Origin of the sequence: Microbaculum marinisediminis, from assembly GCF_025397915.1 — a bacterium.
In the GTDB taxonomy this organism is placed as follows: domain Bacteria; phylum Pseudomonadota; class Alphaproteobacteria; order Rhizobiales; family Tepidamorphaceae; genus Microbaculum; species Microbaculum marinisediminis.
On the sequence record NZ_JALIDZ010000004.1, the window covers coordinates 452,213 to 558,867 of the forward strand.

At 66.8% G+C, this 106,655-nt stretch carries 100 protein-coding genes and 1 tRNA gene (1 of these 101 cut by a window edge); 45 read left to right on the forward strand and 56 right to left on the reverse strand.

The features are described from left to right. Positions 1 to 472: the 5' portion of a gamma-glutamylcyclotransferase gene (locus MUB46_RS11020; protein ID WP_261615946.1), read on the reverse strand. Its footprint begins 59 nt before the window's first position; 472 of the gene's 531 nt are visible here — the first part of the coding sequence; its start codon is at positions 470 to 472; its stop codon lies beyond the left edge, outside the window. 194 nt (positions 473 to 666) lie between these two features. On the opposite strand from MUB46_RS11020, the gene MUB46_RS11025 reads away from it, so the two are divergent. Next, positions 667 to 1,761, forward strand: a complete 1,095-nt coding sequence (locus tag MUB46_RS11025; protein WP_261615947.1) for a DUF2125 domain-containing protein — start codon at positions 667 to 669, stop codon at positions 1,759 to 1,761. 6 nt (positions 1,762 to 1,767) lie between these two features. On the opposite strand, the gene MUB46_RS11030 is transcribed toward MUB46_RS11025, so the two are convergent. Further along, a complete protein-coding gene (locus tag MUB46_RS11030; RefSeq protein ID WP_261615948.1) occupies positions 1,768 to 3,999 on the reverse strand; it encodes a CHASE2 domain-containing protein in 2,232 nt (743 codons plus the stop codon). A 201-nt stretch (positions 4,000 to 4,200) separates the two neighbouring features. Here MUB46_RS11030 and MUB46_RS11035 point away from each other — a divergent pair, with 201 nt between their 5' ends. Both MUB46_RS11035 and MUB46_RS11040 read left to right on the forward strand, forming a co-directional pair. After that, complete coding sequence (locus MUB46_RS11035; RefSeq protein ID WP_261615949.1) at positions 4,201 to 4,923, forward strand: FecR family protein; 723 nt, start codon at positions 4,201 to 4,203, stop codon at positions 4,921 to 4,923. Between the two features lie 64 nt (positions 4,924 to 4,987). Beyond that, the gene (locus tag MUB46_RS11040) at positions 4,988 to 5,992 is read left to right on the forward strand and encodes a glycoside hydrolase family 26 protein (protein ID WP_261615950.1); all 1,005 of its coding nucleotides are present in this window, start codon (positions 4,988 to 4,990) and stop codon (positions 5,990 to 5,992) included. 18 nt (positions 5,993 to 6,010) lie between these two features. Here MUB46_RS11040 and MUB46_RS11045 read toward each other — a convergent pair whose 3' ends face one another. After that, positions 6,011 to 6,796, reverse strand: coding sequence for an SDR family NAD(P)-dependent oxidoreductase (locus tag MUB46_RS11045; RefSeq protein ID WP_261615951.1), 786 nt, complete (start codon positions 6,794 to 6,796; stop codon positions 6,011 to 6,013). 134 nt (positions 6,797 to 6,930) lie between these two features. Between MUB46_RS11045 and MUB46_RS11050 the strand changes: the two genes are divergently transcribed. Then, the gene (locus tag MUB46_RS11050) at positions 6,931 to 7,815 is read left to right on the forward strand and encodes a lytic transglycosylase domain-containing protein (protein ID WP_261615952.1); all 885 of its coding nucleotides are present in this window, start codon (positions 6,931 to 6,933) and stop codon (positions 7,813 to 7,815) included. A 25-nt stretch (positions 7,816 to 7,840) separates the two neighbouring features. Here MUB46_RS11050 and MUB46_RS11055 read toward each other — a convergent pair whose 3' ends face one another. The 3 genes from MUB46_RS11055 to MUB46_RS11065 are packed head-to-tail and all read right to left on the reverse strand — an operon-like array spanning position 7,841 to position 10,706. Beyond that, a complete protein-coding gene (locus MUB46_RS11055; RefSeq protein ID WP_261615953.1) occupies positions 7,841 to 8,785 on the reverse strand; it encodes a prephenate/arogenate dehydrogenase family protein in 945 nt (314 codons plus the stop codon). Between the two features lie 11 nt (positions 8,786 to 8,796). Next, positions 8,797 to 9,900 carry a histidinol-phosphate transaminase gene (gene hisC, locus MUB46_RS11060; protein ID WP_261615954.1) on the reverse strand — a complete coding sequence of 368 codons (1,104 nt, stop codon included), beginning with the start codon at positions 9,898 to 9,900 and terminating at the stop codon, positions 8,797 to 8,799. Between the two features lie 11 nt (positions 9,901 to 9,911). Next, a complete protein-coding gene (locus tag MUB46_RS11065) occupies positions 9,912 to 10,706 on the reverse strand; it encodes a chorismate mutase (protein WP_261615955.1) in 795 nt (264 codons plus the stop codon). 352 nt (positions 10,707 to 11,058) lie between these two features. Between MUB46_RS11065 and metX the strand changes: the two genes are divergently transcribed. Continuing rightward, entirely contained in the window at positions 11,059 to 12,267 is a 1,209-nt protein-coding gene (gene metX / locus MUB46_RS11070; RefSeq protein ID WP_261615956.1) for a homoserine O-acetyltransferase MetX, read from the forward strand. Next, positions 12,264 to 12,908, forward strand: a complete 645-nt coding sequence (gene metW / locus MUB46_RS11075; protein ID WP_261615957.1) for a methionine biosynthesis protein MetW — start codon at positions 12,264 to 12,266, stop codon at positions 12,906 to 12,908. The genes metX and metW overlap by 4 nt, the downstream gene beginning before the upstream one ends. Before the next feature lie 120 nt (positions 12,909 to 13,028). On the opposite strand, the gene MUB46_RS11080 is transcribed toward metW, so the two are convergent. The 5 genes from MUB46_RS11080 to fsa all read right to left on the reverse strand — a co-directional run bounded on the left by MUB46_RS11080 (position 13,029) and on the right by fsa (position 16,111). Continuing rightward, entirely contained in the window at positions 13,029 to 13,199 is a 171-nt protein-coding gene (locus tag MUB46_RS11080; RefSeq protein WP_261615958.1) for a hypothetical protein, read from the reverse strand. Positions 13,200 to 13,324: 125 nt separating this feature from the next. Continuing rightward, positions 13,325 to 14,308 (reverse strand): tyrosine recombinase XerC, encoded by a 984-nt coding sequence (locus MUB46_RS11085; protein ID WP_261615959.1) that lies wholly within the window; start codon positions 14,306 to 14,308, stop codon positions 13,325 to 13,327. An 85-nt stretch (positions 14,309 to 14,393) separates the two neighbouring features. Further along, positions 14,394 to 14,693 carry an antibiotic biosynthesis monooxygenase family protein gene (locus MUB46_RS11090; RefSeq protein ID WP_261615960.1) on the reverse strand — a complete coding sequence of 100 codons (300 nt, stop codon included), beginning with the start codon at positions 14,691 to 14,693 and terminating at the stop codon, positions 14,394 to 14,396. A gap of 14 nt (positions 14,694 to 14,707) precedes the next feature. Further along, a complete protein-coding gene (locus MUB46_RS11095; protein WP_261615961.1) occupies positions 14,708 to 15,337 on the reverse strand; it encodes a DUF2239 family protein in 630 nt (209 codons plus the stop codon). 120 nt (positions 15,338 to 15,457) lie between these two features. Next, complete coding sequence (gene fsa / locus MUB46_RS11100) at positions 15,458 to 16,111, reverse strand: fructose-6-phosphate aldolase (protein ID WP_261615962.1); 654 nt, start codon at positions 16,109 to 16,111, stop codon at positions 15,458 to 15,460. A gap of 100 nt (positions 16,112 to 16,211) precedes the next feature. On the opposite strand from fsa, the gene MUB46_RS11105 reads away from it, so the two are divergent. From MUB46_RS11105 to MUB46_RS11170, 14 genes are all read left to right on the forward strand, one after another. Continuing rightward, positions 16,212 to 18,422 carry a primosomal protein N' gene (locus tag MUB46_RS11105; RefSeq protein WP_261615963.1) on the forward strand — a complete coding sequence of 737 codons (2,211 nt, stop codon included), beginning with the start codon at positions 16,212 to 16,214 and terminating at the stop codon, positions 18,420 to 18,422. 190 nt (positions 18,423 to 18,612) lie between these two features. Further along, positions 18,613 to 19,173, forward strand: coding sequence for a F0F1 ATP synthase subunit delta (locus tag MUB46_RS11110; RefSeq protein ID WP_261615964.1), 561 nt, complete (start codon positions 18,613 to 18,615; stop codon positions 19,171 to 19,173). After that, positions 19,173 to 20,705, forward strand: coding sequence for a F0F1 ATP synthase subunit alpha (gene atpA, locus MUB46_RS11115; RefSeq protein WP_261615965.1), 1,533 nt, complete (start codon positions 19,173 to 19,175; stop codon positions 20,703 to 20,705). Before MUB46_RS11110 ends, atpA begins: the two co-directional genes overlap by 1 nt. 37 nt (positions 20,706 to 20,742) lie before the next feature. Next, entirely contained in the window at positions 20,743 to 21,627 is an 885-nt protein-coding gene (locus MUB46_RS11120) for a F0F1 ATP synthase subunit gamma (protein WP_261615966.1), read from the forward strand. Between the two features lie 27 nt (positions 21,628 to 21,654). Then, on the forward strand, positions 21,655 to 23,094 hold the full coding sequence (atpD, locus tag MUB46_RS11125; RefSeq protein WP_261615967.1) for a F0F1 ATP synthase subunit beta: 1,440 nt from the start codon (positions 21,655 to 21,657) through the stop codon (positions 23,092 to 23,094). Positions 23,095 to 23,118: 24 nt separating this feature from the next. Next, positions 23,119 to 23,535 (forward strand): F0F1 ATP synthase subunit epsilon, encoded by a 417-nt coding sequence (locus MUB46_RS11130; protein ID WP_261615968.1) that lies wholly within the window; start codon positions 23,119 to 23,121, stop codon positions 23,533 to 23,535. A gap of 25 nt (positions 23,536 to 23,560) precedes the next feature. Beyond that, the gene (gene tenA / locus MUB46_RS11135) at positions 23,561 to 24,229 is read left to right on the forward strand and encodes a thiaminase II (RefSeq protein ID WP_425256246.1); all 669 of its coding nucleotides are present in this window, start codon (positions 23,561 to 23,563) and stop codon (positions 24,227 to 24,229) included. Positions 24,230 to 24,397: 168 nt separating this feature from the next. After that, positions 24,398 to 25,207 carry a crotonase/enoyl-CoA hydratase family protein gene (locus MUB46_RS11140; RefSeq protein ID WP_425256247.1) on the forward strand — a complete coding sequence of 270 codons (810 nt, stop codon included), beginning with the start codon at positions 24,398 to 24,400 and terminating at the stop codon, positions 25,205 to 25,207. Next, positions 25,207 to 27,102 (forward strand): feruloyl-CoA synthase, encoded by a 1,896-nt coding sequence (locus MUB46_RS11145; protein WP_261615970.1) that lies wholly within the window; start codon positions 25,207 to 25,209, stop codon positions 27,100 to 27,102. Before MUB46_RS11140 ends, MUB46_RS11145 begins: the two co-directional genes overlap by 1 nt. A 13-nt stretch (positions 27,103 to 27,115) precedes the next feature. After that, positions 27,116 to 28,369 carry a thiolase family protein gene (locus MUB46_RS11150; RefSeq protein WP_261615971.1) on the forward strand — a complete coding sequence of 418 codons (1,254 nt, stop codon included), beginning with the start codon at positions 27,116 to 27,118 and terminating at the stop codon, positions 28,367 to 28,369. A 221-nt stretch (positions 28,370 to 28,590) separates the two neighbouring features. After that, the gene (locus tag MUB46_RS11155) at positions 28,591 to 29,568 is read left to right on the forward strand and encodes a TRAP transporter substrate-binding protein (RefSeq protein ID WP_425256256.1); all 978 of its coding nucleotides are present in this window, start codon (positions 28,591 to 28,593) and stop codon (positions 29,566 to 29,568) included. Positions 29,569 to 29,690: 122 nt separating this feature from the next. Beyond that, positions 29,691 to 30,239: a TRAP transporter small permease gene (locus tag MUB46_RS11160; RefSeq protein WP_261615973.1), complete on the forward strand. Its 549-nt coding sequence runs from the start codon at positions 29,691 to 29,693 to the stop codon at positions 30,237 to 30,239. Then, complete coding sequence (locus tag MUB46_RS11165; RefSeq protein ID WP_261615974.1) at positions 30,236 to 31,540, forward strand: TRAP transporter large permease; 1,305 nt, start codon at positions 30,236 to 30,238, stop codon at positions 31,538 to 31,540. The genes MUB46_RS11160 and MUB46_RS11165 overlap by 4 nt, the downstream gene beginning before the upstream one ends. Before the next feature lie 5 nt (positions 31,541 to 31,545). Then, positions 31,546 to 32,004: a DUF3237 domain-containing protein gene (locus MUB46_RS11170; protein ID WP_261615975.1), complete on the forward strand. Its 459-nt coding sequence runs from the start codon at positions 31,546 to 31,548 to the stop codon at positions 32,002 to 32,004. A gap of 22 nt (positions 32,005 to 32,026) precedes the next feature. On the opposite strand, the gene MUB46_RS11175 is transcribed toward MUB46_RS11170, so the two are convergent. Further along, positions 32,027 to 33,538: an indolepyruvate oxidoreductase subunit beta family protein gene (locus MUB46_RS11175; protein ID WP_261615976.1), complete on the reverse strand. Its 1,512-nt coding sequence runs from the start codon at positions 33,536 to 33,538 to the stop codon at positions 32,027 to 32,029. A gap of 1 nt (position 33,539) precedes the next feature. Then, positions 33,540 to 35,714 carry an indolepyruvate ferredoxin oxidoreductase subunit alpha gene (locus MUB46_RS11180; protein ID WP_261615977.1) on the reverse strand — a complete coding sequence of 725 codons (2,175 nt, stop codon included), beginning with the start codon at positions 35,712 to 35,714 and terminating at the stop codon, positions 33,540 to 33,542. Positions 35,715 to 35,894: 180 nt separating this feature from the next. Here MUB46_RS11180 and MUB46_RS11185 point away from each other — a divergent pair, with 180 nt between their 5' ends. Further along, positions 35,895 to 36,371 carry a MarR family winged helix-turn-helix transcriptional regulator gene (locus MUB46_RS11185; RefSeq protein WP_261615978.1) on the forward strand — a complete coding sequence of 159 codons (477 nt, stop codon included), beginning with the start codon at positions 35,895 to 35,897 and terminating at the stop codon, positions 36,369 to 36,371. A 369-nt stretch (positions 36,372 to 36,740) separates the two neighbouring features. Then, positions 36,741 to 37,697 (forward strand): crotonase/enoyl-CoA hydratase family protein, encoded by a 957-nt coding sequence (locus MUB46_RS11190; protein WP_261615979.1) that lies wholly within the window; start codon positions 36,741 to 36,743, stop codon positions 37,695 to 37,697. Between the two features lie 23 nt (positions 37,698 to 37,720). On the opposite strand, the gene MUB46_RS11195 is transcribed toward MUB46_RS11190, so the two are convergent. After that, positions 37,721 to 40,060: a putative bifunctional diguanylate cyclase/phosphodiesterase gene (locus MUB46_RS11195; protein ID WP_261615980.1), complete on the reverse strand. Its 2,340-nt coding sequence runs from the start codon at positions 40,058 to 40,060 to the stop codon at positions 37,721 to 37,723. A 350-nt stretch (positions 40,061 to 40,410) separates the two neighbouring features. Between MUB46_RS11195 and MUB46_RS11200 the strand changes: the two genes are divergently transcribed. The 6 genes from MUB46_RS11200 (at position 40,411) to MUB46_RS11225 (ending at position 46,741) form a co-directional block, all read left to right on the forward strand. Further along, the gene (locus MUB46_RS11200; RefSeq protein ID WP_261615981.1) at positions 40,411 to 41,544 is read left to right on the forward strand and encodes a carbohydrate kinase family protein; all 1,134 of its coding nucleotides are present in this window, start codon (positions 40,411 to 40,413) and stop codon (positions 41,542 to 41,544) included. Positions 41,545 to 41,772: 228 nt separating this feature from the next. Beyond that, positions 41,773 to 42,831, forward strand: a complete 1,059-nt coding sequence (locus MUB46_RS11205) for an ABC transporter ATP-binding protein (protein WP_261615982.1) — start codon at positions 41,773 to 41,775, stop codon at positions 42,829 to 42,831. 1 nt (position 42,832) lies between these two features. Continuing rightward, positions 42,833 to 43,825: an ABC transporter permease gene (locus MUB46_RS11210; RefSeq protein WP_261615983.1), complete on the forward strand. Its 993-nt coding sequence runs from the start codon at positions 42,833 to 42,835 to the stop codon at positions 43,823 to 43,825. Then, positions 43,818 to 44,636 (forward strand): ABC transporter permease, encoded by an 819-nt coding sequence (locus MUB46_RS11215; RefSeq protein WP_261615984.1) that lies wholly within the window; start codon positions 43,818 to 43,820, stop codon positions 44,634 to 44,636. Before MUB46_RS11210 ends, MUB46_RS11215 begins: the two co-directional genes overlap by 8 nt. Before the next feature lie 57 nt (positions 44,637 to 44,693). Further along, complete coding sequence (locus MUB46_RS11220) at positions 44,694 to 45,728, forward strand: extracellular solute-binding protein (RefSeq protein WP_261615985.1); 1,035 nt, start codon at positions 44,694 to 44,696, stop codon at positions 45,726 to 45,728. Between the two features lie 101 nt (positions 45,729 to 45,829). Beyond that, the gene (locus MUB46_RS11225) at positions 45,830 to 46,741 is read left to right on the forward strand and encodes a nitrilase-related carbon-nitrogen hydrolase (protein ID WP_261615986.1); all 912 of its coding nucleotides are present in this window, start codon (positions 45,830 to 45,832) and stop codon (positions 46,739 to 46,741) included. A gap of 101 nt (positions 46,742 to 46,842) precedes the next feature. On the opposite strand, the gene MUB46_RS11230 is transcribed toward MUB46_RS11225, so the two are convergent. Continuing rightward, positions 46,843 to 47,925, reverse strand: a complete 1,083-nt coding sequence (locus MUB46_RS11230; protein WP_261615987.1) for a class I SAM-dependent methyltransferase — start codon at positions 47,923 to 47,925, stop codon at positions 46,843 to 46,845. 212 nt (positions 47,926 to 48,137) lie between these two features. Between MUB46_RS11230 and MUB46_RS11235 the strand changes: the two genes are divergently transcribed. Then, on the forward strand, positions 48,138 to 49,169 hold the full coding sequence (locus tag MUB46_RS11235) for a histone deacetylase family protein (protein WP_261615988.1): 1,032 nt from the start codon (positions 48,138 to 48,140) through the stop codon (positions 49,167 to 49,169). Positions 49,170 to 49,202: 33 nt separating this feature from the next. On the opposite strand, the gene MUB46_RS11240 is transcribed toward MUB46_RS11235, so the two are convergent. The 5 genes from MUB46_RS11240 to MUB46_RS11260 form a co-directional block, all read right to left on the reverse strand. Continuing rightward, complete coding sequence (locus tag MUB46_RS11240) at positions 49,203 to 49,985, reverse strand: ZIP family metal transporter (protein WP_261615989.1); 783 nt, start codon at positions 49,983 to 49,985, stop codon at positions 49,203 to 49,205. A gap of 48 nt (positions 49,986 to 50,033) precedes the next feature. After that, positions 50,034 to 51,269: a CaiB/BaiF CoA transferase family protein gene (locus tag MUB46_RS11245; RefSeq protein ID WP_261615990.1), complete on the reverse strand. Its 1,236-nt coding sequence runs from the start codon at positions 51,267 to 51,269 to the stop codon at positions 50,034 to 50,036. A 69-nt stretch (positions 51,270 to 51,338) separates the two neighbouring features. After that, complete coding sequence (locus tag MUB46_RS11250; protein WP_261615991.1) at positions 51,339 to 51,872, reverse strand: O-acetyl-ADP-ribose deacetylase; 534 nt, start codon at positions 51,870 to 51,872, stop codon at positions 51,339 to 51,341. A gap of 80 nt (positions 51,873 to 51,952) precedes the next feature. Then, positions 51,953 to 53,056, reverse strand: coding sequence for a patatin-like phospholipase family protein (locus MUB46_RS11255; RefSeq protein WP_261615992.1), 1,104 nt, complete (start codon positions 53,054 to 53,056; stop codon positions 51,953 to 51,955). 4 nt (positions 53,057 to 53,060) lie between these two features. After that, positions 53,061 to 53,846 carry a 3-hydroxybutyrate dehydrogenase gene (locus MUB46_RS11260; protein WP_261615993.1) on the reverse strand — a complete coding sequence of 262 codons (786 nt, stop codon included), beginning with the start codon at positions 53,844 to 53,846 and terminating at the stop codon, positions 53,061 to 53,063. 164 nt (positions 53,847 to 54,010) lie between these two features. Between MUB46_RS11260 and MUB46_RS11265 the strand changes: the two genes are divergently transcribed. Together MUB46_RS11265 and ispG are read left to right on the forward strand one after the other, a co-directional pair. Then, on the forward strand, positions 54,011 to 54,508 hold the full coding sequence (locus MUB46_RS11265; RefSeq protein ID WP_261615994.1) for a Fur family transcriptional regulator: 498 nt from the start codon (positions 54,011 to 54,013) through the stop codon (positions 54,506 to 54,508). Between the two features lie 13 nt (positions 54,509 to 54,521). Continuing rightward, complete coding sequence (gene ispG, locus MUB46_RS11270; protein WP_261615995.1) at positions 54,522 to 55,799, forward strand: flavodoxin-dependent (E)-4-hydroxy-3-methylbut-2-enyl-diphosphate synthase; 1,278 nt, start codon at positions 54,522 to 54,524, stop codon at positions 55,797 to 55,799. 56 nt (positions 55,800 to 55,855) lie between these two features. Here ispG and sugE read toward each other — a convergent pair whose 3' ends face one another. Both sugE and MUB46_RS11280 read right to left on the reverse strand, forming a co-directional pair. Then, positions 55,856 to 56,176, reverse strand: a complete 321-nt coding sequence (gene sugE / locus MUB46_RS11275; protein ID WP_261615996.1) for a quaternary ammonium compound efflux SMR transporter SugE — start codon at positions 56,174 to 56,176, stop codon at positions 55,856 to 55,858. 138 nt (positions 56,177 to 56,314) lie between these two features. Next, on the reverse strand, positions 56,315 to 57,229 hold the full coding sequence (locus tag MUB46_RS11280) for a polyprenyl synthetase family protein (RefSeq protein WP_261615997.1): 915 nt from the start codon (positions 57,227 to 57,229) through the stop codon (positions 56,315 to 56,317). A gap of 260 nt (positions 57,230 to 57,489) precedes the next feature. Between MUB46_RS11280 and mtgA the strand changes: the two genes are divergently transcribed. From mtgA to MUB46_RS11300, 4 genes are all read left to right on the forward strand, one after another. Next, the gene (gene mtgA / locus MUB46_RS11285; RefSeq protein ID WP_425256257.1) at positions 57,490 to 58,143 is read left to right on the forward strand and encodes a monofunctional biosynthetic peptidoglycan transglycosylase; all 654 of its coding nucleotides are present in this window, start codon (positions 57,490 to 57,492) and stop codon (positions 58,141 to 58,143) included. 139 nt (positions 58,144 to 58,282) lie between these two features. Next, a complete protein-coding gene (gene rpmF / locus MUB46_RS11290; protein WP_261615999.1) occupies positions 58,283 to 58,468 on the forward strand; it encodes a 50S ribosomal protein L32 in 186 nt (61 codons plus the stop codon). Between the two features lie 148 nt (positions 58,469 to 58,616). After that, positions 58,617 to 59,021: a hypothetical protein gene (locus MUB46_RS11295; protein WP_261616000.1), complete on the forward strand. Its 405-nt coding sequence runs from the start codon at positions 58,617 to 58,619 to the stop codon at positions 59,019 to 59,021. A 5-nt stretch (positions 59,022 to 59,026) separates the two neighbouring features. Further along, entirely contained in the window at positions 59,027 to 60,619 is a 1,593-nt protein-coding gene (locus MUB46_RS11300) for a gamma-glutamyltransferase family protein (RefSeq protein ID WP_261616001.1), read from the forward strand. A gap of 61 nt (positions 60,620 to 60,680) precedes the next feature. Here the strand turns inward: MUB46_RS11300 and MUB46_RS11305 are convergent, their stop codons facing one another. Continuing rightward, positions 60,681 to 61,043, reverse strand: coding sequence for a hypothetical protein (locus tag MUB46_RS11305; RefSeq protein ID WP_261616002.1), 363 nt, complete (start codon positions 61,041 to 61,043; stop codon positions 60,681 to 60,683). Positions 61,044 to 61,257: 214 nt separating this feature from the next. Between MUB46_RS11305 and MUB46_RS11310 the strand changes: the two genes are divergently transcribed. Continuing rightward, positions 61,258 to 62,994: a phosphodiesterase gene (locus tag MUB46_RS11310; protein WP_261616003.1), complete on the forward strand. Its 1,737-nt coding sequence runs from the start codon at positions 61,258 to 61,260 to the stop codon at positions 62,992 to 62,994. Between the two features lie 29 nt (positions 62,995 to 63,023). Here MUB46_RS11310 and phaR read toward each other — a convergent pair whose 3' ends face one another. Beyond that, positions 63,024 to 63,617, reverse strand: coding sequence for a polyhydroxyalkanoate synthesis repressor PhaR (gene phaR / locus MUB46_RS11315; protein ID WP_261616004.1), 594 nt, complete (start codon positions 63,615 to 63,617; stop codon positions 63,024 to 63,026). A 289-nt stretch (positions 63,618 to 63,906) separates the two neighbouring features. On the opposite strand from phaR, the gene MUB46_RS11320 reads away from it, so the two are divergent. The 6 genes from MUB46_RS11320 to MUB46_RS11345 all read left to right on the forward strand — a co-directional run bounded on the left by MUB46_RS11320 (position 63,907) and on the right by MUB46_RS11345 (position 69,204). Then, the gene (locus MUB46_RS11320; RefSeq protein WP_261616005.1) at positions 63,907 to 65,082 is read left to right on the forward strand and encodes an acetyl-CoA C-acetyltransferase; all 1,176 of its coding nucleotides are present in this window, start codon (positions 63,907 to 63,909) and stop codon (positions 65,080 to 65,082) included. 104 nt (positions 65,083 to 65,186) lie between these two features. Continuing rightward, on the forward strand, positions 65,187 to 65,909 hold the full coding sequence (gene phbB / locus MUB46_RS11325) for a beta-ketoacyl-ACP reductase (protein WP_261616006.1): 723 nt from the start codon (positions 65,187 to 65,189) through the stop codon (positions 65,907 to 65,909). Positions 65,910 to 66,098: 189 nt separating this feature from the next. Further along, complete coding sequence (locus tag MUB46_RS11330; protein ID WP_261616007.1) at positions 66,099 to 67,040, forward strand: calcium/sodium antiporter; 942 nt, start codon at positions 66,099 to 66,101, stop codon at positions 67,038 to 67,040. A gap of 80 nt (positions 67,041 to 67,120) precedes the next feature. Beyond that, positions 67,121 to 68,029: an aromatic amino acid exporter YddG gene (gene yddG / locus MUB46_RS11335; protein WP_261616008.1), complete on the forward strand. Its 909-nt coding sequence runs from the start codon at positions 67,121 to 67,123 to the stop codon at positions 68,027 to 68,029. Positions 68,030 to 68,122: 93 nt separating this feature from the next. Further along, entirely contained in the window at positions 68,123 to 68,848 is a 726-nt protein-coding gene (locus tag MUB46_RS11340; RefSeq protein WP_261616009.1) for a carbonic anhydrase, read from the forward strand. Between the two features lie 149 nt (positions 68,849 to 68,997). After that, positions 68,998 to 69,204 carry a hypothetical protein gene (locus MUB46_RS11345; protein WP_261616010.1) on the forward strand — a complete coding sequence of 69 codons (207 nt, stop codon included), beginning with the start codon at positions 68,998 to 69,000 and terminating at the stop codon, positions 69,202 to 69,204. Positions 69,205 to 69,217: 13 nt separating this feature from the next. On the opposite strand, the gene MUB46_RS11350 is transcribed toward MUB46_RS11345, so the two are convergent. Beyond that, positions 69,218 to 69,658, reverse strand: coding sequence for a cupin domain-containing protein (locus MUB46_RS11350; protein ID WP_261616011.1), 441 nt, complete (start codon positions 69,656 to 69,658; stop codon positions 69,218 to 69,220). Beyond that, positions 69,658 to 70,428, reverse strand: coding sequence for a hydroxyacylglutathione hydrolase (gene gloB / locus MUB46_RS11355; RefSeq protein ID WP_261616012.1), 771 nt, complete (start codon positions 70,426 to 70,428; stop codon positions 69,658 to 69,660). The genes MUB46_RS11350 and gloB overlap by 1 nt, the downstream gene beginning before the upstream one ends. 128 nt (positions 70,429 to 70,556) lie before the next feature. On the opposite strand from gloB, the gene MUB46_RS11360 reads away from it, so the two are divergent. After that, positions 70,557 to 71,336 (forward strand): class I SAM-dependent methyltransferase, encoded by a 780-nt coding sequence (locus MUB46_RS11360; protein WP_261616013.1) that lies wholly within the window; start codon positions 70,557 to 70,559, stop codon positions 71,334 to 71,336. A 55-nt stretch (positions 71,337 to 71,391) separates the two neighbouring features. Continuing rightward, a complete protein-coding gene (locus MUB46_RS11365; RefSeq protein ID WP_261616014.1) occupies positions 71,392 to 72,408 on the forward strand; it encodes a DMT family transporter in 1,017 nt (338 codons plus the stop codon). A gap of 33 nt (positions 72,409 to 72,441) precedes the next feature. Here MUB46_RS11365 and lpdA read toward each other — a convergent pair whose 3' ends face one another. The 22 genes from lpdA to rplU form a co-directional block, all read right to left on the reverse strand. Continuing rightward, a complete protein-coding gene (gene lpdA, locus MUB46_RS11370; RefSeq protein ID WP_261616015.1) occupies positions 72,442 to 73,845 on the reverse strand; it encodes a dihydrolipoyl dehydrogenase in 1,404 nt (467 codons plus the stop codon). Between the two features lie 55 nt (positions 73,846 to 73,900). Then, positions 73,901 to 74,527: a LysE family translocator gene (locus tag MUB46_RS11375; RefSeq protein WP_261616016.1), complete on the reverse strand. Its 627-nt coding sequence runs from the start codon at positions 74,525 to 74,527 to the stop codon at positions 73,901 to 73,903. Between the two features lie 20 nt (positions 74,528 to 74,547). Beyond that, the gene (gene odhB / locus MUB46_RS11380) at positions 74,548 to 75,771 is read right to left on the reverse strand and encodes a 2-oxoglutarate dehydrogenase complex dihydrolipoyllysine-residue succinyltransferase (RefSeq protein WP_261616017.1); all 1,224 of its coding nucleotides are present in this window, start codon (positions 75,769 to 75,771) and stop codon (positions 74,548 to 74,550) included. 24 nt (positions 75,772 to 75,795) lie between these two features. Continuing rightward, positions 75,796 to 78,747 (reverse strand): 2-oxoglutarate dehydrogenase E1 component, encoded by a 2,952-nt coding sequence (locus tag MUB46_RS11385; protein WP_261616018.1) that lies wholly within the window; start codon positions 78,745 to 78,747, stop codon positions 75,796 to 75,798. A gap of 110 nt (positions 78,748 to 78,857) precedes the next feature. Beyond that, complete coding sequence (sucD, locus tag MUB46_RS11390; RefSeq protein ID WP_261616019.1) at positions 78,858 to 79,769, reverse strand: succinate--CoA ligase subunit alpha; 912 nt, start codon at positions 79,767 to 79,769, stop codon at positions 78,858 to 78,860. A gap of 59 nt (positions 79,770 to 79,828) precedes the next feature. Then, complete coding sequence (gene sucC, locus MUB46_RS11395; RefSeq protein WP_261616020.1) at positions 79,829 to 81,022, reverse strand: ADP-forming succinate--CoA ligase subunit beta; 1,194 nt, start codon at positions 81,020 to 81,022, stop codon at positions 79,829 to 79,831. A 13-nt stretch (positions 81,023 to 81,035) separates the two neighbouring features. Next, positions 81,036 to 82,007, reverse strand: a complete 972-nt coding sequence (mdh, locus tag MUB46_RS11400) for a malate dehydrogenase (protein ID WP_261616021.1) — start codon at positions 82,005 to 82,007, stop codon at positions 81,036 to 81,038. 134 nt (positions 82,008 to 82,141) lie between these two features. Beyond that, on the reverse strand, positions 82,142 to 83,299 hold the full coding sequence (gene zapE / locus MUB46_RS11405) for a cell division protein ZapE (protein ID WP_261616022.1): 1,158 nt from the start codon (positions 83,297 to 83,299) through the stop codon (positions 82,142 to 82,144). 55 nt (positions 83,300 to 83,354) lie between these two features. Further along, a complete protein-coding gene (locus MUB46_RS11410) occupies positions 83,355 to 83,747 on the reverse strand; it encodes a carboxymuconolactone decarboxylase family protein (RefSeq protein ID WP_261616023.1) in 393 nt (130 codons plus the stop codon). A gap of 53 nt (positions 83,748 to 83,800) precedes the next feature. Continuing rightward, positions 83,801 to 84,313, reverse strand: coding sequence for an RNA pyrophosphohydrolase (locus MUB46_RS11415; RefSeq protein WP_261616024.1), 513 nt, complete (start codon positions 84,311 to 84,313; stop codon positions 83,801 to 83,803). Between the two features lie 180 nt (positions 84,314 to 84,493). After that, the gene (locus tag MUB46_RS11420) at positions 84,494 to 85,678 is read right to left on the reverse strand and encodes a divergent polysaccharide deacetylase family protein (protein WP_261616025.1); all 1,185 of its coding nucleotides are present in this window, start codon (positions 85,676 to 85,678) and stop codon (positions 84,494 to 84,496) included. A 174-nt stretch (positions 85,679 to 85,852) separates the two neighbouring features. After that, positions 85,853 to 87,181 (reverse strand): S41 family peptidase, encoded by a 1,329-nt coding sequence (locus MUB46_RS11425; RefSeq protein WP_261616063.1) that lies wholly within the window; start codon positions 87,179 to 87,181, stop codon positions 85,853 to 85,855. Beyond that, positions 87,178 to 88,515 carry a murein hydrolase activator EnvC family protein gene (locus MUB46_RS11430; RefSeq protein WP_261616026.1) on the reverse strand — a complete coding sequence of 446 codons (1,338 nt, stop codon included), beginning with the start codon at positions 88,513 to 88,515 and terminating at the stop codon, positions 87,178 to 87,180. Before MUB46_RS11430 ends, MUB46_RS11425 begins: the two co-directional genes overlap by 4 nt. Before the next feature lie 203 nt (positions 88,516 to 88,718). Next, positions 88,719 to 89,186, reverse strand: a complete 468-nt coding sequence (gene rlmH / locus MUB46_RS11435) for a 23S rRNA (pseudouridine(1915)-N(3))-methyltransferase RlmH (RefSeq protein WP_261616027.1) — start codon at positions 89,184 to 89,186, stop codon at positions 88,719 to 88,721. Positions 89,187 to 89,231: 45 nt separating this feature from the next. After that, on the reverse strand, positions 89,232 to 89,564 hold the full coding sequence (gene rsfS, locus MUB46_RS11440; RefSeq protein ID WP_261616064.1) for a ribosome silencing factor: 333 nt from the start codon (positions 89,562 to 89,564) through the stop codon (positions 89,232 to 89,234). Positions 89,565 to 89,772: 208 nt separating this feature from the next. Further along, entirely contained in the window at positions 89,773 to 90,441 is a 669-nt protein-coding gene (locus MUB46_RS11445) for a nicotinate-nucleotide adenylyltransferase (protein ID WP_261616028.1), read from the reverse strand. A gap of 28 nt (positions 90,442 to 90,469) precedes the next feature. Beyond that, positions 90,470 to 91,762, reverse strand: coding sequence for a glutamate-5-semialdehyde dehydrogenase (locus tag MUB46_RS11450; protein ID WP_261616029.1), 1,293 nt, complete (start codon positions 91,760 to 91,762; stop codon positions 90,470 to 90,472). An 8-nt stretch (positions 91,763 to 91,770) separates the two neighbouring features. Next, positions 91,771 to 92,904 (reverse strand): glutamate 5-kinase, encoded by a 1,134-nt coding sequence (gene proB, locus MUB46_RS11455; protein WP_425256248.1) that lies wholly within the window; start codon positions 92,902 to 92,904, stop codon positions 91,771 to 91,773. 61 nt (positions 92,905 to 92,965) lie between these two features. Then, positions 92,966 to 94,015, reverse strand: a complete 1,050-nt coding sequence (gene obgE / locus MUB46_RS11460; RefSeq protein WP_261616030.1) for a GTPase ObgE — start codon at positions 94,013 to 94,015, stop codon at positions 92,966 to 92,968. Positions 94,016 to 94,028: 13 nt separating this feature from the next. Beyond that, the gene (locus tag MUB46_RS11465; protein ID WP_261616031.1) at positions 94,029 to 94,583 is read right to left on the reverse strand and encodes a GNAT family N-acetyltransferase; all 555 of its coding nucleotides are present in this window, start codon (positions 94,581 to 94,583) and stop codon (positions 94,029 to 94,031) included. 111 nt (positions 94,584 to 94,694) lie between these two features. After that, a complete protein-coding gene (rpmA, locus tag MUB46_RS11470; RefSeq protein ID WP_261616032.1) occupies positions 94,695 to 94,967 on the reverse strand; it encodes a 50S ribosomal protein L27 in 273 nt (90 codons plus the stop codon). 12 nt (positions 94,968 to 94,979) lie between these two features. Continuing rightward, positions 94,980 to 95,513 carry a 50S ribosomal protein L21 gene (gene rplU / locus MUB46_RS11475; protein ID WP_261616033.1) on the reverse strand — a complete coding sequence of 178 codons (534 nt, stop codon included), beginning with the start codon at positions 95,511 to 95,513 and terminating at the stop codon, positions 94,980 to 94,982. 566 nt (positions 95,514 to 96,079) lie between these two features. Here rplU and MUB46_RS11480 point away from each other — a divergent pair. Continuing rightward, positions 96,080 to 96,169 (forward strand) — tRNA-Ser (locus MUB46_RS11480). Positions 96,170 to 96,260: 91 nt separating this feature from the next. Here MUB46_RS11480 and MUB46_RS11485 read toward each other — a convergent pair. The 8 genes from MUB46_RS11485 to MUB46_RS11515 all read right to left on the reverse strand — a co-directional run bounded on the left by MUB46_RS11485 (position 96,261) and on the right by MUB46_RS11515 (position 106,315). Further along, complete coding sequence (locus MUB46_RS11485) at positions 96,261 to 98,861, reverse strand: DEAD/DEAH box helicase (RefSeq protein WP_261616034.1); 2,601 nt, start codon at positions 98,859 to 98,861, stop codon at positions 96,261 to 96,263. 4 nt (positions 98,862 to 98,865) lie between these two features. Further along, positions 98,866 to 100,680 (reverse strand): site-specific DNA-methyltransferase, encoded by a 1,815-nt coding sequence (locus MUB46_RS11490; protein ID WP_261616035.1) that lies wholly within the window; start codon positions 100,678 to 100,680, stop codon positions 98,866 to 98,868. Positions 100,681 to 100,761: 81 nt separating this feature from the next. Continuing rightward, the gene (locus tag MUB46_RS11495) at positions 100,762 to 101,880 is read right to left on the reverse strand and encodes a tyrosine-type recombinase/integrase (RefSeq protein WP_261616036.1); all 1,119 of its coding nucleotides are present in this window, start codon (positions 101,878 to 101,880) and stop codon (positions 100,762 to 100,764) included. After that, on the reverse strand, positions 101,855 to 102,412 hold the full coding sequence (locus MUB46_RS24335) for a helix-turn-helix domain-containing protein (RefSeq protein ID WP_425256249.1): 558 nt from the start codon (positions 102,410 to 102,412) through the stop codon (positions 101,855 to 101,857). The genes MUB46_RS11495 and MUB46_RS24335 overlap by 26 nt, the downstream gene beginning before the upstream one ends. Next, positions 102,364 to 102,570 (reverse strand): helix-turn-helix transcriptional regulator, encoded by a 207-nt coding sequence (locus tag MUB46_RS11500; protein ID WP_261616037.1) that lies wholly within the window; start codon positions 102,568 to 102,570, stop codon positions 102,364 to 102,366. Before MUB46_RS11500 ends, MUB46_RS24335 begins: the two co-directional genes overlap by 49 nt. A gap of 102 nt (positions 102,571 to 102,672) precedes the next feature. After that, positions 102,673 to 103,719 (reverse strand): hypothetical protein, encoded by a 1,047-nt coding sequence (locus tag MUB46_RS11505; RefSeq protein WP_261616038.1) that lies wholly within the window; start codon positions 103,717 to 103,719, stop codon positions 102,673 to 102,675. 19 nt (positions 103,720 to 103,738) lie between these two features. Continuing rightward, positions 103,739 to 104,944 (reverse strand): tyrosine-type recombinase/integrase, encoded by a 1,206-nt coding sequence (locus MUB46_RS11510; RefSeq protein ID WP_261616039.1) that lies wholly within the window; start codon positions 104,942 to 104,944, stop codon positions 103,739 to 103,741. Positions 104,945 to 105,505: 561 nt separating this feature from the next. Then, positions 105,506 to 106,315 (reverse strand): 3'-5' exonuclease, encoded by an 810-nt coding sequence (locus tag MUB46_RS11515; protein WP_261616040.1) that lies wholly within the window; start codon positions 106,313 to 106,315, stop codon positions 105,506 to 105,508. Between the last annotated feature and the right edge of the window lie 340 nt (positions 106,316 to 106,655).

Below are 106,655 nucleotides of genomic sequence, written 5' to 3' on the forward strand. Positions count from 1 at the left end.
TCTCGTCCATGTGGTCGAGGGTGGCGCGCACGTAGTCGACGTTGGGGCCGGACATGCCGTGGCCCTGCCTAACCAGCTCGATCTGGCGGTTGAGGGGAAGCGCGCCGGCGTATTGCTGATGGGCGCGGTCGACGACATAGCACAGCGCCGGCGTCGCCCGGTGGCTGCCGTCGAGAAGCTCGATCTGGCGGGTCACTTCGCGATAGACCATCGTCACCTGCTCGCGGGCGCGCAGATAGTCGACGACCGCCGCGCGGGCCTGCGGCGCGATGCGGAAGGCGACGCCGAGGCAGGCGCCGCCGCGGTCGAGGCCGAGCACGAGGCCGGGCCTGTCCGGCGTGCCGCGATGGACATGGCTGTAGACGCAGAGCGAGCGGTGCAGGCCGCGCAGGCGGGCGGGCACTCGCTCGACATGCTCGAAACCGGGCCGCCACATCAGCGAGCCGTAGCCAAACACCCAGAAGTCGCTCATAGTCCCGTCACTCGAAACAGGTCGCCATCCGACGCGCTGCCGATCCAGATCACCCAATCGGGGCAACCATTGAGGGCGCCCGTGCGGGCGGTTGCCCTATCAGCGCCGCGATCGGTTGGCAATGTCCAGGTCCAGACCTGTTCGGGTCGAGACCTCGCCGCAATCCCGCTTTTGCCGATCGGTACGATACGTCCATGACTGAGCCAGACTCCGCCCCAACCCCTTCCGACAGCACCGGATCGGGAAAGCTCGGCCGGCCGCCGCGCTTTGTCGTGCTCGTGGCGCTCGCCGTCGTCGCCGTGGCGGCGGGCTGGAGCGCCGTCTGGTATTTCGGCACCCAGAAGGCGGACGCGATGATAACGGCCTGGCTTGCCGACGAGGCGGCCAGGGGGCGGACCTATGCCTGCGGCGAGCGCAGCGTCGGCGGCTATCCGTTCCGCGTCGAGGTGCGCTGTACCGAGCCGAGCGTCGATATCGCCGACGCCAAGCCGCATGTGCGCGCGAGCGCGAGCGGGTTCCGGGCGGTGGCGCAGGTGTGGAACCTCACCCACGTGATCTATGAGATCGACGGACCGGTGCGCATCGAGGGCGGCAACAAGCGGCGGCCGGCCTTCGCCGTCGATACCGACTGGGATCTGCTGCAGGGCTCGCTGCGCGCCCCCGGCGGACAGATCGCGCGCGGGGACCTGGCGATCACCGGCTTCACAGCCATGCCCGATCCTGCCGTGGGCGGCCCCGGTGGCGGCGCGACCGTGACGGCGAGCCGGGTCGGCATCCACGGCCGCAAGGCCGACACGGCCCCCGACGCCCATGACGTCGACATCGCCGTCGACACGATCGATCTGGTGGTGACGCCGGACGGCATGGGGCCGTCCGACGCGGTTGATCTGAGCTTCGTCGGTCGGCTCGGCGCCCTGCCCTATCCGCCGCCGCGCGACCCGGAAGCCTTCCTCGCCGCCTGGCGCGCCAACGGCGGCAGCGTCGAGGTCGGCAAACTGAGCGCCACCCAGGGCGAGACCGAACTGCGCGCCGAGGGCACGCTCACCCCGGACGGCGCCGGCCGGCCGGAGGGCTCGGTGACGATCAAGCTCGCCGGACCGGATCTCACCACTCCCGGATCCGCGGGCGCCTTCGGCGGGCTTGCCCCGGTCATGGCGCTGGCGCTGCGCCTCGCCGGCCGCCCCGACGACATCGAGGGGCGCACGGCCGTGTCGGGCACCATCGAGATGCGCGACGGCAAGGTGTTCCTCGGGCCGATGCCGATCGCCGAGCTGCCGAAGATCTTCTGAGACGGCCTACATCTTCTGCGCCTGCCAGACGCCGTCCCAGTCGGCCGGGGGCGGCGTCCGGGCGAAATAGACGCAGCGCTCGGCGAACAGGTCGGCCAGGTCCGAAAGGCCGTACGGCGCCGCGGCGCGGGAGAGCGAGGCGAACTGCTGCTGCGCGCCGGCCCAGTCCTGCCGGCGATAGGCGGCCAGCGCGGCCGAGAACTGTTCCATGACCGATCGCAGCGAGGAATCGACCTGCAGCTCGGACCCGCCCAGGATCGTCCAGATGCGTTCCGGATGCTCGCGTCCCTTGACCCGCACGGTGTCGATCTCGAGCACGGTCATGTCGGCCGCGCCCCGTTGGCATGCCGCGTCGGAGACGAGGGTGGTCACGCCATAGTAGGCGGTGAGGTTCTCCAGGCGCGAGGCGAGGTTCACCGCGTCGCCGAGCGCGGAATAGTCGAAGCGCATGTCCGAGCCCATGTTGCCGACGATCGCCACGCCGGTGGCGATGCCGATCCCGAGCCGCAGCTCGGCGACCGCGCCGTCCGCTCCCTGTTCGGCGGCCTCCGACCGGCGGGCGGCGTTCAGCGTCCTCAGCCGGTCGATCATCTCCAGCGAGGCCTCGCAGGCGCGGCGGCTGTGGTGCGGATCGTCGAGCGGGGCGTTCCAGAAAGCCATGATCGCGTCGCCGATATACTTGTCGATGGTGCCCGACCGCTCGGTGATCGCATTGGTGAGCGGCGTCAGCAGGCGGTTCATGAGGGCGATCAGTGCCGGCGGATTGTCGCGGTAGCCTTCGGCGATGCCGGTGAACCCGCGCACGTCGCTGAACAGCACCGTGAGCTCGCGGGTCTCGCCGCCAAGCGTCAGTTGCTCGGGATGCTCGGCGAGGCGCTCGACCAGGCTCGGCGCGATGTAGTGGCTGAACGCCTGCCGTACGCGATTACGCTCCCGCTCCGTCTGGAAATAGAAGAAGACGGTGGCGAAGCCGTAGACGACGGTCAGCACGACCCAGGGCATCATGGGATCGAGCAGGATGCCGAAGCGGAGGTAGCCCACCCACGATACCGTCAGCACGATGATGACCGCCAGCGCGCCGGCCAGGGCGCCGGTGAACGCGCCGAGATAGTAGATCATCGCCGCGAGCGCGATGCTGCCGACGGCCGTGTAGGCGATCTCCAGCCCGGTGGAATAGTCCGGCCGCAGCATCAGGCGCCCCTGCAGCAGCTGCTCGAGCGCCTGCGCGTGCACCTCGACGCCGGGCAGGACCGCGTCTAGCGGCGTGGCGCGCAGGTCGAACAGGCCCGGCGCGCTGGTGCCGATCACGACGATCCGCCCGGCGATGTCCTCCGGCTTCACGGTGCCGTCGAGGACCGACGCGGCGGAGATGTACCGTTCGGTGCGGTGCGGCGAGAACGCGAGCCACATCTGACCCGATTCCTCGGTCGGAATGCGGTGGTTGCCGATGCGCACCGAGGTGATGCCGCTTTCGACCGAACTGCCCTCGCCGCCGGCCGTGGACGAGCGGATCGCGATCGTGTCCGCGCCTTCGGCCAGGCGTAGAGTTTCGGAGACCAGCGAGGGATAGAGCGCATCACCGAAGCGCACGACCAGCGGAACCTTGCGGACGATCTGGTCGGACTCCGGAAACCAGTTGAGCGAGCCGATGCCGGCGGCGGCATCGTTGAGCACGGGCGTGTTGAGCGTCGCCGTCCTGAATGTCGGAACGTGCCGCGAGGGATCGGAGCCCAGCAGGGCGAAGGAGGTCGGTGCCGGCGGTATCTCCGGCCCCGCGTCGGCGCGGCCGATCGCGCCGAGCACGACGCTGCCCTCGCCGATCGCCGCGGCAAAGGCGTCGTCGCCCGAGCGCGGCTTCGGTAGCTGGTCCAGCAGCGTGCGCGCCTCGGGCCGGTCCTCGAGCGCGGTGTAGAGCGCGGCAAGCGGGTCCGGCTCGGGATCGGGGAAGGCGAAGTCGAAGGCGATGACAACGGCGCCGAGCTGCTCCAGGCGGACGACGAGACGGGCGACCAGCTCGCGTGGCCAGGGCCAGCGGCCGTAGGCCGAGAGGGAGGCCTGATCGATATCGACGATGCGGACCGGGAAGGCCGGATCGACGGGGCGGGGGGCGAGGCGCTGGAACACGTCGAAAGCGAGCAGCCGCAGCCTGACGAGCGGATCGGGGTCGAGAAGGCGGATGCCGGCGACCGAGAGGATGATGACCGCGATCGCAAGCGCATAGGTCGCGCGCGTGCCCAAGTTCCCCTACCCCCGTAGTCCGTTCTGCCCGTTAAGGCTTTTGCGGCGCAGACACTATCTGATATCAGCCGACTATGCTAACTTTCCGTCCGCGGCATGGAGGGTCCTGGTATGCACGGCGTGAGTGCCATTTTCGATACATTGCGTAGTGTGACCGGAAAGCGGCGCCTGTTCGTGGCAGCCGCGCTCGTGGCGACGGCAATGGCGGGTGTAGCCGCGCCGGCGCACGCGACCACGGAAAGCGGAATCGGTACCACCGTCGTCACCGTCAGGAGCGTGACCGGGCAGCTCGGTCAGAACGAACGCGACCTCGGCGTGGGCGACCGCGTCTTTCTGAACGAACTGCTGGAAACGGGCTCGGATTCGCATGCCGAGCTGCAGCTCGACGACGATACCAAGCTCGCCCTGGGGCCGAACGGCAGCCTCACTCTCGACGACTATGTCGTCGGCGGCGGCGAGGGCAGCGGGCGCGTGGTCCTCAACGTGCTGAAGGGCGCCTTCCGCTTCATTACCGGCGAGAACGACAAGGACGCCTACCGTATCGACACGCCGTCGGCGACCATCGGCGTGCTCGGCACCGTCTTCGACCTCTACGTCTACGACGAGGACGAGACGCTGCTGCTGCTTTTGGAGGGCGAGGTCGAGATCTGCTCGCGGACCGCGCCCGGCTCCATGGGCGGCTGCAAGTCGCTGTCCGAGCCGAACCAGCTCATCTACTCGTGCGGCGAGGGCGTGCTGACCGACCCGATCAAATGGTCGGATAGCCTGCTCCCGGACACGCCGGTGACGACCGCGTTTCCGTTCCTTCAGGACGCGCCGCAGATCGATCCGGTCAAGCGGTCCGAATATTCGGAGATCAGCGACGAATCGGACGAGGCCCGCAGGCTGATCGCCATCGCACGGGAGCGCTGCCGCACCCGGTAAGGGGTCTTCGATCGGGAAGGCCCCGATCCGCAAGGGATGCCCCATCTGCAAGGGATGGACGTCGATGAAATCCCTGATCCGATACCGATACCGATACCGATACCTATGGCGGCGCGCGGCGCTGATGGGCGCCGCGGTGCTGCTGTGCGCCGCAGCGCCGGGCCTGGCCCACGCTGCGAAAGCCGTCACGCTGGCGAGTGCCGATGTGTCCGCTGCTCAGGCGGAGGCCGCCGGGCCGACCGACCTTCAGGTCGGCATCTACGACCCCGACGGCGCCTTCGCCGATGCGTCGCGTGTCCAGATCGAGCACGTGTTCATGCCGTGGCAGAATATCGATCTGGCGTCGCTGGACGTCGCCGACCGCTATGCCGCCGACCGTGGCCGCACGCTGCTTCTGACGGTTGAGCCGTGGTCGTGGTCGCCGCTCGAGCCGGTGTTTCCCGACGAGCTGAGAGAGGGACTCCTGTCGGGGCGCTACGACGACCGGATCGGTGAGCTGTGCGGCAGGATCGCCAAGTTGCGCAGTCCGGTGACCGTGCGCTGGGCGCACGAAATGGACCTCAAGAACGGCCGCTATCCGTGGTCGGACTGGCGGCCGAGCGACTATGTCGCCGCCTATCGCCATTTCGTCGATCTGTGCCGCGAGAAGGCGCCGGACCTGACCTTCATGTGGTCGCCGCGCGGCGAGTTCGACCTGGGCCTCTATTATCCTGGCGACGACTATGTCGACGAGATCGGGCTTTCGGTCTTCGGCTACCAGGCCTACGACCAGGTGGCCAACGGACACGAACGGGACCTGACCGAGCTGCTGAAGCCGAGCTACGACCGGGCGGTAAAGTTCGGCAAGCCGATCTACATCTCGGAATTCGGCTGCGCCGGCGATGTGGCCTACATGGAGCGTTGCAACGACTTCTCGGCGGCGACGCTGAAGCAGTTCCCGTTGCTGGAGGGCGTCGTCTACTACAGCGCCGTCGAACCGGGTCAGTGGCCCGCGGTCTACGGCAAGCCGGACTGGCGCGTCGTGCCGGGCTCGGGGCCGGGCTCCGGATTGCTGGCGGGACCGAACTGACGCCCCTCGCCTGACACCTTAGGTCTCGTCGAGTCGCGCCGCGCGCAGCGCCGGCAGGCCGACGCCCGTCGCCTCGAAGCCGCCGTCGGCGGCGATCATCTGGCCGGTGACGTAGCTCGCCTTGTCCGAGCACAGGAAGACGATCACGTTCGCGATCTCCTCTTCCGAGCCGTAGCGGTTGAGGGGGATCGCGTCGTGATAGGCGTCGACGATCTCCCGCGTGTGCACGGCGGCGGCGAGCTTGGTGCGCACCGGCCCGGGCGCGACGCAGTTCACGCGGATCCCGTATTCGCCGAGCTCGGCCGCCTGTTGCCGGGTCAGATGGATCACGGCGGCCTTCGAGGTGCCGTAGGCGACGCGCAGGGTGGAGGCGCGCAGGCCGGAGATGCTGGCCACGTTGACGATGCAGCCCCCGGTCTTCTTCAGCTCGGGGGTGGCGGCCTGCGAGCACAGGAAGACGCCGTCGAGATTGGTCGCCATCACCGCGCGCCAGCGCTCGAAGTCGGTCCGTTCCAGGGGGCCGAAATCGGCGACGCCGGCATTGTTGACCAGATAGTCGATGCGGCCGAACCGCGCCCGCGTATCGGCTATCATGGCGGCGACGGCGTGCGGCCTGGAGATGTCGTAGGGCAGAGCCAGGACGTCGCCCAGGTTCCGGGCGGCCTCCTCCAGGGCGGCCTCCTCCAGGGCCGGGACGTCGCGGTCGACCATCGCGACCGAGACGCCTTCGGCCAGGAACAGTTTCGTGGTGGCCAGCCCGATGCCGCGCGCGGCCCCCGTCACGATCGCCGTCCGTCCCGTCATGGTCTCTCCCTCGACGCGCGTCCGTTTCCCCCCGCAGCGTATACCGCCGGCGCATACGGCGCGAGACGGATCGCGCGCCGTACGGCTTTGGCGCCGCCGCGGACTTGCCGCGGTTGTGGTAAAGTTCCAGGGCGATGAAACGCCTTGCCGCCGTTCTTCTGCTGGTTTCGGCCGCGGCCGGGCCCGTCCTGATCCACGGGCCGGCGGCGGCGCGGCCGCTCGGCGATGCGTCCGCCGCGAAGGTTCCGACCCATCGCGAACTGATCTGCGCGCATGTCGAGGCGGCGGCCGGGGATCACGACCTGCCCGTCGCCTTCCTGACGCGGCTGATCTGGCGCGAAAGCAGCTTCCGGCCCGGCGTGGTGAGCCCGAAGGGCGCGCAGGGCATCGCCCAGTTCATGCCGGCGACGGCGGCCGAGCGGGGGCTTGCCGATCCGTTCGAGCCGGAGGCGGCGATCGACGCGGCGGCCTCCTTCCTCACCGACCTGCGCCGCGCGTTCGGAAACCTGGGCCTCGCGGCGGCCGCCTATAACGGCGGGCCGAACCGCGTCGCCGACTGGCTCTCCGGCAGCGGCGGTCTTCCCGCCGAGACGCAGCGCTTCGTCTCCTTCATCACCGGGCGCGCCGCCGGCGACTGGAAGGGCTCGGCCGAATCCGGCCCGGTCGCCGACCCCCGCGAAAGCGCGCGGCCGGTGCGCTGCGCCAGCGTGGTCGCGGCGCTGGCGGCACCGGCGCGGGTCGTGCCGGCGGTCGGCCCGGCGCCGACGGCGCCCTGGGGCGCGCAGGTCGCGGGGCATTTCTCGAAGGACCGGGCGCTGGCGATCTACGCCCGTCTGCAGCAGCGCTACGAGGACGTGCTTGCCGGCCGGCCGGCGATGGTGGTGGGCACCCGCAACCGCTCGCGCGGCGCCGCGGTGTTCTTCAACGTGCGGGTTCCCGCCGAGACCCAGGAGGCCGCGGGCGATGTCTGCGCGCGGCTGAAGAAGGCAGGCGCGGCCTGCATCGTCCGCAAGAGCTGAAGGGTGCCGGAGAGCCCCGGGCCGACTATTCGCCGGGTTCCGCCGGCTTGCCGGCGCCGGGCGTGCGGCCGAAGTCGGGCGCCTCGGTCTCCTGGCCGGCCTCGATGATGCCGCGGCGGATGGCGCGGGTCTTGGTGAAGAGGTCGAACAGCGCGTCGCCGTCGCCGAAGCGGATCGCCCGCTGCAGCGCCGAGAGATCCTCGGAGAAACGGGCCAGCATCTCCAGCACCGCCTCGCGGTTGTGCAGGAAGACGTCGCGCCACATGGTCGGGTCGGACGCGGCGATGCGGGTGAAGTCGCGGAATCCGCCCGCGGAATACTTCATCACCTCCGATTCGGTGACCTGTTCAAGGTGGGCTGCCGTGCCGACAATATTGTAGGCGATCAGGTGCGGCACGTGGCTGGTGATCGCCAGCACCATGTCGTGGTGCTCGGGCGTCATCACCTCGGTGTCGGCGCCGCAGGCTTCCCAGAAGCGCCGGACCAGATCGATGGCGGCCGTATCCGTGCCGGGCGGCGGGGTGACGATGCACCAGCGGTTCCGGAACAGGTCGGCGAAGCCGGCGTCGGGGCCGGAATGCTCTGTGCCGGCGATCGGGTGGGCCGGGACGAAATGGATGCTGTCCGGCAGGTGCGGCGCCACCTGGGCGATGACCGAGGCCTTGGTCGAGCCGACGTCGGAGACGACGGCGCCGGGCTTCAGCGCCGGGCCGACCGCCCGGGCGACCTGTTCCGACGCGCCGACGGGAATGCAGGCGATGACGAGGTCGGCGTCCCTGACCGCTTCGGTCGGATCGGTCGTGTAGCGGTCGCCGAGGCCCAGCTCCTCGGCGCGCGCGAGCGTCTCCGGCCGCCGCGTCTGCACGACGATATGGCGGGCCAGCCCCTCGCGCTTCACGACGCGGGCGATGGACGATCCGATCAGGCCGATGCCGATCAGGGCCAGTGTGTCGACGAGTGGTTCGGGCATGCGCTCGCCGTTCAGCCGTTCCGCATGAAGGCGGCGAGCGCCTCCACCACGAGGCGGTTCGCCTCCTCGGTGCCGATGGTCACGCGCAGGGCGTGCGGCAGGCCATAGGCCTCCATGCGGCGCACGAAGACGCCCCGGTCCTGCAGCCAGGCGTCGGCGTCGGGCGCGCGCTTGCCGTCGGCGTCGGGGAAATGCACGAGGATGAAGTTGCCGACGCTCGGCGTGACGCTCAGCCCGAGCGTCTCCAGCTCGCCGGTCAGCCAGGGCAGCCAGCGCTCGTTATGGGCGACGGCCCGGTCCATGAAGGCGGCGTCGCCGATCGCGGCCACGCCGGCGGCGATCGCCGGGGCGTTGACGTTGAAGGGGCCGCGCACGCGGTTGAGAATGTCGGCGATCCCCTCGGGACAGAAGGCCCAGCCGAGGCGCAGCGCCGCCAGGCCGTGGATCTTCGAGAAGGTCCGCATCATCACGACGTTGTTGGCGTTCGCCACCAGGTCGATGCCGGCCGAGTAGTCGTTGCGGCGGACATATTCGGCATAGGCCGCGTCGAGGACCAGGATGACGTTGTCCGGCAGGCCGGCGTGCAGACGCCGTACTTCCTCGAAGGGCAGGTAGGTGCCGGTCGGGTTGTTCGGGTTGGCCAGGAAGACCAGGCGCGTGCGGTCGGTGACGCAGGCGAGCATCGCGTCGACGTCGGTCGTCAGGTCCGATTCCGGCGCGACGACGGGCACGCCGCCCGAGGCCAGCGTCGAGATCTTGTACATCAGGAAGCCGTGCTGCGAGTACACCGTCTCGTCGCCGGGCTCCAGGTAGGTTTGGCAGAGGAGCGAGATCAGTTCGTCCGAGCCAGCGCCGCAGACGATGCGGTTCGGATCGATGCCGTACCTGGCGCCGATCGCCCGCCTCAGCGCGGTCGCGCCGCCGTCGGGGTAGAGCTCGAGATGCTCGGCGGCCTCGACATAGGCATGTCGCGCCTTCGGGCTGGGGCCCAGCGGCGTCTCGTTCGACGACAGCTTGTGCACCTTGCCCGCGCCGTCTTTGGCCGTGCCCGGCACATAGGCGCTGATCTGCAGGACGCTGGCGCGCGGCTGCGGTCCGGATTTGGTCTCGCTCATCGTCTTTCGTCTCAGGTCCAGTCGGTCGGCTTCGCGAAGCAGCCGAGCCAATGCGATTGCAATGTCGTCGTCTTGCCGAACCCGGCGGGGTCGCGCGGCGCGGCGATCAGGGCCGCGGCGGCGGATCGCGCGAGGATCGTGCCGAGGCCGTCAATCGAGCCGGTATCGGCGAGGTCTACGGCATAAAGATGGAGATCGTCGGGGGCTTCGACGTTTTTCGGGCCGATGACGACGGCGCGGGGCAGGTCGAGGCCGGATTGCAGGGGCAGGAAGGGGAGGTAGGCGATCACTTTCGCCCCAAAACCGGGGGCGTCTGCGGACGGCGTGAGGCTCTCCCACCATCGCTCCTCGAGCGGATCGTCGAGCGCGACGACCGCGAGATCGGTGCCGGTCCTGGCCACGGTGTCGATGGCCTCGCGGTTCGAGGCGGCGCCGACCAGCGGCGAGGAGAAGCCGAAGTAGTAGCGCAGCAGATCGCGCATCGCCGGATCGGCGGCACGCGCCGCCAGAACCCGGTAGGGCGCCTGGAGCTGGGTGAAGGTGCCGATGATCTCGCGCCAGATGTGCTCGACGGTCGACAGCGGCAGGCTGCCGGTGTGGCGCGCGGCGATGCGGCGCATCATCGCCGCCTCCCGGTCGGGACGGAACGCGGCGCCGCCGTTGGCCGACAGCCGCTTGGCGTCGATCAGCCGTTCGATGACCTCGCCGCGATGGATCAGCTGGCGATGCATCTCCTCGTCGGCGGCGTCGATGTCGCGGCGCAGCGCGTCGAGGCTAACGGTATCCTGTGCGGGCGTGTCGGACATCGCGGGCGGGCGCCTTTTCTCCGGCGGTTTCTTTAAGCTTGAACGGCCTTGCGGCCGGCGCGCAGTCTTAGAGCCTTTCACGGCGAAATGGAACCATTCAGACCGGCGCGGGGCACGGGGCCGGGCCGTCCCGGCCGCAGCGTCCGGACGGGCCGGTCGCGGACGGGCCTGCCCGCGGGCGGCGGTGAAACGCCCGCGCGCCGGTGTCGCGGCACGTCAAACTCAGCCCCGGTACGTCAAAGAAAACATTGACATGGCGCCGGTACCGGCCCAACTAGATCGAGTCCCGGGCGCAGGGTCCCGGGGAAAGCATTCGCCCCGTAGAAGGCCGGCAAACCGGCTGAGCAGCACGATGATACCCGGGATCAAGAGCCGGTCGACCACCTATCGCCAGATCGCGGCACCCGACAGCCAAGTGGTCCAGTTCGGTCCGGACCAGCCGCTGCGGCTCGACTGCGGCATCGATTTCGCGCCGCTGACGATCGCCTACCAGACCTATGGCACGCTCGATCCGCAGAAAAACAACGCCATTCTGGTGGCGCACGCGCTGACCGCCGACCAGCATGCCGCCAACATCCATCCGGTGACCATGAAGCCCGGCTGGTGGGACAAGATGGTCGGCCACGGAAAGCCGATCGACACCGACCGCTACTTCGTCATCTGCGCCAACGTGCTCGGCGGCTGCATGGGCTCCTCGGGACCGGGCAGCATCGACCCGGCGACCGGTGAATCCTACGGCCTCGATTTCCCGGTGGTGACGATTCGCGACATGGTGCGGGCGCAGACGATGCTGCTCGATCATCTCGGCATCGACACGCTGTTCTGCGTGATCGGTGGTTCCATGGGCGGCATGCAGGTGCTGGAATGGGCCGCCAGCCATCCCGACCGGGTGTTTTCGGCGATCCCGATCGCCACTGCGGCGCGCCACACCTCGCAGAACATCGCCTTCCACGAGGTCGGCCGCCAGGCGGTGATGGCCGATCCCGACTGGCGCGGCGGGCGCTACCTGCTCGAAGGCACCAGCCCGAAGAAGGGCCTGTCGGTGGCGCGGATGGCCGCGCACATCACCTACATGTCGGACGAGGCGCTGCACCGGAAGTTCGGGCGCAACCTGCAGAACCGGGCGGCGATCACCTTCGGCTTCGACGCCGATTTCCAGATCGAAAGCTATCTGCGCCATCAGGGCTCGACCTTCGTCGACCGGTTCGACCCCAACAGCTACCTCTACCTGACCCGGGCGATGGACTATTTCGACCTCGCGGCGGACTACGACGGGCAGCTGGCCAACGCGTTCCTCGGCACCAGCACGCGCTTCTGCGTCGTCTCGTTCACGTCGGACTGGCTGTTCCCGACCGAGGGCAACCGGCAGGTCGTGCACGCGCTGAACGCGGCGGGTGCCCGCGTCAGCTTCGTCGAGATCGAGACCGACTCGGGGCACGATTCCTTCCTGCTCGACGAGCCGGAACTGTTCGGCGCCGTTCGCGGCTTCCTCGACTCGGCCGCGCATGCGCGCGGATTGCCGGCCCCGCCGACCCGTCAGCTGTCGTCCACCATGCTATGACGGCGCCGGGGAACGGGTACAGCGCGGCCCCGCCGTCCAGCCGCGTCGATCTGAATCTGGTCGCCGACCTGATCCGGCCGGGCAGCCGGGTGCTCGACATCGGCTGCGGCGATGGCACCCTGCTCGAGATCCTGGAGAACCGCTACGGCATCGACGGGCGCGGCGTCGAGCTCAGCCAGCGCAACGTCAACGAGTGCGTGGCCAAGGGCCTGGCTGTGGTGCAGGGCGACGCCGACCGCGATCTCGTGGACTATCCCGACAACGCCTTCGACTACGTGGTGCTGAGCCAGACCATCCAGGCCACCCGCGACCCGCGCGGCGTGCTCGAGCACATCCTGCGCATCGGCCGGCGCGGCATCGTGTCGTTCCCGAATTTCGGCCACTGGCGGATGCGCTGGCAGCTGCTGACGCGCGGCCGCATGCCGATCACCGAGCACCTGCCGGTGAGCTGGTACGCGACGCCCAACATCCATTTCTGCACGATCCGCGATTTCTGCGCGCTCGCCGACGACATGGGCGTCACCATCGAGAAGGTGATCGCGCTCGGATCGAAGGGCGACCGCCTTTCCGAGGGGGCCTCGCTGCGGACGCTCAACCTCTTCGGCGAACAGGCGATCTTCGTGCTGGCGAAGCTCCGCTAACGGGGCGGCGCCGACGGTGCGGAGAGAGGGTGCGTGGCGCGATCTATGCGCCAAACCCGCAAAAAAGAACCCGGGCCGCGGGCCCGGGCCAAATTCCTACACAGACGTATTCGCCGCTCCCTAGTCCTGCGCGGGCTGGGTCGTGGAGGTCTGCGTCGGGGTGCTGATCTGCGCGGTCTTCACCGGGGTCTGCTTGGCGGCCGTGTGACCGGCCGAGCAATCCGCGAACGCGGCGCCCGCCGACATGGTCAGCGCAACCGCGGCGAGACCTGCGAGGAGTTTGCTTGTCATGCGAAGTCTCCTCTCAAGGAACGACGTCAGGATGAATCGTCGCACCCGAAAGGCTAGCACCGTTCGCGGGGGCGGCAAGAGCGCGGCCGCTCACGAACGCGTTATCTTGGCGGCGATCGGTCCGGTCAGGCGCGCGGATGGGCGGCGTGATAGGCCTCCAGCAGGCGGTTTTCGTCGATTTCCGTATAGACCTGCGTCGTCGACAGGCTGGCGTGGCCGAGCAGTTCCTGGATGGCGCGCAGGTCGCCACCATTCATCAGCAGATGGGTGGCGAAGGAATGGCGCAGCGCGTGCGGCGTGGCGCTGTCGGGCAGGCCGAGCGCGCCGCGCAGCCGCGCCATCGCACGCTGGATGAGGCGCGGGTTGAGCGGGCCGCCGCGGGCACCGACGAACAGCGGGCCGTCCGCGGCCAAGGCGTAGGGGCACAGGCGCAGGTAGTCGGCGATCGCCTCGGCCACCGCGGGCAGCACCGGTACGAGCCGGGTCTTGCCGCCCTTGCCGGTGATGCGCAGCGCGGTGTCCGGCGCCGGCGCCTCCGACCGGGTGAGGCCAAGCGCCTCGGAAATGCGCAGGCCGCAGCCATAGAGCAGGGCGAAGACGGCGGCGTCGCGGGCGGCGATCCAGGGTTCGGCCGCGCCGGTATCGATCTCCTCGGCATCGATGACGCGCAGCGCCGCGTCGCGCGACAAGGGTTTCGGCAGGGCGTGGCGCTTCTTCGGCCCGCGCACGACGGTGAGCGCCGTCGTCCTGGTGCCGGTGGTCTTTTCCAGGAACCGCGTGAACGAGCGGATCGCGGCGAGCGCCCGCGACAGCGAGGGACCGGCGAGCCCGTCGCCGCGACGCGCGGCGAGCCAGGCGCGGATATCGGTCGGCCTGAGATCGGCGAAATCGGCGGCGGCGGGCGGATCGCCGAGATGGTCCCGCAGGAAGGTGAGAAACTGGCGGAGGTCGCGGCCGTAGGCCTCCACCGTCTTGTCCGACAGGCGGCGTTCGGTCGCCAGGCTGGTGAGCCAGGCCTCGGCGCTCGCCCGCAGGTCGGCGGCCGCCAGCAGCGGGCCGATCACCGGTGCGGCGTCTTCGCGTGTCCGTGCCTGGCGTCCGGGTGGCATCGTGCGGGCGACCTTCCTCGTACGGGGTTCGAAGCCAGTCTTGCGCGCGCCGCGTTAACCTTTCGTTTAGGCCGTGGCGACTCGTTCAGGCCATGGCGACGGGCGCGCCGTAGTGCTCCACGACCGGAAACGGATCGTAGAAGCGGTGCAGCAGCGCCTTCCAGCGCGGATAGCGGTCGGAGCCGCGAAATCCCGGATCATGGGCTTCGACGCTGTCCCATCTGACCAGCAGCACGTAGCGATCCGGGGACTCGATGCAGCGGCGCACCTCGAGCCCCCGGAAACCGTCGCTGGCGGAGATCAACGGCAGCGCCTCGCGCATCGCCGCCTCGAAGGCGTCGGCCTGACCCGGCTTCACGTTCAGGATGGCGTGCTCGAGGATCATGGGTCGTGTCCCGTTCAGAATGCCTTTTCGGCCAGCGCATGGGCGTGCTCGCGGATGTCGCCCGGCCAGAAGTCGACCATTTCGTCGAACTTGTCGCGGTCACCGGCGAAAAGCGCCCGCGAGGCCTCCTCGAAATTCGGAAGGTTGCCGGCCATCGCGCTCATGAAGCGATAGCACGAGTCGCGGCTCATGCGTTGGCGGTCGGTCCGGTCGTTCGCCTGCCGGGCTTTCTCGACCAGCTTGCGCAGGGCGACCGAAGCGCCGCCGGGCTGGGCGTTCAGCCACGCCCAATGGCGCGGCAGGAGCGTGACCTCGCGGCCGACGACGCCGAGCTTCGGCCGGCCCGGGCGTTTGGGACGATCGTCTGTTTCGGGGCTGGCGGTGGCGGGTCGGGCGGTTTCGGGCCCGGGGGTGTCCGGTCGGGCGGTTTCATCGACGGCGTCGACCAGGCGCTGGCGGACATCGTCGAGCGTGCCGCGCAGGTCGAACTCGACCGGCCTGCTCGTGGTTTCGTCGAAGATCAGGATCTGCGCCGTCTCGTCGCAATCGATCGCCTGCTTCACCGCGAGCGCGACATCGATGCGCGCGCCGGCGGAAACGCGTGTCGGGCCGTTGAAGGCGATACAGCGGTTTTCGGTGGTCATGATCGGGGGATCCCTGCGGTGGTGATATCCGCAGGGATTTACCCCGGTAAAATTACCGTGTCAATTGTGCCCGGGTAAAAATATCCGGGCGGGCCTTTCGGGCGGGCCGTTTCGGGGGCCCTAGAGGATCTTCTCGCCGGTCTTCGCCCAATCGGACAGGAAGGCGGCGAGGCCCTTGTCGGTCAGCGGGTGCGCCACGAGCTGGCGGATGATCGCGGGCGGGATGGTGGCGACGTCGGCGCCGGCGAGCGCGCAGTCCCTGACGTGGTTCACCGTACGGATGGAAGCGGCGAGCAGCTCGGTCTCGAACCCGTAATTGTCGTAGATCGCGCGGATCTCGGCGATCAGCTCGACGCCGTCGAGGCCGATATCGTCGAGACGGCCGATGAAGGGCGAGACGAAGGTGGCGCCGGCCTTGGCGGCGAGCAGCGCCTGATTGGCCGAGAAGCACAGGGTCACGTTGACCATAATGCCGGCCTGGGTCAGCGCGCGGCAGGCCTTGAGTCCGTCCATGGTCAACGGCACCTTGACCGTGACGTTGTCGGCGATCTCGGCCAGGCTCCTGCCCTCGGCGACCATGCCGTCGACGTCGGTGGCGGTGACCTCGGCGGACACCGGCCCCTCGACGATGCCGCAGATCTCGGCGACAGCCTCGCGGAACGGCCGGCCTGCCTTGGCGACCAGCGAGGGATTGGTGGTGACGCCGTCGAGCAGGCCGGTGTCGGCGAGGGAGCGGATCTCGTTGATATCGGCGGTGTCGACGAAGAATTTCATGGGACTACCTTGACTGTGTTCCGGCGACTGTGTTCCGGCAACCGGCTGACTGGCGCCCTGTTTAGCGTACTTTGAGGCCGATGACAGTCCCGCGATTCGCATGACCGACCTTTTGGAGAAACCGGCAACCGTCTCCGTGCTCGTCCCCGTCGCGGTCGAGCGGCCCTATACCTATGCAGTGCCGGCGGGGATGACGCTGGCGCCGGGCGACGTCGTTGTCGTGCCGCTGGGGCCGCGATCGGTGCTCGCCGTCGTCTGGGACGGGGCACCGGATTCGGTGCCGGCGAAGAAGCTCAGATCAGTCGAGGACAAGCTCGACGGGCATATCGGCGAGGAGATGCGCCGGTTCGTCGACTGGCTGGCCGACTACACGCTCAGCCATCGCGGCACGGTGCTGCGCATGGTGCTGCGGGTGCCGGACGCCTTCGGGCCGGAAAAGCCGGTGATGGCGGTGCGGCTGGCCGGCGCGGCACCGGAACGCATGACGGCGGCGCGCACGCGGGTGCTCGAGATCGCCGCCGACGGGCTCGCCTGGAACAAGGGCGCGCTGGCGCAGGCCGCCGGTGTCGGCGCCTCGGTGGTCGAGGGGCTGGTCGATGCGGGAACGCTGGAGCGGGTGGCGCTGCCGCCGGCGCCTGTGGTGGGCACGCCCGATCCGGATTTCGCGCCCCCCGTGCTGAGCGACGGGCAGGCGGACGCGGCCGCGCGCCTGCGCGACGCCGTGGCGGCGGATGCCTTCGCCGTCGCGCTGGTCGAAGGCGTCACCGGCGCGGGCAAGACAGAGGTGTATTTCGAGGCCGTCGCCGAGGCGCTGAGGCGCGGCCGGCAGGTGCTGGTGCTGGTGCCGGAAATCTCGCTCACCACGCAGTTCCTCGACCGCTTCGAGGCGCGATTCGGAACCCGCCCGGCCGAATGGCACTCGGGCATGACGCCGCGGCTGCGCGAGCGCACCTGGCGAGGGGTGGCGAACGGCCAGGTGCGCGCCGTCGTCGGCGCGCGCTCGGCGCTGTTCCTGCCGTTTGCCGAGCCCGGCCTGATCGTCGTCGACGAGGAGCACGACCCCGCCTACAAGCAGGAGGAGGGCGTCATCTACTCGGCCCGCGACATGGCGGTGGTGCGCGGCATGATCGGCGGCTTTCCGGTGATCCTGTCGTCGGCGACGCCGTCGATCGAGACCCGGGCCAACGCCGAGCGCGGCCGCTACATCCACGTGAAGCTGCCCGACCGATTCGGCGCCAGCCTGCCCGACATCAAGGCGATCGACATGCGCGCCGACGGAGCCCCGTCCGGCCGGTTCCTGAGCCCGGTGCTCGTGGACGCGATCAAGGAGACGATCGCCGGCGGCGAACAGGCGCTCCTGTTTCTCAACCGGCGCGGCTATGCGCCGCTGACGCTCTGCCGCAAATGCGGGTTCCGGTTCGAATGCCCCAACTGCTCGGCCTGGCTGGTGGATCACCGCTTCCGCCGGGTGCTGTCGTGCCACCATTGCGGCCATTCGATCGCCAGGCCCGAGCGCTGCCCGAACTGCGACGCCGAGGACAGCCTGGTCGCCTGCGGACCGGGAATCGAGCGAATCGCCGAGGAGGCGGCCGATCTTTTCCCCGATATCCGCATCCTGATGCTCTCCAGCGACCTGGTGCAGTCGATTTCGGAACTGCGGATGCGGTTCTCGATGATCGAGCGCGGCGAGGTCGACCTGATCATCGGCACGCAGCTCGTCGCCAAGGGGCACAATTTCCCGCATCTCGCCCTGGTCGGGGTGATCGACGCCGATATCGGGCTGGCAACCGCCGATCCGCGCGCCGCCGAGCGCACGTTCCAGCTGCTGCAGCAGGTCACCGGACGCGCCGGCCGGCAGAAGGACGGCGGACGCGGGCTGATCCAGACCTTCGACCCCGACCATCCGGTCATGCAGGCGATCATCTCGGGCGATCGCGAGGCCTTCTATGCCCGCGAGATGGAGCAGCGCGAGCGCTCCGGCCTGCCGCCGTTCGGGCGGCTGGCGGCGATCGTCGTCTCAGGGCGCACCCACGCCGAGGCGTCCGGCTACGCGCGGGCGCTGGCGCGCGCCGTACCAAGAGCGGACAACGCCCATGGTTCGGAATATCGGGGGGCGGACGCGGTCCGCGTGCTGGGGCCGGCCGAGGCGCCGCTGGCGGTGGTGCGCGGGCGGCACCGCTTCCGCCTGCTCGTCAAGGCGCCGCGCGGCTTCGACCTGCAGGGATGGCTGCGGCGATGGCTGGCCCGGGCGCCGACGGCCAAGGGGGGGCTGCGGGTCTCGATCGACGTCGATCCGGTCAGCTTTCTGTAGACCACTTCGACATTGGGGCCGAGTCACGTCGTTGGCGTGTTGCAAGGGCAAGTGTGGTGTGCTAGCGAAGCCCCGGCTTCCGGGCGACACCACTTCCAGAGGCCTGTGGCCGGTCGCCGCGACGGCTCGGAGACGGGTCATACGGGGGCTAGCAACGCCATCAATCAGGTCGCATCAGAGAGCACGACGCGTGAACGCAGAAGATTCGATCGTATCCGGCGTCGCGGGCCGCTACGCCACGGCGCTGTTCGAACTCGCCGTCGAGGCGAAAGCCATCGACAAAGTGGCCGGCGAGCTCGACCAGGTCGGTAAGATGATCGACGAGAGCGAGGATCTCACCCGCCTCGTCATGAGCCCGGTATTTTCCGCCGAGGACCAGGTCCGCGCCATGGGCGCCGTCCTGGAGAAGGCCGGCATCACCGGTATCACCGAGAATTTCGTCAAGCTGACGGCCAGGAACCGGCGCCTGTTCGCGCTGCCGGGAATGATCGGCGGCTTCCGCAAGCTGGTCGCCCAGCATCGCGGCGAGGTTTCCGCGGAGGTCACTTCCGCGCATGAATTGAGCGCCGATCAGGTCGCGGAGCTGTCCGCCGCCCTGAAGGCGTCTCTCGGCAAGGACGTGCAGCTCAACCGCAAGGTTGACGCGGATCTGCTGGGCGGTCTCGTCGTCCGCATCGGCAGCCGCATGATCGACACGTCGCTGCGCACCAAACTCAACAGTCTCAAAATCGCTATGAAAGAGGTCGGCTGATGGACATTCGGGCCGCTGAAATCTCCTCGATCCTGAAGGAGCAGATCAAGAATTTCGGCAAGGAAGCCGAAGTCACCGAGGTCGGCCAGGTGCTGTCCGTCGGCGACGGCATCGCCCGCGTCTACGGGCTGGATAAGGTCCAGGCCGGTGAGATGGTCGAATTCCCCGGCGGCATCCGGGGCATGGCGCTGAACCTCGAGAGCGACAACGTCGGCGTCGTCATCTTCGGCTCCGACCGCGACATCAAGGAAGGCGACACCGTCAAGCGCACCGGCGCCATCGTCGAAGTGCCGGTCGGCAAGGAGCTTCTCGGCCGCGTCGTCGACGCCCTGGGCAACCCGATCGACGGCAAGGGCCCGATCAAGTCCAAGGAAAAGCGCCGCGTCGACGTCAAGGCGCCGGGCATCATCCCGCGCCAGTCGGTGCACGAGCCGATGGCCACCGGCCTCAAGGCCGTCGACGCGCTGATCCCGATCGGCCGCGGCCAGCGCGAGCTGATCATCGGCGACCGCCAGACCGGCAAGACCGCCATCATCCTCGACACGATCCTCAACCAGAAGCCGCTCAACGCCTCGGACGACGAGAGCCAGAAGCTCTACTGCGTCTACGTCGCCGTCGGCCAGAAGCGCTCCACCGTCGCCCAGTTCGTGAAGGTGCTCGAGGAGCGTGGCGCGCTGGAATATTCCGTCGTCATCGCCGCCACCGCCTCCGACCCGGCGCCGATGCAGTACCTGGCGCCGTTCTCGGGCTGCGCCATCGGCGAGTTCTTCCGCGACAACGGCATGCACGCCGTGATCGCCTATGACGATCTGTCCAAGCAGGCCGTCTCCTATCGCCAGATGTCGCTGCTGCTTCGCCGCCCGCCGGGACGCGAGGCCTATCCGGGCGACGTGTTCTACCTGCATTCGCGCCTGCTCGAGCGCGCCGCGAAGATGAACAAGGAAAACGGCTCGGGCTCGCTGACCGCGCTTCCCGTGATCGAGACGCAGGCCAACGACGTGTCGGCCTACATCCCGACCAACGTGATCTCGATCACCGACGGCCAGATCTTCCTGGAGACCGACCTGTTCTACCAGGGCATCCGCCCGGCGCTGAACGTCGGCCTGTCGGTCAGCCGCGTGGGCTCGGCGGCGCAGATCAAGGCGATGAAGCAGGTCGCCGGCAAGATCAAGGGCGAGCTGGCGCAGTACCGCGAAATGGCGGCCTTCGCCCAGTTCGGCTCCGATCTCGACGCCACGACGCAGCGCCTGCTCAATCGCGGCGCCCGTCTGACCGAGCTTCTGAAGCAGCCGCAGTTCTCGCCGCTCAAGGTCGAGGAGCAGGTGGTCGTGATCTATGCCGGCGTGAACGGCTATCTCGACGACCAGCCGGTCTCCGCCGTGCGTCGCTTCGAGGAAGACCTGCTGCGTCACATCCGTGACAAGCACATGGGCATCCTCGACGCGATCCGCACCGAGAAGGAAATCTCGGACAAGACCGGCAGAGAGCTCGAAAAAGCCGTTTCCGAGTTCGCCAAGGCCTTCGCGGCCTGAATTTCGGACATTGGACGAGCTTAGCGGAGCCGCATAGATGGCGAGCCTCAAGGACCTCAGAAACCGCATCGCCTCGGTCAAGGCGACGCAGAAGATCACCAAGGCCATGCAGATGGTGGCCGCGGCGAAGCTGCGGCGCGCGCAGACCGCGGCCGAGGCGGCGCGGCCCTATGCCGAGCGCATGGAGCAGGTGCTGGCGGGCCTCGCCGGCTCGCTGACCAGCGCCGAGGAAACGTCGCCGATCATGGTCGGCACCGGCAAGGACGACACCCATCTGCTGGTGGTGTGCTCGTCCGAGCGCGGCCTGTGCGGCGGTTTCAACTCCTCGATCGTGCGCATGGTGCGCGAGCGCGTCGCGCGGCTCCAGGCCGACGGCAAGACGGTCAAGATCCTCTGCGTCGGGCGCAAGGGCTACGATCAGCTGCGCCGTACCTACAGTTCGCTGATCATCGACACGATCACGCTGCGCGAGGTGAAGCAGATCGGCTTCTCCAACGCGCACGCGATTGGCGAGAAGGTGCTGTCGCTGTTCGAGGCCGGCGAGTTCGACGTCTGCACGCTGTTCTTCGCCGAGTTCCGCTCGGTGATCAGCCAGGTGCCGACCGGCCTGCAGCTGATCCCGGCGAGTATCCCGCCGGCCGAAGAGGCGGAGGCCGCGGCGGCGCTGGCGGCCTACGAGTTCGAGCCGGACGAGACCGAAATCCTGGCCGACCTCCTGCCGCGCAACATTTCCGTGCAGATCTTCCGGGCGCTTCTTGAGAACGCCGCGTCCGAGCAGGGTGCGCGCATGACGGCGATGGACAACGCCACGCGCAACGCCGGCGACATGATCGACCGGCTGACGCTGACCTACAACCGGTCGCGTCAGGCGCAGATCACCAAGGAACTGATCGAAATCATCTCGGGCGCCGAGGCGCTCTGAACCATATTGAGAGCAGGGTAGATTCCGATGGCAACCAAATCCGCCAAGAACAAGAACGTCGGCCAGATCACGCAGGTGACGGGCGCCGTCGTCGACGTGCACTTCGAGGACAAGCTCCCGGAAATCCTGAACGCCCTCGAGACCGACAACCACGGCACGCGCCTGGTGCTCGAGGTCGCCCAGCATCTGGGTGAGAACACGGTGCGCACCATCGCCATGGACGCGACCGAGGGCCTGACCCGCGGCCAGGACGTCACCGACACCGGCGAGCCGATCGAGGTTCCCGTCGGCGAGGAGACGCTGGGGCGTATCATGAACGTCATCGGCGAGCCGGTGGACGAGGAAGGCGCGATCAAGACCAAGCATCATCGCCCGATCCACGCCCCCGCGCCGGAATACGTGGAGCAGGCCACCGAGGCCGAGATCCTCGTCACCGGCATCAAAGTCGTCGACCTGCTCGCCCCGTACGCCAAGGGCGGCAAGATCGGCCTGTTCGGCGGCGCCGGCGTCGGCAAGACGGTGCTGATCCAGGAACTGATCAACAACGTCGCCAAGGCGCACGGCGGCTACTCGGTGTTCGCCGGCGTGGGTGAGCGTACCCGCGAGGGCAACGACCTCTATCACGAGATGATCGAGTCCGGCGTGAACAAGAAGGGCGGCGGCGAGGGCTCCAAGTGCGCCCTGGTGTACGGCCAGATGAACGAGCCGCCCGGCGCGCGTGCCCGCGTCGCCCTGTCCGGCCTGACCGTCGCCGAGTACTTCCGCGACCAGGGCCAGGACGTGCTGTTCTTCGTCGACAACATCTTCCGCTTCACCCAGGCGGGCTCCGAGGTGTCGGCCCTTCTCGGCCGTATTCCTTCGGCGGTGGGCTACCAGCCGACCCTGGCCACCGACATGGGCGCCCTGCAGGAGCGAATCACCACCACGACCAAGGGCTCGATCACATCGGTTCAGGCCATCTACGTGCCGGCCGACGACCTGACCGACCCGGCGCCGGCCACCTCGTTCGCCCATCTGGACGCCACGACGGTGCTCAACCGCGCCATTTCGGAAAAGGGCATCTACCCGGCCGTGGATCCGCTCGACTCGACCTCGCGCATGCTCGACCCGAACGTGCTGGGCGAAGAGCACTACGAGACGGCGCGCCGCGTGCAGGAGATCCTGCAGCGCTACAAGTCGCTCCAGGACATCATCGCCATCCTGGGCATGGACGAGCTGTCGGAAGACGACAAGCTGGCGGTCGCCCGCGCCCGCAAGATCGAGCGCTTCCTGTCGCAGCCGTTCTTCGTGGCCGAGGTGTTCACCGGCTCGCCGGGCGTGTTCGTCGACCTCGCCGACACCATCAAGGGCTTCAAGGCGCTCTGCGACGGTGACTACGACCACCTGCCGGAAGCCGCCTTCTACATGGTCGGCACCATCGAGGCGGCCGTCGAGAAGGCGCAGCGTCTGGCGGCCGAAGCGGCCTGAAGATCCGAAGGAGCCTGAAGCCCAATGGCCGACACTATCCGCTTCGAGCTGGTCTCGCCGGAACGGCTGCTCATGTCCGAGGACGTCGCCCAGGTCGACGTCCCCGGCGCCGAGGGTGACTTCGGCGTGCTGCCGCAGCACGTGCCGGCGATCGCGACCCTGCGTGCCGGCATCCTTGCCGTGCGCGGCACCGACAACGCGAAGCGCGAGGTGTTCGTGCGCGGCGGTTTCGCCGACGTCCGCCCCGACATGATCACCGTGCTCGCCGAACAGGCGATCCCGGTGGAGGAGATCGACGAGGCGGTTCTCGCCCAGGAGATCCAGAACGCCGAGGAAGACGTCGCCGACGCCAGGGACGAGCTGGCCCGCGAGAAGGCGCAGCGCCATCTCGACCGTCTCCAGGAAGTGATCGCCGCGCTGAAGGCCGCCGGTCACGGCTGACAAGGGTCGGGTCGTGTCGTCGAATGTGACGCCTTTCAGCGCCGAGGCGTGGCGGCGCAACGCGGATCTGTACGAGGCGATCCGGACGCTTCCGTTCAATACGGAACTGGCGGCCGGCGCCCTTCGTCAGGATCGGTTCCAGCACTATATCGTTCAGGACGGCCACTACCTGGCCGACTACGCGCGCGCGCTGGCGATCGCGGCCGCCAAGGCGGATGACGCCAACGGGATCATCCAGTTTTCCAAGGCGGCCACGGAAGCCATCGTCGTCGAGCGCGCGCTGCACGAGACCTATTTCGCCCGGTTCGGAATCGACAGGCAGGCGTTCGAGGCAATCGCCTTGTCGCCGGCGTGCCACCATTACACGGCGTTCCTGCTCGCGACCGCCTACGCCCAGCCGTATCCGGTCGTGCTGGCGGCGCTGTTGCCCTGCTTCTGGGTCTACGGTGAGGTCGGCAAGGACATCCTTGCCAACGCCACCACGCCGGACAATCCCTACCAGGCCTGGATCGATACCTATGGCGGCGAGGATTTCCAGGCCGCTGTCGATGGGGCCATCGCCACGACCGATCGCGTCGCGGCGGGGGAAACCCTGGCGACACGCGAGGCAATGCATCTGGCGTTCCAGCGTGCCATGCAGCTCGAATGGATGTTCTGGGACTCCGCCCACAGGCTCGAAGCCTGGCCCGTCTGAGACACGCGGGTCGAATCGAACGCGCTTGATGCCCGGGCCCTGGCCCGGGCATTTTCGTTTCCGGGTCCCCGAACGTCCGCGCTCCGGCTGCTTGCGCGCGATGGCCGATTGATGGTTTGGCTACAAACTGTTATCAACGGCCTCGATACATCGGGAGGAGTTGTCGCGTTGCACGGGTCGGAAAATCCGTCTTCGGACCTGCCGGATCTGCCGGGATCGCTTGCCGCCGAGGTCGACGGCGATATCGCCCTCCTGCGGCTTGCCCGGCCGAACAAACGCAACGCGCTCGACGATCCGACCGTCCTCGGCCTGGAGATCTTCTTCACGCGGCTGCCGGAGGGCGTGAAGGCTGTCGTGCTGAGTGGCGAGGGCACGCATTTCTCCGCCGGTCTCGACCTTTCGGAATTGCGCGAACGCGACCTCGCCGAGGGCATCGAGCATTCGCGGATGTGGCAGTCGGTGTTCGACAAGATTGCGTTCGGCCGGGTGCCGGTCGTCTCGGTCCTGCATGGGGCCGTCGTTGGCGGCGGCCTGGAACTGGCCTGCGCCACCCATATCCGCGTCGCCGAGCGCTCCGCCTATTACGGCCTGCCGGAGGGCCAGCGCGGCATCTTCGTGGGCGGCGGCGGCTCGGTGCGGGTGCCGAAGCTGATCGGCGCGGCGCGGATGATGGACATGATGCTGACCGGGCGCGTCTATGACGCAGCCGAAGGGCAGACCATCGGCCTGTCGCACTATCTGGTCGACGACGGGGCCGGGCTCGACAAGGCGAAGACGCTGGCCCGGGCCATCGCGTCGAACGCGCCGCTCAGCAACTACGCCATCCTGCAGGCGGTGCCGCGTATCGCCGAGGCCGCCGGCGGCAACGGCTATTTCACCGAGGCGCTGATGGCGGCGGTTGCGCAAAGCCAGGACGAAGCCAAGCAAAGGCTGCGCGATTTCCTCGAGAAACGCGCGCCCAAAGTCGAGAAGGAGTGATGACCGGCAACGACGCGGCCAAGAAGCAGACCGATCCGGACCGCTTCCGGCCCGTCGATCTCGGGCCGCGCGACGTCGTGGCCGAACACCGACCCGACGGATCGATCCTGTTTCGATCGCCGTTTCCACTGCCGGCCTATCCGGAGCGCCTGACCGACCGACTGGTCGACTGGGCCGAGGCCACACCGGACCGGCTTTTCCTCGCCGGTCGCCCGGCCGGCGGGGGCGACGGTGACGGCGCCGGCTGGCGCCGGTTCACCTACGCCGAGACGCTGGACCTGGTGCGGCGGATCGGTGCGGCGCTCCTGACACGGCACCTGACCCGGGAGCGGCCGATCGTCATCCTGTCGGGCAACGATATCGAGCACGCGCTCCTCGGGCTGGCCGCCCAGTATGTCGGCATCCCGTATGCTCCGGTATCGCCGGCCTACTCGCTGATCTCCACCGACTACGCGAAGCTGCGCTACATCGTCGAGCTGGTGACGCCCGGCCTGATCTTCGCCGCCGACGGCGCGGCCTTCGCCCCGGCGCTCGACGCCGCGACGCCCCGGGGCTGCGAGGTCGTGGTCGCCCGCAACCCGGGCCCCGGCCAGACCCTGTTCGACACGCTGGCGAATGGTGAGGATGCCGGGGCCGATCCCGCGGCGGCGGACACGGCGAACGCCACCGTGGGGCCGGATACGATCGCCAAGATCCTGTTCACCTCCGGCTCCACCGGCATGCCCAAGGGCGTGGTCAACACCCAGCGCATGCTGACCTCCAACCAGGAGATGATCGCCTGCGCGTTTCCCTACTTCCGTGACGAGCCGCCGGTGATCCTGGACTGGGCGCCGTGGAACCATACCGCCGGCGGCAACCACAATTTCGGGATCGCGCTCTACAACGGCGGGACGTTCTATATCGATGACGGCAATCCGACGCCGGCCGGTATCGAACGGACCGTCCGCAACCTGCGCGACGTCTCGCCGAACTGGTACTTCAACGTGCCGAAGGGCTTCGACGCGCTCGTTCCCTACCTGCGCGACGACCCGGGCCTGCGCGAGACGTTCTTCAAGGACCTGAAGGTGCTGTTCTATGCCGGCGCCGGGATGGCCCAGCACGTCTGGGACGACCTCGACGCCATGGCGACCAGGACCTGCGGCGCGCGCATCCTGCGGCTTTGCGGCTTCGGCGCGACCGAGACCGGGCCGTTCGCGCTCGTGCTGTTGTGGGATGCGCCGGCCGGCCATGTCGGCATCCCCGCGCCCGGCGTCGACATCAAGCTGGTGCCGAACGGTGCCAAGCTCGAGGCGCGGATCCGGAGCCCGAGCGTGCTGCCCGGCTATTGGCGCCAGCCGGACATGACGGCGGCGGCGTTCGACGCCGACGGCTACTACATGCTCGGCGACGCCATGCGGTTCGCCGACCCGGACGATCCCTCCGCCGGCCTGGTCTTCGACGGCCGCGTCAAGGAGGACTTCAAGCTCGATACCGGAACCTGGGTCAATGTCGGGCCGCTGCGCGGCGCCTTCATCGACCATTTCGCGCCCTACGTCTCCGACGTGGTGATCGCCGGGCTGAACCGCGACTACGTGTCGGCGCTGGTCTTCGTCGACCCCAACGCCTGCCGCCGGCTGGCCGGGCTTCCCGCCGACGGGGGACTGGCCGCCCTCGTCGCCGACGATGCCGTCAGGGCGGCGTTCCGCGACCGGCTGGAAAGCTTCGCGCGGACGGCGACGGGAAGCTCCAACCGGGTGGTCCGGCTGCTGCTCATGCCCGAGCCGCCATCGATCGACCGCCACGAGATGACCGACAAGGGATCGATCAACCAGCGCGCGGTGCTCGAGAACCGCGCCGCCCTGATCGAAACCCTGTACGCCGAACCGCCGGGACCCGACGTCCTGGCGCTTGCGTGAGGAGAAACGAGACATGAGCGGGACGGAGCGCGCGGTCTGCGCCGAATGGAGCGACGTCTGGCTCCTCGACGGGGTGCGCACGCCCTTCGTCGACTACAAGGGCGCGCTGTCGCTGGTCTCGCCGATCGATCTCGGCATCAAAGCCGGCCGCGAGGCGCTGGCGCGCGCCGCCGTCCCGCCGGAGGACGTCGGAACCGTTATCTGCGGCTCGATGGCCCAGGCGAGCTTCGACGCCTACATGCTGCCGCGCCATGTCGGCCTCTATTCCGGGGTGCCGATGGAGGTGCCCGCCCATCTGGTACAGCGTATCTGCGGGACCGGGCTCGAGGTGATCAGCCAGGCCGCCGACGCGGTGTCGCTCGGCCGGGCGAACGCGGCGCTGTGCGTCGGCGCGGAATCGATGAGCCGCAATCCGATCGCCGCCTACACCCATCGCGGCGGTTTCGACATGGGCCGAGTCGAGTTCAAGGATTTCCTCTGGGAAGCGCTGCTCGATCCGGCGGCGAGCGTCACCATGGGCGGCACGGCGGAGACCCTCGCGACGCGCTATCAGATCGGCCGCGAGGCGGTCGACGCCTATGCGGCGCGCAGCTTCGAACGGGCCATGGCGGCCAGGGACAGCGGATTCCTCGACGGCGAGATCACCCCGGTGACGAGCGAGGTGTTCGCGCTCGAGGGCTACAACGACCGTGGCATCAGGCTGCCGCGCAAGGTCGATGCGGTGCGTCAGGATACGCATATCCGGCCATCATCGGTTGAGGCGCTCGCGCGGATCCGGCCCGCCTTCGGCGGGGTGCAGACCGGCGGCAACTCGTCGGGCGTGGTCGACGGCGCCGCGGCGGCGGTGGTCGCCTCCGGGGCCTATGCGCGTGACCGCGACCGGGCGCCGCTGGCCCGTCTCGTCTGCGCGGCGGCCGTCGGCGTGCCGCCGGAGATCATGGGCATCGGACCGGTGCCGGCGATCCGGGCGGTGCTGGACCGCAGCGGCCTATCGCTCGCCGACATCGACCGCATCGAGATCAACGAGGCGTTCGGCGCCCAGGTGATGGCCTGTGCGCGCGAACTCGGGCTCGACGAGGACAGGCTCAACGTCAACGGCGGGGCGATCGCCATCGGCCACCCGCTCGGCGCGACCGGCCTGAGGCTCGCCGTCACGCTGGCCCGGGAACTGGCTCGATCAGGCCTGCGCTACGGCATCGCATCGGCCTGCATCGGCGGTGGGCAGGGAATCGCGCTCCTGATCGAGACGACCGAAAGTGCCGGATGAACCGCCGATTTCGGCACCCTATCCGAAAGTTTGAGGGCAAACAGTTGCGGAAGCAAACAACATTCTTGCCCCCGCCGCTTGGCTCGGTCTAGGCTACGCCCAACAGAGCCGCCAGCGCAGTGCGCGTCAGGCGGCCAAGCCGATCGCCAAAGATCCGCTGTCTGAGGGAGGACCGCATGAAAGCGCATACCTGGCTTGCCAGCACCATTGTCTCCGCCGCCATGTTCGCGGCGGGTGCCGCCTACGCGGACGATCCGGTCGAGATCCGGTTCGCGCACTGGGTGCCGCCGACACATCCGCTGCAGCAGGCGATCACCGAGTGGGGCGCGTCCCTCAACGAAGCTACCGGCGGTACGATCTCGGTGACGATCTTCCCGGCGCAGCAGCTCGGCGCCGCGAAGGACACCTACGACATGGTCCGCGATGGCATCGCCGACATGGGCTACATCAACCCGGGCTACACGCCGGGCCGCTTCCCCGTCTTCGACGCCGCCAATCTGCCCTTCAACATCACCAACGCCACGGACGGCTCCGCGGCGATCGACGAGTGGTACGGCAACTACGCCGAAAAGGAGATGGGCGACATCTATGTCTGCCTCGCCAACGCGCATGACCCGGGCACCTTCCATTCCAAGGAAAAGATCGTCGTTCCCGGCGACGTCAACGGCCTGAAGGTGCGGCCGGCCAACGGCACGATCTCCAAGATGGTGACCCTGCTCGGCGGCCAGCCGGTCCAGGTCAGCGCGCCGGAATCGCGCGAGGCGCTGGAGCGCGGCGTCGCCGACGCGATCACCTTCCCCTGGGGCTCGATCCTCCTGTTCGGCATCGACAAGACCGTGAAGTACCACCTCGACATGCCGACCTATGTCGTCGGCTTCGTCTGGGGCATGAACAAGGACTTCTACAACAACCTGTCGGATGCCCAGAAGAAGGCGGTCGACGATCACTGCAATCCCGAATGGGCCAAGCAGACCTCGATCGGCTGGGCCACGTACGAGAGCGGCGGCCGCGACAAGATCAAGGCGATGTCCGACCACACCGTGACCACGCCGACCGACGACCAGGTCGCCGAATGGCGCAAGGCCGTGGCGCCGATGGAAGACGAGTGGAAGAAGGCCGTGAACGACGCAGGCTACGACGCCGACGCGGTCTGGAACGACCTTCAGGATACGCTGAAGAAGTACAACTCGAAATACTGAGGCGGACCGATGACCGGCCGTCCCGGCACCAATTGGCCGGGGCGGCGGCTTCGGCGTCTCGGCGATCGTCCTGTCCGAATCTCTCGCCGGCGGGCGAGGGCGCGTGAGGTCCAGGCTCTTCGATGAACGCGTTCGAGCAGCTCATCAAACGGATCGTCACCTTCGTCGACGGGGCGGCGGCGATGTTCCTGGCGGTCATCACCGGGCTGACCTTCCTGACCGTTGTGCTGCGCTACGGGTTCAACGCGTCGCTGCCCGGATCCTTCGACATCGGTCGCCTGCTGCTCGGCGTCGCCATTTTCTGGGGCGTGGCGGTCGCCGCCTACCGGCAGGAGCATATCCAGGTGGACATCCTCTGGTCGGCCCTCCCGCGCAAGGCCCGGGGCTATCTCAACCTGTTCGCCGATCTCGTGTTCTTCGGCTGCGCGGCCGTCTTCACGTGGATGTTCCTTGTCCGCGTCTTGGCCACGCGGGCGTCCGGCGAGACCACCTTCGAGCTCGACGTGCAGATCTGGCCGTTCCACCTGCTCGCCTGGCTCGGCATCGCGCTGACCACCGTCGTGCTGCTGGCCCGCATCGCCCATGTGGTCATCACCGGCAACTTCGACGTTCCCTCGAATCTCGGCCCCGACGATGACGGGCCGCAGGACTATCCCGCCGGAGAGCCATGAGCTATCCCGATCTCGTCGCCATCGGCGGCTTCGTCGTCCTGTTCATCCTGCTGCTCCTGCGCGTGCCGATCGGCGTCGCCATGGGCCTCGTCGGCGTCGGCGGCTTCGCCATGATGGTCCGGACGTCGTCGGCGCTGAACCTGGTCGGCCTGTCGCCGATCCGCACCGCTACGGAATACTCGCTGGCGCTGATCCCGATGTTCATCCTGATGGGGTCGCTGGCGACCGCGTCCGGCCTCAGCAAGGAACTGTACCGGGCCTCCAACGCCTGGATCGGCCACCGGCGCGGCGGGCTCGCCATGGCCACGATCGCCGCCTGCGGCGGCTTCGCGGCGATCTGCGGATCGTCGGTGGCGACAGCGGCGACGATGACCCGGGTCGCGCTGCCGGAGATGAAGCGCTACGGCTATCCCGACACGCTGGCGACCGGCTCGATCGCGGCCGGCGGCACGCTCGGCATCCTGATCCCGCCGTCCATCGTCCTCGCCATCTACGGCATCCTGACAGAGCAGGACATCGGCAAGCTGTTCATCGCCGGCGTCATTCCCGGCATCCTGGCGCTGCTCCTCTATCTGGTGACGGTGCGGCTCTACGTGATGTTCTCCAAGAGCGACGTACCCGTCCAGGAGAAGGCTGACTGGACCGAGCGGATCCATGCTTCGCGCGGCGTCTGGGCGGTGGTGCTGCTGTTCGTCTTCATCATGGGCGGCATCTACGGCGGCGTCTTCACGCCGTCCGAGGCCGCCGGCATGGGTGCCTCGGGCGTGCTGATCATCGGCCTCGTGCGCCGCCGGCTCGACGGCAAGGCGATCTACCGCTGCCTCGTCGACAGCATCCAGGTCTCCGCCTCGATCTTCTTCATCCTGATCGGCGCCCTCCTGTTCGGCTACTTCCTGACGGCGACGCAGACGCCGCAGAAGATCGCCAACCTGCTGCTGGCCCTCGACCTCGGCCCCCACGGCACGCTGGTGCTGATCCTGCTGTTCTTCCTGATCCTCGGCTGCATCCTCGACGCCATGGCGATGATCGTGCTGATGATCCCGATCATCTATCCGGTCATCCTGCAGCTCGGCTTCGATCCGATCTGGTTCGGCGTCATCATCGTCATGACGGTGGAGCTCGGCCTGATCACCCCGCCGGTCGGCATGAACGTCTTCGTGCTCAATTCGCTGGCGCGCGACATACCGCTTCAGCGCGTGTTCGCCGGCGTCATGCCGTTCGTGCTGATGGACGTCCTGCGCCTGTCGCTGCTCGTGGCGTTCCCGATCCTGGTCCTGTTCCTGCCCAACACGATGCAGTGAGCCCCATGCTCGTCGCGCAATCACCGTTCATGCACATTCACGCCGAACTGGCCGACAGTCTGGAGTTCGGCCTGACGCCGATGGGCACGCGGCGGGTGATCAACATCCTCGGGGGAACGGTGTCCGGCGAGCGGGTCAACGGCCGCATCCTGCCCGGCGGCGCCGACTGGCAGGTCATCCGGTCGGATGCGATCGCCGACATCTCGGCGCGTTACACCATCGAAACGGCGGCCGGCGCGCTCGTGCTCGTCAACAGCGACGGCGTGCGCCACGGGCCGGCCGACGTGATCGCAAGGCTGGCGCGTGGCGAGGCGGTCGATCCCGCGCTCTACTATTTCCGCACGGCCATGCGGTTCGAGGCGCCGGTCGACAGCGACGTCGCCTGGCTCAACGGCATCATCGGCGTCGCGACAGGCAGGCGCGAGAAGAACGCCGTGCTGCTCGACGTCCACGCGGTGGTCTGAGGGCTACTCGGCGGTCTGAGCCCTACTCGGCGGCCTGACGGTCCGGCGCGAGCGAGGCCCAGAGGCTCCGGATCGTTTCGTCGAGGGCCGTTCCCTCCGGGTCCTTCAGCGCGGCAAGCCGGGCGTTCAGCACCGCGTCGGCGAAGGCCGGGGCTGGCAGGTCGCCGGCCAGGGCGGGCTCGACGACGCGCGCGACGATGCGGTCGAAATTGCGGCGACCGCGCTTGTGCGTGTCGGCATAGCCCTTCACCAGGCCGCCGATGGCGACGACCTCGCGCGCCGCGTCCGGATCGACCGCGAGCGTCCGGTCGATCAGGTCGAGCCAGTGTTCGATCCAGGCCTGCTCGTCGGCGTAGCGCAGGGTGCGGCGGCGCCAGCCGCGCAGGCTCGCGAGCGTCTTCAGCCGGATGAACCCGCCGAACCGCGTCGCCGTGACGTTCATCGGGATCGACCATGTGTCCCAGCCGCGGCCGGCGAGAAAGGCCAGCGCGCGCCGCGCCAGCGCGGGCGGCAGCAGCGAGAAAAGCTCCTCGGGCCCCGGCTTCATATACTCGATCACGTCGACGATCTCGCCGGACCGCGCCCCGGCCTCGGCCCGGACCTGTTCGAGCCTTGCCGCGGTGAGCTTCAGCTGGGCGACGCGGATCGTGTCCTCGAAGGCCATGCGCAACGCCAGGATGCGGGCGAGCTCGGACAGGAATGCCGCATCCGCGCCGGGCCGGCCGGCGAAGCGCTTCAGGCGGTCGGCATAGAGCGCGACGTACGCGTCGTCCTGATAATCGGCGAGGCGCTGCGATCCCGCCTCGATCATCGGCAGGGCGCCTTCGGGATAGAGCGACCAGGCTTCCGGGACCGGCCGCACCGCGTCTTCGGTTTCGGCGGCCGGGGCGGGCCCCGTCCTGCCGGTTCGGGCGAACGCGAGCCCGGCCTCGAACCCGCGCAGATTCGACTCGACCGCCTTGGCGCCGGCGCGGATCGCGTCACGATAGCGGTCCGGCGGGATCGGCAGGGTGCCGGAGCCGGCGAGCGCGCCGAGCAGGACGGCGTTCAGATGGCTGCCGGCGGCCTGGGCGATCGCGCCGAGATCGCCGAGCAATGCGGTTTTCGAATAGCGTTCGACGATCGCCTCGAGCCGGTCGGGATCGAGGCGTCCGTCGCCCATGGAAGCCTTCTCCGCCACGGTATAGACGCGGCGGACGACGCCGATCAGCACGGTCCGATCGGGCGTCGCGTAGCCCGTCTGCACCATACGCGCGGTCTCGAGCAGTTCCGTGCCGATCAGCACGTCGACGCGGCCGGGCGCCGGATTGAGCGCCAGCACCGGCTTGCCCGGCCCGCGCCCGGCGTCGGCGTGGGGCAGGATCTCGAGGTAGTAGGTCGTGGCGCCGGTGCGCTGGGCGACGCCGGGGATCGACGTGCGCTGGGCATGGAGGCCCTCGGCGACGGCGGCATCGGCGATCCAGCCGGCAAGCACGCCGCCGCCTTCGCCGCCGAGCGCGGAGATCAGGACCGTGATCGGCGAGCCGGCCGACATGTCACTCGGCCGGAATGGGGTGCGGCGCCGGGCGGGCGTCGGGTTCGGACGGTGCCGCGTAGCCGCCGAACAGCCGGATCAACGCCGAGGACAGCCGCGCCCGGAACCGGTCCCAGCCGTTCGGGTTCCGGATGATCTCGAGGCGGGCGAAGGACGGGCAGAGCTGGGCGGCGTGGGACACCTCGCCGCACAGGCCGCAGCCGACGCAGTCGTTGTTCACATGGGCGACCGGCTCGGGTTTCAGCGGGTCGGTGCTGGGCTTCACCGTCAGCGACGGGCAGCCGGACAGACGGATGCAGGCATGGTCGCCGGTGCAGACGTCGGGATCGACCCAGAAGCGGGTGCGTACGACGCGCCTGCCTTCGGCGACCGCCCGGGCCTCGGCCGGGCGGACGCGGCGCTGGCGGGCGAGCTGGCACTCGCCGTCGGCGATGATGACCTTCGGGCCCGTCTCGTCGCTGCCGAGCGCCTCCCGCAGCGTCTTTCGCATGGTCGACACGGAATAGGAGTGGACCGTGCGGACCCAGCCGACGCCGAGGCTCTTCAGCGCGCTCTCGATATCGAGCCCGCGGCCGCGCCCCTCCCCCTGCGGCCGCGAGGAGGGCACGTCCTGGACGCCGGTGGCGCTGGTATAGCCGTTCTTGAAGATGACGAGGACGGAATCGTCCTGGTTGAAGACCGAGCCGGCGACGCCGGTGAGCAATCCGTTGTGCCAGAAGCCGCCGTCGCCCATGACGCTGAGCGGGCGCTTCGCCTGGGTGCCCGAAACCGCCGCGTTCGAGGCGAGCGACATGCCGTAGCCGAGGATCGAGTTGCCCTGGCTGAACGGCGGGAAGGTCGCGAAAGCGTGACAGCCGATGTCGGCGGCGACGTGGACCGGGCCGGTTTCCTCCCGCAGGAGCTTCATCGCCGAGAAGACGGGGCGCTCCGGGCAGCCGGTGCAGAAGGTCGGCGGGCGCGGCGGCAGCGGCGCCGTGAGGTCCCGGGCGACGGATTGCGAATGGGCCTCGACGGCCTCGACCCATTCGTCGAGGCGGGCGGCTTCGTTGCGGCCGTAGCGCGACAGGAAGGCGGACAGGCCCCTGGCGACCACGACCGGCGAATACTCGCCGGCCATCGGCAGCACGTCCTTGCCGTGCAGTTTCGTATCGAGTTCGGCGTGGCGCAGGATCTGGCCGATCTCCTTCTCGATGAAGTCCGGGCCGCCTTCCTCGACCACCAGAACGGCGCGCTTGTCGGCGCAGAAGGCCGCGATCTCCTCGGGGACCAGCGGATAGGTCACGTTGAGGACGTGGGTCGGGATGCCGATGTCGCCATAGGCGTCGGAGAGCCCTGCCTCGGCGAGGCGGCCGTTGAGGACGTTGAACATACCGCCCTGGACGATGATGCCGATATCGCCGTCCTCCGGCCCCAGCGTCTCGTTGAGGCGGTTGTCACGGATGAAGGCGCGGGCCGCCGGTAGTCGGCGGTTCACCTTGTCGGCCTCCTGGACGAAGGTTACCGGCGGATGGCTAAGACGGGCATAGTCGAACCCGGCGGGTTCGGCGAAGCGGTTGGTCGCCGAGTGCTCGGACCGCCGGTTGTCGGATGCCTCGAAGGCGCCGAAGACATGGCAGGCGCGGATGCGCAACTCGAGAATGACCGGCGTCGAACTTGCCTCCGACAGCGCGAAGCCCTTCTCCACCATGCGCACGATGGTCGGCAGCTCCGGGCGCGGGTCGAGCAGCCATACCGACGACTTCACCGCGTAGGCCTGGGTGCGCTCCTGGATGACGCTGGCGCCTTCGCCGTAATCCTCGCCGACGATGATCATGGCGCCGCCGATGACGCCGGCCGACGACAGGTTCGACAGAGCGTCGGCGGCGACATTGGTGCCGACGATCGACTTCCAGGTCACGGCACCGCGCAGGGGATAGTTGATCGAGGCGGCGAGCATCGCCGCGGCCGCGGCCTCGTTGGTGCAGGTCTCCAGACGAATGCCGAGTTCGCCGAGCAGGTCCTCGGCCTGCAGCAGCACATCGAGCAGATGGCTGACCGGCGCGCCCTGATAGCCGCCGACATAAGCGACGCCGGACTGCAGGAGCGCCTTGGTGACGGCCATGATGCCCTCGCCGTGGAAGGTGTCTCCTGCACCGAGCCTCAGCGTCTCGATCTCGCGATGAAACGAGACTTCCATTCCTGCTCCCTTCCACCGCGCGTGGGGCGGTGATCGACGGCACTGTACGAATGCGGTAGTAGCGACGTCAAACAGTTGTGGCCACGCACTATCGGTTCTAGGTTGCCTTGCGGGATTCGGTCCGGCCGGCATGGACTGACATGGCTGCCGGCCCGAACGAGCCGCGGCGGAAGCGAAGGTGTGTCGATCGAGATGGATATTCCGGTACAGGCGGCGGACAGCGGGCGTGACATCGACTACGACGAACTGCCGAACTACATCGGCTATCTGCTGCGGCGCGCGCAGGCCAACGTCTTTCGCGAGTTCGAGCGGTCGCTGGGGGATATCGGGCTGACGCCGGGGGCGTTCGGCCTTCTGATGTTGATCCGCGCCAATCCGGGCATCACGCAGATGGAACTCGCCAATGCCTTCGGGATCGACAAGTCGACGCTGACGCCGGTCCTCAACCGGCTGGAGCAGAGCGCACTCGTCCGCCGCGAGCAACTCGCCCATGACCGGCGCTACAACGCCCTGTTCTTCGAGGACGCCCAGGAGGCGTTCTTCGATCGCGCGCGGACGCGGGTCCGCGACTTCGAGCAGTCGGTCGCCGATCGTCTATCGGACGACGAGCAGCGCGAACTGGTGCGTCTGATCGGCAAGATCCAGGCGGACGCCTGACCCGCCGGGGGCGCCGTGCTTCTGCGCGTTCACATCCGCGGATTCCCCTGTCCTATCGATGCCCGATCATGCCGTTGCGGTAGTGCACGCAGCCAAATTTAGACGTGTCCGATCCCGTTCGGATGGTCGGGATCAGCTGTTTTGGTGATGCTTCGCAGCATTCCAGACATACGGATTTTGCCTAATTGCATCCTTGGTTAACATTAATAATTATTGTTAGCGGACGTACACTTACCCCTCTTTCTGCTGACTGAAGACAGCCCTTTGGGGGGCGAAAGGCGACCTATCGTTCTGGCTCCGCTCGATAATTCGATGGCAGCGGATAGTTCAAAATGATAGTATTTTGTTAAGCTTAATAGGGTGCGGACGATGTCGAGTTTTGTGTCGCTAGTAGATCGCTCGTTTTCTCGCAAACAACCATCACCTTCCAAAAGCCGGCCGTCGCCAGTCCAGCCAGCCGCGCCGGGGACGGAGTCAACCGAGCGTCCACTTTTCGGCCTCGAGCAGCTCGAGGTGGACTGGGAGGAGGAAACGGGAACCCTGTGGACGTTCATGCGTCCGCATAACCGACCCAGCTATAATCCTGAGTTTCTGAAGGATTTCGAGGCGTGGCAGATCGGTATCCAGTCGATGTTCGCCGGGCAGGAGGACGAACTCCGCTATCTCGTTCTCGGGTCGCGCTGGCCCGGCGTCTACAGCCTGGGTGGTGATCTCGACCTGTTCGCCAGACACATCCGCGACCGCGACCGCGAGGCCCTGGTCGAGTATGGCCGCACCTGCGTGCGGATCCTGCATCGCAACATCGAAACGCTGGACCTGCCGGTGGTGACGATCGCGCTGGCGCAGGGGGACGCGCTGGGCGGCGGTTTCGAGTCGCTGCTGTCGTTCAACGTCGTCATCGCCGAACGGGGCATCAAGTTCGGCTTTCCCGAAAGCTTGTTCGGGTTGTTTCCGGGCATGGGCGCCTACAGCCTGCTGGCGCGCCGCATCGGTGCGGCGAAGGCCGAGGAGATGATCCTGTCCGGCAATTCCTTCACGGCCGAGGAGATGCACGACCTGGGCATCGTCCATATCCTGGCCGAACCCGGCGAGGGCGTTGAGGCGACGCGGGCCTATATCCAGAAGCAGCGGTGGCGGCGCAACGGCTCGCGCGCCGTCTACATGACGGGCCGCCAGGTCGATCCGCTTCCGCTCGAGGAGCTCGAGCGGATCGTGGAGATCTGGGCGGATGCCTGCCTGCTGCTGAGCGATCGCGATCTGCGCCTGATGGAACGGCTGGTCGCCGCGCAGGACCGGCTGCGCAGTGTCCCGCTAGCAGCGGAATAGAAGCCGGGGGACAGGTGCGGCGCTCAGGCGACCGCGACGAGGTTCGCCCGCTGCGCGGGCGAGGCCTGCAGCTTCTCCATGATGGCGTCGAACGGCATGGCGCGGCCGAAGAGATAGCCCTGCCCCTCGTGGCAGCCCTCTTCCTTGACCTGACGCAGCTGTTCCTCCGTCTCGATGCCTTCGGCGACCACGATCATGTTCAGGCTGTTGCCGAGACCGGCGACGGCGCGGACGATCGACGGGGCATCCTGATCGCGACCCAGATCGGCGATGAACGACCGGTCGATCTTGATCTTGTTGAACGGGTATTTGCGCAAGTAGTTCAGCGACGAGTATCCCGTGCCGAAGTCGTCGAGCGAGATCCGCACGCCGAGTACCTTAAGCTGCTCCATCGTGTAGAGCGTGCTCTCGCTTTCCTCGAGCAGCACGCGCTCGGTGATCTCGAGATCGAGGCACTGGGCCGGCAGGCCCGACTTGGCCAGGGCCGAGACCACGCGGGCACCCAGCGACCGGTCGCGGAACTGGACCGGCGACAGGTTGACCGCGACCTTGGTGCCGGCAGGCCATTTGGCCGCGTCCTGGCAGGCGCGCTGCAGGACCCATTCACCGATCGAGATGATGAGCCCGGTCTCCTCCGCGATCGGAACGAACTCCGCCGGCGAGATGTAGCCGCGCTCGGGATGGTGCCAGCGCAGCAACGCCTCGCAGGTTGTGATCTCTCCGGTCTTCAGGTCGATCAGCGGCTGATAGAAGACCTCGATTTCGTTGCGTGACAGCGCGTCGCGCAGGTCGAGTTCGAGCGCGCGGCGGGCCTGGGCGCGCTCCTCCATCTCCGCGGCGAAGAAACGGTGCTCGCCGCCGCCATTGCCCTTGGCGGCATAGAGCGCCATGTCGGCGTTCTTGATCAACTCGTCGGCGTCGATGCCGTCCTGCGGCGCGACCGCGATGCCGATCGAGGCGCCGATGTCGATGCGGTGCCCCTCGACGTCGAACGGCACGGACAGTGCCTTCACCAAGCGGCGGGCGAGGCGCCCGGAATCCTGCCGGCGCGACGGGGTCGACTGCAGGATGACGAACTCGTCGCCGCCGAAGCGGGCGATCATGTCTCCGGTGCGCACGACCGAGCCGAGGCGGCGCGACACCTCCTTGAGCAGCTTGTCGCCGATGGGATGTCCAAGCGTGTCGTTGACCTGCTTGAACCGGTCGATATCGATCAGGTGCAGGGCGATCTGATTGCCGCCTTCGCGCACTATCTCCAGCATCTCGTTGATGCGCTCGCGGAAATGGTTGCGGTTCGGCAGGCCGGTCAGGTCGTCGTAGCGGGCGAGATAGGCGATCCTCTCCTGGGCGGCCTTGCGCTCGGTGACGTCCTCGAGGATGACCACCGAGCCGCCGTCGGCCATCATCCGGCGCGACAGCGCCATGATGCGCTCGCCGTCGACGGAGACGAAGACCTGGCCGTGGTGGTCCTGCCTCAGGCCGCGGGTGAGTTCGTAGACGATCGAACGGACGCCCCGGCCGGAATGATTGCCCGCACGGATCGAGTACCGGACCAGGTCGCGGATCGTCGTGCCGACCTTGATCGGCGCATCGAACAGGTTGAGCAGCTCGATGAAGCGGGCGTTCCACACCTTCAGCCTGTCCTGATCGTCGAACATGCACAGGCCGTGCGACATGTTGTTGAGGGCGATGTCGAAACGGTTGGCCTGCTCCTCGTAGCGGGCCGCCAGCGCAGCTTCCTTGCGCGTCATCGTCAGCGCCTGAATGATGATGTCGCGAATGGACAGGGTGATGTCGACCATCCCGTAGATGAACATCAGGATGACGAAACCGAGCGCCTTGTGGAGCCAGTCCGGATAGATCAGCAGCGAGATCGCAAGCGGCAGCGTGGTGAGCGTGAGCTGGCCGACCGCGATGATCGGTCGGCCGGCGTTGCGGCCCGAAATGGCGGCGGCATATCCCGCTGCGGTGGTGGCGACCGCCAGATGCAGAGTTGCGTCCGTGGTATGCGTCAGCGTGATGTAGCAGAGCAGCCCGAGAAGCGCGGAGAAGCCCCAGGCGCCGTACTCGTAGATTCGTTCCCAGATTTGCGTGGCGGCGACATCGTCGGCAAGCTTGCGGCGCTTGTAGATGACGGCGGAGACGACACGCAGCAGCCCGACCGCGAAAATCGCGATAGACGTGGCCAGGATCGCGGGATCGTTCGCCTTGATCGCGACGGCCGCGCCGATAATGCCGCACGCGATCGCGCCCACTGCCAGGGACGACAGCGGTGCGAACAACGACTCAACCAGCGCCGCGCGAATCTCAGGCGAGAGTTGCGCGTCGTCTTGGCGTGTCGCGAGGAGTCTGCGTAGGAGCATTTACATTCCAAGGCTCGCGTCGACCGTCTCGAATCTGAAGCCAGTTGGTCAAAATTTCACAAACTTGGACCATTTATCCGGGATTTGGTAAAAGGAACGCCATCAGACGCGCTTAATTTTTAGATAAGCGGATAAGGAACGCGTAAATATGAGCTTCCGGTTTTTCTTTCCGGCGCCGCGCGTGTGCCGGCATAAGCGCTGAATTTCATGCGCTCCCCTTGGCTTTTTCGCATCCTTAATATCTAGGCAAGCAAGCAACCGGTAGTCGCAGAGCGGGCACGCCGCCCCACGACCGCGACCCCGCCGGCCCCGGCCCCGCCAACCCCGGCCGGACATGAAGAAAGTGGTTTATGACCGATAACCAGCGCCCCGATCCCACGCGCCCCGAACCCGCACGGCACCGGGCCGTCACGGTCGGCTCGGCCACGGTCGACATCATCACCGTGATCGCCGACCGCGACATCGAGCGCGTAACCATGACGAACGTCACGGCCTCCTTTCTGCTGCTCGAGGAGGGGCGCAAGATCGAGGCCGAAAGCATCACCATCCATCCGGGCGGCGGCGCGCTGAACAGCGCCGTCTGCCTGGCGCGGCTCGGCTACGCGACGGCGCCGATCGTCAAGCTCGGCACCGACCTGAACGCGGCCAAGATACTGGAGACATTCGACGCGGAGGGCCTGGCCCGGGACCTGGTGCGCCAAAGCGAAAGCCTCGACACCGGCATCACGGTGATGGTCTCCTCGCACGACCGTAACGCGTCGATTTTCACGTTCCGTGGCGCCAATACGCTGATTTCGCGCGATGACGTGCCGGAAGACGCGTTCCTGGGCGCCGGACTCGTCCACGTTTCCGGTCTCAGCAACACGTCCGCCGATCAGCACGGTCATGTGGTCGGCGCGGCCCGGCGCGCCGGCGCGTTCGTCTCGAACAATCCGGGCATCCGGCAACTCACCTCGCGCCGGGAAGCGTTCTTCGCGGCGCTGGCCGATATCGATCTGATCAGCATCAACCGGGTCGAGGCCGAGGCTCTGATGCCCGGGCTGGCGGCGCGACTGCCGGATGAGGCGGCGCCGCATATTCCCGACGACGCGCCGGAGCTGATGCGCCGCGGTCTGGACGGTTCGGGCTTCGACATGTCGCTGGAAGGGTTCTGCGCGGCGGTCGGCAGCATGGGGCCGCGCTACGTGGCGGTCACGGATGGCACCAGGGGCGCGTATCTGTGGGCGCGCGGCGCGCTCTATTTCTGTCCGCCGCTACGGGTCGACGTGGCCGGGACGGCGGGGGCCGGCGATGCGTTCGCCGCCACGCTTGCCGCCGCGCTCGTGCACGATGAAGGCCCGGATCGGGCGCTGGCGGCGGCGACAGCCAATGCCGCCTCCGTCGTGGGGTACATCGATACCCAGACGGGCCTCCTCACCAGGACGGAGCTCGGGGACTACGTTGCGGAAACCGGGGAGGCCCTCAATGTGCGCCAATTGCTCTGACGTGCTGCGGCAACCGTCGCTCCGCGCCGCCGTCGCGAACGCGGTCGGCCCAGTGGGATCATCTCTATGTGATCACAAATTTTGCTCTTGGGTCGCTGAATAAAGCGATTGTAAACGCTATGAAACTGGCAGCGCCTCTTGCGCGGGTCAGGTTCTGTGATAGCATTTTTTAAAACAAATGCGGATGGGGGTGTTCGGTTGGCCAAAGCGGCTGTCGAAGCGCGCAACGTGACCAAAGCTTTCGGCGAGGGACCCGATCGTGTCCTGGCACTGAACGACGTCAGCGTTGAAATCGGCGAAAACGAATTCTTCACGCTGCTGGGGCCGTCGGGCTGCGGCAAGACCACGCTCTTGCGGCTGATCGCGGGGTTCGATCACCCCACCGCCGGCACGATCCTTCTGAACGGCGAGGATATATCCGGCCTCCCGCCATTCAAGCGACCGGTCAACACGGTGTTCCAGAACTACGCCCTGTTTCCGCACATGACGGTCGCCGGCAATATCGGTTTCGGCCTGGAGATGCTGGGCAGGTCGAAGCCGGACGTCGCCTCGACGGTCGACGAGATGCTCCGTCTGGTGCGGATGGAGGCGCTGAAGAACCGGCGCACCAGTCAGATTTCCGGCGGCCAGCAGCAACGCGTGGCGCTCGCCCGGGCACTGGCGCCGCAACCGAAGGTGCTGCTGCTCGACGAGCCGCTTTCGGCGCTCGACCTGAAACTCCGCAAGGAAATGCAGATCGAGCTGAAGCGGCTGCAGAACGAGACCGGCATCACCTTCATCTTCGTGACGCACGACCAGGAAGAGGCGCTGACCATGTCGGACCGCATCGCGGTCATGAGCAACGGCTCCATCCTGCAGGTCGGCTCGCCGCGCGAGATCTACGATCACCCCTCCGACCGGTTCGTGGCCAACTTCATCGGCGACACCAACCTGATGGAGGCCGACGTCGTGTCGGCGGCGAACGGCACCGCGCGGCTCAGGCTGCCGTCCGGGGTCGAAGTCGACGCGGACGTTCCCGACGGTATGCGGCCGGAAGGGCGCGTCACCGCGGTGGTGCGGCCGGAGCACGCCGCCCTCGCCGGGGACGCGGGCGCCGCGATGCTGTCGGGAACGCTGGAGACCGTCGTCTATTTCGGCACCGACACGCATTATCACGTCCGTCTCCCCGATGGCGGGCTGTTCACCGTCCGCGCGCAGAATGCCCGCGGGCACGCGGAAGCGCGGCAGCAGGGGAGCCCGGTGGGCATCCACCTGAGCGAGCGCTCCGTGCAGGTGCTGCGGGACTGACATGGCGTCGCAGGAGACCGCCCCGACTTCGCCACCGGGCGCGTCTGCGCCCGACCCCGCGACGCCTGATCCCGCACGGTCCGAACACTCCTATGTCGAAGAGGCGCGGCGCCGGGAGGTCCGCGGCAAGTGGCTGCTCGCGGCGCCGGCGCTGGTCGTGCTGCTGGCGGCCGCGTCCGGACCGCTGCTGATCGTCCTGGTCTATTCGTTCCTGACGCCCGATCCCTATGGCGGCGTCGAATGGCAGTTCTCGTTGCAGGGCTGGTTCCAGGTCGTGTTCGCCCGCGACATCTTCGACGAAACGATCGGGCTTGCCGACGCGCATCTGTCGATCTTCTGGCGCTCGGTGCAACTGTCGTTCCTGACGACGCTGCTGACGCTGATCTTCGGTTTTCCGACCGCCTATTTCATCGCCACGCGGCCGCAGCAGTATCGCGAGCTCTGGCTGTTCCTGATCACGATCCCGTTCTGGACGAACCTCCTGATCAGGACCTTCGCGATCATGGAGGTGATCCGCAACGAGGGCATCATCAACACCATCCTGATGACAACCGGGATCATCGAGCAGCCGATCCAGATGCTGTTCACGGACTTCGCCATCCTGCTCGGCATGGCGTATGTCTATCTGCCGTTGATGGTGCTGCCGCTCTACGCCTCGATGGAGAAGCTCGACTTCCGCCTCGTCGAGGCCGCCTACGATCTCTACGCGACCCGCTTCCAGGCGCTCAGGCGGGTGATCATTCCGGCGGTGAAGCCCGGTATCGTGGCCGGGGCCATTCTCGTCTTCATCCCCTCGCTTGGCGCCTATGTGACGCCGCGGGTGCTCGGCGGCGGGAAGCACCTGATGCTCGGCAACCTGATCGAGCTGCAGTTCGGGCAGGGGCGCAACTGGCCGCTCGGCGCGGCGCTGTCGATCACGCTTCTGGCGATCGTCATGGTGGCGCTGATCTCCTATGTGCGCAACGCGGGGCGCACGGATGCCGGCCATGGCTGAGGCCCGCACCACGTCCCGGCCGTTCTCGGTCAAGCGGCTGCCCGGCTTCACCACGGTCGCGATCATCTGTTTCGTGGCCCTCTACGCGCCGATCATCACGTTGGTCGTCTATTCGTTCAACGCCGGCACCTCCGTGGCCGTCTGGGAAGGGTTTTCCTGGCGCTGGTATGCCGAGGCCTGGCAGAACGAGCAGGTGCAGGACGCCTCCATCCGCTCGGTCATTATCGCAAGCTGGGCCGCGCTCATCGCGACGACGCTCGCCACCATGGCGGCGTTGGCCACGACGCGGACCCGGCCGTATCGCGGGCTGACGGTGATCTACGCGCTCATCAATCAGCCGCTGATGGTTCCGGAGATCGTCAGCGCGGTCGCGCTGCTGATCTTCTTCGCGATGATCAAGGTCTCGACGGGCTATTCCGGGCTCGGATACCTGATCGCCGCCCACAGCGCCTTCTGCATCCCGTTCGCCTACCTGCCGATCCGGGCGCGGCTGGAAAGCATGGACCTGACGCTCGAGGCGGCCGCCGCCGATCTCTACGCCACGCCGTGGAAGGCGTTCCGGCGGGTCACGCTGCCGTTGCTCTGGCCCGGCATTCTGGCCGGCGCCATGCTGGCCTTCGTCATCTCGCTGGACGACGTGGTGATCACCGAGTTCGTCAAGTCGGCGGGCCAGGACACGCTGCCGACCTATATGCTGGGGCAGATCCGGCGAACGCTGACGCCCGAGATGAACGCCATCTCGACGGTTTTCCTGGGGATATCGATCGGGTTGGTGACGGTTTTCTTCTTCCTGAATCGAAGAAGGAAGTAGAGGCCCCCTGTCGCCCGGCGACGTCCGGGCGGGGCCAATCAAAGAGGGAGAATGAATATGAAGTGGAACCTGACCACGAGCGCCGCGGTCGCCGCGCTGCTGGCTTCGACGGCGATCGCCTCGGCGGCCGGCGAACTGAACATCTACAACTGGGGCGACTACACCAGCCCCGAACTGATCAAGAAGTTCGAGGAGAAGTACGACGTCAAGGTCACCGTCACCGACTACGATTCGAACACCACCGCGCTCGCCAAGGTGAAGGCGGGCGGCCACGGCTTCGACATCGTCGTCCCGTCGGCGAGCTACGTGCCGGTCTGGGTGCGCGAAGGGCTGCTGCTGGAGTCGCGCCCCGACCAGATGGAGAACTTCAAGAACGTCGACGAGCGCTGGATCAACGTCGATTGGGATCCGGGCCGCCACTACACCGTGCCGTGGCAGTGGGGATCGACCGGTGTCGCGGTCAACACGTCCGCCTATTCCGGCGACCCGAACACGTCGGCGATCTTCATGGATCCGCCGGAAGAGCTGGTCGGCAAGGTCAACATCATCCCGGAAATGGGCGACATCCTGCATCTCGCCATCTTCTACGAAGGCGGCAAGGTCTGCGAAGACGACAAGGCCATTCTGAAGAAGGTCCGCGACGGTCTGGTCGCCGCCAAGCCGAAGTGGCTGTCGATGGACTACGGCATGTCCGACAAGCTCGCCGCCGGCGACGTGATGGCGAGCGTCAACTGGAACGGGTCGTCCCTGCGCGCCCGGCTGCAGAATCCGGACATCGTCTACGGCTATCCGAAGGAAGGCTACATCCTGTGGATGGACTCGGTCGCGGTGCTGGCCGACGCCAAGAACGTCGAGAACGCCAAGCTGTTCCAGAACTTCATCATGGAGCCGGAGAACGCGGCGCTGATCTCCGCCTTCGCCCGCTACGGCAACGGCATCAAGGGCTCGCAGGAGTTCATGCCGGATGACATGAAGTCCGCGCCGGAAATCAACGTTCCGGCCGAGTTCGCGGACAAGGGCCGGTTTATTCCCGACTGCCCGCAGGACGTTCGCGCGCTCCACACGGCGATCTGGACCGAGCTGCAGAAGTAAGCCGCTTTGGCTGCCGAAGGCCCATGCCGGGCCTTCGGTTCGCCCTCAGGCCCGCTCCGCCCTATAAACCCCAGCCAGAGACGACGGAGGCAGAGCCAGACGTGAACGACACACTCACCATTGCCCTGTGGGCGACCAATCTGTCCGTGCCGGTAAACGGGCTCGCCGGCTGGGCGGCGCGCGTCGAGGCCAAGATGGCGGAGGCGGCGGACGCCGGGGCGAAGATCCTGGTGATGCCCGAATACGCCGCCGAACAGTGGCTGAGCTTCAAGCCGGAGGGGCTGAAGCCGACCGAGGAAATCGGCTGGATGGCGGACCAGGCCGCCGAGGCGCTGGCGCTGTTGAAGCCGCTGCCGGAAAAGTACGGTGTGGCGCTGCTGGCGGGCACGATGCCCTGGCGGGCGGAGGAGGGCTGCCGCAACCGCGCCTGGCTGCTGTTGCCGGACGGCCGCGCCATCCACCAGGACAAGCTGGCGCTGACGCCGGGCGAACAGGACCCGGACAGCTGGCACCTTGCGACCGGAGACGAGATCCGCATCGTCGAGTGGGAGGGTCTGCGGCTTGCCATGCTTGTCTGCCTCGACGTCGAGATGCCGGCGCTGTCAAGCCTGCTCGCGCCGCAGAACGTCGATCTCCTGATGGTGCCGTCGATGACCTATTATCTTTCGGGCTACAGCCGCGTGTTCGGCTGTGCCAAGGCGCGCGCGGTGGAGCTGATGAGCGCGGTCGCCGTGACCGGCTGCGTCGGTGCGGCGCCGGGAACCACCCAGAACGACCAGAACGTCTCGGGATGCGCCGTCTACATGCCCTGCGAGACCGAGCTCGGCTTCACCGGCATCCATTCGACGATCGGCCCGGTCGACACCGACGTGGTCGACGGCAATCAGGGCGACGGACCGTTCCTGATCGCCCGCGACATTCCGATCGGCGTCATCCGCCAGAAGCGGGCAGGTGCCGCCGAGGTCTGGCCCGGTGCCTGGAGCGCCAAGCACGTCAGCGTGTCGAGCGCGTAGACGACTGTCGGACAGGCGACGACCATTCCCGGGAAGCCAACGATAGCAGCTTTCCCGGGACGATCGCCGCCTGCGCCCGATGGCGGGGCGTCCACCACGGCTCAGGGGCGGCAGACGTAGTAGACGTTCATGATGTCGTGCTCGAGCTCGTACTGTGTCACGGACGAGAAGCCGGCATCGGCCATGTAGGACAGGGCCGTCTCGCACCCCCACATGGTGCCGAGGCCCTCGCCGCCCTGGGCGAGCGATACGGTCATGCAGTGCATGGTCGAGACCGTGTAGAGAAACGGCGCCAGCGGGTGGTCCATGTTGCCGTGATGATGGTGCGAGCCCCTGATGTCCTGGCAGATGTAGACGCCATCGTGCTTCAGGGCCCGGCGGATACCGCGCAGCACCGCCATCGGATCGGCCTGGTCGTGGATGGCATCGAAGGTCAGCACGAGGTCGAACGCGGCCGCCTCGACGGTCGCCTCGAGATCGGTGACGTCGCGGCTGTAGAACGCGACGTTGGTGCTGCCCTGCTGCCGGGCTTCCGCGCGGGCAAAGGCAATGGCGTCGTCCGACAGGTCGTAGCCGACGAAGGTGGAGTTCGGGAAGGCGGCGGCAAGACTGTTGAGGGCGCGGCCGCGGCCGCAGCCGACGTCGAGCACCCGGATGCCCCTCTCCAGCTTGCCGACCAGCCCGTCGACGAGGGGCAGGATCTTGTCGACGAGGTTGGGAACGACCGTCTGGTTCGAGTCCTCCATCATCACCTCGTGGAAGCGCTCGAACCTCTCGTAAGGCACCCCGCCGCCCTCGCGGAAGCAGTCGACGATGTCCGTCTCGACGCCGGCCAGAACCGGAATGATCTGCGCCGCGACCGCCATGTTGTCGCCCTCGCCATCGCGTGTGAGAACGCGGGCATGTTCGTCCGGAAGCCGGTACGTGCCGGTGTCGGGATCGTGGTCGACGATACGCCCGACGGTCATGGCGCCCAGCCATTCGCGCACGTATCGCTCCTGCAGGTCGGCGGCTTTGGCGATTTCGGCGCTGTTCGCCCACGCCATGCCCGCCATCGTGTCGAACAGGCCGGTGCGATGGCCGATCGCCACCGTCAGGCACAGGGCGCCGTCGTTGATCATGCCGATCACACGGCCCTCGAATTCCTGGGCCCGGTCGGTATCCGCTCGAAACATCTGGTTCATGTCGTGTGTGCCTTTCCTCGTGTTGGGCCACTCCCCGTGTCGGGACGGGGCGCGAGCAAACCGGATGCGGTTTGCAGAACGACGTCGCCGACGTTTCCGTTCGGCCGCTGACCGTTTCGATTGTTTCTCGGCTAATGTGGCGGCGCGGCTGGGCGCGCCCGCCTGAATTCGCTAGACAGGGCCGGACGCAGCCGAGCCGAGGATCCCGATCCATGAAAACCGTCTACTCCGACGATCACCGCCTTCATGCCGCGAAGAAGGAGCTGGTCGACGGGACATTGATGCCCGCGCACGAACGGCCGCAGCGCGCCGACATCATCCTGGCGCGGGTCAGGGAGGTGGGGCTCGGCGAGATCCTGGCGCCGGAGGATTTCGGGGTCGCGCCGCTGGCGCGGGTACATGACGGGCGCTACCTCGCGTTCCTCGAGTCGGCGTGGGACATGTGGAAGGAGACGGGCCGGGAGTGGGACGCGCTGCCGCTCGTCTGGCCGGTGCGCGGCCTGCGCGCGATCGAGCCGGAGGATATCGACGGCAAGCTCTCCTACTTCTCGTTCGACGCCGGCGCGCCGATCACCGCAGGCACCTGGCCGGCGGTCCGGGCGAGCGCCAACGTGGCGCTGACGGCGGCGCGGCTGGTCAAGGATGGCGAGCGGGTGGCCTTCGGCCTGTGCCGCCCGCCGGGCCATCACGCCGCCGCCGACTATTGCGGCGGCTACTGCTTCCTCAACAACGCCGCGATCGCCGCCCAGTGGCTGCGCGACCAGGGCGCCCAGAGGATTTCCGTCCTCGACATCGACTATCATCACGGCAACGGCACGCAGTCGATCTTCTACGAGCGCGCCGACGTTCAGTTCCTGTCGCTGCACGGCGATCCCAGGCAGGAGTATCCCTATTTCCTGGGCTATGCCGACGAGATCGGGGCCGGGCGGGGCGAAGGCTACAACGTCAACTATCCGATGGAATGGGGCACGGCTTACGACGCCTGGGGGCAGGCGCTGAAGGATGCCTGCCACGAGGTCGCCTCCTACGCGCCGGACGCCGTCGTCGTGTCGCTCGGAGTCGACACGTTCGAGAAGGACCCGATCTCCCAATTCAAGCTGAAGAGCCCCGACTATCTGGATATCGGCAAGACGATGGCCGGGTTGGGCCTGCCGACCGTGATCCTGATGGAGGGCGGCTACGCGGTCGACGAGATCGGCATCAACGCCGTCAACGTGCTGACCGGCTTCGACGACGCGGTCTAGCAGACCGAGCGGCGACCGCGGACCTCGCTGACCTCAGCCGAGCGTCACGTCGAGGAACATCATGACCACAAGGCCGACCACCAGACCGGCGGTGGCCTGGTTCTGGTTTCCCCGGCTGTGCGTCTCCGGGATGATCTCGTGGCTGATGACGTAGAGCATGGCGCCGGCGGCGAAGGCGAGGCCCCATGGCAGGAGCGGTTGCGAAACATAAACCGCGCCGGCGCCCAGCAGTCCGCCGACCGGCTCGACGATTCCGGTCGCCGACGCGATCAGAAAGGCGCTCGTTCGCGAATAGCCCTGCGAGGCCAGCGCGACGGCGACCGCAAGGCCCTCCGGCGCATTCTGCAGCCCGATGCCGGTGGCGAGCGACAGCCCGTTGGCGAAATCGCCGGCGCCGAAACCGATACCGACCGCCAGGCCTTCGGGGAAGTTGTGGATCGTGATGGCGATCACGAACAGCCAGATCTTCCTGAGGCTCGGCGAGGCCGGCCCTTCCGGGCCGAGCAGGAAGTGCTCGTGCGGGACGGATTCGTTGATCCAGGCGATCGTGGCGACGCCGAGAACGAGGCCGCCGACGCAGATCGTCGCGGCCGCGAACGTACTGTCGTAAAGCTGCCCGGCGGAGTCGAGGCCGGGAATGATCAGCGAGAAGAACGAGGCGGCCAGCATGACGCCGGCGGCGAACCCGAGCAGGGCATCCTGCGTTCGCGTGGAAATGTCCCGGCCGAAGAACACCGGCAGCGCGCCGACGGACGTCATCGCCCCGGCGAGCAGGCTGCCGATCGTACCGAGCAGGACAGGATGCGCGTCGAGCATTGAGCGGCCCTTTGGCCGTCGAATCAGTGAACCGACGCGAATCCTAGCTCAGATCACGCCGGAATCGCGCAGCTTGTCGCGTTCGGCCGCATCGAGGCCCAGCACGTCCGCCAGCACATCGTCGGTATGCTGTCCGAGATACGGCGGCGGATTGCGATAGCTGACGGGCGTCTCCGACAGTTTCAGCGGATTGCCGATCAGATCCACGGCGCCGGACCCGGCGAGCGGATGATCCATCGCGATCTTCATGTCGCGCGCGGCGACCTGCGGCTCGGCGAAGGCGTCGGCGATGGTGTTGACCGGCCCGGCCGGCACGCCCCGTTCCTCCAGGCCCTTAAGGATGTCGTCGCGTTTGCGGGTCTTGAGCCGTTCGGCGATCTTAGGCACCAGTTCGTCGCGATGGGAGACGCGGGCGCTGTTGGTCGCGTACGGCTCCTCGGCAAGCTCCGGGGCGCCGAGAAAATCGCAGAAGCGCCGATACTGGCTGTCGTTGCCGACGGCGACGATGACATGGCCGTCCACGGTCTCGAACACCTGATAGGGCACGATATTGGCGTGGGCGTTGCCGCGCTGGACCGGCACCTGTCCGGAGGTGAGGTAGTTGGTGCCTTCGTTGATCAGCCAGGCGACCTGGGTGTCGACCAGGCCGATGTCGATGTACTGGCCCTGGCCCGTGGCGTCGCGGTGGCGCAGCGCGGCGAGGATCGCGGTGGAGGCATACATGCCGCACATCACGTCGGCGATGGCGACGCCGACCTTGACCGGCTCGGTGCCGGGCACGCCGGTGATCGACATGATGCCGCCCATGCCCTGCGCCAGATAGTCGTAGCCGGCGCGCATCCGGTTCGGGCCGGTCTGGCCGAAGCCGGTGATCGAGCAATAGACCAGACCCGGCAGCTCGTCCTTCAGGTCGTCGTAGGCGAGACCGTACTTCGCCAGCCCGCCGACCTTGAAGTTCTCGACGAAGGCGTCGCATTTCGCGGCCAGCCGCTTCACCAGCGCTGCGCCCTCGGGCCTTGCGACATCGACGGCGAGCGAGCGCTTGTTGCGATTGGCCGACAGGTAGTACGCGCTTTCGGCGGTATCCCGGCCGTCGGCGTCCTTGACGTAGGGCGGACCCCACTTGCGGGTGTCGTCGCCTTCGCCGGGCCGCTCGATCTTGATCACGTCGGCGCCGAGGTCGCCCAGGAGCTGGGTGCAGGTCGGCCCGGCCAGGATGCGGGTGAGGTCAAGGATGCGGATGCCCGCGAGCGGGCCGGTGTTCTGCCGTTTTTCTTCTGTCATCATTTCCCGTCCGGCGAAAAAGGACCGCCATCCTAGCCGGGCGCGGCCAGGATGGAAGTGGTCCCCTCGTCATAGGCGGGTTGCAGGAATGGAGGCTTCTTCGGCCGCCTGCTCGTGTCGCTTCGCCGACGCCTCGTCGAAACAGCACAGGACGATGCGGTCGAAGGCGTCCGGCGCGGCTTCGGCCACCTCGTGCACCGTCCGGACCGCGATCTCCGCGGCACGGTCGGGCGGGAAGCCGAAGATGCCCGTCGAGATCGCCGGAAAGGCGACGGATCTCAGGTCATGGTCTCTGGCGAGGTCCAGGGACGTCTGGTAGCAGCCTGCCAGCAACGCGTCCTCGCCGGCAGAGCCGCCGTGCCAGACGGGGCCGACCGTATGGATGACGTGGCCGGCGGGCAGGTGGTAGCCGCCGGTGATGCGCGCCTCGCCGGTCGGGCAATGGCCGATCGTCCGGCATTCCTCGGCGAGCCCGGGACCGGCGGCGCGGTGGATCGCGCCGCAGACGCCGCCGCCGGGCAGCAACGCCTCGTTCGCCGCGTTGACGATCGCGTCGACGGGCAGCGTCGTGATATCGGCGACACGGATCTCGATTGCTGTCATGCGCCGATTTCAGCACGCGGGCGCACGCCGGCCAACCCCGCGCGAGCGAATTCCGATGTCTCGCGTGCGTCCTCGCCTCGCTACTCGAATATGCGGCGCATGTCGGCGGTCGATTGTTCGCCGCGGTTCTGATGGAACTGCTCGACGAAGCGCTCGGCGGCGGCGCGGCCCCTGTCGCGCAGGAAGGTAAGAAACTTCCACTCGGCGTTGAACTTGCTGGAGGCGGTCAGGCCGTTCAGGGATTCGCCGCCGTCGATCACGTGAACGCGGATCTGCCGGTAGCGGTCAGCCGGCAAGACGCCCTGTTCGACCAGCCGGTCGACGAACTCGATCGCCCTCAGCTCCTTGAGGAGCGAGGAGTTGAACGTGATCTCGTTCATGCGATTGAGGATCTCGCGGGCGGATTTCGGCGTTTCCGGCCGTTCGATCGGGTTGATCTGGATCAGCAGCAGGTCGCGGGCCTCGGTCTCGTAGAAGAACGGCCACAGCGCCGGGTTGCCGGAGTACCCTCCGTCCCAGTAGGGAACGCCGTCGATCTCGACGGCCTGGAACATCAGGGGGATGCAGGCCGAGGCCATCACGTGGTCGGCCGTGATCTCCCGGTTATGGAAGAGCTTCACCTTGCCGGTGCGCACATTCGTCGCCGACAGGAACAGCCGGACGGAGTCGCAGGCGCGGACCGCGTCGAAATCGACGATCTCCTCGAGCAGGTCCTTCAGCGGGTTGAGATTGAGCGGGTTGAACTCGTAGGGCGACACGAAACGGCTGATGAGATCGACCATCATGAAGCCGGGCGACCAGTCCAGGCTCCAGTTGCCCATCATCCGGTCGACGACGGTGCGCTGGACCGGCGACATCCGCGAGCTGCGGCTGACCGCGCGCCAATAGTCCTCCAGCGCCCGCCGCGCTCCGTCGGGGCCGCCCTTGTGATAGCCCGACACCAGGGCGACGGCGTTCATGGCGCCGGCGCTCGTGCCGCTGATGCCGTCGATCTTCAGAGGACCCCGCTCCAGGATCCAGTCGAGCACACCCCAGGTGAAGGCGCCGTGCGCGCCGCCGCCCTGCAGGGCGAGATTGATCGGCGTGTGCGCGTCGACGGGGGCGTCGATGTCGAAGAGCTTCGGCGCCGGCTTCGCCGGCTGCGCGGCCCGTGCGCCTTTGGCGGTGGCCTTTCGGGCGGCCATCGGGCTACTGCGCCGTCCAGCCGCCGTCGACCGGCAGCAGCGAGCCGGTGATCGAGCGGGCGCCGTCGGAACACAGGAACACCGCGATGTCGGCGACCTCGTCCACGGTGACGAACTCCTTGGTCGGCTGGGCGGCGAGCAGGACGTCCCGCTTGACCGCCTCCTCGCTGATGCCGCGGGCCCTGGCGGTATCGGGGACCTGCTTCTCGACGAGCGGGGTCCAGACGTAGCCGGGGCAGATGGTGTTGACCGTGATGCCGTGCTCGGCGGTCTCCAGGGCCACCGTCTTGGTGAGGCCGGCGAGGCCGTGCTTGGCCGCCACATAGGCGGCCTTGTACGGCGAGGCGACGAGGGCGTGGGCCGATCCGGTGTTGATGATACGACCCCAGCCGCGTTCCTTCATGCCGGGAACCGCGGCGCGCATGCCGTGAAAGGCGGCGGACAGGTTGATCGCGATGATCGCGTCCCATTTCTCGACGGGAAAGTCCTCTACCGGCGAGACGAACTGGATGCCGGCATTGTTGACGAGGATGTCGACGGCGCCGAACGCCTTTTCCGCGTCGGCGATCATGGCGGCGATCTCGTCGGGCCTGGTCATGTCGGCCGGCGAATGGCGAACCTCGACCTTGTGCTTGTCCGCCATCTCGCTTCGCGTCGCCTCGATCTCCGCCGGGTCGCCGAACCCGTTGAGCGTGATATTGGCGCCATGGCTGGCCAGGGCGTTTGCGATGGCGTGGCCGATGCCGGAGGTGGAGCCGGTGACGACGGCGGATTTACCCTTGAGAGTCATTCAAAGCCCTTTCTACTGGCAGCGCGTCCGTGACGGACTACATAGGATATATTGCGCTGCAGCAAAGGCGTGAAGCAGGCGCGTCGCTGTATCGCGGCCTCCGACGGGCTATACTGAAGCCCCTGCACTGGTTTGGCGCCGGAAATGGCGTTAAGGAACGCGATATGTCGGACTTCCCGAATCCCGGCCACGATCACGACGTCTGCGCCGACCGCGTGGTGCGGGTTGCGCGCGCGGTGTGCCGGCGCCGCGGCGTCCGGCTGACGAGCCAGCGCGAGAAGGTGCTCGACGTGCTGGCGCAGAGCCATCGGCCGATGGGGGCCTATGAAATCCTCGACATGATGGCCGAGAACGGGAAACGGCCGGCGCCGATCACGGTCTACCGGGCGCTCGATTTCCTGCTTCAGCAGGGGCTCGCGCACCGGATCGAGAGCCGCAACGCCTATGTCGCCTGCATGATCGGCGACGCGGCGCACGAGGGGGCGGTGTTCCTGATCTGCCGAGGCTGCGGCAATGTCGGCGAGGCGCCGGCGGACGACGTCGAAGCGGCGATCGCGAAGGTGGCGCGGGACAGCAATTTCAGCCCCGATCTGGCTGTGGTCGAGATCGAGGGCCTGTGCAGCCATTGCGCCGGCGGCTCGCGGCGCGGTTCGGTGCAGTAGGAAGCGATACGCAATGGACGCAGCTGAGTTCGAGGAGTTCGGTCCCGCCCCGCGGCACAAGACGGTCGGCGTGCTGGTCGGGGCCGCTGATAACGGGGTCTTCGTCGGCGGCGACCACCCTGTCGTCGTCCAGTCGATGACCAATACGGACACCGCCGATATCGACGGTACCGTCGCCCAGGTCGCCGCGCTCGCGCGAGCCGGCTCCGAGCTCGTGCGGATCACGGTCGATCGCGACGAGGCCGCCGCCGCGGTGCCGCATATCCGCGACGCGCTTCTGGCCCGCGGCGTCACCGTGCCGCTCGTCGGCGACTTCCATTATATCGGCCACAAGCTCCTGGCGGAGCATCCGGCCTGCGCCGAGGCGCTCGACAAATACCGGATCAATCCGGGCAATGTCGGCTTTCGCGAGAAGCGCGACCGCCAGTTCTCGGCGATGATCGAGACGGCGCTGCGATATGGCAAGCCGGTGCGGATCGGCGTCAACTGGGGCTCGCTGGATCAGGAACTGCTGACCCGGCTGATGGACGAGAACGCGGCCTCCGCGACGCCGAAGTCGGCGCGCGCGGTGATGCACGAGGCGATCGTGCTGTCGGCGCTATTGTCCGCCGAGCGGGCCGAGGCGATCGGGCTTCCGCGCGACCGCATCATCCTGTCGGCCAAGGTCAGCCAGGTGCAGGACCTGATTTCCGTCTACCGGATGCTCGCGCGCCGCAGCGACCACGCGCTGCATCTCGGGCTCACCGAAGCCGGCATGGGATCGAAGGGCATCGTCGCCTCGACGGCCGGCATGGCGGTGCTGCTGCAGGAAGGCATCGGCGACACGGTCCGCGTCTCGCTGACGCCGGAGCCGGGCGGCGACCGCACCAAGGAGGTGCAGGTCGCCCAGGAGATGCTGCAGACGATGGGGCTGCGAACCTTCGTGCCCGTCGTCACGGCCTGCCCCGGCTGCGGGCGGACGACCTCGACGGTGTTCCAGGAACTCGCGCGGGACATCCAGGATTTCATCCGCGACGAAATGCCGGTGTGGCGGGAAACATATCCCGGCGTCGAGGCGATGAACGTCGCGGTGATGGGCTGCATCGTCAACGGCCCGGGCGAATCAAAGCATGCCGATATCGGCATCTCGCTGCCCGGCACGGGCGAGCAGCCGGCCGCGCCCGTCTTCATCGACGGCAGCAAGGCGATGACCCTGCGCGGGGCGACCATCGCGGCCGACTTCAAGCAGATCGTGATCGACTACATCGAGCGCCGCTTCGGGCAAGGGACGGGCGCGGACGCGGCCGAATAGGACCGGTCCGCCTCGCCCGAGTGTTTCGCTCCGGCGCTTCGCCCCCGTGCTTTGCTTCAGTGCGGGGTGAACAGCTTGAGCCCGACGATGCCGGCGAGGATCAGGCCGATGCAAAAGAGCCGCAGCGCGTCCGACGGTTCGCCGAAGAGGACCATGCCGAGGATCGCCGTCCCGACGGTCCCGATCCCGGTCCAGATGGCATAGGCGGTGCCCAGCGGCAGGTCGCGGAGCGCGAGGCCGAGCAGGAAGAAACTGATGACCATCGACGCGGCGGTGCCGAGCGACGGCCACAGCCGCGTGAATCCGTCAGTGTATTTCAGGCCGAGGGCCCAGAAGATCTCGAAGACCCCTGCGCCGAAAAGGAAGAGCCACGGCATATCCCACCTCAATTGCTGTCGATGAGGTCGTCCTCATCCGGAAGTCGCGCAATGCGTGGGGCCGTCCCCGGTCCGTATAGATGAGACGTCTTCATCCTGATTCAAGGCGCCGCTATCGGTCCCGTCCGACCGAGCCGCCTAATTCCGTCTAGTCGCCGCGAAATCGGCCGCCGCCAGCAGGCGGGAGGCCCGGTCGCCATAGGGCACGAGCGCTTCGCGCGCTGCCGATACGGCTTCAGCGAGCTTTTCCCGCGCCGCCCCCTTGCCGATGACGGCGGGCAATGTCGCCTTGCCCCTGGCCCGATCCTTGGCGGTCGCCTTTCCCAGCTCCTCCGGGCTTGCCTCCTCGTCGAGCAGGTCGTCGGCGATCTGGAAGGCGCGGCCCAGCGCGGCGCCGTAGCGGACGAGACGGACGCGGTCTTCCGGGCTCGCCTTGCCGAGGATCGCGCCGGCCTCGGCGGCGAAGCGGAACAGCGCGCCGGTCTTCAGCGATTGCAGATGACTGACCTGCGACTCCGACAGCGACAACGGTTCGCCGCCGTCGAAGCGGCCTTCGGCCTCGAGATCCAGGATTTGGCCCGCGGCCATGCCGGTGGCCCCGGCGGCGCGGGCAAGCGTGTGGACCAGCGTCGCGGAAATCGCCGGATCGGCCTGCGGCGCGGGCGCGGACACGACTTCGAAGGCAAGCGTCAGCAGGGCGTCGCCGGCGAGGATCGCGGTTGCCTCGTCATAGGCGCGGTGAACGGTCGGCCGGCCGCGGCGCAGATCGTCATCGTCCATCGCCGGCAGGTCGTCGTGGACGAGGCTGTAGCAATGCAGCAGTTCCAGCGCGCAGGCCGTCGGCATGGCGGCGGCTTCCGGAATGGCGAACAGTTCGGCGCTGCGCAGCACGACATAGGGCCGCAACCGCTTGCCGCCGCCAAGGACGGCGTGGCGCATGGCATCGCCGAGGCGGCCCGTGGGCAGGACCCTTTCGCCGAGAAGGGCCTCGAGCGCGGCATCCACCTGCTTTCCGGTCGTCGCCAGGTCGGCTTCGAAGTCTGTTGTCGCCATGCTTTTCCGGTGTCCCCGACCCGACTCTGTCGCTGTTCGCGGCGACTGTGGCCGAGGCGCGCGGCGATGGCAACCGCTGTGCGGCGGGTTCGATGAAATCGCGGGAAAGGTTGCCGGCCGACCGGCAGAGGCGCTATTGCCAGCCGATGGCAACGGCGAAGCCTTCCCGCAAGCCCGCCCCGAAAGGCGGGGCGAAGGCTGCGGGACAGAAACGGAATGGCGGAAAGAAGAAACCGCGGCGAAGCCCGCTGCGGCGGATCCTGCGCTTGGCCGCGATCGTCGCTTTGGTGCTGGCCGCCCTGCCGATCGTACTGGTTCCGGTCTACGCGGTCGTGCCGCCGCCGTTCTCCAGCCTCGAGGCCTGGACCCGCCTGTCCGGGGTGGCGGTGAAGAAACAGTGGGTGCCGCTCACCGACATCGCGCCGAACCTCGCCTATGCCGTCATCATGTCGGAAGACGGGAAGTTCTGCGAACACGCCGGCGTCGACTGGTCGGCGGTGCGCGAGGTCATCGATTCGGATGCGTCGCGGGGGGCGAGCACCATCCCCATGCAGGTCGCCAAGAACCTGTTCCTGTGGCAGTCGCGCAGCTATGTGCGCAAGGCGCTGGAGGTGCCGCTGGCCTATTACATGGATCTGGTCTGGTCGAAGCGGCGGATGATCGAGATTTACTTGAACGTCGTCCAATGGGGGCCGGGCGTGTTCGGCGCCGAGGCGGCGGCGCAGCACTGGTTCGGCGTGCCGGCGGCGCAGCTGTCGCTGCGCCAGTCGGCGCGACTGGCCGCGATCCTGCCCAATCCTTTGGTGCGGAACCCGGTGAAACCGGGCCGCTCCACCGCCCATCTTGCCGGAATCGTCGAAAAGCGTACCCGCCAGGCCGGCGCCTATGTGACATGCATCCAGCCGGACAATTAGAGATTTGGCGTCGATGCGGACTTCCGTTTTGCTTTACTTGGCGCTATAAGCCTGCCGACTTCCGTACTTTCGCCGGGGCCGCCGGGAGCGGATCGCTCCTTCGGGCGCCTGCGGTGTTGCCGTTTGCAGGAGATGAGAAATGGCCGTACCGAAAAGGAAAACCACGCCGATGAAGCGCGGTCACCGGCGTTCCGCCGATGCGCTGAAGGCGCCGACCTATGTCGAGGACAAGGACTCGGGCGAACTGCGCCGTCCGCACCATGTCGACCTGAAGACCGGTATGTATCGCGGCCGTCAGGTGCTGCAGCCGAAGGACAGCGACTGAGTTCGCCCGCTTCGACACGACTGAACGACAAGGCCGGCCTCGTGCCGGCCTTTTTCGTTTTGCGGGCCGAGACGGGGTTTGCCCCGGCCTCCCCGGTCTGCAAGATGTCAGGAAACGCCAACCAAGCGATTCGCGACGGAGACCGGTCATGTACGGCGTCCCGCTGATGATATTGCCGTTGATCGGCTACAACGTCCTCGAATTCGTTTTCGGCGGCGTCGACTGGCAGGCGCCGCTGTTCTCGCTGGCCATGTCGTCGGGCGCGGTCTGGACCGCGACGGCCTCGGACATCTTCCTGCTGGTCGCGCTGGTCTTCCTGTTCATCGAGATCCTGAAGGCGACCCACACCGGTTCCGGATCGATCGTCGACCATATACTGTCGACCGTCGTCTTCGTCGGCTGCGTCATCGAGTTCCTGCTCGTCCCGCGGGCCGCGACGTCCACCTTCTTCCTGATGACGGCGATCGCCTTCGTCGATGTCGTCGCCGGTTTCTCGATCACGATCCGCGGGGCCCGGCGCGATTTCGCCGTCGGCCCGCACGGCGACGCCTGACCTGCATGACCCGGGACTTCCAGAAGCCCGGCCGCTCGGCGGTCTACGCCACCGGCGGCCTTGTCGCGACCTCGCATCCGCTGGCGTCCGATGCCGCGCTCGACGTCCTGAAGCGTGGCGGCAACGCCGTCGACGCGGCGATCACCGCGGCGGCGATCCTGCCGCTGGCCGAGCCGCACATGACGTCGATGGGCGGCGACTGCTTCGCCATCGTCGCCGAGCCGGACGGCACCCTGCACGGCCTCAACGGCTCCGGCACGGCACCGGCCGCGCTGACGCCGGAACGGGTTGCCGATGCGGGTCCGGACGCTCTGGCGGGCAGCCACGGCTGCTCGGTGACGGTGCCCGGCGCCGTCGATGCCTGGGCACGACTCCTGGAGCGGTTCGGCACGATCGGGCTCGACGCGGCGCTGGCGCCTGCGATCGATATCGCCGAACGCGGGATCGCGGTGGCCCCGCGCGTCGCCGCCGACTGGGCCGGCGAGGTCGACCGGCTTTCGCGGGATGTGGGCGGGCGCCGGCATTACCTGACGGCCGAGGGGCGCGCGCCGTCCGTCGGCGACGTGATGAGATATCCCGCGCTTGCCGCGACGTTGCGCAAGGTGGCCGCCGAAGGGCCGTCCGGGTTCTATACCGGGGTGGTGGCCGAGGACATGATCGCCGCGATCGCTCGTCGCGGCGGTTGTATGGCGCTGGAGGATCTGGCGGCCGTGGAGGCGAACTGGGTCGAGCCGATGCTGTCGCCCTATCGCTCGGTTTCGGTCGGCGAATTACCACCGAACGGGCAGGGCATCGTCGCGCTGCTGATGTTGTCAATCCTGTCGCGCTTCGAGCTGTCGGGTCTCGATCCGGTCGGCGCGGAGCGGCTGCATCTGGAGCTCGAGGCGGCGCGGCTTGCCTATGCCTGTCGCGACCGGTTCGTTAGTGATCCGGAGACGGCGGACGTCCCGGCCGCGATGCTGCTCGAAGACGCGTATGTCGACCGGCTGGCCGCGCGAATCCGGCCCGACCGCCGCATGCCCGATCCCGGTCCCGTGGACCCGCGCGACGCCACCGATACGGTCTATCTCTGCGTGGTCGACCAGGACGGCCTGGCTGTCTCGTTCATCAATTCGCTGTTCGACTCCTTCGGATCGGGGATCGTGGGAGAGACGAGCGGCGTCGCGATGCAGAACCGGGCCAGCGGCTTTGTCACCGCGTCCGGCCATCCCAATCAAGTCGGGCCGCGCAAGCGCCCGATGCACACGCTGATTCCCGGGCTGTTGATGCGCGACGGGCTGCCGCTTGCGGTGTTCGGGGTGATGGGCGGCCAGTACCAGGCCTGCGGCCACGCGCACGTGCTCGGAAACCTGATCGATTTCGGCATGGACCCGCAGGCGGCGATCGATGCACCGCGCGCCTTCTTCGACGGCGCGCTGACCATGCTGGAGACGGGCGTTCCCGAGGCGACCGCCGCCGGGCTTGCCGAGCGGGGCCACAAGATCGGCTGGCGCCGGATGCCGCTCGGGGGCGGCCAGATGGTGCTGATCGACCGCGACCGCGGCGTTCTGATCGGCGGCTCCGACCCGCGCAAGGATGGCTGCGCGATCGGCTTCTAGGCGCGATCGGCTTCTCGGCAACGAGCGGTTTCTGGGCGCGATCGGTTCCTGGGACGGAATTCTAGATCCGGCGATCGCGGCGGCTGGGCGCCACCGGGCCGAGCGTCGCGGCATCACGATAGGCCGACCGGGCCTGGTCATTGCCGGCACGGCGCAGGTTGCGCGTCTGAGGCAGGCCCAGATGGGTCGCGATGAGCTGTGCGACGAGCGGCGCCTGCGGCCGCAGGGATGCCGAGACCTGTCCGGGAATCGGTGGCTCTTGTCTACCAGCCGGGACGGGGAGGTGGCTCTGCGTGGTGGACGCCGCGTTGCCCCGCGACGGCCGGTCGCGGTCATCCGCACCCGGATCGGCCGCCGGCCGGATTGCTGGAACCGTCCCGATTTCGATCATGTCTGGCCTGACGGACGACGGTGTCGGCGTCATTCGCTGTCTCCGTTTCAGATCGGGACCGGCATCGGTCCCTTGCCCGAAGAGGAGCAAGCCCCGCGCCAACCGCTAACGGAATATTAACCCTATTTTGCCGCGGAGTGATCGCAACCCGAGATAGTTTGTTGGGGAAATTTTAACCTAACGGCGGGAAGATGGACGATCGGACCAGGCCGCTTTTTTGCACATTCTGGCCAAACGGGAGCAGGATTTGGCGAAGATCGCTGGACTTGCCGACCAGTCAACCGTGACCGGTGCGTGTCGCTCCGCGTCGGAGCTTCTGGACCCGACGCAGGTGCTGCCGCTCGTAGGCGTCATGGCCTATGACTGGGATCTTGCGACCGATCGGCTGATCTGGAGCAACACGGCGCCCGACTTGCTCAAGGTTCCCCCCGATGCGATCGCGTCGGGCCGCGACTACGCCCGGTTGGTCGACCCCAAGGGCCCCCCCGGCCGCTTCGACGCCGTCACCGCCACGGGGCAGCGCGACGAAGGCGAAGGCGTCGCCTACCACATAGAGTACCGGCTGCTGACCGAGGATCCCGACGAGACGGAGCTCTGGATCGAGGACAACGGGCGCTGGTACGCCGGTCCGGACGGCAGGCCGGCCAGGGCGCGCGGCGTGGTGCGCGCGGTCAACGAGCGGCGTGCCCGCGACGAACGGTTGATCTATCGCAGCGATCAGGACGAGCTGACCGGCGGGTTGAACCGGCCACGGCTGATCGAGGAGTTGGCGGCCGCGATCAATACGGCCGACCGCCACCAGTCGAGCGCGGCCTTCGCCATGGTGGCGGTGGATAATCTGGCCATCCTGAACGACGCCTATGGGTTCGACATCGCCGATGAGGTGATTGCGGGCGTCGCCAGGCGGATTCGCCGTGAGATGCGCGCCGACGATTGCATCGGCCGCCTGTCGGGCAACAAGCTTGGTATCGTCCTCAATGCCTGCTCCGACACGGACCTGTGCGTGGCCATCGCGCGGTTCTCGCGCGCCGTGGGCGCCGGGCCGATCTCGACCGGAACCGGTTCGGTGGCGGTCACGGTATCCGTCGGCGCGGTCGTGTTGCCACGCCACGGACGCACCGCGAACGACGCGATGATGCATGCCCAGGAAGCGCTCGACGAGGCGCGGGTGCGCGGCTGCGCGGGGATCGTCGTTTACGAGCCCTCACCGCAGCGCGACGCCGACCGCAAGCACAACGTCCAGGTCGCCGCCCAGATCGTCGCCGCGCTCAACGAGGGCCGCATCGCCCTCGTGCTGCAGCCGGTCGTCGCCGTCGGCGACCGCAAGCCTATCTTCCACGAGGCCCTGTGCCGGATAAATCTGGACGACGGCTCGCAAATCGCCGCCGGTGCGTTCATCGAGACGGCGGAGCGGCTGGGCATCGTGCGCCTCGTCGATCACCGCACGCTCGATCTGGCCGTTTCCAGGCTGGTGCGGGATTCGTCCCTCGTCCTGTCGATCAACGTGTCCGCCGTGAGCGCCTATGACGGAAGCTGGTTCGGTCGGCTGCACGCGCATCTGCGCCGTCATCCCGATATCGCGCACCGGATGATCGTCGAAATCACGGAGACCATGGCGATCCGCGACATGGAACGGGCGGTGGGGTTCGTCCGGTCGGTGCGCGAGCTGGGATGCAGGGTCGCGATCGACGATTTCGGTGCTGGGCATACCTCGTTCCGCAATCTGCGATCGCTCGGCGCGGACATCGTGAAGATCGACGGCGCCTTCATCGAACGGATCGCGGAGACCGAGGACGATCGCTTCTTCGTGGCGACGCTGGTATCGCTGGCCCGGCGCATCGGGCTCGAAACCATCGCGGAAAAGGTCACGACGGAGACCGACGCCCGGATCCTCGAGGATCTCGGCGTCGACTACCTGCAGGGCCACCTGTTCCCGATGCTGGAAGATGTCCCGGCGCCGGGCGAAATCCGGGCGGCCGTATAGCCGGCGTCCGCGCTGGGCCCTCAGGCCCCTCAGCGTTTCTTGGAAATCTGGTCGAGACGGTCCTGAACGTCGGAGAGCTGGCGCTTCAGCGACTCGATCTCTGGATCGCCCTGCCCGGTCTTCTTCGGTTCTTCGGCCTTGGCCATGCCTGCGGCGGGCTGCTCCCCGCCCTCCTGGCCGAAGGGCGAGAACATGCGCACGGCCTTTTCGAACATCTGCATGTTGCGGCGGACCTGGTCCTCCATCGCCCCGATCGCGGTGGCGCCGATGGTCTTGGCCATCTGATCGCGGAATTTCTCCTGCTCGCGGGTCAGCGAGCTCATCGAGAAATCGAGATAGCTCGGCACCAGGTTCTGCATGCTATCGCCGTAGAACCGGATGAGCTGGCGCAGGAAGTTGATCGGCAGCAGGTTCGGCCCGCGGCTTTCCTGCTCGAATATGATCTGGGTGAGCACCGAACGGGTGATGTCCTCGCCGCTCTTGGCGTCGATGACAACGAAGTCGTCCTCGGACTTCACCATCTCCGCCAGATCGTCGAGCGTCACGTAGGTGCTGGTGCCGGTATTGTAGAGACGCCGGTTGGCGTACTTCTTGATTACCGTCGGCTGTTCTGCATTGCTCATCGTCGTCTTTGCCGTCTGGAACGGCGCCCCCCGCAATCGTTAGTTGATGTCCACGATAGGAAGTTTTCGTCCGCCGGGCCACCGTTTTTCGCCGCGCCGCAACAAGAGACGGCGCAAGTCGAATTGACTCGGTACACTGCAATGCAGCAAACAAGGCGGGATGCGACAGCAGTGTCGTCGCAATTGCGCTATACAAGCCCTTCCAAGCGGGTCCGGAAGCGCCGGATACGCCGGAAGGCCACAGAATGTGAACCCGGCTATGGATGCCCGGAACAGGAGATCTGATCCCATGAGTGCCGAAATCGTCATCGCCAGCGCCGCCCGTACCCCGGTCGGCTCGTTCAATGGTTCGCTGTCCTCGGTGCCGGCGTCCTATCTCGGCACGGTCGCCATCAAGGCCGCGCTCGAGCGCGCCGGCGTGGCGCCGGAGGATGTCGGCGAGGTGATCCTGGGGCAGATCCTGACCGCCGCCGCCGGCCAGAACCCGGCGCGCCAGGCGTCGATCGGCGCCGGCATTCCCGTCGAGACGCCCGCATGGGGCATGAACCAGCTGTGCGGTTCCGGCCTGCGCGCGGTGGCGCTCGGCATGCAGCAGATCGCCGACGGCTCGGCCGGGATCGTCGTGGCCGGCGGTCAGGAATCGATGAGCCAGGCGCCGCACGCCGAGCATCTGCGCACCGGCGTGAAGATGGGCGACTACAAGATGATCGACACGATGATCAAGGACGGCCTGTGGGACGCCTTCAACGGCTATCACATGGGCAACACGGCCGAGAACGTCGCCAAGCAGTGGCAGATCACCCGCGAACAGCAGGACGAATTCGCCGTCGCCTCGCAGAACAAGGCGGAAGCGGCGAAGAAGGCCGGCAAGTTCAAGGACGAGATTACTCCGGTGACGATCAAGGGCCGCAAGGGCGACGTCGTCGTCGATCAGGACGAGTACATCCGCGACGGCGTGACGATCGACTCGCTTTCCGGTCTGCGGCCGGCCTTCGACAAGGAAGGTTCGGTGACGGCGGGCAATGCCAGTGGCATCAACGACGGCGCGGCCGTGGTGGTGCTGATGTCGGCCGAGGAAGCCGCGAAGCGCGGCGTCACGCCGATGGCGCGCATCGTCTCGTGGGCGAGCGTCGGCGTCGATCCGGCGATCATGGGAACCGGGCCGATCCCGGCGAGCCGCAAGGCGCTGGAGAAGGCCGGCTGGACGGTCGACGACCTGGATCTCGTCGAGGCCAACGAGGCGTTCGCCGCCCAGGCCTGCGCGGTCAACAAGGACCTCGGCTGGAACCCGGAGATCGTCAACGTCAACGGCGGCGCCATCGCCATCGGCCATCCGATCGGTGCTTCGGGCGCGCGGGTGCTCAATACGCTGCTGTTCGAAATGCAGAAGCGTGACGCCAAGAAGGGCCTGGCGACGCTTTGCATCGGCGGCGGCATGGGTGTCGCCATGTGCGTCGAGCGCTGAACCGCGGAGACGGCTCCGCATTCGCATCGAACCGTCGCGCGGCCCGCGTCTATTTCCAGTCTAGCGGGCCTCGCGACAGGTCGGTTTAAAGGGAGGGACGAAAAGTGGGACGAGTTGCACTGGTCACCGGCGGAACGCGCGGTATCGGGGAAGCCATCTGCAAGGGCCTGAAGGCCGCGGGCTACACGGTCGCGGCCAACTACGGCGGCAACGACGAGGCCGCCGCCAAGTTTAAGGACGAAACCGGCATCCCGGTCTACAAATGGGACGTCTCGGACTTCGAGGCCTGCACCGCGGGCATCGCCAGGGTCGAGGCCGAACTCGGCCCGGTTGAGATCCTGGTGAACAATGCCGGGATCACGCGCGACACCACGCTGCACAAGATGACGGTGGAGCAGTGGAAGGCGGTGATCGACACCAATCTCGGTTCGCTGTTCAACATGTGCCGTCCGGTGATCGAGGGCATGCGCGAGCGCGGCTTCGGGCGCATCGTCAATATCTCGTCGATCAACGGCCAGAAGGGCCAGATGGGCCAGACCAACTATTCCGCCGCCAAGGCCGGTGATATCGGATTCACCAAGGCGCTGGCCCAGGAGAACGCACGCAAGGGCGTCACCGTCAACGCGATCTGCCCGGGCTATATCGGCACCGACATGGTCCGTGCCGTTCCCGAGAAGGTGCTGGAGTCGATCGTCGCGCAGATTCCGGTCGGCCGTCTCGGCGAGCCGGAGGAGATCGCGCGGTGCGTCGTTTTCCTGGCCGCAGACGATGCCGGCTTCATCACCGGCTCGACGCTGACCGCCAACGGCGGCCAGTACATGGTCTGAGCCGGAACGGGCTCGAATGACGCCCGCCCCGCCGCGGGGCGGGCGTTTTCCTTTCGCGCCGGCGGCGTCCAACCCGAAGGGGAGCGACGCGGCGCCTTCGGCGAATTCCCGGCCGAGGCCTTGCGCCCGTGTCGGCGACACCACATATCCGCGCTTATCCCGAATTACGCCATTCCGGAGCCCGCTTCCATGACCACCGCTTTGTTCCTGCTCGGCGGGCTGGTGCTGCTGTTCCTGGCCGGCGAGATTCTGGTGCGTGGTTCGGTGCTTCTCGCCCTTCGCCTGGGTGTTTCGCCCCTGATGATCGGCCTGACGGTCGTCGGGTTCGGCACGTCCATGCCGGAACTGGTGACGAGCCTGCAGGCGGCCTTCGCCGGTGCGCCCGGCATCGCCATCGGCAACATCGTCGGCTCCAACATCGCCAACGTCCTGCTGATCATCGGTATTGCCGCGCTCGTCTCGCCGATCCCTTGCCCGACCCGCAGCGTCGTGCGCGACGGCGGCATCATGGTGGCGGCCGCGCTCGCGCTGGCGGCGCTGACCATGGGCGGTGTCCTGACCCGGACAGACGGGGCGATCCTGGTGCTCGGCCTTGCCGTTTACCTGATCCTGGTCTGGCATCAGGAAAGACGGAAGGTGCCGGGTTCCGACGAAGGCGCCGGCAATGACGCGCCGAAAGCCGGGGCGATCGCCGTTGCGCGCGAGATCGGCCTCGTTCTCGCCGGGTTCGCCGGCCTTGTGGTGGGCGGACGGCTGCTGGTCGACGGCGCCGTCGATCTGGCCCAGACCGCTGGTGTATCCGACACGGTGATCGGCCTGACGGTCGTGGCGATCGGAACCTCGCTGCCCGAACTCGCGACCTCGTTCGTCGCCGCGATGCGCAAGCAATCCGATATCGCCTACGGCAACATCGTCGGTTCGAACGTCTTCAACGTCCTCGGTATCGCCGGCGTCACCGCGCTCACGCACCCCATCGCGGTGCCGGCGGAGGTTGTACGCTTCGATATCCCCGTGATGATCGGCGTGATGCTGCTCATGACCGTGTTCGCGGCCACCGGCGCGCGGCTGAGCCGGTCGGAAGGCGCGGTGCTGCTCGGCGGCTATGCCGCCTATCTGCTGGTCATCGTCTGAGCCGCGCGGGCCGGCCGCACCGCATTCCGACACGAGGATCCGCTTGTCTGCTCCGCCCGGTTGTGGCACTGCGCTACCCCATGGACGCGTCCACGCTCACGATCGATCGCCGAGCCCGACTGCGGGCCACTGCGATCGGCTTCACCGCCGTCCTGATGTGGTCGCTGCTCGCGCTGTTCACGGCGGCGAGCGGCAAGGTGCCGCCGTTCCAATTGGCGGCGATATGCTTTTTCATCGGCGGTTCGATCGGGCTGGTGCGTTGGGTCGGCGTGCCGTCGGCGCGCGCGAGCCTCAGGCAGCCGGCGATGGTCTGGCTGCTCGGCGTCGGCGGGCTGTTCGGCTATCACTTCTTCTACTTTACCGCGCTGCGTAACGCGCCGGCGGTCGAAGCCGGGCTGATCGCCTATCTGTGGCCGCTCCTGATCGTCCTGTTCTCGGCGCTGCTGCCCGGCGAGCGGCTCAGACCCCATCACGTGATCGGCGGCCTTCTCGGTCTGGCCGGCGCAGCGCTGATCGTCACCGGCGGGCGCGGCCTGGCGTTCAACCAGGACTACGCCTTCGGCTATGCCGCCGCGCTCGCCTGCGCCCTGATCTGGTCCGGTTATTCCGTGCTGTCGCGCCGCTTTTCCGGTGTGTCGACGGACGTGGTGACAGGGTTCTGTCTCGTGACTGCGGTGCTGTCGACGATTGCGCACCTCATGCTCGAGACGACGGTGTGGCCGGCCACCGCATCAGAATGGGCCGCCGTCCTGGCGCTCGGGCTGATGCCGGTTGGCGCCGCCTTCTACGTCTGGGACTACGGCGTCAAGCACGGCGACATCCAGGTGCTCGGCGCGAGTTCCTACGCCGCCCCCCTCTTGTCGACCGTCATCCTGATCGCCGCGGGGTTCGCCGAGGCGACCTGGGCGATCGCACTGGCCTGCGTGCTGATCACCGGCGGCGCGGCCGTCGCGGCCAGGGATCTGATCTGGGGGCGAACGCCCCGCTGATCCCCTTCGATCCAACTTTGTCGGCCGGTGGAACGATTTCTTCAGCGATTCCATGTCCTATGGCCGGCTTCATTGGGTAACAGGATGACCTCCATGTGTGAGAAATGCGCGACCACCGGTCGCACCAGTCTGTCTCGGCGCGGCTTCGTAACCGGCATTGCCGGGCTTGCCGCCGCATCCATGGCCTTGCCGGGACTGGCGATGGCCGAAGAGTCGGGCACGCCGCAGAACGCGATATCGCCGTCCGACGCGCTGAAGCGCCTGCTCGAAGGCAACGAACGCTACGCCTCCAATAAGGCGGAGCCGCGCGACAACTCCGCCGGGCGGGCCGCCCGTACGCTCGGCCAGCATCCGATCGCCGCGATCCTGAGCTGCGCGGATTCGCGCGTCGCGCCCGAACTCGCCTTCGATCAGGGCCCCGGCGATCTGTTCGTCGTCCGGGTGGCCGGCAACATCGTTTCGCCGGACGGGCTGGCGAGCCTCGAGTTCGGCGTCAAGTTCCTGTCGACGCCGCTCGTCATGGTGCTCGGCCACACGAGCTGCGGTGCCGTCAACGCGGCCATCAGCACTGTTCGCGACGACGCTGTCCTGCCGGGTCACCTGCCCGGCCTGATCAACGGGATCGAGCCGGCCGTGATTGCGGCGAAGGCGAATGATCCGAAGGATCTTCTCGCCGAGGCGACGAAGGAAAACGTCCGCTTGACGCAGAAGGCCCTCGTCAAGGGCAGCGCCATCATCGCCGAAGCCGCGGATGCCGGTCGCATCGAAATCGTCGGCGGGGTCTACGACCTTGCGACGGGCCGCGTGGCGATGCTCTGAGGCTCTTTTCGGTGCCGGTGTGAAAGCCGGCACCGATCAGGTTAGCAAGTCGCAAACGCCGGCCATTCGATTCCGCGGATCGGCGAAACCGAATTTTTAAAATCCTGGGTTGTCATAGAGCAATTGGATAACAACCCTTGGGACCGTTCATGTCCGCCAATCTCATGCGCGCGGCGCTGGCCGTTCTTGTACTCGGATGGTCCCCGATCCTGCTCTACACCGCTTTCGGTCCGCCGGACGGCAACCCGATCGGCCTTGGCCTTTTTGCCTGGGCCTCGATACCCTTCTCGCTGATCCTCGCCGTCCTGGCGGGACTCACGTTCCTGGTGGGGAGCAGGTCCGACCGCCGGGCGTAGACCGTTCGCCGAATCAGCCCGGACGCCAGTCCTTCGGGGCCAGTTCGAAACCGGCGAAATCGAAGCCGGGGGCGACGGTGCAGCCGACCAGCGTCCACGCGCCGAGGCTCTCGGCGGCCTGCCAGGCATGCGGCGGAACCACGGCCTGCGGGCGCTCGCCGGCGGCAAGGTCGTTGCCCAGCCGTTGCGTCGTCACCGCCTTGCCGTCTGTGCTGATGTGCAGCGCCAGCGGCGCGCCGGCGTACCAGTGCCACATCTCGCTGGCGTCGACCTTGTGCCAGTGGCTGAATTCGCCCGATCGCAGCAGGAAGTAGATGCCGGTCGAGTGATCGCGCGCGCCGGCCGGATGGGTGTCGCGGAAGGTCTCGACGAAATGGCCGCCTTCGGGATGCGGCTGCATCTTCAAGAGCGCGATGACGTCCTCGGCGGTCATCGCCGACACTTTCGTATCCATCAGAAATTGTCCTTTCGCCGGCGGATTTCTGCGAAGACCGCCGCCGGGTCGGCGTTCGGCATGCCGACGGCCATCTTCACCTCGTCGCGGTCGGCGCGCAGGAACGGATTGGACGCGAGCTCGGCGCCGATGGTCGAGGGGATCGTCGGCTCGCCGCGGGCGCGCTTCTCGTCGATCTCGCCGACGCGGGCCTGAAGGTGGACGTTGTCCGGCTCGATCGTGACGGCAAATCTCGCGTTCGCCTGGGTGTACTCGTGGCCGCAATAGAGCAGCGTCTCGCGTGGCAGCCGTGCGAGCTTCTCCAGCGAGCCCCACATCTGCTCCATCGTGCCCTCGAAGACGCGGCCGCAGCCGAGCGCGAACAGGGTATCGCCAGCGAAGACGATGCCCGCATCGGGAAACCACCAGGCGATATGGCCGAGGGTATGGCCGGGCGTGTCGAAGATCCGCGCCTCGTAGCGGCCGAACTGGAAGGTATCGCCTTCGCCCAGGCTCTCGTCGATTCCGGGCACCTTGTCAGCCTCGGCGCGCGGTCCGACGACCTTGCAGCCGTATCGGGCCTTCAGGGCGGGGATGCCCTGGGTGTGATCGGCATGGTGATGGGTGACGAGGATATGGGTCAGCGTCCAGCCTGCTTCCTCGAGCGCCTCTTCGACGGCCGCCGCCTCCGGCGCGTCGATCGACGCGGTGACGCCGGCGGCCCCGTCGTGGATCAGCACGCCGTAATTGTCGCTGAGGCAGGGGAACAGTCGGATCTCGAGCCCTAGCATGGCGTTTCTCCTCGGCGCTGGCCCCTTGAAACCGGTCCGCGTGGGGCACTTCAGAAAGGGTTCCAGGTTACCTATCATCCGGGAGCGAAACGGGCCAACCCCGAACGACCGGATTTCGTCGAGGCGAGATGTATCTAGATATCGTCGATCTCAGGGACTTCTATGCCACCGGCCTGGGGCAGACCACGCGACGGCTGCTGGTGCATCGGCTGCGGCGGCTGTGGCCGGATCTTTCCGGCCTGACGGTGGTCGGGCTCGGCTATGCCGGGCCTATGCTCGGTGTCTTCCGCGAGGAATCGGAATGCACGCTGGCCTTCATGCCGGCGGAGCAGGGTGTGGTGAACTGGCCGGCCGACGGGCCGTCTTCGTCCACGCTCGTCGACGAGACGCAACTGCCGCTCGGCGACGGCACGGTCGACCGGCTCGTGCTGGTCCATTGCCTGGAAATGTCGGAGCAGCCGCGCGACCTGCTGCGGGAAGCCTGGCGGGTGCTGGCACCGGGCGGCCGCCTGGCGGTGCTGGTGCCGAACCGGCGCGGCCTGTGGGCGCGCTTCGAGCATACCCCGTTCGGGCAGGGGCGGCCCTACAGCCGCTCCCAGATCGTCAGGCTGCTGCGCGACACGCTGTTCACACCGAACAGCTGGGGCGAGGTGCTTTGGGTGCCGCCGTTCCGCGGACGCTTCATGATCCGCTCGGCCGCGGCGTGGGAGCGGGCCGGCACCGTCATCCGGGCGATGCCGCCGGGCGTGCTGCTGGTCGAGGCGACGAAGCAGCTCTATGCGGCGGTTCCGGCGAAGGAACGCAGCCGTGCGCGCGTGCGCTTCGTGCCCGCGCTCGCCGGCAAGCCCGTGCCGACGCAGAGCATGGAGACCGCGCGCCGTCGCACGGGTCTAGCGCGGTCCGAATAGCCCCCTTGCGTTTTCCGCGCTGGCCGGGTCCACGAAGCCGTGATACGCGATTTTGATGACCACTATCCCGTCCGGCCGACCGCGGGATCTCCGCGACGAGGCCGTGCCGCCGGAAACGGCCGCACCCGAAGTTCCGGTCGTCGTTCGCAAGGAAGCGGAACCGTCCGGCTCCCCGCGAAGCCTCATCATCGGCTATGTCTTCGCCGTTATCGGCGCGCTGACGTTTTCCTCCAAGGCGATCTTCATCAAGCTCGCCTATGCGGAGGGTGTCGGGGTCGAGGCGCTGCTGGCGCTACGCATGATGCTGTCGCTGCCGGTCTATCTGATCGTCGGCGCGCTGTCGCTGCGCGACCGGCGCCGGCGCGGCGAGGGCCTGCCCGGCTTCGGCCTGTTCGCCAAGGCCGTGCTGATCGGGGTGCTCGGCTACTGGGTCGCGATGTATCTCGACTTTCTCGGGCTCGACCTGATCCCGGCCCAGCTCAACGTCCTGATCCTGATGACCTATCCGCTGTTCGTGGTGATCTTCGGCGCGCTCTTCTTCCGCTTTCCGGTGCAGGTTCGCGCCGTGGTCGCGTTTACGATCAGCTATGTCGGCCTCGCCGTCATCTTCTACGGCAAGCTGGGAACGACGGATGGCGATGTCGCGCTCGGCGCCGGCCTGGTGCTGGGGTCGGCGATCTGTTTCGCGCTGTATGTGCTGTTCGCCCGCGAGATCATCGGCCGGATGGGGCCGCGGCTATTCACCTGCGTGACGATGATCGCGGTGGCGGTGCTGGCGATCGCGGGGTTCGTGGTGAGCGAGCCGGTATCCGCGCTCGCGATCACCCCGGCGGGGTGGGGCTATGCGATCCTGCTTGCCGTTGTCGCGACGATCGCCCCGACCTTCCTGATGAACGCGGCGCTGCAGCACATCACCGCGCAGGCCAGTTCGACCATCGGCATGCTGTCGCCGGTCGCCACGATCCTGCTTGCCGCCATCGTTCTCGGCGAGGTGCTGGGCACGCGCGATATGATCGGCGCCGTGCTTGTCATCGGCGGCGTGGGCTGGTTCACGCTGAGCGGCCGGAAGTAACGCCCGGCCGCCGTTAGTCAGATGTCGCCCGCGTCAGATGTGGATGGCGCGCTTGCCCGCCGCCAGCGCCGCCTCGCGGACGGCTTCCGACAGGGTCGGGTGAGCATGGCAGGTGCGGGCCAGATCCTCGGCCGAGCCGCCGAACTCGATCAGCACGGTCAGTTCCGCGATCAGCTCGCCGGCGACGGGGCCGACGATGTGGGCGCCCAGGACCCGGTCGGTCTTGGCATCGGCGAGAACCTTCACGAAGCCGTCGGTCGCGTTCATGGCCCGGGCGCGGCCGTTGGCGGAGAAGGGGAACTTGCCGGTCACATAGGCGATGCCGGCCTCCTTCAGCTCCTCCTCGGTCTTGCCGACCGAGGCGACTTCCGGGCGCGTGTAGACGACGCCGGGAATGGCGTTGTAGTTCACGTGACCGGCCTGGCCGGCAAGGAGCTCCGCGACCGCGACACCCTCTTCCTCGCCCTTGTGGGCGAGCATCGGTCCGACGATGACGTCGCCGACGGCGTAGATGCCGTCGACCGTGGTCTTGTAGTGGTCGTCGGTCTTCACCCGGCCGCGTTCGTCGAGCTCGACGCCGACCTCCTTCAGGCCGAGGCCCTCGGTGTAGGGGACGCGGCCGACGGCGATCAGCACCACGTCGGCGTCCAGCTGCTCCGCGTCGCCGCCCTTGGCGGGTTCGACGGAGACCTTCAGCGTCTTGCCCGTGGCGTCGACGCCGGTGACCTTGGAGCCGAGCTTGAAGGTGAAGCCCTGCTTCTGAAGCATGCGCTGGAACTGCTTGGCGACCTCGCCGTCCATGCCGGGCAGGATGCGGTCGAGGAACTCGACGACCGTTACCTCCGCGCCGAGGCGCGCCCAGACCGAGCCGAGCTCGAGGCCGATGACGCCGGCGCCGATCACCAGCAGCTTGCCGGGCACCTTCGACAGCGACAGCGCGCCGGTCGAGGTGACGATGCGCTTCTCGTCGACGTCGATGCCGGGCAGGCGCGTGGAATCGGAGCCGGTGGCGATGACGATGTTCTTGGCCTCGAGGACCTGCTTGTCGCCCGTCTCGGGCGTCACCTCGACCTTGCCGGGCGCGACGATGCGGCCCGTTCCGATGACGCCGTCGATCTTGTTCTTCTTGAACAGGAAGGCGACGCCGTCGACATTGCCTTTCACCGTGCCGTCCTTGTGGGCCATCATGGCCTTAAGGTCGAGCTTCGGCGCGCCGACCTTGACCCCGAGCTTCTCGAGCCCGTGGCCGGCCTCTTCGAACATCTCGGAGGCGTGCAGAAGCGCCTTCGACGGGATGCAGCCGATATTGAGACAGGTGCCGCCGTAGGTCGCGCGCTTCTCGACGACGGCGACCTTCATGCCGAGTTGCGACGCGCGAATGGCGCAGACGTAGCCGGCCGGGCCGGAACCGATGATGACGAGATCGTATGAAGCCATTGGACTGCCTCTTTATGTTTGAAGTCGTTGCGACTGATGTCGCTCCGGCCGCCGGTCAGCGGCCTGCGAAAGCGAGACGCAGCCCGAAGCCCGCGAAGGCGGCAGCAACGGTGCGGCGCATCCATTTGAGAACCGTCTGCGAGCGCAGGACGCGCTCGCCGACGAGGGCGGCGAACATCCCGTAGCTGACGAAGACGACGAAGGTCATAGCCATGAAGACCGCGCCCAGGAACAGCATCTGCGCGGTGGGAGAGCCTGCCGCGACTCTGTCGCCGACGTGTATGAACTGGGGCAGGAAGGCGAGGAAGAACACCGAGAGCTTCGGGTTCAGCACGTTGATCAGGCAACCGGTGCGGGCGATGGCTAAAAGGCTGCGGTGCGCTGGTTTCTGATTGCCGATCTGCATAGGCCCGGATTCCTTCAGGGTCTGCCAGGCGAGATAGAGCAGGTAGGCGGCGCCAATGTATTTCAGGATCTGGAAGGCCAGCGCGCTTGTATGGAAGATCGCGGCAAGGCCGACCACGGACGCAAGAAGCGCCGGCACGATTCCCAGGGTGCACCCCAAGGCAGCGGCGATGCTTTCCCGGCGACCGGCGGTGAGACCGGTCGCCACCGTGTAAATCACCCCGGTTCCCGGAATCAGCACGACAACGAGCGCTGTGAGGAGGAACTCCGGGGACATTGCTCCAACCTGTTCTCGGGTTACAGATCCAGCACGAGCCGCTGCGGGTCCTCGATCGATTCCTTGATGCGCACGAGGAAGGTCACGGCTTCCTTGCCGTCGACGATGCGGTGATCGTAGCTGAGCGCCAGATACATCATCGGGCGGATCACCACCTGGCCGTTGCGGGCGACGGGACGTTCCTCGATGCGGTGCATGCCGAGGATGCCCGACTGCGGCATGTTGAGGATCGGTGTCGACAACAGTGAGCCGTAGACGCCGCCATTGGTGATGGTGAAGGTGCCGCCCTGCATCTCGTCGATGCCGAGCTTGCCGTCGCGGGCGCGCCGGCCGTAGTCGCCGATGGTCTTCTCGATCTCGGCGAGGCCCATCTGGTCGGCGTCGCGCACCACCGGCACGACCAGGCCCCTGTCGGTGCCGACGGCGACGCCGACATGGTAGTAGTTCTTGTAGACGAGATCGGTGCCGTCGATCTCGGCGTTGACCGCCGGGATCTCCTTCAGCGCCTGGATCACCGCCTTGACGAAGAAGCCCATGAAGCCGAGGCGCACGCCGTGCTTCTTCTCGAACAGCTCCTTGTACTGCTTGCGCAGATCCATCACCGCGCCCATGTCGACGTCGTTGAACGTCGTCAGCATGGCCGCCGTGTCCTGGGCGTCCTTGAGGCGGCGCGCGATGGTCTGGCGCAGCTTGGTCATGCGCACCCGCTCCTCGCGGGCGGCATCGTCCTCTGCGACCGGCGCGCGGGCGGCCTGGGGCTTCTCCACCGGGGCGGTGATGCCGGTCTCCAGCGCCTTCAGAACGTCTTCCTTCAGCACCTGACCGCGCTTGCCGGAGCCCGAAACCTGATCGGCGGACATGCCCTTCTCGGCGAGCATCTTGCCGGCGGCCGGCGATGGCGGCATCTCCGGTCCCTTGGCCGCGCCGGCAGCAGCAGGAGCGGCCGCCTCGGCCTTCGGAGCCGCGGCCGGCTTCTCCGCCTTCGGGGCGGGCGCGGCGCCGGCGACGCCTTCGGCGAACTGGGCGAGCAGGGCGCCGACCTCGACGGTCTCGCCTTCCTCGACGACGATCTCCGACAGGGTGCCGGCCGCGGGTGCGGGCACCTCGACGGTGACCTTGTCGGTCTCGAGCTCGACCAGCGGCTCGTCCTGGGCCACGGCATCGCCGGGCTTCTTGAACCATTGGCCCACCGTCGCTTCGGTTACGGATTCACCAAGCGTCGGTACGCGGATTTCCATCGCCATTCTCGTCGTCCTTGAGGGTCGGGCTTATTCGGTTAGGGCCTCGTCGAGGAAGGCCTCGAGTTGCGCGAGATGCTTCGACATGAGGCCGGTCGCGGTCGCCGCCGCGCCGGCGCGGCCGACGTAGCGCGGCCGGCGGTGCTTGGCCTCGATCTGGTTGAGCACCCATTCCAGATAGGGCTCGATGAAGTTCCAGGCCCCCATGTTGCGGGGCTCTTCCTGGCACCAGACCATCTCGGCATTCTTGAAGCGGGCGAGCTCAGTCACCAGCGCCTTGGCGGGCACGGGATAGAGCTGCTCGAGCCGGAGCAGGTAGACATCGTCGATGCCGCGCTTCTCGCGCTCCTCGTACAGGTCGTAATAGACCTTACCGGAGCACATGACCACGCGACGGATCTTGTCGTCCTTGGCGAGCTTGATCTTCTCGCCTTCGCGGATCTCGGCATCGTCCCACAGCAGACGGTGGAAGCAGGATTCCTGGGCCAGCTCCGACAGCTTCGAGACCGCCCGCTTGTGGCGCAGCAGCGATTTCGGCGTCATCAGGATCAGAGGCTTGCGGAAGTCGCGCTTCATCTGCCGGCGCAGGATGTGGAAGTAGTTCGCCGGCGTCGTGCAGTTGGCGACCTGCATGTTGTCCTCGGCGCACATCTGCAGATAGCGCTCCAGACGGGCGGAGGAATGCTCCGGACCCTGGCCCTCGTAGCCGTGCGGCAGCAGCATCACGAGACCGGACATGCGCAGCCACTTGCGCTCGCCGGCCGAGATGAACTGGTCGACCACCACCTGGGCGCCGTTGGCGAAATCGCCGAACTGGGCCTCCCAGATGGTCAGCGCGCGCGGCTCGGCCAGCGAAAAGCCGTACTCGAAGCCGAGCACCGCCTCTTCCGAGAGCATCGAGTTGATGACCTCGTAGTGGGCCTGGCCGTCCGACAGGTTGTCGAGCGGGATGTAGCGATCCTCGGATTCCTGATCGTACAGGACCGAGTGGCGTTGCGAGAAGGTGCCGCGTTCGCAGTCCTGGCCGGACAGCCGCACCGGGATGCCCTCGACGCACAGGCTGCCGAAGGCGAGCGCCTCGGCGGTCGCCCAGTCGATGCCCTCGCCGGTCTCCATCATGGCGCGGCGATTATCGAGGAAGCGCTTGATGGTGCGATGGACCTTGAAGTCCGCGGGCACCTCGCACAGCTTCACGCCGATGTCCTTCAGCGTCTCTTCCGGGACGCCAGTGTGGCCGCGGCGCGGACCTTCGTCGTTGGCGACCTTGTAGCCCGACCAGCGACCGTCCAGCCAATCGGCCTTGTTCGGCCTGTAGCTGGTGCCGGCGTCGAACTCGGCCTCCAGCTTGGCGCGCCAGTCGGCCTTGAGCTGCTCGACCTCTTCGGCCGTGACCAGTCCCTCGGCAACCAGCTTGTCGGCGTAGATCTGCAGCGTCGTGGGATGCGAGCGGATCTTCCGATACATGATCGGCTGGGTGAACGCCGGCTCGTCGCCCTCGTTGTGGCCGAAGCGGCGGTAGCAGAACATGTCGATGACGACAGGCTTGTGGAACCGCTGGCGGAACTCGGTCGCCACCTTGGCGGCGAAAACCACGGCCTCCGGATCGTCGCCGTTCACGTGCAGGATTGGCGCCTCGATCATCTTGGCGACGTCCGAGGGATACGGCGAGGACCGCGAGAAGCGGGGATTGGTGGTGAAGCCGATCTGGTTGTTGACGATGAAGTGGACCGAGCCGCCGGTGCGGTGGCCCTTCAGGCCGGACAGGCCGAAGCATTCGGCCACGACGCCCTGGCCGGCAAAGGCCGCATCGCCGTGGATGAGCAGCGGCATCACCGTCGAGCGGTCGGGATCCGCCATCTGGTCCTGCTTGGCGCGCACCTTGCCGAGCACGACGGGATCGACGATCTCCAGGTGCGACGGGTTGGCGGTCAGCGACAGGTGGACCTTGTTGTTGTCGAACTCGCGGTCGGAGGAGGCGCCGAGGTGGTATTTGACGTCGCCGGAGCCCTCGACCTCGTCGGGAGAGGACGACCCGCCCTTGAACTCGTGGAAGATCGCCCGGTGCGGCTTGGCCATCACCTGGGCGAGCACGTTGAGACGGCCGCGATGGGCCATGCCGACGACGATCTCGTTCACGCCGAGATGGCCGCCGCGCTTGATGATCTGCTCGAGGGCTGGAACCATCGCCTCGGCGCCGTCGAGGCCGAAACGCTTGGTGCCGGTATACTTGACGTCGAGGAATTTCTCGAAGCCCTCGGCCTCCACCAGCTTGTTGAGGATCGCCTTCTTGCCTTCCGGCGTGAAGGTCACCTCCTTGTCGGGGCCCTCGATGCGCTCCTGGATCCAGCCCTTCTCGGCGGGATCGGAGATGTGCATGAACTCGACGCCGATGGTGTTGCAGTAGGTGCGCCGGAGGATCTCCAGCATCTCGGGGATCGTGGCGAACTCGAGCCCGAGCACGTGATCGATGAAGATCGAACGCTCGTAGTCGGCCTCGGTGAAGCCGTAGCTCTCGGGCTCCAGCTCGGGATGGCTGACCGGCGGCATGAGGCCGAGCGGGTCGAGATTCGCCGCGAGATGGCCGCGCATGCGGTAGGCGCGAATCATCATCAGCGCGCGCACCGAATCGCGGGTGGCGCGCATCACCGCTTCCTCGGACAGCTCGACGCCCTGGCGCTGGGCCTTGGCGCGAATCTTCTCGCCGACCGCGGATTCGACGGGCATCCAGTTGGAATCGAGGGCGCTGACCAACTCGCCGTTCATCGGGATCGGCCAGTCTTCGCGCTCCCATGAGGCGCCGCGCGCCTCGGCGATCACAGTTTCGCGATCGTCGTGGAGCGCCTCGAAAAACGCCCGCCAACCGGTGTCGACGGACTCGGGATTTCGCTGGTAACGCGCGTACTGATCTTCAATCCACCCCGCATTGGCGCCGTAAAGGAACGACGTCAACGCGAAGGCTTCATTAGCCTCTTGCTTGGCCATGATCGGCTCCGGAGGGGCATCGGCGCCCCTTCATCTGACTACGGGACCGCTCTCGCGGTCGACTCAATTGGGTACTGAGCGAACTAAAGCCAACCTTTGTTCTAATTTGGTTAGCCTTTCAACACCTCAACGAGCGTCTTTCCCAGACGGGCCGGCGACGGCGAGACCTGGATGCCGGCCGCTTCCATCGCGGCGATCTTGTCTTCCGCGCCGCCCTTGCCGCCGGAAATGACCGCGCCGGCATGGCCCATGGTGCGGCCGGGAGGTGCGGTGCGGCCGGCGATGAAGCCGACCATCGGCTTCTTACGGCCTGCCTTGGCCTCGTCCCTGAGGAACTGGGCGGCGTCCTCTTCCGACGAACCGCCGATCTCGCCGATCATCACGATCGACTGGGTCTCGGGATCGGCGAGGAACATTTCCAGGACATCGATGAAGTCGGTGCCCTTGACCGGATCGCCGCCGATGCCGACCGCGGTGGTCTGGCCGAGGCCTTCCATCGAGGTCTGGTACACCGCCTCGTAGGTCAGCGTGCCCGAGCGCGAGACGACGCCGACCGAGCCCTTGCGGAAGATCGAGCCCGGCATGATGCCGATCTTGCACTCGTCCGGCGTCAGCACGCCGGGGCAGTTCGGGCCGATCAGGCGGGAGTTAGATTTGTCGAGCTTTGCCTTGACCTTGACCATGTCCATCACCGGGATGCCCTCGGTGATGCAGACGATCAGCGGAATCTCCGCGTCGATCGCCTCTTCGATGGCCGCGCCGGCGCCGGCCGGCGGCACGTAGATGACCGAAGCGTTGGCGCCGGTCGATGCCTTCGCCTCGGCGACGGTCGTGAAGATCGGCAGGGCCTTCTCGGCGCCGTCGACGTGGCCGACCCAGCTTTCACCACCCTTCTTGGGATGAACGCCGGCGACCATCTGGGTGCCGTGATAGGCGAGGGCCTGCTCGGTATGGAAGGTACCGGTCTTGCCGGTCAGGCCCTGGACGATGACCTTGGTATTGCGATCGACGAGAATGGACATGAATTTCCTAACTGAAACGCTCTGGTTGCGTGACCTGGCTCGCTTTCCGCGCCCGCGGCTCAGCCGTTCACGGCCTTCACGATCTTCTGGGCGGCGTCGTCGAGGTCGTCGGCGGCGGTGACGTTCAGGCCGCTTTCGTTGAGGATCTTCTTGCCCTCCTCGACCTTGGTGCCTTCCAGGCGCACGACCAGCGGAACCTCCAGGCCGACATCCTTGATCGCGGCGACGACGCCCTCGGCAATCGTGTCGCAACGCATGATGCCGCCGAAGATGTTGACCAGAATGCCCTTCACGTTCGGATCCGCGGTAATAATCTTGAACGCCGCGGTGACCTTTTCCTTAGAGGCGCCGCCGCCGACATCGAGGAAGTTCGCCGGCTCGGCGCCGTAGAGCTTGATGATGTCCATCGTGGCCATCGCCAGGCCGGCGCCATTGACCATGCAGCCGATGGTGCCGTCGAGGGCGATATAGGCGAGATCGTACTTGGAGGCCTCGATTTCCTTCTCGTCCTCTTCCGTCTCGTCGCGCAGCTCGACGATGTCGGGATGGCGGAACAGGGCGTTGTTGTCGAAGGAGACCTTGGCGTCGAGGACGCGGATGTGGCCGTCCTCCATGACGATCAGCGGATTGATCTCGAGCAGGCTCATGTCCTTGCTCGTGAAGGCCTCGTACAGGATCTTGGCCAACTCGATCATCTCGGAGCGGGCCGGCTCCTGGAGTTCGAGCGTATCCGCCAGCTTGCCGGCATCGGCGTCGGTGACGCCGGCCTGGGGATCGATCGGCAGCGTCAGGATCTTGTCGGGGGTCTCCTCGGCGACGGCCTCGATGTCCATGCCGCCTTCCGTGGACACGACGAAGGCGACCTGGCCGACGGTGCGGTCGACGAGCAGGGAGAGATAGAGTTCGCGGGCGATGTCGGCGCCGGCCTCGATATAGAGCCGGTTGACCTGCTTGCCGGCGGGGCCGGTCTGCTTGGTCACCAGCGTCGAGCCCAGCATCTGCCTGGCGTTCTCGACGACTTCCTCGACCGACCTGGCCAGGCGGACGCCGCCCTTGTCTCCGGCCACCGGCTCCTTGAAGCGGCCCTTGCCGCGGCCGCCGGCGTGGATCTGGGACTTCACGACCCAGAGCGGGCCGCCGAGTTCGGTTGCGGCCTTTTCGGCCTCGTCGGCCGAGTAGATGGCGATGCCGGATGCGACCGGGGCTCCGAATTTCTTCAGAACCGCCTTCGCCTGATATTCATGAATGTTCATTGGTCGGTTAAGCTCACTTGCTCTTGCCGAGGTCGGGGGCGATCTTCTTGCAGGCGTCGACGAGGCCGCGGACGGCTTCGACGGACTTGTCGAACATCGCCTGCTCGCTTCGGTTCAGCTCGATTTCGACGACCCGCTCGACGCCTTTGGCGCCGATCACGACGGGAACGCCGACATAGAGGTCCTTCACGCCGTACTCGTTCTTGAGATAGGCGGCGCAGGGCATGACCCGCTTCTTGTCCTTCAGGTAGGATTCGGCCATGGCGATCCCCGACGCCGCCGGGGCGTAGAAGGCCGAACCCGTCTTCAGAAGGCCGACGATCTCGGCACCGCCGTCGCGGGTGCGCTGGATGATCTCGTCGAGGCGCTTCTTGGTGGTCCAGTTCATCTTGATGAGGTCGGGCAGCGGGATGCCGGCGACCGTCGAGTAGCGGGCTAGCGGCACCATCGTGTCGCCGTGGCCGCCGAGCACGAAGGCGGTGACGTCCTCGACGGAGACGTCGAATTCCTCGGCCAGGAAGTAGCGGAAGCGCGAGGAATCGAGCACGCCGGCCATGCCGACGACCATGTGGCGCGGCAGGCCGGAGGCTTTCTGCAGCGCCCAGACCATGGCGTCCAGCGGGTTGGTGATGCAGATCACGAAGGCGTCCGGGGCGTATTTCTTGATGCCCGTGCCGACCTGTTCCATGACCTTCAGGTTGATGCCCAAGAGATCGTCGCGGCTCATGCCCGGCTTGCGCGGCACGCCGGCGGTGACGATGACCACATCGGCGCCCTTGATCGCCGCGTAGGACTGCGTGCCGGCCAGTTTCGCGTCGAAGCCGTCGACCGGCGAGGACTGCGCCAGATCGAGCGCCTTGCCCTGCGGGGTGCCTTCCGCGATGTCGAAGAGAACGATGTCTCCGAGTTCCTTGAGGCCGGCGAGATGGGCGAGCGTGCCACCGATCTGTCCGGCGCCGATCAAAGCGATCTTGTTGCGCGCCATTGGATAAAATTTCCCAGATTTTGCCTGCGGCGGACCGATCCACGTGCGGGCGGTTGGTCTGTCCGCGCTGTCACTAGCCCGAATGCCCGACCCATTCAAGTGAACCTCTGGCCTAGGTCGGCGATTTGATCGCTTCAGGCGTCGGTATCGGGGCCGAGGCCATTCTCGCGGGCCTCGTAGGCTGCCGTTAGGTAGTCCTCCGAGCGCATTTCGTGAAGTCGCGAGGCGGTGCGCCTGAATTCCGCGGCGCTGTCTCCGCGGGCGTACAGCGCATCGGGCTCGGCATCCGCGGAGACGACGAGCTTGACCTTCTGGTCATAGAGCGTGTCGATCAGGAGGACGAAGCGGCGCGCTTCGTTGCGCTGGGCGGGCCCGAGTTGCGGCACGGCGTCGAGGAAGACCGTATGGAAGGTCGCGGCGATCTTCAGATAGTCGTTGGCGCCGAGCGGGGCTTCGCACAGGTCGGCGAAGGTAAACCGCGCTATGCCGTCGAAGCTTTCCGGTACCGGAACCTGCCGCCCCAGGACTTCCAGCGTCGTCGGCCGACCATGCGCGGCCCCGGTCAGGCGCTTCCAGGTCTCGTCCATGGCGTGGTGGGCATCGTCGTCGGCGGGCGAGAAATAGAGATCCGACGAGCGCAGGCGGCCGAGCCGGTAGTCGGATGTCGCATCGAGGCAGATGACGTCGGTCCGTTCCTTCAGTAATGCGATGAAAGGCAGGAACAGCGCCCGGTTCAGCCCGTCGGCGTAAAGCCCGTCCGGCGCCGCGTTCGAGGTGGTGACGAGCACCACGCCGCGATCGAACAGCCGGGTGAACAGGCGGCCGAGGATCATGGCGTCGGCGATGTCGTCGACATGGAACTCGTCGAGGCAGAGGAGCCGGGTCTCGGCGGCGATCTCGTCGGCGACCGGCCCGATCGGATCGTCTCCCTTGACCGCGCCGGCCTTGGATTTCTGGCGCCAGGCGTGGACGCGGCGGTGCACGTCGGCCATGAAATCGTTGAAATGGGCGCGACGCTTCCGCTTCAGGCCGGTGGCCTCGTAGAACAGGTCGACGAGCATCGTCTTGCCGCGGCCGACCTCGCCGAAGATATAGAGCCCCTTGAGCGGGGCCGCCTTCTGGCGGCGGGCGAACAGCCAGCCGAGATTCGAGCCCTTCTCCGCCAGGCGCCGGTTGACGAGTTCGGTCGACAGGCGCGTCAGGCGCTCGACGATCCGGGCCTGCGCCGGGTCATGGGCGATCTCGCCGGCCTCGACAAGGGCGGCGTATCGCTCGCTGGGCGTCTGCATCATCGGGAGTCTTCGGAGGAAAGGTTACGAGTCCGGGATAAACGGCTGTTTTCGGGGGCTATTTGAATGCCTCGTCGACGGGCACCTGCAGGCCGTTGACGAGCCGGTTGGTCTCGTTGGCCATGCCGACCACGGCGATCAGCTCCATCAGCATCTCGTCGGTCATGCCCTTGGCGCGGGCCGACGCGGTGTGCGAGCGGATGCAGTATTCGCAGTTGTTTGTGGCGGAAACGGCTACGTAGATCATCTCCTTGACCAGCGGGTCGAGGGCGCCGGGGGCCATCACTTCCTTGACGCTTTCCCAGGTGCGCCTGAGCAGGACCGGATCATGGGCGAGCGCGCGCCAGAAATTGTTGACGAAATCGGTGTTGCGGGTCTTGCGGATGTCGTCGAACACGGCGCGCGCCTCGGGCGAGGCGGCGGCGTCATCGAGGATCGGCACGATGGTCATGGCGGTCGGCTCCCTGGTCGGTTCGGTCGGCGAAAGGTCGGACGCCGTCGGCCCTATTTAAGCGCATCGGCGAATTCGGCGACAATGCGACGATAGACGTCGCGTTTGAACGGCACCACCAGCTCGGTCAGCTCTTCGAGCGGCGCCCATTTCCAGGCATTGAACTCGGCCTTGTGGTGGCCGCCGCCGGGCGTGAGGATGTCGATCTCGGACTCCTCGCCGGTGAAGCGCAGCAGATACCATTTCTGCGTCTGGCCGCGGTAGCGCCCCTTCCAGGCCTTGCCCACCAGTTCGGGCGGCAGGTCGTAGCGGATCCAGTCCCGGGATTCGGCGACAAGGCGCACCGAGCGGATGCTGGTTTCCTCGTAGAGCTCCCGGTAGACGGCCTCCAGCGGGTCCTCGCCGTCGTCGATGCCGCCCTGCGGCATCTGCCACCAGGTTCCAGGCCCTTCCGGCTCCTCGGGCCCGTCGGCGCGGTGGCCGATGAAGACCAGCCCGTCGCCGTTGACGACGAGCGCGCCGACGCAGGGGCGGTAGGGAAGGGTTTCCGGGTCGGTTTTCGCCATGGCTGATCCTGTTGGCCGATCCCGCGGGCGGATGCGGGCCTTGACCGGGGTTTTCTCGCGGTCCGCGGCATTCCTACGGTCCGCGATGTTCTTATGGTTCGGGGGATTTCTGACAGCCCGGGGCGATCTGTCAACCGGCGTGTGCCACCGCGGGCGCAGGCGCGGCGCTGGATGTCGCCCTCAGGTCTCGCCGCCGCTTGCCGCCGCGCTGGCGGGGATCAGCACGATGCCCTTGCCCTGGAGCCCGTCGGCCCAGGCGTCGATGGCGTCGATGGCGATCGGAAGGCCGGAGGCGACGCCGACGGCGACACCCTTCTGCCGGGCGATGTCCTCGAGCCGGGCGAGCTGCGCGTCGATATCGGCGCGCGCGGGCACCGCGTCGACGACGATATCGGCCTTCGCGAAGGGCAGGCCGACCTCCGAGGCGATACGCCCGGCGACCGAGCGAGACGACGACCCGTCATCGACATAGATGAGGCCGCGGTCGCGCAGTTCGCCGAGCATCGGGCGCAGCGACTGGTCGGACGCGGTGAAGCGGGCGCCCATGTAGTTGACGATGCCGACATACCCGGTGAAGCGGCTCATCACCCAGTGCAGGCGGTCGCGGTTCTGGTCGACGCTGAGGCCGGTCAGAAGCGTGTGCGGGCCGGGATCGTTGTCGGGATAGTCATAGGGCTCCAGCGGCACCTGCAGCGCGAGCTCGTGCCCGGCCTGGCGGGCCCGGCCGGTCAGGCGATCGGTCTCGTCGCCATAGGGCGCGAAGGCCAGCGTCACCTCGCGCGGCAGCCGGTCGATGGCGGCTTCCGTCGCGGTGGTCGACAGGCCCATACCGCCGATCAGGATGGCGATCCGCGGCCGGTCCTCGCCGATCGTTCCCCTGGCGGCGGAATAGACCTCGGCGGCGCGGCGGCCGTCGCGGTCGATGACCGGCAGAGGCCCGTAGGGGCCGCTTTCGAGAAGGCTGGTGTCGAGCGAGGCCTGCACGGTTCCGCCGGACGCGGGGCTGGCTCCCGGGGATGCGGAGCCTGTGTAGTTGGAGGGTGCGGCAAGCGGATCGGAGATGACGATGTCGGCCGGCGGCTGGCTGTGGCCGCTCGGCAGCGGCTCGGCCTCGCGCGAATCCACGGTCGGCCGGATGCCGAGATCGTCGCCGCTGTCGGCCTGGATCGCGGTGGGATGGTCGAGCGCGACGACCACGACGGGCTCGCCGCCATGCGGATCGTCGACGAAGATCAGCCATCCGACCACGAACAGGGCGAGGGCGCCCGTCAGGACAAGCAGGGAGCCAAGCACGGTGACGCGGCTCAGCCGCTTGCGCCACACCTGCCAGAATCCCCCTGGCGAAGTCAGATCATCCGCCGCCATGATCCATCCGTTGCAACGGTCGCTTTACCCAGGGTCGCTGTACCCCGATCTCGGGTCCCGCCCCGCAGAAGTTCGGGCCGGAAACCGGGATCGGGAATTGGGCCCCGGGGGGGCCTGGAGCCAGGCACCTCGCGGCGGGCCTCTCGCCGCGACGTCGCCTGAAGCCTCAGCCCGTCAGTTGGGCACGCCCGCGCCCGGATCCGGCGGGAACAGGCTGTTGACCTGGACCCCGCGCAACAGGTCGAGCGCGTAGTTCAGTTGCTTGTCCTTTTCCTTCTCCGGCGGGATGTAGGCGGACGACCCGCCCTCTTCCTTGCCGGCTTCCGACTGCAGATGCCCGCGCAGCGACGACTCGCCCTTCGACGTGGTCGCGCCCTTCAGCTCCTCGGGCACCTCCTGCTCGATGATGATATCGGGCTCGATGCCCTTGGCCTGGATCGAGCGGCCGGAGGGGGTGTAGTAGCGCGCGGTGGTGAGCCGGAGCGCGCCGTTGGAGCCCAGCGGGATGATCGTCTGCACCGATCCCTTGCCGAAGGACCGCGTTCCCACGACGGTCGCGCGGCGGTGATCCTGCAGCGCGCCGGCGACGATCTCGGAGGCCGAGGCCGACCCGCCGTTGATCAGCACGATGACCGGCTTGCCCTTGATCAGGTCGCCGGAACGGGCGTTGTAGCGCTGGCTCTCGTCGGTGTTACGGCCGCGGGTCGAGACGATCTCGCCGCGATCGAGGAACGTGTCGGAGACGGCGATGGCCTGGTCGAGCAATCCGCCGGGATTGTTGCGCAGGTCGATGACGAAGCCCTTGAGCTTGTCCGCCGGAATCTCGCCCTCGAGGCTCTCGATGGCGGTCTTCAGGTTTTCGAAGGTCTGCTCGTTGAACTGGGTGATGCGGATATAGCCGACATCGTCCTCGGTGTTGGAGCGCACGGCGCGGATCTGGATGATGTCGCGCACCACCGTGATCTCGACCGGCTCGTCGGCGCCTTCGCGCCGGATCGTCAGCTCGATCGGGGTGTTGACCCGGCCGCGCATCTTCTCGACCGCCTCCGAAAGGGTCAGGCCGAGCACCGCCTCGCCGTCGAGATGGGTGATGAGGTCGCCGGCCATGACGCCGGCGCGGGCGGCCGGCGTGTCGTCGATCGGCGTGACCACCTTGACCAGGCCGTCCTCCATCGTGACCTCGATGCCGAGGCCGCCGAACTCGCCGCGGGTCTGCACCTGCATGTCGCGGTAGTTCTTGGGCGACATGTAGCTGGAATGCGGATCGAGCGCCGCCAGCATGCCGTTGATCGCCGACTCGACGAGCTGCGCGTCGTCGGGCTGCTCGACATAGTCCGCCTTGACGCGTTCGAAGACGTCGCCGAACAGGTTCAACTGGCGATAGGTGTCGGCATTGCCGGCGGCTTCCGCCGCTCCGCTCATGTGCCAAGGCTGCGACACCGCGAAGGTCGCGGCCGCACCCACCATCATTCCCAGCACTAGTATCGTCGTTCTACGCATTATCCGCCTGCTCCCGTGCGGCCTTTCGCCCACCAAGGGGCGGGATCGATGGGGTGCCCATCCTTCCGAAATTCGACATACAGGACCGGCTGGCTTCGTCCGACAGTTATGCTTTCGGCGCTCGCCATCAATAGCCCGGCCATCTGTCCCACTGGTTCACCGGTCAATACGAACTGACCCAGGTCAACCGCGATAGTCTCCATGCCGGCGAGCAATACATGATATCCGTCGCCGGCATTCAGGATCAAGAGTTGCCCGTAGGACCGGAACGGTCCCGCATAAACGACCCAACCGTCGCTCGGCGCGGTCACCTGGGCCCGCGCGCGCGTCGCGATCGAGATGCCGCGCGCCGGACTGCCGATCTCGTCCGGCGTGCCGAAATCGCGCGTCACCGCGCCTGTAACCGGCTTGGGAAGCAGGCCAACCGCCTGCGAAAAGGCGATTGCCGGCTCGAGCCGGGCCGGGTCGCGCAGGGCGCCGCGCGCCTGTTCCGGCGTTGCCCGCGGCCTCGCGGCGGCTTCCCGCTCGCGCCGGGCGACGGCGATCTCGCGGTCGATCGAGGCGATCAATTCTTCGAGATTACGCGCCTCCGCGGCAAGTTCTTTCGCCTTTTCGCGAATCGATCCGAGTTCTTCCTCGCCCTTCGCCACGGACTCCCGCTTGGCCTCCACGAGGGCGGCGATGCGGCGCCGTTCGCCGGCGAGATCACGCGACCGGGCCAGCAAACGCGCCTTTTCGGCGTCGATCTGCCGCTTCAGCCGGCCCATTTCCTCCAGATCCCATGCCAGCGCCTCGGTCTCGATACGGACGCCGGGCAGGACGGCGCCGAGCAGAATCGCCGTGCGCACGGTCTTCAGGGCGTCGGAGGGCTCGACCAGAACCGCCGGCGGCGGCCTGCGGCCCATGCGCTGCAGGGCGCCGAGCAGTTCCGACAGCAGGCCCGAGCGGGCGCGGAACGAGGCGCGCAATTCATCCTCGCGCTGCTCAAGCTCATCGATGCGGTCCTCGACCGCGTCGATGGAGGCCTCGATGTCCTGCACGCGCGCGGCGGTCTCGATCAGCTGCTCGTTGAGCGCGACGCGGTCCTTGCGCAGGGTCTCGATCTCGGCGGCGAGCGCGGCTTCGGCGGCGTGCTGGGACTCGATGTCCCTGCGCAGGGCCTCCAGCGCCTTCTCCTTCTCGACCCGCTTGATATCGGCCGCCTGCTTCTCGGAGGCCACCTGCTCGGCGGCTGGCTGCTCGGCGTTCGCGGCCGGAATCGGGACGCACGTCAGGGCGGCCGTGGCGAGGAACGCCGCGACCGCCGGAACCCGGCGCGTCGAAACACGGAATCGCATGGGGCCGATACTAGGGTCCTGAGCGTTAACGGGTTGATAACCGTATCTTTGCGGCAAGAACGCGGCCGGCGCCAGTTAAGATCCGTCCATGTTCCCGGTCGATCCGCTCCGGGCCGATCCGCTCCGGGCCGATCAGTTCCGGGCCGATAAATTCCGGGCCGGCCATGTTCGCGACAGGCCATGTTCGCGATTGGCCTGGGGGCCTAGGCGCGATGATAGGGGTGGCCGGACAGGATCGTCACCGCCCGGTAGAGCTGTTCGGCGAGCATGGCGCGCACGAGCTGGTGCGGCCAGGTCATCGCGCCGAAGGACAGCAGCAGATCGGCGCCGTTACGCGCCGCCTTGCCGTGGCCGTCCGGGCCGCCGATCAGGAACGCGGTGGCGGGCGCGCCCTGATCGCGCCAGTCGCCGAGGAGGCCGGCGAAGGTCTCGCTCGAGACGGTCTTGCCGCGCTCGTCGAGGACGATGCGCCGCGATCCCGGTTTCATGCGGGCAAGCAGGGCGTCGGCTTCCCAGTCGGCGCTCCTGCCATCGGGAAGCTCGCCGACGGCGAAGCCGCTCAGGCCGATCGTCCGGCCGCCGCCGCGGGCGCGCTCCAGATAGCGCTCGACAAGGGTGTGTTCGCCGCCTCCCGCCTTGAGGCGCCCGACGGCGAGGATATCGATTCTCATGGTGCCGCCGGCGGCGTCAAAACCGCCGGCCCGGTCAGAGGCGCGTCAGATCACCGCCCGTTCGCGCGGGATTTCCGAGGACCACATCTTCTCCAGATTGTAGAAGGCGCGGACTTCGGGGCGGAACAGGTGGACGATGACGTTGCCGGCGTCGATCAGCACCCAGTCGCAGGTCTGGAGGCCCTCGACGGCGGCCTTGCCGTGGCCGGCCTCCTTGAGCGCCCGCAGCACGCGATCGGCCACGGCGCCGACATGCCGGTCCGACCGCCCGGAGGCGACGACCATGGTGTCGGCGATCGACGATTTTCCAACGAGATCGATGGTGACGATGTCTTCGGCCTTGCCGTCTTCCAGCGCGGCCACGATCGTCTCTAGCAGACCGTCCGACGGATCTACCTGCCGGCCAGCCGCAACGGGAGGCGCGCCGCGGACGACGCCCTCAGCGGTGTTCGATGGTGTCAGGGGTTCTACCTCTCGTCATACCATCCGAGATCAGCGGCGGCTCCGCAGGGGCGAAGCACTGCCGTGCCTCTAAGATAAGGCACGTCCCGTGACAATTTCAATAAGCGCGATACTTGGGGGCTTTTCACGTCGATTGCCCCGTTTCCGCCTGGCCGGCGCGCCGGAGCTGGGTGGAGGACAGCGGCGAGCGGCGTCCGTGCAGGAAAACCCAGGCCGGCGGGGCGCGGTCGGCCAGCGTCGCGGCGTCGGATTCGTCGACGCGGTAGCGGGCGAGCCAGTTCGCCGCGCGCCCGGCGATGGCGTGCAGGGTGTTGCCGGGCCGGTCGATCACGGCGATCGGCACCATCCCGGCGATCTCCTGCCAGGCGTGCCAGCGGTGGAAGCTCGGCAGGTTGTCGGCCCCCATCAGCCAGACGAAGCGGAGCGTCGGGCAGCGCTCGGTGAGGAAGCGCAGGGTGTCGCGGGTGCGGCTGACACCGACGTCGGCCTCGAGCGAGGTGACGCGGATGCGCGGATGGCGGGCGATCAGGCCGGCCTCGGCGATGCGCTCGGCCATGGGTCGGAGCGCGGCGGGGTCCTTCAGCGGATTGCCCGGCGTCACCAGCCACCAGACCGCGTCGAGGCGCAGCCGGTGCAGGGCGAGCTCGCTGATCAGCCGGTGGCCGGCATGCGGCGGATTGAACGAGCCGCCGAGCAGGCCGATGCGCTGGCCCGAGCCGTAGGGCGGCAGCGCCGGCCAAACCGGGCTCGTATCGGGCCTGCGCGCCTGGCGCCTGGCGGATTTCCGGTTCACGGGCCTGCCAGCTCGCGGGCCTGTGCGCTCACGGGCGGGTCTGCCCGGTGCCGCGGACCCGGTACTTGAAGCTGGTGAGCTGCTCGACGCCGACCGGCCCGCGCGCGTGCATGCGGCCGGTGGCGATGCCGATCTCCGCGCCCATGCCGAACTCGCCGCCGTCGGCGAACTGGGTCGAGGCGTTGTGCAGCAGGATCGCGGAATCGACGCGGGCGAAGAACGCGTCCGCCGCGGCCTGGTCGTCGGTGATGATCGCCTCGGTGTGGCCGGAACTATGGGCGGCGATATGCGCGATGGCCGCGTCGAGGCCGTCGACGACCCGGACGGCGATGATCGCGTCGAGGAACTCCTTGCCGAAGTCCTCGGGCTTCGCCGGGACGACGCGGGCGTCGGCGGCCTGCACGGTCTCGTCGCCGCGCACCTGGCAGCCCGCGTCGATCAGCGCGGCGACGATGGGCTTGAGGTGGGTGCCGGCCAGCGCGCGGTCGATCAGCAGCGTCTCGGCGGCGCCGCAGATGCCGGTGCGGCGCATCTTGGCGTTGATGACGACGGCTATCGCCATCTCCAGGTCGGCGGGGGCGTGGACATAGACGTGGCAGATGCCTTCCAGGTGGGCGAAGACCGGGACGCGAGCCTCCGTCTGGACGCGGCTCACCAGGCTCCTGCCGCCGCGCGGCACGATCACGTCGACATTGCCGTCGAGCCCCTTCAGCATCTCGCCGACGGCGGCGCGGTCGGTGGTCGGCACGATCTGGATCGCGTCGGCGGGCAGGCCGGCGGCCCCAAGCCCCTCGGCGAGGCAGGCCTGGATCGCGCGGGCGGAGTGGAAACTCTCGGAGCCGGGGCGCAGGATCACCGCGTTGCCGGCCTTGAGGCACAGCGCGCCGGCGTCGGCGGTGACGTTGGGGCGGCTCTCGAAGATGACGCCGATGACGCCGAGCGGGGTGCGCACGCGCTCGATGTGCAGGCCGTTGGGCCGGTCCCATTCGGCGATCACCGCGCCGACCGGATCGGCGAGGGCGGCGATGTCCTCGATGCCCTTGGCCATCGCCTCGATGCGCGCGGGATCGAGCCTGAGCCGGTCGAGGAAGGCGGCGGCCGTGCCCTTGGCCTGCGCCGCCTGCACGTCGCCGGCGTTGGCCTCCAGGATCTCGGCGGTGCGGGCGCGCAGGGCGGCCGCCATCGCGGCCAGCGCGGCGTTCTTCTGCTCCGCCGGGGCGGTGGCGAGGCCGTGCGCGGCGGCGCGGGCGCGCCTGCCGAGACCGGCCATGACGGTCGCGATGTCGTCGTCGCGGGTCAACTCGTGCACTTCGGCAGCCATCTCGTCCCTCATACCTTCTTTACCGTCAGATCGTCGCGATGGATCATCTCGGCGCGGCCAGCATAGCCCAGAATGCCGGAGATTTCCCGGCTGTTGCGGCCGAGGATCCGCTCGGCGTCGGCGCAGTCGTAGGCCGACAGGCCGCGGCCGATCTCGTTGCCGTCGCCGTCGCGGATCACCACGGCGTCGCCGCGGGCGAAGGTGCCCTCGACGCGGCGCACGCCGGCCGGCAGCAGGCTGCGGCCCGCCTTCAGCGCGGTGACCGCGCCGTCGTCGACGATCAGCGTGCCGCGCGGCTCGAGCGCGCCGGCGATCCATTTCTTGCGCGCGGCGACGGGATTGCCGTGCGGATGGAACCAGGTCGCCCGGCCGCCGGCGTCGATGGCGGCGAGCGGATGGTCGATATGGCCCGAGGCGATCGCCATGGCGGTGCCTGCGGCGGTGGCGATGCGGGCGGCCTCGATCTTGGTCTGCATGCCGCCGCGCGACAGGTCGGACCCGGCGGCACCCGCCATCGCCTCGATACGGGGCGTCACCGTCTCGACCTCGGCGATGAACTCGGCGTCCGGATCGGTCGCCGGCGGGGCGGTGTAGAGGCCGTCGACATCGGACAGCAGCACCAGGCAGTCGGCGCTCATCATGGTGGCGATGCGCGCGGCGAGGCGGTCGTTGTCGCCGTAGCGGATCTCGCTGGTGGCCACGGTGTCGTTCTCGTTGATGACCGGCACGGCCTTCAGCTTCAACAGCGTCGCCATGGTCGAGCGGGCGTTGAGATAGCGGCGCCGCTCCTCGGTGTCGCCGAGCGTGACGAGGATCTGGCCGGCCTGCAGGCCGTGGGCGCCGAGCGCCTCGGCCCAGGCGCGCGCCAGCGCGATCTGGCCGATGGCCGCGGCCGCCTGGCTTTCCTCGAGCTTCAGGCCGCCGCGTGGCATCCCCAGCACCGAACGGCCGAGCGCGATGGCGCCCGAGGAGACGATGATCATCTCAGCGCCGCCCCCGGCCAGCGTCGCCACGTCGGCGGCGAGCGCCGCCAGCCAGTCGCGCCTGAGGCCCTGCGCCGGGTCGACCAGCAGGGCGGAGCCGATCTTGACGACGATGCGCCGGTGGGAAGACAGGCGCTTCTTCAGGTCCCCGCTCTTCACGGTTCGGGCCTTGCCGGTTCGGGTTTTTACGTCCCCTGTCCTTGTGTCCCTGGACATGGCCTCAGGGCCTCCAGCCTTCGCGGCGGGTCACCTCGGCCTTCGCCTTGGCCTCGTCCTCGGCGCGCGCCTCGTCGATCACCTTGAGCATGAGGCCGAGCGCGTCGCGCGTGCCCGCGCCGGTGGCGGCGGAGACGAGCAGCACGTCGCTTCCCGAGGCCGCGGCCAGGGCGCGGCGTTTCTCTGTCAGTGTCTCCTCGTCGACGGCGTCGCATTTCGACAGCGCCAGCAGCTCGGGCTTCTCGTCGAGGCCGGCGCCGTAGGCCGACAGCTCCTCGCGGATGATCCGGTAGGCCTCGACGACATCCTCCTGCGTGGCGTCGACCAGGTGCATCAGCACGCGGCAGCGCTCGACATGGCCCAGGAACCGGTCGCCGATGCCCGCGCCCTCGTGCGCACCCTCGATGAGGCCGGGAATGTCGGCGAGCACGAACTCGCGGTCGTCGAGCCGTACCACGCCGAGATTGGGATGCAGGGTGGTGAACGGATAGTCCGCGATCTTCGGCTTGGCCGCGGTGACGCTGGCCAGGAAGGTCGACTTGCCGGCATTGGGCAGGCCGACGAGACCGGCATCGGCGATCAGCTTGAGGCGCAGCCAGATCCAGCGATCGGCTCCCGGCAGACCGGGATTGGCGCGGCGCGGTGCCTGGTTGGTCGACGACTTGAAGTGGGCGTTGCCGAAGCCGCCGTTGCCGCCGGTCTCCAGTTTCACCCGCTGGCCGACCTCGGTCAGGTCGGCGATCACGGTTTCCTGGTCCTCTTCCAGGATCTCGGTGCCGACGGGGACCTTGAGCACGACATCCTCACCGCCCTTGCCGGTGCGGTTCGCGCCCTTGCCGTGCTCGCCCTTCCTGGCCTTGAAGTGCTGCTGGTAGCGGTAGTCGATGAGCGTGTTGAGCCCGTCGACGCATTCCACCCAGACGTCGCCGCCCTTGCCGCCGTCGCCGCCGTCGGGGCCGCCGAACTCGACGTATTTCTCGCGCCGGAACGAGACGCAGCCGGCGCCGCCGTCTCCGGCCTTCACATAGACTTTCGCCTGGTCGAGGAACTTCATGGGGGAGGCTTTCTCAGGCCGTCTCGTCGGGGGCGAAGACGAACAGGGGGGCGTTGCGAACGGTCTTGCGGTCGCGGGCGGGCGCCTGGCAGACGCCGACGCCGTTGCGGCGGAAGCCGGCCTTCTCCAGCACGCGCTGGGAGGCGACGTTCTCGGGAAAGGTGTGCGCGGCGATGCGCGCGCCGGGGCGCCATTGCCGCGCGAACGCGACGACCGCCGGCACGGCTTCGCTCATCAGGCCCTGTCCCCAGGCGGGTACGCCGAGCCAGTAGCCGATCTCGACGGTGCCGTCGTCATCCGCCTCGAGCCCGATCACGCCGAGCAGGGCATCGGGCCCGTCCGCGCGGGTGATCGCGAACCAGCGGCCGGCACCCCCGCGCTCCTGCCCGAGGGCCATGGCGATGAAGGCCTCGGCCGCGCCGGCGGGATAGGGATGGGGGAGGCGGGCCGTGAGGCGCGCGACCCGCTCGTCGCCCGCCAAGCGTTCGATCGCCGGCGCGTCAGCTGCCGCGAGCGGCCGCAGCAGCAGCCGTTCGGTGCGGATCTCGGTTTCCAGCGGGGCGGTCATGACGACGATCGGGCTTCAAAAACGAAAACAGGGGAGACGGCGACCCGTCTCCCCTGGCTTCGTGACGTGCGTGCGCCGGGGTCGACGAGGACACCGGCGGGAATACGCCGGTTACTCGGCCGGGACCGGCGCCGGCGAAACGACGGACACGTACTGACGGCCACCCGTCGAGGTGCGGAACTCGACCACGCCGTCGGCGGTGGCGAAGATCGTGTGATCCTTGCCAAGACCGACACCGTTGCCGGGGTGCCACTTGGTGCCGCGCTGGCGAATGATGATGTTGCCGGCGATGACCTGCTCGCCGCCGAACTTCTTCACGCCGAGACGGCGGCCGGCTGTATCGCGACCGTTGCGGGACGAACCGCCTGCTTTCTTATGTGCCATTGGTCAGTCTCCTTATTCTTTCTCGGCCTTCGGGGCGGCCTTCTTGGCGGCGGGCTTCTTCGCCGCCGGCTTCTTGGCCTCGGCCTTCGCCTCGGACTTGGTCTCGGATTTGGCCTCCGCGGCCTTCGCCTCGGATTTCTTCTCGGCAGCCTTCTCCGCCGTCTTCTCGGCGGGCGCGGCTTCGGTCTTCTCGGCCTTGGCCTTGGCTGCCGCCTTCGGCGCCGCCGTCTTGCCGTCGGTGAGGATGTCGGTGATCTTCACCACGGTCAGGTACTGGCGGTGGCCGGCCCGGCGGCGATAGTGCTTGCGGCGCTTCTTCTTGAACACGAAGATCTTGTCGCCGCGGGTCTGCTCGACCACCTCACCGGCGACGCTGGCACCGGCCACGAGCGGCGTGCCGACGGTCGCCTTGTCGCCGTCGCCGACCATCAGCACTTCCTCGAAGGTGACGGTCGAACCGGCCTCGGCCGGCAGCTTCTCGATGGTGATCTTGTCGTTGGCGGCGACGCGATACTGCTTGCCGCCCGTCTTGATGACCGCGAACATCGGGTCTGTTCCTTCTGTCGTCTCGCGTCCTTCGGCGCCGCGCAACGGCGGACTTTCGAGGGGATCCGGCCTTTCGGCGGATCCGGGCCTCGGACAGCGCAATTGAGCGCGGCGGCGTCAGGCCCCGCGCGATCCGGGGCGGAATATACGAAGCGCGGGCGCGGAGTCAATGCAGAATCGGGGCGGAAACCGCGCAAATGCGGGGCGGGCGCGGCGAAGAAACCGGGAGCAAACAGCCGGTTAGCCGATGGCACCCGCCGCGCCCCAGGGGCACCGTACCGGCACCGTACCAGCCCCAGGGGCGATTTCGAGGAGTAGCCGGTCCGCGGCGTGCGGCTATCGCCGGTCGTCGGAACGCCCGGCTGACGCCTCCGATGCGGCGTGGCGGACGGTCGGGCAATCGGGGATTGCTCGGGAGAACAGGCGGGGATTGCCCGCGGAGACTGCCTTGGGGGATTGCTGCGGGCCCGTCTTGTCCCCATTTGCGCGGACGGTGCTTGTTCGATGCGAACGCGTCGTGTAGGAAGTGCCCGCTCGTCGGCCGCAACAGCCGACGCCCCGACCGCGGAGAGGTGCCGGAGTGGTCGAACGGGGCGGTCTCGAAAACCGTTGAGCGCGCAAGCGTTCCGAGGGTTCGAATCCCTCCCTCTCCGCCATCTATTTCTTATAAGTTATTGTTATTTATAATCTTTTTCAGAAGGCCAAACGGCGCATCCCACATTATCGCCCACATCGTCGGCGCTATGCCTAGCTACTCAGATAGGTTGGAAGCTTCGCATTCCGCTCGCTCATCAGAATAAGCGTGCACTCCACGGTCTCGCCGTCTTCCTGAATCAAATCCATCGTGCCGGCCGGGACGGTCTTGTCCCAGGCGAAATTATCGGACATGACCTTCAGCAATTCGCGCTTGTAGGCGGTATCGAGATTGTCGAGCTGATCGCCCTTCGTTTCCAGCACGGTAATCCGTGAGCCACCGCCGTCGCGTTTCACCGCGAAAATGAAATCCGGGTAGACCTTGGCCCGCTTCCAGCCCTGAAGCCCGTATTGCGTGCGGGCAACATTGCGATGCCACCATTTGAGGGTCTCTTCGGAATCGAGATAGACGGCCACGTCTTGCTCGTCCCGGTTCAGATCGGCTTCATAGACCGGACTGAACAGGCTGCGTTTTAAGGCGCCGCCGTCTTTGCCGACGATTTGCCGGCCGTTTTCGGGTTCGGTCGTTTCGACCTTGAACGGCATACGCCAGTTTCGCCCATCGAGCCGAAGTCGGAACTGGACGCGGCCGGCCGCAACCTCGTCCTTGAACTGCGTCTCGGCGCGCGCTGTCCGCTCTATGTCGAGTCCGCGCCGTAACTCTTCGACGATCAGGCTTGCGAGTTTACCGAGCTTGATTTCGTCGAATCCGCGCGTTTTCAGACGTTCAATGAGGCGACCGACGATTTCCCGGCCGACGAATGGGTTGAGAACCAGATCCGATATCATCCGCACCGCGTATGCCGGATCGAACGCAAGCGCTTCCGCATTGGCAGCCACCTCGTCCGTGGCAATGACCTCTTCGCCATCATCGGAAAGCGTAATCCGTTGGAGCTGGCTTCCCGCCGCCTGTGCATTCACTGGTATCGCGTCGGCGATTCCCTTGGGATCGAAATCGCGCCAGTCGATTTCCGACAGGATATCGGTGTCGTAATCCAGCTCGCGGACTTCCTCGCCGTCCGCCCGCATGACCTTCGGAAGATAGATTTCGGTGGAGCTGAAGTCCGGTCGACGTTCGATTGCGCGAGCCGCCTTGCCGGCCGCGCTCGTGTCTTCGGTGGTGACCTCCAAAATCAGGTCGCCGAGGCCGTCACGCTCCAGGCCGTCCTTGATTGCGTTCACAACATCCGCCGTCGCCGCGTGGTGGGTAATCACGTGGCACTCGTCCAAAGCCGGAATGCCGGTCTTGAGGGCCTCAGGCTGGCGGAGAATACGTCCGACAAGCTGCGTCATGGCCTTTTGGTTGGAGCTGGCGGCCAGAGCGCACAAGACGTAGGCGAAGGGGCAGTCCCACCCTTCCTGAAGGGCTTGCTTCGTGATGATTGCCCGAACGCGGTTCGTAGGCGAAAGCAGGTTCTGGTTTTCAGGCTGCTTCAGGTCGTTGGTTTCAGCCGTCTTGACGGCGATTTCCGCCTCGTCGAATCCGGCGGTGAGGAGCCATTCTCTCACGTCCTCCGCATGGATATACGCGCCGTCCCGCTGATCCCCGCCGGTGCGCTCCACCTGAACCAGCATGATGGGCCTTATATAGCGTCCGCTGTCGGCGCGGAGCTGGCGCGCTTCGGCATCCAGTTCGTTCAGCTTCGCGACGGCCGCGTTGAGCGTGGCCTTCCAATCCGTTCCCTGTCGCGGGTCCAGATTGAGCGGCATCTTGATCATGCCTTCCAGGTCCAGCTCGCGCCCCGTTATCTCGACGAGGACGTTCGCATAGCGCCCTTCGCGCGGGTTCTTCCCGCCGCGCGGCTGGATGTCCTGCGGGGTCGCCGTCAGCTCCAGCACGAAAGCCGGGTTGAAGCCATAGAGCGTCTTGAAGGCTAGATCGGAAATGGCGCGGTGGCCCTCGTCCAGCACTACCACCGGCCGGATCACGCGAAGCGCGTTGCCGAGCGAATCCTTCACCACCGGGAAGATGTCGTCATAGGCGGCGAGGTTGGGCGTCGCTTCGATTGCCGCCCTGTGCGCCTGCTGTTCGCCTTCCGGCGGGAAGAAGCCGTGTACGTCTCCCCGGTCCTGAAACATCTTCAGAGACTCCTGGGTCTCACGATTGGCCGATTGGAGCATCAGGAGCATGACGCACAGTTTTTCGGCGACATCGCGCGCATCGAGCGTGTCGCCCTTCTCCATAATCTGGACACGGCCCGCCGCCGCTCTGTCGAGCGCCTGCCGATAAGGGTGCTGCCGATCCTTCAGGTGCTTCAGGGTCTGGGTATAGATCGCTTCGTTCGGGACGATCCAAAGCACGAAGCCCGCATTGCGGCCCAGATAGCGGCCCATGACCTTGGACACGCCATTGACCGCGAGCCAGGTCTTGCCGCCGCCGGTCGGCACCTTCAGCACCGCATTGGGAACCGGTCGACCCACGCCATCTTCGCGTGGCGAGAACGGGATCGCCGCGCGCGAATCCGGAAGCTTGCCTTCCGCCTTCAGTCCTTCCCAGGCGTTCCTCGTAAAATCCGGGATTGCAAGACCGAGGTCAGGATCATCCTCCGCAAGTACGGCAACCTTGTCCGCGCGCGTCTTCTCCTCGCTGAGACGGTCGAGATAAGCTTCGATCGCGTTCAGCACCCTGTCCTGATAGTCGAGCTGGCGGAGCATCAAATCAGCTCCGCTCGATCCGGTAGAGCGCGAACGGCAGCGGCACGAACTCTACCGAGATATTCTGTTCCTGAAGCATCTTCTGGCTGACGAAACGCGCCGGCGCGAAAACAAGGTGCCTAGCACCGGGTTTGGCGGCTGCGAATTTTTTGGCGCGGGAAAGCGTAAGTGCCGCCTCCGGCGACTTCAACCAGTCCAGATCGGGCTGGTAGATTAACCAGAGATGTTCGCTTCCGCCTTCACCGAGATACCATTCGGTTTCGCCGATCATCGCCGGGTCCAGCGGCCGATTGGTGGCCATATGGAAGAGAGCCGCGCCGAGCGCAGCGTAGGGCGGAAGCGTCTTGCCACTTAGTATCTTGTCCAACTCGACCGGAGCACCCAGCGTGCAATAGGTGAAGGTGCCGCCAAGTCCTTCGGCCCGACCAGTCGCCGCCTTCTCGCCGGTAACGACCAATTCGCCGTCCTTCACTTCCTTCTTGATGCGGTCGTATTCGTGGCCGTGCAGGTTCTCGATGGCCTCGACGGCATCAGTGAGTTTCTCGGCGTTCCTAAGCTTCGTCCATGTCAGCCTCTCGCGCAGAAGCTCCGTCTTCTGGGTACCCTTTAATGGATAACCCGAGATAACACGTCGCACGCGCTCAGCCGTTACCTCGTCAGCATAGTCTTCCATTTCCACCAAAATAAACCGGCGATTGCCACCGTCTATTTTGTTTGCTTCAAGGACAGCATGGGCTGTTGACCCTGATCCAGAAAAGGAGTCGAGGACTATCGACTGTGGATGTGTAGCAATATCGATTACCCTACGTATTAGTTCGGTTGGCTTTGGCGTTATGAAATCGCAGTCATCCCCTAGTATCTGGAGTATCTGCTTCTTTGCGTCCTGGTTGCCTCCTACCAAGCGATAAGGCCACCATGTCCGAGCAATTACTTTGTCTCGACCGTCGGCAAGATATGCTTTTACGGTCGGAAGAGCGTCGCCATTTTTACCGAAGTATATACGTCCAGCTTCTCGTTCTGCCTTAAAAACCTCTTGAGGTAGCGACCAATGTCGCCCCGCGGCTGGCTTTACTTTCCGTCCAGACGGCAACACTACTTCGTATCGGTATTTCTCGCGTTTCTCCGCATCCTCCGTTCGGACGTCTAGAGGAAAGGTCCTCCAAGGGCCTCTCGGATCACCATCTGAATTCGAGTAACGGCTAAGCTGCTCCTCATCTTTTGGCACTAGATTCCAACCATCGGCCTCGAAGTGCGCCTTCTGTTTAGCATAGCATATAATAAAATCCGTATCCGCACTAATTACACGGCTGTTACTTTTTGGCGTGTATGTTTTCTCCCAAGAAATAACTCCAATAAAGTTTTCACCACCAAATATCTCATCGAGAATCTGCTTGAATCTATGGGCTTCTATCTGGTCGATTGTAGCCCAGAAGCTGCCGGTGTCTGTCAATAATTCATGCAAAAGTCGCAGACGCGGCCACATCATGGCGCACCACTTGTCATGCCGAAGGCCGTCTTCGATTCCAATGGGATTGGCCTCAAGCCATTCCCTGATCATCGGTGCGTTGACGTTGTCGTTGTAGCTCCAGCCCTCGTTTCCGGTGTTGTAGGGCGGGTCGATAAAGACGCAGTCCACCTTGCCGGCATAGAAGGGCAGGAGGGCTTTCAAGGCATCCAAATTGTCGCCGTGGATGACGAGATTGCCGTCGAGCGACGGCTTGCCGATTCCCTTCTCGGGGTGCATTTCGAGCGGCCGGAACGGCACGGCCAGATGATGATTGTAGACGAATTCCTTGCCCTTGAATGTCAGCTCGGTCACGTTTCGCCCCACCCGGTTCCGCTGCTTCGTAATGGCTGCATGGAATCGGAAGTCGGTGGCCGTGGCAACCGCTCTCGACCGCTAATCGATCCCCAGTTTCGCGAAAAGGCGATTCAGCTTGTCGGCTTCCACAGGAACGAGCTGTGAACCCGGCGACGTTGACTGGCCGTCAGGAGGTCGGGTGGCGAGGGAGCGGATGATTTCCGCCTGCCGTTCCGGCTGCACCTCGCCATAGCTGCGGAACGTCGTCATGACGCTCTCGTGGCCCAGGTTCTGACTCCAGGCCTTGAAGGCCTCCGCCGTGGGGCAAATCTGCTCGCCTAACCGTGCCAGGGTTTTCCTGAAGCTGTGTGGGTGGAAGTAATCGAGGCCCGCGCTCTCGAAGGCTGATTTGAAGATGCGGCGGATCGCATGTGCGTTCTTCCAGTGCTTCCGGTCCAGCCCGACGGAGGCAAAGTGCCCGTCGGCGTTGAGGCCGATCTTCGTCGCAGGGAATAGTGGATCGTCTTCGCCGAAGTGCTTCTCCCGTCGAAGCCACGCAATCCAGTCTGAGACGACGGCTTCTACATCCTCGCCGACAGGGAAGAACCAGGACGTGAATGTCTTGGCGTTCTTCGTACGAACCTCACGTGCATCCTGAAACACGCTCCGCCTTTCAAGGTCGACGTGTTTGAGCGACAGAGATGCAATGGCGTCGTCGCGTGCGCCAGTCAGAAGCGTGAACGCGATCAGCGCGCGGTCGCGGTGCTGGATCTCGGTAGCGGACGACATGGTGTCGAGCACAAGCTTGACTTGCTCGACGGTCGGTACCGGCCGTTGCCGCGTCGCGGTGGCGACCCGGCTGTCATTGGCGGAGGGGTTGAAGTAGTCGGCATCGGCGTAGGCGAGACAAGACCGATATCCCGGCTGTCCGGCGAGCCACAGGAAGAAGGCTCTCAGCGCCATGAGCCGCGAATAAACAGTCGCCTTGGCAAGCGGCTTTCCGGTGGCCGGGTTCATCTGCTGTGCCAGGTCGCGCTTGAACTTCCGCGCCTGTTCGATGTGGAAATTCCGAAAATCGCGCCAGCCGGTCGACGCCTCGAAGACTGCAATGGCAGCCGCGACCTGGTCGACGCTCGACGGTTTCATCCGCTTTGCTTCTTCCAGATAGGCGAAGTAACGGCGTTTGATCCGCTCATTGCGAGGGTGGTGCTTTCGCATGGTCGTTTGCTCGGTTGTCGATGTGATCAATTGGGCAGGGGATTGGCATATCGCCTATGGGTTCCGTCCCTTGCGCAATTGACAGGTCGAGTTTGCGGCGGAGAGCGGCCAAAGCAGCCACCGCCACCCGGCGATGCATGAGAGTGCCGCACTCGGGGCAGATCCCGCGCAGGTTCCCGCTGGAGGCTGACAAGGGGATATATTCGGCCATGCCGGCGGCCGGCGATCTCGGTGCACGGCACTTGACGCAATAGCATTCGTGCGGCGCGCACTTCTGCTTAGGCCCGGACCTGCTGGTGTGAAAGTCGACGATATCGCTGCCGAGGATCAGGTAGGGTCTCTGGTCCCGAAGCACGGGCAGCCCGGCTTTGATCCATCTACGTACCGTGCCGCGACTGACACCCATTGCGCGGGCGGCTTCGGCGATATCGTAACTCCGGTGGATTCGTATCCCTCGAAGTCCAGCGCGGTGGCGGCCCATCGTCAGGCAACGCCGCGCTCGATCAGTGCGCGAATGTCCTCGACCCGCCATGCGGTAATGCGAGGGCCAAGCTTCACCGGTTGCGGATAGCGGCCGTCCTTGATGCCGGCCCACCAGGTCGACTTCGAGACCGGGATCGGGCCGCGCGGGGCGAGGATGGAAGTCAGCCGGACGAAGCCGGTGTCGGGAAGTTCGGAGAAATGCGACATGGGACGAGTCCATCTTGTTGATGACGGTCACGTCCTACGGGGTTCGTTTCACTCGTTGGCCGAATTCGGTTTCGGCCTAGCCGAATTCGGCTACGGAATCGGCTATTCGGTTTCGGGCGGGAGTAGCTGCGCAGCTTCCCTCAGATACTTACGGATCGTGTCAGGATCGAGCGGCACGCCGTTCCGCTCCAGGTCGCCGGCAATCTCTGAGGTGGCCTCGTTTCGAGTCGCCGAGGGATTGTAGCGATAGCCTGCAACCGCCATTCCGACAATTAGCTTCAGGAGGCTTTCGCGCTCTCGGGTTCCGAGGCTGGTGTTCCTGGCAGCCTCCAGCTCAGCAAGCACCTGATCTCTCGCCGCGATGGCTTCGCGAGCATATTCCATCGCCTGCTCGGTTCGGCGCTCTGCTTCCGCCACTTGCTGATCAGACAGTTGTGCGCGCTGGTCCACCAGCGCGTTTGCCTTTTCGGCATGCGCCGAAGCCCATTCGACGGTTTCGTTCAGCTTCTTCGTGCAATCGTCCAGGGCTTTCTTGGCCCAGTCGTAATGGGACTTCCAGTCGGAAACCTGTAGCCCCAATTCCTCAATCGCCGCCTCCAGCTCTCTCGGCACATCGATCCGGTTTCGCTTGGCCCACGCGATCAGCATGCCGGGAATATTTGCTTTTCCGAGCTGTTTTGCGACGACCGCTCGTCGGATCAATTCACGAAGGCTGCTGTATTTTCTAGCGAACGGGGAAATTCGCTCGTACGGCTGAACGTTTGCCCATTTGACCGTGGCGGGATTGCGCTCCAGAAGCAGGGCAGTCGCCTCTTCCTCGCTCCAATAGGCGGCCTTGGCCCAATAGTCATAGGTGCTACGGGCAGCTTTCGCAGGTGGTGAGTTGAAGTACCTCTCGCCTTCTTCCTTTTCGGCCCGCTTCAATGTTGCCTTCAGGGATTCCGCCTTCGCGGCGTCGTAGAGAGCCTTTATCTCGTTCTTTGACTTTGTTCGTAGCTCGTCAGCATATGCCCGCCGCTTTTCATCCGACTGATCGTAGACTTCGGATTGATCGTAGTCGCGTGGGCGCCTCAGTGTTTCCGAGTTGCGAACCGGATACTTGTGAAAGACGAGATATGCGATGGGGTCGGGTGGGGGAACCTTTATCATGAGCGATGAGAATAGCAGCTCACCCGATTCGCAGTGGAACTATATTGGACGTCTCCGAACTTAAAAAAGCTTCCCAGGTCGCCATTAGCTCTCGCCGCTTTTCCAACAGGTCGCCGCGACGGTAGGCGGCTTCGGCCTTGTTTTTCACGGTATGCGCGAGCGCCATTTCGCAGACTTCACGCGGGAAGTTGGTTCGCTCCGCCGACCAATCACTGAATGCGGAGCGGAAGCCGTGCGCGGTAACCGGAAGGTTCATCCGCCTCAGCACCATTAGGAAGGCCATGTTGGAAAGCGGCTTGTCGGATGAACGGCCCGCGAAGACGAAGCGACTGTCGCCGGATAGTTCCTGCGCCCGCTTCAGGACCGTTACCGCCCGCGCTGACAGCGGTACGCGGTGCTCGCGCTTGGCCTTCATGCGAGCGGCTGGAACCGTCCAGAGCGCGCCTTCAATATCAAACTCTGTCCACTCGGCTTTTAGGACCTCACTGGTGCGCGCCGCCGTGAGAATGAGAAACTCGAAGGCGAGCCGATTGATTTCGGATGTCCCGCCCTCTCTCAACCTGCTGACGAATTCCGGCACGTCGGCATAGGGCATCGCCGCATGGTGAGACTTCCGGTCCGGTTGGCGCGGCAAGCCCTTGGAGACGCCTTCCACAGGGTTGCCCTCGGACCGGAAACCGGCCGCCTTCGCCCAATCCAGAACCGTCCCAATGCGCTGGCGCACACGTCGAGCTGTTTCAGGTTTCGTCAGCCATATCGGTGAAAGGACACGCAGTACTTCGGGCGTGTCGATGTGATCCACCCGACGGTCGCCGATATAGGGAAAGGCATAGTCGCGGAGCGTATTGATCCATTGATCGGCGTGCTTTGAATTCCTCCACGCGCTCTTGTGGTCCGCATGCACAATCACGGCGGCTTCGGCGAAGGTAGGCACGACGGTCCGCACTTTGCGCTTCTCCGCGAGCGGGTCGCCGCCATCCCGTGCCAGCTTGCGGAGCTGCACCGCCTGTTCGCGGGCCTCAGAGAGGGACACAAGCTGTAGCCCGCCCAAACCGATATCCCGTCGCCTGCCATGCACGACTGTGCGGAGCACCCACCGCTTCGCGCCGGACGGGGCAACGACCAGATACAACCCGTTGCCGTCTGCATACCGGCCGGGCTGCGTTGTCGCTCTGATCCGGGCGGGATTGAGCGCCTTTTCGGGGTGGCGGCCTTTCGGCTTCATATTCGGCATCCCTCATTCAAGCCCACAATTTATGTGGGATGCCGCTGGATTTCAATGGACGGTACTGGATAGAGGGTTTGGAAAATTCTCTATATTTCCGCGTATTATAGAGCTTGATCAGCCGGTCCTGGATGCTAGATTGGCGGACTCCCTCTCCGCCAGTACCCCAGGTCCGAATATACTCTGTGCCGTCTAGGCGGAGGCAAATAAGCCGGGCGGGCCGTGTCTTTCGATGCGCATCTGTTGACCTTCGGCAGGCTTAAAACGCAGGCGGCTTTCTCCAATCGGCTTGTTTTCTCTAAACCTGATGACTTCGCTTGAGAAGTACGCTTCTGGATGGCCCCTGAGTTTACAGCGCTTTTGCCGGCGCAGTGGATTCGCAAGTTCGAAACCCTGGCGCTTGTCAGTGGCTATCCACTTCAGCCTCTGCTTTTTGGTTGGAGTAGAGTTAGGCGTCCAAAGTGGGCGAGTAGCGGACATTCGCTGAAGCTCAAACGTTCGGGAGCTTCGCGCTTAATTTCGGACATTAGGCTGAAACCACTCCGCCGCAGCAGCTCCTCGTCAGGACGCGAAAGTTGGACACATACTGCCTTGACTGAGGTCAGCTAGATATTCAGAGGCTGGAGCCGTCCCGGTGATCAGCAGGCGTTCGCGTGCACGCGTACAAGCGACGTAGAGCAGCCGTCGCTCCGTCTCGTAGATGTCGTCCAGCTCTGCTTCGTCTGCAGCGTCGGCAACACGGCTATCCCAGGGCAGCACGCCTTCGTCACAGGCCATCACGACGACAGCGCGGAACTCGAGCCCCTTGGCAAGATGCATATTGGCCACCGTTATCAGCGCGCCATCTGTCAGCGAGGCGATTGCCGCACTTGCACGAGGCACAAGTTCGGGCAGCCGGACGAAGATGCCGATTTCGCTTGGTTTGATTCCATCTTCCAGCGCTTCTTTCACAAAGCCGCTCACGGCTTCCGTTTCGGCTTGCGTGTCAGGGAGAACCCTGACGATCGGCTGAGGCCCCTCGAAAACGGAAATCGTACCCGCCCGTTCGTCTTCGAGACCATCAACGTCCCGCAGGAGGACTGGCAAGAGGCTGTCGGCAGATCGCCGTATCTGCTGTGAGGTTCTGTAGCAGACCTTGAGCGTAAAGGATCGACCCCGAACGTCTACGCCCAACGATTTCCAACTATAGGGATGCTGGAAAATCCGCTGCCCTAGATCGCCGGCAAAGAAGAGCGCATTCTCTTCTGTGCTGCTTATGGCAGCGAAAAAGCGCAACTCTGCGGGGCCTAAATCCTGGGCCTCGTCGAGGAGGATGTGATCGAACGGTTTACTGTCCTTCTCCGTCAGGCGCGCAGCGAGCTGGGTGAACACGTCTGCCCATGTGAGGTAATGGGCGGCGGTGAGGTCTGTTCGAACCCGCTCAAAGAGCGGCCAAAGGCGTCCACGCTGCTTCGGTCCGAGTCTGCTCTTCCTGCCCATTCGAGCGATGGTGACGTATTCCTCGCAGGAGGCGATGCCCCACGCATCGATGACATTGGTCCATTCGGAGATCAGGAAACGCTCGGAAAAGCCTGTGACGCCGCACTCTTTGGCGGCGGCTGAGACATGCTCGCGGACTGGTCTGCTCCCCGGAAAGTGGCCATTGGTCTAAGTTAGAGTTCGGCTCCAAAACTGGAGCTGAGAATGCCGAGAAAGCGCTATTCCCCTGAAG

Bases quoted from the DNA above. Each gene is read 5' to 3' on its own strand.
- MUB46_RS11025 (WP_261615947.1), top strand. From the start codon at position 667: ATGACTGAGCCAGACTCCGCCCCAACCCCTTCCGACAGCACCGGATCG.
- MUB46_RS11035 (WP_261615949.1), top strand. From the start codon at position 4,201: ATGGCGGGTGTAGCCGCGCCGGCGCACGCGACCACGGAAAGCGGAATC.
- MUB46_RS11040 (WP_261615950.1), top strand. From the start codon at position 4,988: ATGAAATCCCTGATCCGATACCGATACCGATACCGATACCTATGGCGG.
- MUB46_RS11045 (WP_261615951.1), bottom strand. From the start codon at position 6,796: ATGACGGGACGGACGGCGATCGTGACGGGGGCCGCGCGCGGCATCGGG.
- MUB46_RS11050 (WP_261615952.1), top strand. From the start codon at position 6,931: ATGAAACGCCTTGCCGCCGTTCTTCTGCTGGTTTCGGCCGCGGCCGGG.
- MUB46_RS11055 (WP_261615953.1), bottom strand. From the start codon at position 8,785: ATGCCCGAACCACTCGTCGACACACTGGCCCTGATCGGCATCGGCCTG.
- hisC (WP_261615954.1), bottom strand. From the start codon at position 9,900: ATGAGCGAGACCAAATCCGGACCGCAGCCGCGCGCCAGCGTCCTGCAG.
- MUB46_RS11065 (WP_261615955.1), bottom strand. From the start codon at position 10,706: ATGTCCGACACGCCCGCACAGGATACCGTTAGCCTCGACGCGCTGCGC.
- metX (WP_261615956.1), top strand. From the start codon at position 11,059: ATGATACCCGGGATCAAGAGCCGGTCGACCACCTATCGCCAGATCGCG.
- metW (WP_261615957.1), top strand. From the start codon at position 12,264: ATGACGGCGCCGGGGAACGGGTACAGCGCGGCCCCGCCGTCCAGCCGC.
- MUB46_RS11080 (WP_261615958.1), bottom strand. From the start codon at position 13,199: ATGACAAGCAAACTCCTCGCAGGTCTCGCCGCGGTTGCGCTGACCATG.
- MUB46_RS11085 (WP_261615959.1), bottom strand. From the start codon at position 14,308: ATGCCACCCGGACGCCAGGCACGGACACGCGAAGACGCCGCACCGGTG.
- MUB46_RS11090 (WP_261615960.1), bottom strand. From the start codon at position 14,693: ATGATCCTCGAGCACGCCATCCTGAACGTGAAGCCGGGTCAGGCCGAC.
- MUB46_RS11095 (WP_261615961.1), bottom strand. From the start codon at position 15,337: ATGACCACCGAAAACCGCTGTATCGCCTTCAACGGCCCGACACGCGTT.
- fsa (WP_261615962.1), bottom strand. From the start codon at position 16,111: ATGAAATTCTTCGTCGACACCGCCGATATCAACGAGATCCGCTCCCTC.
- MUB46_RS11105 (WP_261615963.1), top strand. From the start codon at position 16,212: ATGACCGACCTTTTGGAGAAACCGGCAACCGTCTCCGTGCTCGTCCCC.
- atpA (WP_261615965.1), top strand. From the start codon at position 19,173: ATGGACATTCGGGCCGCTGAAATCTCCTCGATCCTGAAGGAGCAGATC.
- MUB46_RS11120 (WP_261615966.1), top strand. From the start codon at position 20,743: ATGGCGAGCCTCAAGGACCTCAGAAACCGCATCGCCTCGGTCAAGGCG.
- atpD (WP_261615967.1), top strand. From the start codon at position 21,655: ATGGCAACCAAATCCGCCAAGAACAAGAACGTCGGCCAGATCACGCAG.
- MUB46_RS11130 (WP_261615968.1), top strand. From the start codon at position 23,119: ATGGCCGACACTATCCGCTTCGAGCTGGTCTCGCCGGAACGGCTGCTC.
- MUB46_RS11145 (WP_261615970.1), top strand. From the start codon at position 25,207: ATGACCGGCAACGACGCGGCCAAGAAGCAGACCGATCCGGACCGCTTC.
- MUB46_RS11150 (WP_261615971.1), top strand. From the start codon at position 27,116: ATGAGCGGGACGGAGCGCGCGGTCTGCGCCGAATGGAGCGACGTCTGG.
- MUB46_RS11155 (WP_425256256.1), top strand. From the start codon at position 28,591: ATGTTCGCGGCGGGTGCCGCCTACGCGGACGATCCGGTCGAGATCCGG.
- MUB46_RS11160 (WP_261615973.1), top strand. From the start codon at position 29,691: ATGAACGCGTTCGAGCAGCTCATCAAACGGATCGTCACCTTCGTCGAC.
- MUB46_RS11165 (WP_261615974.1), top strand. From the start codon at position 30,236: ATGAGCTATCCCGATCTCGTCGCCATCGGCGGCTTCGTCGTCCTGTTC.
- MUB46_RS11170 (WP_261615975.1), top strand. From the start codon at position 31,546: ATGCTCGTCGCGCAATCACCGTTCATGCACATTCACGCCGAACTGGCC.
- MUB46_RS11175 (WP_261615976.1), bottom strand. From the start codon at position 33,538: ATGTCGGCCGGCTCGCCGATCACGGTCCTGATCTCCGCGCTCGGCGGC.
- MUB46_RS11180 (WP_261615977.1), bottom strand. From the start codon at position 35,714: ATGGAAGTCTCGTTTCATCGCGAGATCGAGACGCTGAGGCTCGGTGCA.
- MUB46_RS11190 (WP_261615979.1), top strand. From the start codon at position 36,741: ATGTCGAGTTTTGTGTCGCTAGTAGATCGCTCGTTTTCTCGCAAACAA.
- MUB46_RS11195 (WP_261615980.1), bottom strand. From the start codon at position 40,060: ATGCTCCTACGCAGACTCCTCGCGACACGCCAAGACGACGCGCAACTC.
- MUB46_RS11200 (WP_261615981.1), top strand. From the start codon at position 40,411: ATGACCGATAACCAGCGCCCCGATCCCACGCGCCCCGAACCCGCACGG.
- MUB46_RS11210 (WP_261615983.1), top strand. From the start codon at position 42,833: ATGGCGTCGCAGGAGACCGCCCCGACTTCGCCACCGGGCGCGTCTGCG.
- MUB46_RS11215 (WP_261615984.1), top strand. From the start codon at position 43,818: ATGGCTGAGGCCCGCACCACGTCCCGGCCGTTCTCGGTCAAGCGGCTG.
- MUB46_RS11220 (WP_261615985.1), top strand. From the start codon at position 44,694: ATGAAGTGGAACCTGACCACGAGCGCCGCGGTCGCCGCGCTGCTGGCT.
- MUB46_RS11230 (WP_261615987.1), bottom strand. From the start codon at position 47,925: ATGAACCAGATGTTTCGAGCGGATACCGACCGGGCCCAGGAATTCGAG.
- MUB46_RS11235 (WP_261615988.1), top strand. From the start codon at position 48,138: ATGAAAACCGTCTACTCCGACGATCACCGCCTTCATGCCGCGAAGAAG.
- MUB46_RS11240 (WP_261615989.1), bottom strand. From the start codon at position 49,985: ATGCTCGACGCGCATCCTGTCCTGCTCGGTACGATCGGCAGCCTGCTC.
- MUB46_RS11245 (WP_261615990.1), bottom strand. From the start codon at position 51,269: ATGACAGAAGAAAAACGGCAGAACACCGGCCCGCTCGCGGGCATCCGC.
- MUB46_RS11250 (WP_261615991.1), bottom strand. From the start codon at position 51,872: ATGACAGCAATCGAGATCCGTGTCGCCGATATCACGACGCTGCCCGTC.
- MUB46_RS11255 (WP_261615992.1), bottom strand. From the start codon at position 53,056: ATGGCCGCCCGAAAGGCCACCGCCAAAGGCGCACGGGCCGCGCAGCCG.
- MUB46_RS11260 (WP_261615993.1), bottom strand. From the start codon at position 53,846: ATGACTCTCAAGGGTAAATCCGCCGTCGTCACCGGCTCCACCTCCGGC.
- MUB46_RS11265 (WP_261615994.1), top strand. From the start codon at position 54,011: ATGTCGGACTTCCCGAATCCCGGCCACGATCACGACGTCTGCGCCGAC.
- ispG (WP_261615995.1), top strand. From the start codon at position 54,522: ATGGACGCAGCTGAGTTCGAGGAGTTCGGTCCCGCCCCGCGGCACAAG.
- sugE (WP_261615996.1), bottom strand. From the start codon at position 56,176: ATGCCGTGGCTCTTCCTTTTCGGCGCAGGGGTCTTCGAGATCTTCTGG.
- MUB46_RS11280 (WP_261615997.1), bottom strand. From the start codon at position 57,229: ATGGCGACAACAGACTTCGAAGCCGACCTGGCGACGACCGGAAAGCAG.
- rpmF (WP_261615999.1), top strand. From the start codon at position 58,283: ATGGCCGTACCGAAAAGGAAAACCACGCCGATGAAGCGCGGTCACCGG.
- MUB46_RS11295 (WP_261616000.1), top strand. From the start codon at position 58,617: ATGTACGGCGTCCCGCTGATGATATTGCCGTTGATCGGCTACAACGTC.
- MUB46_RS11300 (WP_261616001.1), top strand. From the start codon at position 59,027: ATGACCCGGGACTTCCAGAAGCCCGGCCGCTCGGCGGTCTACGCCACC.
- MUB46_RS11305 (WP_261616002.1), bottom strand. From the start codon at position 61,043: ATGACGCCGACACCGTCGTCCGTCAGGCCAGACATGATCGAAATCGGG.
- phaR (WP_261616004.1), bottom strand. From the start codon at position 63,617: ATGAGCAATGCAGAACAGCCGACGGTAATCAAGAAGTACGCCAACCGG.
- MUB46_RS11320 (WP_261616005.1), top strand. From the start codon at position 63,907: ATGAGTGCCGAAATCGTCATCGCCAGCGCCGCCCGTACCCCGGTCGGC.
- MUB46_RS11330 (WP_261616007.1), top strand. From the start codon at position 66,099: ATGACCACCGCTTTGTTCCTGCTCGGCGGGCTGGTGCTGCTGTTCCTG.
- yddG (WP_261616008.1), top strand. From the start codon at position 67,121: ATGGACGCGTCCACGCTCACGATCGATCGCCGAGCCCGACTGCGGGCC.
- MUB46_RS11340 (WP_261616009.1), top strand. From the start codon at position 68,123: ATGTGTGAGAAATGCGCGACCACCGGTCGCACCAGTCTGTCTCGGCGC.
- MUB46_RS11345 (WP_261616010.1), top strand. From the start codon at position 68,998: ATGTCCGCCAATCTCATGCGCGCGGCGCTGGCCGTTCTTGTACTCGGA.
- MUB46_RS11350 (WP_261616011.1), bottom strand. From the start codon at position 69,658: ATGGATACGAAAGTGTCGGCGATGACCGCCGAGGACGTCATCGCGCTC.
- gloB (WP_261616012.1), bottom strand. From the start codon at position 70,428: ATGCTAGGGCTCGAGATCCGACTGTTCCCCTGCCTCAGCGACAATTAC.
- MUB46_RS11360 (WP_261616013.1), top strand. From the start codon at position 70,557: ATGTATCTAGATATCGTCGATCTCAGGGACTTCTATGCCACCGGCCTG.
- MUB46_RS11365 (WP_261616014.1), top strand. From the start codon at position 71,392: ATGACCACTATCCCGTCCGGCCGACCGCGGGATCTCCGCGACGAGGCC.
- lpdA (WP_261616015.1), bottom strand. From the start codon at position 73,845: ATGGCTTCATACGATCTCGTCATCATCGGTTCCGGCCCGGCCGGCTAC.
- MUB46_RS11375 (WP_261616016.1), bottom strand. From the start codon at position 74,527: ATGTCCCCGGAGTTCCTCCTCACAGCGCTCGTTGTCGTGCTGATTCCG.
- odhB (WP_261616017.1), bottom strand. From the start codon at position 75,771: ATGGCGATGGAAATCCGCGTACCGACGCTTGGTGAATCCGTAACCGAA.
- MUB46_RS11385 (WP_261616018.1), bottom strand. From the start codon at position 78,747: ATGGCCAAGCAAGAGGCTAATGAAGCCTTCGCGTTGACGTCGTTCCTT.
- sucD (WP_261616019.1), bottom strand. From the start codon at position 79,769: ATGTCCATTCTCGTCGATCGCAATACCAAGGTCATCGTCCAGGGCCTG.
- sucC (WP_261616020.1), bottom strand. From the start codon at position 81,022: ATGAACATTCATGAATATCAGGCGAAGGCGGTTCTGAAGAAATTCGGA.
- mdh (WP_261616021.1), bottom strand. From the start codon at position 82,007: ATGGCGCGCAACAAGATCGCTTTGATCGGCGCCGGACAGATCGGTGGC.
- zapE (WP_261616022.1), bottom strand. From the start codon at position 83,299: ATGATGCAGACGCCCAGCGAGCGATACGCCGCCCTTGTCGAGGCCGGC.
- MUB46_RS11410 (WP_261616023.1), bottom strand. From the start codon at position 83,747: ATGACCATCGTGCCGATCCTCGATGACGCCGCCGCCTCGCCCGAGGCG.
- MUB46_RS11415 (WP_261616024.1), bottom strand. From the start codon at position 84,313: ATGGCGAAAACCGACCCGGAAACCCTTCCCTACCGCCCCTGCGTCGGC.
- MUB46_RS11420 (WP_261616025.1), bottom strand. From the start codon at position 85,678: ATGGCGGCGGATGATCTGACTTCGCCAGGGGGATTCTGGCAGGTGTGG.
- MUB46_RS11430 (WP_261616026.1), bottom strand. From the start codon at position 88,515: ATGCGATTCCGTGTTTCGACGCGCCGGGTTCCGGCGGTCGCGGCGTTC.
- rlmH (WP_261616027.1), bottom strand. From the start codon at position 89,186: ATGAGAATCGATATCCTCGCCGTCGGGCGCCTCAAGGCGGGAGGCGGC.
- MUB46_RS11450 (WP_261616029.1), bottom strand. From the start codon at position 91,762: ATGGCTGCCGAAGTGCACGAGTTGACCCGCGACGACGACATCGCGACC.
- obgE (WP_261616030.1), bottom strand. From the start codon at position 94,015: ATGAAGTTCCTCGACCAGGCGAAAGTCTATGTGAAGGCCGGAGACGGC.
- MUB46_RS11465 (WP_261616031.1), bottom strand. From the start codon at position 94,583: ATGACCGCCCCGCTGGAAACCGAGATCCGCACCGAACGGCTGCTGCTG.
- rpmA (WP_261616032.1), bottom strand. From the start codon at position 94,967: ATGGCACATAAGAAAGCAGGCGGTTCGTCCCGCAACGGTCGCGATACA.
- rplU (WP_261616033.1), bottom strand. From the start codon at position 95,513: ATGTTCGCGGTCATCAAGACGGGCGGCAAGCAGTATCGCGTCGCCGCC.
- MUB46_RS11485 (WP_261616034.1), bottom strand. From the start codon at position 98,861: ATGCTCCGCCAGCTCGACTATCAGGACAGGGTGCTGAACGCGATCGAA.
- MUB46_RS11495 (WP_261616036.1), bottom strand. From the start codon at position 101,880: ATGCGAAAGCACCACCCTCGCAATGAGCGGATCAAACGCCGTTACTTC.
- MUB46_RS24335 (WP_425256249.1), bottom strand. From the start codon at position 102,412: ATGGCGGGTCGAGGACATTCGCGCACTGATCGAGCGCGGCGTTGCCTG.
- MUB46_RS11500 (WP_261616037.1), bottom strand. From the start codon at position 102,570: ATGTCGCATTTCTCCGAACTTCCCGACACCGGCTTCGTCCGGCTGACT.
- MUB46_RS11505 (WP_261616038.1), bottom strand. From the start codon at position 103,719: ATGATAAAGGTTCCCCCACCCGACCCCATCGCATATCTCGTCTTTCAC.
- MUB46_RS11510 (WP_261616039.1), bottom strand. From the start codon at position 104,944: ATGAAGCCGAAAGGCCGCCACCCCGAAAAGGCGCTCAATCCCGCCCGG.